This is a genomic window from Streptomyces hokutonensis (assembly GCF_042751305.1).
Lineage (GTDB): Bacteria > Actinomycetota > Actinomycetes > Streptomycetales > Streptomycetaceae > Streptomyces > Streptomyces hokutonensis_A.
In genome coordinates, this window is the sequence record NZ_JBHYWD010000006.1 from 145,240 (window position 1) to 256,282 (window position 111,043).

The following is a 111,043-nucleotide window of genomic DNA, read 5'->3' on the forward strand; positions in this document are numbered from 1 at the left end:
TCCCACGTGGCCGCGCGGGCGCTGCCGCCCGGCGCGGCCCCCCCCCCCCCCCCCCGCCCGCGGGGGGGGCGCGCCGCCGCGCGCGCGCCCCCCCCCCACTGCGTGCGACGGGTTCCCGTTCCCGTGGTTCCTCGGCGGCCGGAATATCAGCTGTCGGAATAGCTGAAGTCGCCCACGGTCCAGGCGCTGACGTCGCTGATCGCGACCCGGTACATCCCGCCCGTCTCCGGGATCCCCACCGTGCCCTGAAGAATTCGGGCGACGTGGAAGTGCAGATGAGTTGGTGGGCCGTCGTCCTTCGCGGGGGCGTCGAACACGGCGGAGAATTCTCCCAGGCGGGCGGAATCCGTCAGAACCTCCGACACCCTCCGCCTCCACACGGCTTCGGGAGCCAGCCGCCCGGTGATGACGGTGCCGCCGGTGACCACGGTCAGGGACATCTGGTTGCTCTGCCCGGACTCCACCACGGTGGCGACGTCCACGAGCAGCTCGTCATGCTTCGACATGGGTCAGATTGTATTTGGCCGCCGTCCGGCTGCTTCAGCGGTGGCGTTACCGGGCGAGGAGGGCGCGTCTTGCCGTCGCCCGCTTGGCGGGTGACCGCGGTGGCGTGGGCGATGCGGTTGACCATGGGCCGGCCGAAGCCTCCGGTGCCGTCGTCGAGGTCGGGCGACGGATGTCGCGGAGCGGGCGGTTGCGATGTTGACGGTCATGGTGTTCATCAGGCCCTCCTCCCGTGGCCGCCGGTTGAGCGGGTGCTGGCGGCCCTTGCTCCTGTGTCGGTCACTGTTCGAGGCTGATTGCCTGTCTGTCGAACACGCGGAAATCTGTGTTTGTTGGAGTAGACATTGGGGTGTGGGTGTGATTATGGTTCTCTCGTAGCCCAGAGAGACAGCAGGGCCTGGCAGACACGAACTGCCGGGCGGAGCAGTACATGTGAGTGCAGTTGGCAGGACGGTGCGGTGGTGGAGTCGCGAAGCCAGAGCGGTTGCAGGACGGCGACGCGGCTGGCGGCCGTACCGGGTGGCCCGTAGTGATCAGGGGCCGCCGTGAGCAGGACCGCAGTGGCAGTACTCGAAAGTGCAGTTCGCGGTACCCAGCAGTGAAGTCAGTGAGCAGTACCTCGGTGAAGGCGTCGGCTGCGGGCGCGCGCACCGGGAGGTTCGGCAGTGGGGTTCCAAGCCAGGGCAGACGCAGGACGGGCGACGGGGCCGGCTGCCGAAGAGCGGTGCTGTCACAGGCCGCTGAGCAGTTGGTATCACCAGCACAGTGCAGTACCCCCGTTGTAGGCAGTTGATCCCAGAGGGAAGAACGGAGGAGCCGAGCGCCATCAGGATCGCCCGGGCCGGATTTTGAACCCGGGTACCGCAGGACATCGACAGTGAGGTGGTCTCCGGTCAAGCAACCGCGATCCCAGCAGGCCCGGCAGAATGCCGGTCGGGTCTGCGGAAGCAGAAGGCCGACGCCCTGTCAGGGTCGGCAGATGGTGTAGTAGTTCCTTCGGGGCCCTGGTGCGATGAGCGCCAGGGCCCCTCCACGCGTTCCATGGAGAGGTGCAGATGACAGCAGACGACTCGTTCAGCCGTATCGATGACGACGACTATCCCGCCTACACGATGGGCCGGGCGGCCGAGCTGCTCGGCACCACGCAGGGTTTCCTGCGTGCCATCGGCGAAGCCCGCCTGATCACGCCGCTCCGCTCCGAGGGCGGTCACCGCCGCTACTCCCGCTACCAGTTGCGTATCGCGGCCCGTGCCCGGGAACTCGTCGACCACGGCACCTCTGTCGAGGCCGCCTGCCGCATCATCGTCCTCGAAGACCAGCTCGAAGAAGCCCAGCGCATCAACGCCGAATACCGCCGCACCGCAGAATCGGCGAACCCGGCGAACCCGACGAACACGGACTGAGACAGGGGCCTGCCGGCACCGGCGGGCACCCCCTGCAACCGGTCCTGGTGTTCGGCGTGATCGCTTTCCCTGGTGACGCGGTGTGTGGGCGTGTAGCGTCTGCGTCAGCTGTCGTGGTTCGGAGTTCCCCCAAGCCCACGCTCCCGGTGTGGGCTTTTTGCTGTGCTGTGCCGCAGGGACCAGGGCGATCACCTCCGTCTTCCCCATGGAGGGGGAGACGTTCACCGACTGGGAGGCACGAGACATGGCTACAGGAACCGTGAAGTGGTTCAACGCGGAGAAGGGCTTCGGCTTCATCGCCCAGGACGGCGGAGGACCGGACGTCTTCGCGCATTACTCGGCGATCAACTCCTCGGGCTTCCGTGAGCTCCAGGAGGGTCAGGTCGTGACGTTCGACGTCACCCAGGGCCAGAAGGGCCCCCAGGCCGAGAACATCAACCCGGCCTGACCTCGCAGCCCTGCCCGGCGGATCGCGCACGCCGCGTCCGTGACTGCCGCCGACCGGCGCGCGTGACGCGGCCAGCCGGGCAGGTGCCCCGGGCCGCCCCCGCCCGGGGACCGGACGCGGCGGGACGCCGGAGCAGGCGTCGCGTCATCGCGCGGAATTCGCCTGCCTTGTCCGTGACGGTGCGGAGGCATCGGTGAGGTCGGCGCCGGTGTTGGCGTCCCGCTCCGACTGGTCGACGCCGTGCCAGTCCAGGCACATGACGGTCGCGTCGTCCTGCAGGTGGCCGTGGTTGGCGTCGACGATCGCCCCGATGAGAGTCCGGGCGGCCTCACGGGGGTGCAGTGCGCTGGTGCGCACGATCAGGTCCGACAGATCGAGGCTGTTGGCGTTGCGCTCCAGCATGCCGTCGGTCAGCATCACCAGCCGGTCGCCCGGCTCCAGGTCCAGCGACTGGACCCGGTAGGTGTGAGGGACGTGGAAGCCGAACGGCATGTCGATCTTCGGAGTGATCTCCTGAACTTCGCCGTTCCGCATGCGCAGCGGCCAGGGGTGGCCGGCGTTGACGAACTCGGTTGTGCCGTCGATCAGGCTGATGCGGAGAAGCTGACCGGTGACGTAGCTCTGACGGCCGTGGTCCCGCATGGCCTGGTCGGCCTGGCGGGCCTGTTCGGCGAGGTCGGCACCGGCCCGCCGGGCCCGGCGCAGGGCGCCCACCAGGAGAGTGGCCAGCAGCGCGGCGTCGACATCGTGGCCCATGGCGTCAGTGACGGAGAGCTGGACGGTGTCCCGGTCGATGACGTAGTCGAAGGTGTCACCCCCCACGTGGTCGGCCGGCTCCAGCGCCCCGGCCACGGCGAACTGCGCGGCCTCACAGGCCAGCGAAGCCGGGAGCAGCCGATGCTGGATCTCCGCGGCCAGGCTCAGCGGAGTGGTACGGCGGCCCCACTGGTACACGTCGGTGAAGGACCGGTTCGCGATGACGATGTACGCCAGGGCGTGTGCGGTCTCGCCGATCTCCCGCATGGTCTGCGCGTCGGGTGCCGCGGGCAGGAACAGTTCGAGGAGCCCGATGGCGTCCCCGCGGTTGGTCACCGGGGCCACGATCCGCACCAGCGCGCCCTCGCCCTTGTCCTCCACGCTCGGCCGCTGGGTGCGGATCACGTCGTCGTAGAGGGTGCCCCGCAGGGTGATGCGCCGGGCGGGTTCATCGGTGTCGACGCTGCCCGCCGCACCCAGCCGTACCACCGAGCCGCCGGTGAAGTCGGTGATGAGGAACGACACCGACGCGGCCCCGAGGTGCTCCCTGAGCATCCGCGCGACCACGTCGAGCGACTCCACGGGTGCCGCTGTCTCCGCCGCGGCCAGTGTCCCCGCCAAGGTCATCACCCTCCCCTGGCCACCCCGGTTCACGGAAGTGGGAATGGTCGGCCCGCCGGGCCCTTCATGCTCGCGTACGGTCATGGTGAATCCTCGCTGCTCGCTGGTACTCAGGGCTCGCGCCCGGGTACGCGAGTGGCCGGCGCCGAGCCCGTTGCCAGACAGGTGCCGGTGCCAGTCCACCACAGAGTGCCTGAACTGATGCGCCCTATCGGCCAACCACCCCTTGAGCGGTCAAGCCACCGGTCACGTCCGCGGGACCGAGATGCACCGGGCTGGACTGCGCGCGGCCTTCCCGGCCCGGCCCGCGCCGGGTGCGTGCGCGTACGTGCCGGTCTCCCACCCAAAGCACCGCCACGGCCCTGCAACTGGTGATCTACTGAAGAGGCCGGCAGCAAGGGAAGGCCCACAGGACAACAGATGGATGAGCTGTTCGGCCGCGACGAAGAACGCGGCCGTCTCCAGTCACTGCTCAGGCGCGGCCGAACCGGCATGAGCGGCGCCCTCGTTCTCCGCGGTGCACCGGGCGTCGGCAAGAGCGCCCTGCTGGACCATGTTCAGGTCCTGGCGGAGGGCAGTCATCAGGTCCTGCGATTCGATGCCGTCGATTCGGAGGCCGAGCTCGGGTACGCGGCCCTCCACCACCTGCTCGCCCCTCACCTGTTTCGCCTGCCCCGATTACCCCTTCCGCAACGCAACGCGCTCGGGCGCATTTTCGGCCTGCAGGACCACTCCGCTCCTCCGGACCGGCTCCTGGTCGGGGTGGCGGCCCTGGGCCTGCTCACCGCGGCCGCCGCCGAACAGCCGCTCCTGTGCCTGGTGGACGATGCGCAGTGGCTGGACGAGGAGTCGGCCGTCGCCCTGGGCTTCGTGGCGCGACGCATGTACGCGGAGTCCCTCACCTTGGTCTTCGCCGTCCGTGAGGGCAGCGAATCAGCGCCCGCTCTCCGAGGGCTGCCCTCGCTGCCGGTCGACACTCTTCCCGCGCGCTACGCCACGCAGTTGCTCGAGGCGGTGGTGGACGGAGCACTCGACACCGAGGTGCGCGACCGGATCGTATCCGCCACAACGGGCAACCCCCTGGCCCTGATCGAAGCCGTCAGAGAGCTGAGCCCCGCCCAGTTGAGCGGCGTCTCGCCGCTGCCCGACCCCGTTCCGCTGGGCCAGGCCATCGAGGACCTGTACGTACGGGAGACCCTGACCCTGCCGGCCGGCGCCCGGGCCCTGCTTCTCGCGGCCGCCGCCGACCCCACCGGTGACCCCAATGTCCTCTGGCGCGCCGGAGTCCTCCTGGACTACGACGCCGATGCCGCGGCCCCGGCGGAGGAGCAGAACCTCCTGACCATCCGGGATCGCGTCACGTTCCGTCATCCCCTCATCCGCGCGGCCGTGTATCACGCCGCGCCCACCGCCCTTCGCGTCCGCACCCACGCGGTCCTCGCCGAGGTCGCCGGCGACCTCGGCGACGTAGACCTCCGAGCGTGGCATCTCGCATCGGCGGCCACGCATCCGGACGACGCCGTGGCCCTGGAACTGGAGGCCGCGGCGCACCGTACGCTCGGCCGCGGCGGGTGGGCGGCGGCCTCCACCATCCTCGCCCGCTCCGCCGCGCTGACCACCGACCTGCCCTCCCGGGCACGCCGCCTGCTCACCGCAGCCGAGGCGAGTGTGGTCGCCGGGTCGCCCGGGCGGGGACAGACACTTCTCGACGCGGCAGCGGCCTACCAGGCGGATCAGCACCACAACGGGCAGGTCCAACGCGTCCAGGCGCGCATCCATCGTCTTGCCGGCGACACGGGCGCGGCGGCGGACGCACTGCTCTCCGCCGCTCGCCAACTCGCCCCCGTCGATGTCCGCTTGGCCCGCGACATCCTGGTCGAGGCCGTGGTGCAGGCGCAGATCGGCGGGTCCCTGGCCCCGGCCGCCAGTAGCCGGCGCGGGGTGGCCCAGCTGATCCGGGACCTGCCCCTGCCCCCGGCGACGGACCGCACGCCGGGTGACACTCTCCTGGAGGCCGACGCCACGCTGCACATCGAGGGACTTGCCGCCGCGGCCGTTCAACTCCACCGCGCCGTCGACGAGGTACGTCAGGCTCCGGCGACGGCACCCGAATTGTTCCAGTGGCTTGCCGCGGCATGTGCCCACGCGACCCTGTTGGGTGACGATACGGCTCTCAACACCCTGGCGTGGCGAATGGAAAAGGAGGCGCGCACGCAGGGAGCGGCAATTCCCCTGGCCCTCGCCCTCAGCCACACGGCACTTTCCGAACTGGTTGCCGGACGTATCCGAGAAGCGGAGATCCTCTTCGACAAGCGGTCCGCGTGGGAAGAGGCGCGCGGCAATGAAGATCACCTCGGTGCACTCCTCATTGCGGCCTGGCGTGGCCAGTACACAACCGCTCAGGAACTGGATGAAATCGTCACACAGCAAGCCGCTCGTCATGGGCAGGGCTACCTGCTGGTATTCCGTGACTATGCGCGGAGCGTCGTCTCACTGAGCCAGGGCCGCTATGCCGATGCTCTCGGCAGCCTGGAGGGGTGTCTCGCGGAGAGCTCGCAGCTCAAGTTCGCGATCTGCGACATGGTGGAAGCCGCCGTCCGCTGCGGCAGACAGACGCAGGCTCTTTCCATACGGGACTACTTGCAGGATCTGGCGAAATTGACTCCCGTACCCGCTCTCCTGGGTGATCTGGCGCGCGCCAACGCACTTGTTCTCGAAGACGACGCGTCGGCCGAACCGCTCTATCTCGAGGCGATCCAGCATCACGAGAACACACGGGGCCCCGGGCGGCGCGCCCGCAGCCACCACCTCTACGGAGAGTGGCTGCGCCGGGGCCGCCGTACCAAGGAGGCCCGCCGTCACCTCCGGTCCGCCCGCGACCTGTTCACGCAGATGGGAGCGGCGGGCTATGCGCTGCGTGCGGCCATGGAACTGTCCGCGGCCGGCTCCTCGTCGGAAACCCGAGCGCGCACACCCGCGACCGACAGCGAAAATCACCTGACGACGCAGGAGTCCAGAGTCGCGCGGCTCGCCGCCGACGGCGCGACGAACGCCGAGATCGCCGCACAACTCTTCCTGAGCGTGCATACGGTCGATTATCACTTGCGTAAAGTGTTCAAGAAACTCGGAGTGCATTCCCGTCGGGAACTGCAGGAAAATCGGAAACACCTCGGTTCCTGAACCCCGGCACACCGGCGCGGAACCGGATTTCTTCGGCCCGCGGACCCCGGGTTCGTAGTCGCCGGACCACGCGGACTACGAACCGTACGGGATGGCCACGCCGTCCATTCTGCTGCACGATGGGAAGCGGCAGGCGACACCCGGTACGACAGAGCACTGCGACGGGGAGATACCTCGCGAATAACCTGTTGGCCGCGGTCAGTTCGTTGCACATGCACACCAGGGTCCGTTGAACTATTTTCAAGCGGCCTGCTTCGCCGGTGAGTTCTGTCGGAACAGCACCTGGCGTGAGGCCGCCGGCGGAAGGTGAATCGATCATGGCAGTCTTTACCACTTCTGACGGCACCGAGATCTTTTACAAGGACTGGGGAAGCGGTCGCCCCGTGGTGTTCAGCCACGGCTGGCCGCTCAACGCCGACGCCTGGGACGACCAGGCCCTTCTGGTGGCGGGCAACGGCTACCGGGCCATCGTGCACGACCGCCGCGGTCACGGCCGGTCGGGCCAGCCGTGGGACGGCAACGATCTCACCACCTACGCCGAGGACCTCACGCAGTTGCTGGAGCACCTCGACCTGCACGACGTGGTGCTCGTCGGCCACTCCACCGGCGGCGGCGAGGTGACGCGCTGCGCGGCCGGGCGGGCCGCGTCACGGGTGTCGAAGCTCCTGCTCCTCGGCGCGATCCCACCGCTGATGCTCAAGACGGAGAGCAATCCCGAGGGCCTGCCCGTCGAAGTCTTCGACGGGATCCGCCAGGGTGTCCTCGATGACCGATCCCAGTACTACTGGGAACTCAGCGCCCCGTTCTACGGTGCCAACCGAGAAGGCTCCCAGGTGTCCCTGGGGCTGCGTGAAGCCTTCCGGTTGTGGAGCCTCCAGGTCGGCATGAAGGGTGCGTACGACTGCGTCAAGGCCTTCTCGGAGACGGATCTGACCGAGGACCTCAAGCGCATCGAGGTACCGACGCTCATCATCCACGGGGACGACGACCAGATCGTGCCCATCGTGGCGTCGGCGGAGAAGTCGGTGAAGCTCATCAAGGACGCCGAGCTGAAGGTCTATCCGGGCGCCCCGCACGGGCTCATGTCGGTCGCCCCCTTCAAGGAGCGGTTCAACGCGGACCTGCTCGGCTTCCTCGCCGACTGACCCGCGAGCGGTACCCGGATCAGAGCCGGCACCCGCTGACCGCGGTGATGCGCGGGTACCGCTCGCGCATCACCTGCCGACTCCCTCTCCACCACAGGCACTTCTCCACAGACGGAGGGGCGTCGCCCTGCGACGCAATCCTCTGGTGACCGGAGCGACCGGCAGGACGGGCGGCCGTACCGCCGAGTTGCTGCTTGACCGCGGTCAGCGGGTTCGCGCACTCGTCCGTCGGATCGACGAGCGCGCCGAGCGGCCCGCCGCGCTCGCTATTCACGTCACCATCGTGGAACCGGGCTTCTTCCGCACCGACTTCCTCGACCCGGCGAGTCTGAACTCGGACATCGACGTGATCGACGACTGCGCGCCCACCGCCGGCGCGATGCGTGCCGCCGTCCCCTCCCTGAACCACGCCCAGCCCGGCGACCCGGTCAAGGCCGCCCACACCATCGTCGAGATCGCCGCCACCCCCGAACAGCCCCTTCGCCTCCCGCTCGGAGACACCCTGCAAGCCTTCGACACCGAACTCGGCGCCCTCCGCAAGGAGATGGACACCTGGCGCCACGTCGCCCTCTCCACCGACCACGACCAGGGCTGTGCCCTGTACGGCGAGAAGGGCGAGTCGTCGGGAACAGCGGATTGCCGGAAAGACCCCGAAGCGCAAGGCAGTTGGGGACAGCGCACGCAGCCAGAGAGGACGACATGTCCACCCCTGATCACAGGTACCAGAGCAGACTGGTCGAGACACCTTACGGGCGCCTTCACGTTCGCGATGTCGGAGGCGATGGCTTACCCATCGTCGCCATGCACGGGTTTCCGGACGACTCCCGGATCTACGACCGCCTCATACCCCTCGTAGCCCCAAGGCGCGTGGTGACCCTGGACTTCTCCGGCTTCGGACGGTCCGACCGCGGCCCGTACGCCGCCCTTCAGCCCGGGCAGCGCGAGGCCGAACTCACGGCGGTGCTCACGGCGTTGGGAATCGATCGCTGCGTTCTGGTCGGCCACGACGCGTCCGGGGCCGTCGCGGTCAACTTCACGCTGGACCACGCCGAGTCGGTGGACAGACTCGTACTCCTCAACTGCTACTACGGGGACGCCCCTTCCTTGCAGTTCCCGGAGCTGATCCGCCTGCTGGGAGATCCCGACTTCACACCGCTCGCCGACGCCCTCATGGACGACCCGAAGATGCGGGAGTGGATCCTGGCGCACACCCAGACGCGGTTCGGGTACACGGTCGGAGATCCGGACGGTGTGGTGGCGGCCTCCGTGGCCCCGCAGTGGTTCGGGGAGGACACGCGGCCGGACGCACTCGTAGCGATCCGCGCCTGGACCGCCGCCCTGTCTCCCGACCTGGAGATCCAGAACCGCCGCATCGCGGACGGCGAGTTGAACAGGCTGACCGTGCCGGTCACCGTGGCGTTCGGCGAGGACGACCCCTACCTCAACCCCGAAGTCGCCCGGCACATCGCTCACCACTTCCCCGACGCCACACTGCACCTGATCAAGAACGCTTCCCACTGGCCCCAGTGGGAGCAGCCCGAGCAGACAGCCCGGATCGTTCTCGGAAACGAGAGCTGAGTCTTCCATGCGCGTTATGGATTTCGCTGAAATCAGCCGGATCGAGCGAGGGGCAAGGTGTGAACGACACACTCAGTCTGCCGACGGGGACTTGGCACAACGAGATCCTCGTGGCGATGCAGCAGACCGTGAATCCGTCCGTCGTGAACCACTGTATTCGCAGCTTCCTGTGGGCGCGCCTGTACGCGGAACACATCGGCGCGCTGAATGACGCGGCCTACGACGAGGACCTCCTCTTCGCCGCCTGCATCGGACACGATCTTTCCACCGGGACTCTGGGGAAGGGCACTTCTCGCTTCGAGGTGGAAGGAGCCGACCTGGTTGCCGAAATCCTGACCAGGCACCATCTCGCCGCCACGGACGTGGACCGGGTGTGGGAGGCGATCGCCCTGCACACCTCCGACCAGATCGCCGAGCGGCGCGGCTTGATCACGCGGCTGACCTACGAAGGCATCTACATCGACTTCGGAAAGAACGCCGACCTCGTAACCGATCGGGCCGCGCGAGTGCACGACGCTTTCCCCCGGCTCACAATGGTCCGCTCGCTCACCGACGTGATCGTGGCACATGCGGCACTGAGTGAGAATGCCGTTCCTCGCTACGGGCTCGCTTTCAATCTTGTCCGTGAGCGAGAGGCCGATGGCGAGACCTTCATGGAGCGCACCATAAACGAAGGTCCCTGGGGAGAGTGAGGTACGTCATCGCACTCCACTCCTCATCGGATCGGAGTGCGACGCGGCGCCGGGCACCTCGTCCGTCCCGCTCGGCCAGTGCCGGCCCGTTCAGCTCTTTGCGGCGAACGATTCGATGTAGGCCAGGGCTCCGTAAAGCGCGTCACGCAGGGGCGTGGACTCGCCGGCCGCCTGGTCCAGCAGTGCTCCGCCCTGGAACGCGGCGGTGAGCAGGTGGGCGAGCGCGACCGGGTCGGCCTCCGGCCGCAGTTCGCCGCGCTCGCGCATCTTGCCCAGGCCGCGCTTGAACAGCTCCTGCCACCGCCCGAAACCGTCGGCCACCGCGTCCCGGTGGGCGGGCTCGGTCTTGACGACCTCGGCGGCCAGCGAGCCGAACGTGCACCCGCCCCGCACCATGTCCTGGGAGGCGATGTAGGAGTCGGCCCACCGGTGCAGGGCGGCGAAGCTGTCCAACTCGCCCAGTTCGGGCGCCTGGTGGCGGGCGACGATGGTGTCGGCCTGCCAGGCGAGCACCGCGCGCACCAGGGACTCCTTGGTGGGGAAGTGACGCGTCAGCTGGGAGCCGCTGACCCCGGCGGCCTCGCGGATCTGCTCGTTGTTGGTGTTCTGCGCGCCGTGTTCGTAGATCAGCTCGGCGGCGGCCCGGACGATGCGTTCGCGTGTGGCCAGGCCCTTGGCGGTCAGCTTCTGACCCGGCGCTTCGCTGGTGGTGGTCATGGTCACCATCGTACCCCGAAAAAGGGCTTGACAACCCTTTCCGTGAGGTGTTCCCTGGGGGCAGGTCGAAAAAGGGCTACCAAGCCCATTCTGCTGAGGAGGCGGACGGGATGACCACACAGGTGGCGCCGCAAGCGGTCGCGACGACAGTGCACGATGCCCTGACCCCGACCCCGCCCGTCAGTGAGGCCGGTCACCCGCGCCGCTGGAGCATCATGGCGGTGCTGGGTGCCGTCGCCTTCATGGCGCAGCTCGACTTCTTCGTCGTCAACGTCGCCCTCGACGGAATCGGACGGTCGTTCCCGGGCACGGGCGTCGCGACCGTGTCGTGGGTGCTGTCGGCCTACGCGATCGTCTTCGCCGCCGTGCTCGTGCCGGCGGGTCGCATCGCGGACCACTGGGGACGCAAGAGGATGCTGCTCTCCGGAGTGGCGCTCTTCACCCTCACCTCCGCCGTCGCGGCCGCCGCACCCAGCCTCGGCGTACTGGTCGCGGCCCGCGCTCTCCAGGCCGTGGGCGCGGCCATGATCGTGCCGACCTCGCTCGGCCTGCTCTACCCGAGCTTCCCCAAACGCCAGCACACCCTGGTGGTCGGCCTGTGGGCGGGCGTGGGCGCGATCGCGGCCTCCGCGGGCCCGCCCGTCGGCGGACTGCTCGTGACCCTCGACTGGCGGTGGATCTTCCTGATCAACGTCCCGGTCGGCATCGCCACCCTCGTCGCCGGTGCGCTGCTGCTGCCCGAGGTCCGCCGGCCCAAGGGCGCCGCTCTGCCGGACCCGGTCTCCGTCCTCGCGCTGCTGCTGGCCGTGAGCCTGCTGGTACTCGCCACCGTTCAGGGGCCGGGGTGGGGCTGGACGGACGTCCGTACCGTGACCCTCTTCGCAGCGGCCGCGCTGGCCGCCGCCGCGACCGTCGAGCGCACCCTGCGCGCCAAGGCGCCGGTGATCGAGAGGCAGTTGTTCGCAGGCCGGCAGTTCACCGCCGCCACCGTGGCCCTGTTCCTGTTCTCCGCCGGCTTCGCCATCGTCCTGCTCAGCACCGCCCTGTTCATGCAGGAGGTCTGGCACTTCAGCCCGCTGCGCGCCGGCGTCTCCATCGCCCCGGCCCCGCTGGCGTCGATCGCCTTCGCGATGAACGCCGGGCCCATCCAGAGCCGCTTCGGACGCACCGCCCCCGCCGTGACCGGCACGCTGGCCATGGCATTCGCCGCCGCCTACTGGCTCACCGCCGTCCACACCGCCCCCGACTACTGGGGCGCCATGTTCCCGGGCCTGATCCTGGTCGGCCTGGCAGGCGGTCTGGCCCAGGCGCCGCTGTTCGCCGCCGCCGGCTCCCTCGCACCCGACCGCGCCACCACCGGAAGCGCCGTACTCAACATGAGCCGGCAGATCGGCAGCGCCGTAGGTGTGGCCCTGCTCGTCGCCCTCACCCCGCAGGCCACGACCGCCGGGTTCGACCACGCCTGGTGGGTCCAGACCGGCGCCGGACTCGCCGCGGCCGCCGCGCTCATCGCCCTACGGCCCGGCCGCACCCGCTGATCGCAGCGCCGCATCCCCGGACCGCAGCGCCCCGGCCACTGTGCGGCACCCGTCAACTCCCTTTCAGGAAACGGAGATCACCATCATGGAACGCAACCTCCTCGTCATCGGCGCCACCGGCAAGACCGGCCGCCACACCACCGAACTCCTCCTCCAGCGCGGTCACCACGTCCGCGCACTCGTCCGCGGCCTCGACGGACGCGCCGAGCGGCTCGCCGCCCTCGGAGCCGACGTCGTGGAAGGCGACGTACTCGACCTGGACTCCCTGGCCCGCGCGACCAAGGGGATCGACGCCCTGTACTTCACCTATCCGATCCGCCCCGGCCTGATGGACGCCACCGCGAACGTGGCCCAGGCGGCGGAGGAGAACGGCGTCCAGGCGATCGTGAACATGTCGCAGGTCTCCGCCCGCCGCGACACCGCCAGCAACGCCGCACGCCAGCACTGGGTCGCCGAACGCGTCCTGGACCACGCCCCGGTCCCGGTCACCCACATCCGCCCGACCTTCTTCGCCCAGTGGCTGATCGACACCTGGGCCGACGGGACGGGCGAACTGCGCCTGCCGTTCGCCGACGGCCGCCACGCCCCCATCGCGGAAACCGACCAGGCGAAGGTGATCGCGGCCATCCTCGAAGACCCCGCCCCGCACGCCGGTCAGATCTACCCGCTGTACGGCGCCGAGGAGCTCAACCACTACGAGATCGCCGAGAAGATGTCGAAGGCGCTGGGCCGCGAGGTCACCTACGTGCCCATCGAACTCGACGAATTCGCCGCCATCCTGCGCGGGCGCGGCGCGCCGGACCACCTGATCCAGCACCTGCTCGCCGTGGCCGTCGACTACCGCAACGGCGTCTTCGCCGGCACCAACGACCTGGTGAAGACGATCGGCGGCAGCGAACCCCTCGACGTCGAGGGCTTCATCGCCCAGAACCGCGCCGCCTTCAACCTGCCCACTGCCTGAAGAGGAGAAGACAATGAGTGTCTGGTTCATCACTGGATCGTCCCGGGGCTTCGGCCTGGAGATCACGCGTGCCGCCCTCGCCGCCGGTCACCAGGTGGTCGCGACCGCGCGGAGGGCGGAAGCCGTCCGCGAGCAGTTCCCCGATGCCGGTGACGCGCTGCTGGCCGTGCCGTTGGACGTGACCGACCCGCAGAGCATCCAGGCGGCCGTCGACGCGGCGGTCGAGGGGTTCGGCCGGATCGACGTCCTGGTCAACAACGCCGGCACCGGCCTGCTCGCCGCCGTCGAGGAGTCCGACGACGCCGCGGTCCGCGCGTTGTACGAGACCAACGTGTTCGGCCCACTCGCCGTGCAGCGGGCTGTGTTGCCGGTGCTGCGGCGTCAGCGTTCCGGCCATGTGATCAACATCAGCTCCATCGTGGGTTTCGCCACTGCACCCGGCTGGGGCATCTACGCCTCCACCAAGTTCGCCGTCGAGGGCTTCACCGAGACCCTCCACACCGAACTGGCCCCCCTCGGCATCCACGTCACCCTCGTCGAACCGGGCTTCTTCCGCACCGACTTCCTCGACCCGGCGAGTCTGAACTCGGACATCGACGTGATCGACGACTACGCGCCCACGGCCGGCGCGATGCGTGCCGCCGTCCCCTCCCTTAACCACGCCCAGCCCGGCGACCCGGTCAAGGCCGCCCACGCCATCGTCGAGATCGCCGCCAACCCGGAACCGCCCCTGCGCCTCCCGCTCGGAGCCGACACCCTGCAAGCCTTCGACACCAAGCTGGACGCCTTCCGCAAGGAGATGGACACCTGGCGGCACGTCGCCCTCTCCACCGACCACGACTAGGACAAGCAACACCGCGCTGGATCGGGGATCTTCGGCACCACGGTCCGAGGCCCGTCAGGAGCTTCGGTCGGGAGCTTCGGTTGCGCTTCGGTTGACGGCGTCGCCCGACGCTTCGACGTAGGCATCGAGTTTGTCCGTGTACGCATGTGTCCCGTTCGGGCGCCTGCCCAGGTGCTGGTCAGTTCGCCTCCTCCTTCTCCTCCGCCTCCGCGACCAGCGCATCGAGTGCCGTACGCAGCGCGGCCAGTTCGGCCGGGGTGGGATCGGCCGGCTCGTGGGGTATCAGCGCAGCGGGGTTCACCACGGGGGTGGTGCCCTCTGGACCGGACGCGGCCGTGGCGCGGGCAAGGAGCGGGCCGTTGTCGGGCGGCGGGGTGCCGAGGCCCTTGCCGAGTCTCTTCAGCGCTGCTGCGAGCGGGGGCTGAGGGAAGGGGAAGCCGGCGGGGAGCAGTCCGGCCTGCTGTGTGTGGTCGTCGCCGCGGAAGTCCAGGGCCCAGTCCTCCCAGCGCGGCAACGGCCAGTCGTGGATGCCGGCCACGGTGCACACCGCCCAGAGCGAGACGGTGCGGGCCTGCGGGTCGAAATGGACGCCGCCGTCGGGCATGTCGGTGAGCGCGGGGGTGGCCGGCGAGGCGACGAGCAGGTCGATGAGGCCGGGGCCGCCCCCGAGGTGCTCGACGGGCTCCCAGTCGCCGCCCCACGCGCGCACGCTTCCGTCGGGCAGGCGGAGGGAGACAACAGTGCGGGGGTCGGTGCTCTCGGAGTCCGCGAACCCGATGGGCTCGAAGGTCTCGAACCAGCCCGGCGAACGGGTCAAGTCCCGGCCGAGGCCCAGGTGGTGGGTCAGATCGCCCAAGCCGTCGTGCGCGAAGCGGACGTCCCAGTCGGGCCAGGTCCGGGCCAGTACGGCGCGGGCGGCGAGGTGGTCGGCCCAGCTGCCCGCGTCGGCGAACCAGAGCAGGACCCGGCGGTCGTGGTCGACGAGTGCGGCGCCCTCGCACCACACGTCGTCGAGCCATTCGTCGATCTCCCGGTTCGCGCGGAAGCAGCGTGTCGCCGCGGCCGGACCGGGCAGCAGATCGTCAACCACCCGGTTGGCGGCCCAGTGCGAGTAGTACCGCTGCCAGGCGCCGCCCTCGACCACCACGTACTGCGCTCGTGCTCCCATGACCGCCGAGGCTAGCGCCGCCGAACGAAGGGTGACGAACGCTTTTCAGGCATCCGGCTCGGGCTGTTCGCCGGCGACCAGGTGGGCCCATGGGCCGATGGTGAGCCATGGTCAAGAGCTGCAGGCGAGGGGTCGTCATCGACCGGCCCGCCCGTACGACGATCCCGGGTACCGCCCTGTCCGACGCGGACGGCTGGTACGAGCCGGGGTGCCAGTCCTTGGTCATGTTCAGGGCGAGGGCGTGCAGTTCGCGGCTGGTGATGGAGCGTAGGTCGTCGTGGGGGGAAGACGTTGAACATGACGTCGCGGAAGAGGCCGCGGGTGTGGTCGTCGAGGGGCACCTTGCCGTAGATCTGGCGGATGCCGCTGTCCATGATCCGGGTGTGGGGGAGGTATTGCCGGCGGACGGCGGAGTTGACGCCGGCCGTGGCGATCAGGACGTCGGCGGTGGCCGTCGTGCCGTCGGCGAAGTGGGCGGTGACCGGGCCGACTTCGGGGTCGGGGGTGTCGTAGCGGATGAGTTTCTTGCCGGAGGTGACGTGGTCGGTCAGGCCCTCGAAGAGGATCTGGCGGAGGGTGAGGCGGTCGACGGAGATCGGGGTCTCGTCGGAGGCGTCTTCCAGGACGCGGGTTTCGTTGAGCTGGTCGTCTGGCTTGACGATGCGCAGGGGCGGGTAGCCGGCGGTGGCGCGGAAGAGGGCGTACAGGTCGGCGGGCGGGGAGTCGCGCAGGACTCGGTCGCCGGTGGGGTCGATGTGGAGGCGGTAGCCCTGGTTGCGGGTGAGCAGGGCGTCGTCGTGTTCGTGGACGGTGACGTCTACGGCGTGGCGGCGGAGGCCCTGAGCCAGGCAGAGGCCGCCCAGGCCGGCGCCGATGAGCATGACACGTAGGCGGGTTTCGGACATGACGGACCCTTCCTCGATGGTGATGAGAGAAGGGATGCACCGGGCACTGCCGGCAGGAAGCCGGTGTGCTGAGAGTGCGAGCTCCGCCCGGACCTACCACTGACCGGGAACGGTTTTTTCGCGCGTCCGCTGAAGAAGTCCTTAACAGGGCGTTTTGTGCCGTCCGCATCCTGGGATCGGATGGCTTCGAACCGTCCATGGGGGCGACGTGAGGACTAGTGTGCTGTACAGACGTCCCAGACCCCGGCGGCATGCAGTTGCTGAACTCAGATGGCTGCGGGGGGCGGACGCTTCGTCTGTCACCCGGCGCATCCCTGGAGGGAACCGGGTTGATCCTCTGTCCTGCCGCGCAGGCTGTTGGACCGGCCGTCGCTCTGCCTCCGCCGAAAGTACGCCCCAGCCGGGAGCGCGCCCAGGGAGCCGGAACTCCGGCACCACCGCACCCGCTGCCGGATGGTCTTCCGAACCGAGGCGCCATGCCCCTGCTACAGCTCACCGTCCACCACCATGACCGAACGACCCGGGCGCTGATCACCCTGGCCGGTGAGATCGACCTCGAATCCGCGCCGTTGCTGCGTGTGTCGCTGGAGCGGTGCATGCGCGACGGTATCCGCGCCGTCGATGTCGACCTCGCCCGCGTCACCTTCTGCGACTGCAGCGGGCTCAACGTGTTCCTCCGCGCGGCAGAGCAGACCGCAGCGCTCGGCGGAACCCTGCGACTGCAGCATCCGCCGGCCATCCTGCTGCGGATTCTCGACGTCGTCGGCGACGGGTTCCTGCTCCTCGGCCCTTCGTCCGGCCGTCCGCCACCTCCTCGCGCGGACACCCAGGCCACACCTGTTCCGGGCCCGGCGCACCGTTCCGTGCGGCTGGCGTCCGTCTTTTCGGGAGACACGCGATGACGGCCGACCGCCGGCGCCGGCGTGGCCTCGGCCGTCGTGTACGGGAGGGGCTGCCGGCCGGCCGCCTGGCATCGTCCGGCGCCGCGTCGGCGGACCCGGTCACGATGCCTGCGGGCGGTGGCCCGGGTGGGGTCTGACAGCCGGTCGGAGCGTATCCAGGTGCTGGTGGCCGAGCAGGCGGCCCGGCGCGGTGTCCGGGTCGGTGTGGTGGACGTGTGCACCGCGGCCGTGGCCGCGCTGCCGGTCGGCGGGGCCGGACTGTCGGCGATGTCCCCGGCCGCGCCGAGCCATCCGCTGTGCAGCACCGACGACATCAGCGAGCAACTGGAGGAACTCCAGCTCACGTTGGGCGAGGGGCCGTGTGTGGATGCCTTCCGGCACGGCTCGGCCGTCCTGACACCCGATCTGCTGACCCGTGAACTCCAGGACCGCTGGGTGGTGTTCGCGGACGCGGCCCTGGAAGCCGGGGCACGCGCGGTGTTCGCGCTCCCGCTCCAGATGGGGGCGATCAACCTGGGAGTTCTGGATCTGTACGCCCAGGTTCCGGTCCGGTTGGACGCGGAGGAACTGGCGGACGCGCTGGCGTTCGCCGATCTCGCGACCCTGGTGCTGCTCGACGCGCGCATCGACGAGGCGGGCGGTCCGCGCGACGGCCCCGTCGAGGACCTGGGCGCGTACCGGGCGGAGATCGACCAGGCGAGTGGCGTCCTGACCGTCCAGCTCGGCGTCGGCATCGAGGAGGCCTTCGTCCGGCTTCGCGGTCATGCCTTCGCGCAGGGACGCCGGCTGGCCGAGGTCGCCGCGGACGTGGTGGCCCGGCGGCTCCGTTTCTCACCGGACGCGGAGCCGCACGCGGAGCCGGATCCGGACGCGGACCCGGACGCGGAGCCGGACCCGGACACGGACCCGGACGCGGAGCCGCACGCGGAGCCGGACGCGGAGCCGGATCCGGACGCGGACCCGGACACGGACACGGACCCGGACGCGGACCCGGACACGGACACGGACCCGGACGCGGAGCCGCACGCGGAGCCGGACCCGGACACGGACCCGGACACGGACGCGGACCCGGACCCGGACGCGGACCCGGACCGGACCGACGAGGAAAACTGACGCAACCTGAGGAAACCTGACGCACGGGTGCCGTCCGAGAAACGCGCCGTACTTCCCGCCCCTCCGGGCCGGGACCAGTCCCAATCGAGGGTGCCCACGATGGACCAACAGCTCCTGGCCAAGACCTTCGTCGAACTGGCCGACAATCTGGTCGCCGACTTCGACCTCATCGATTTTCTGCGCCTGCTGACCGATCGCTGTGTGAGCATGCTCGACGCGAGCGCCGCAGGCGTGCTGCTCGCCGACCGGGACGGCAAACTCCGCGTCATGGCCGCCTCCGACGAACAGGTGCGGCTGCTGGAGCTCTTCCAGCTCCAGAACGACGAGGGCCCCTGCCTCGACTGCTTCCACACCGGCGCACCGGTGATCATCCACGACCTGACCCGGGAGATCGACCGCTGGCCGCGGTTCGTCACGGCGGCCCACCGCAGCGGATTCGGGGCCGTACAGGCCCTGCCCATGCGACTGCGGGAGGAGACCGTGGGCGCCCTGAACCTCTTCCGCGCCGCACCCGGCCCCTTCGACCCGGTCGCCACGCCCGTCGCCCAGGCCCTGGCCGACGTGGCCACCATCAGCCTGCTCCAGCAGCGCTCCAGCCTGCGCAGCACGGTCCTCAACGAGCAGTTGCAGGCCGCGCTGAACAGCCGGGTGCTGATCGAACAGGCCAAGGGGAAGCTCGCCGAACGCCAGGGCATCGACATGGAGCAGGCGTTCAGCGCCCTGCGTGCCTACGCCCGCGCCCACAACCGGCGGCTGTCCGACGTGGCCCGCGCCTTCGTCGACGGCTCCGAACTCCTTGCCGGTCTGGGGGTCTGACCCACGCCCCGTCAGGGGAGCGGGCACCCGCACAGGTCACCCCGGCGTTCGCGGTCCCGGCGCTTCTGGTAGTCCCGGTAGTCCCCCCGAGATCGGAACCGCTCTCACGCCACCCACCGGAGGGGGTGGAGGAACCCGAAGGCGAACAGGACCAGGACGAGGACGATGAGCAGGACGAACACGACGGGTCTCCCGGGAGCTGGACTCAGCATCGATACCGGGGACTTGGGCCTGACTTCAGAACGTAGTCCTGTCCCAAGGCCGTGGATACGGTACGACGTCAGACGTTTGCACCTTCGCCCTCGAATCCGTCAGGAACCGACCAGGGACGACACCTTCGGCCACTTCCACGCGTACCTGGAGTGAGGGCTGCGGGCCGCCCCCTGTACGGCAGTACCCTCGTCGTACGGTCAGCCCGTGCCCCCGGCCCTCTCCGTAGCGTCCGTTTCCGCGCAACAGAGGCCCTGCGCAAGGCGAAAGCCCCCCGGTGGCAGAGGAGTCGGGTCATATGGACCCCCATTCCGACCTGTTCGACGAATTGCGTGTGGTCACAGCCGGCGGCGAGCTGGACCTGATGACCGTGCCGGCCTTCGCGCGTGATCTGGTGGACGCCCGGCACGGCGGCGGGCGGCTGCTCCTCATCGTGGATCTGCGCGGTGTCACCTTCATGGACGGCAGCGTCCTGGAACCGCTGTGCGCGGCGCGGAAGGACTGCCATGAACGGCTCGGACAGCTGCGCGTCGTGTACCACCTGCCGGGCGCGGGTCTCGTGTTCCGGGCCGCCGGTCTGCGGGACTGGTTCCCGCGGTACGCGAGCACCCACGACGCCCGGCACGACGTACGCGCGGACCGTGCGACGGCGGACCGGGCCCCGTAGTGTTCGGGGCAGGCCGGGTGACGCCCCACCCCGAAGTGACGCGGCCCGCGCGGGACGGAGACGGGTGATCAGTGACGGCATGGCCGAGGTCCTGCGGTCGCTGCGCCTCGGTGAGGACGGTGACCCCGCCCGGGCCTGTGCGCGGGCGCTGGGTGCCGCGGGCGTCGCGCTGTCGCTGCTGGTCGGTGCCGAGCGGACGGCCGAGCCGCTGTGGCACCACCCGGACCTGAGCGCCCGGTTCGAGGAACTCCAGTTCACGCTGGGGGAGGGCCCGGGGCCGGAGGCGGTCCGTACCGGTTCGCCGGTGCTGGAGCCGGACCTGGCGCGGGTGCGGGCCGAGCGCTGGCCCGCGCTGCTGCCGGCCGCGCGCGACCTGGGCGTGCACGGCGTGTGCTGCTTCCCGCTGGGCGTCGGGGCGATCCGGGTCGGCGTACTGACCCTCCTGTGCGACCGCGAACGGCGGCTGAGCGGGCAGCAGTACACGGACGCCGCCGCGCTGACCGCCGTACTGACCGGCGGTCTCCTGAACCGTGACCGACGCGGCGAGGGCGGGGACGGGGGCGGGGACGGCCCGGGGCTCGGCGCGGTCCTGGAGCCTCCCTCAGTGCTGAGCCGTGCGGTCGTGCACCAGGCCACGGGGATGATCAGCGCCCAGCTGGACGTGTCCATACAGGAGGCACTGCTGCGCCTGCGGGCCCACGCGTACGGCAGTGAGCGGCCGCTCGGCGATATCGCGGCGGATGTGGTCGCCCGCAGGCTGCGCTTCAACGACGACTTGGACGACGATGTAAGCGGGCCGAACTCGCCCGACGGTGGAAAGGGATGATTGCCATGGCCCGCGAACGACGTCTGGCCGAGATCTTCGTGGAGGTCGCGGACTCACTGGTCGAGGACTTCGATGTCATCGACCTGCTGCACCGCCTCTCCGCGCGCTGCGTGGAACTGCTGGACGTGTCGGCGGCCGGGATCCTGCTCGTGGACGCGCACGGCGAGCTGCAGATCATCGCCGCCTCGGACGAGCACACCCGCCTGCTGGAACTCTTCGCGCTCCAGCACGACCAGGGTCCGTGCGTCGAGTGCTACCGCACCGGTGCCGCCCGCACCAACATAGACCTGAACCGGGCGGAGACGACCGCCGCCTGGCCGCGCTTCGCCCGGCAGGCCCGCGCGACCGGGTACGTGACCACGCACGCCATTCCGCTGCGGCTGCGCAACCGCGTCGTCGGCGCGCTCAACCTCTTCCAGACCACCGCGCACCGGCTCGGCGACGACGACATCGCGCTCGCCCAGGCCCTCGCCGACGTGGCCACCATCGCGATCCTGCAGCAGCGCACCCTGGAGCAGTCCCATGTCGAGAACAGCCAGCTGGAGAACGCGCTGACCAGCCGCATCCTGATCGAACAGGTCAAGGGCTTCCTGGCGGAACGCTGGAACACCTCCGTCGACGACGCCTTCGCCGCCTTCCGCGGCTACGCCCGCTCCCGTCACCTGCGGCTCTCGGACCTCGCCGCGGAGATCGTCTCCAGTGACTTCGACACCAGGGCCATCCCGGCGCCGGCGGTGGCTCAGTCCGGCGACCAGGTCGGCTGACCGGTGACGGCGGTGGCCATGAGGGCTTCGGCCGCTTGCTCGGTCGTGTCCGGCGGCACGACCAGGAGATCTCAGCGGCCCTGGCCGGGTGAGAGCAGGACGATGGTGTGCGGGGCGGATTCGACCTGGGTCCCGCGCAGCCGTACGACCTGCTGGGAGACGAGCAGCCGGCCGGGCACGGCGGACCATGCCGACCCGTTGACCGTGGCACTGGTGATGCGGCCCCACCGACGGGGCAACCCGGCCAGCAGTCCCGGGAGTTCGGCCGGCAGGTCGTACGAACGGGGCCACCACGCGCCGTCGATGGCCCGCGGCAGGTTCCCGTGGGGTGCCAGCCGCAGACGCAGGACGGGATGCGAGGGAGGCGGGGGCTGCAGCACGGTGGTCATGAGGCTCCTGCCAACTGCCGTACGTGGAAGAGCGGTTGGGTGTCAGGCGCGGCGGGCGGTGATGCGGTCCGGGGTCGGCCAGTGGACGTCGTGGACCCAACCGGCGCGTTCGAAGAGGCGGATGACGGCGGCCGACGGGTCGATCTGGCCGCGGTCGACGCCGTGCCGGGCGCTGGTGGGGTCGGCGTGGTGGAGGTTGTGCCAGCTCTCGCCGAAGGAGAGCAGGGCCAGCGGCCACAGGTTGGTGGCGCGGTCGTGGCGGCGGGTGCGGAAGGGGCGCTCACCGATCATGTGGCACAGCGAGTTGACGCTCCAGGTGACGTGGTGGAGCAGTGCGATACGCACAAGTCCCGCCCACAGCAGGCCCGTTACGCCGTACAGCCAGCTGCCGCCGATCGCCCAGCCGAGCCCGAACGGCAGCGCGAGGGTGAACAGGCACAGCCACGGGAAGGCGCGGGAGACGGCCCGGATGTCGGGGTCGGCGAGGAGGTCGGGGGCGTAACGCTCCGGCAGTGTCTGCTCGTTGCGGAACAGCCAGCCGACGTGGGCGTCCAGCAGCCCGTGCAACTGGCCCCACAGATGGGTGCCGTAGCGGTACGGCGAGTGCGGGTCGCCGGGCCGGTCGGTGAAGGCGTGATGGCGGCGGTGGGTGGCGACCCACCCGATGACGTCGCCCTGGAAGCTCATCGACCCGGCCACCGCGAGCGCGATGCGCAGGGGACGGTCGGCCCGGTACGAGCCGTGGGTGAGCCCGCGGTGGAAGCCGACCGTGACGCCGAGGCCGGTGATCGTGTAGAGGACGACCGCGAGCACGATGTCGACGGGGTGGATGAGTCGCCCCCACAGCAGCCACCCGGCCAGGCCGAGCCCCACGAACGGCAGCACCACGATCGCCGCCGTGATGCTCACGTATATCCGCGCGGCGCCGTCGCGCACGGGCGGCGGACCGTCCTCCGGGAACGGCGAGGTGCCGTCGTAGGCCGGGGGCGGCGGGTCGGTGCCCGCCGGGACGCCCGTCGTGGACGGGGTGGAAAGGATCGACATGGCGGGACTCCTCGGCCGTCGGTGCGGATGGCGCGGCCGGGGTCACGGGCTGCCCCTGGGAAGGGAACGCGAGGACAGGACGCCGGACCGGACACCGGCACGTCAAGAGCCCTCGGTTACTCCACCGTACTCCCGTACGGTCCGGAACGGACCCGGCCGGAACGCGGAGTACCGTGGACAGTACCGAGGGCACTTCGCACACCGGCCTCCGCACCGGGTCGTCCTCGGCGAGTGACGAAACCCGTGCTGCCGCAGAGGCGGCCCGGAGACGGGTCCGCATCATGTCGGCGACCGTGCAACCCACCCTCCCGCGCCCCCGGCCCGCCGCGGCCCCGGCCGCCCGGCTCGCCCTGAAGAGCGACGGCGCCGCCACCGGCCTCCTGGACGGCGCCTGGTGGCCCCGCTCCCGGGACCTGCTGAGCGAACTGCCCTCCCTGACCGCCGTGTTGGACCCCCTGTGGGGCCGCATCACCCGCGTCGCCGTCAACCCGACCTACTGGCCGGACATCCCCCGCAAGGTTCCCGTGGCCGGTCATGTCGTCAAGGCCGGCTGGTTCACGGAGTTCGACCCGCACAAGCTCCTGCTGCTCTCCTACGGCAACGGTCGCCGGGACCTGCTGATCATCCCGCCGGAGACCGGTGCGGAGTCGGCGGCCCGGCTGATGGCCGCCGCGTCCGCCCACGACGGCCCGCAGCTGACCGCGAGCGCGTTCATCGCCGCGGACGAGGGCCGGGACGAGAGTCGGGACGAGAGCCGGAACGGCGCCGCCGGGACCGTCGTGAGCGCCTTCCCCGTCCACGGCTGAGTCGAGCCGGGGCCGGGGCCGGCTGCGGCCGGCGGATGCGGGGATCCCGGACTTCGGGGAGCACAGGCGGGTGCCCGGGCTGGGCCGGGACGAGTTGGCGCGGCTCGCCGGGGTGATGCGTTCGGCTTTCTGCCAGTGCGTTCAGGTCCCGGCCAGTGTGGTCAGCGCGTCGTCCGTCAGCCGGTACACCGTGCACTCGTCCTGGGGACGGGCGCCCAGTGACTCGTAGAAGGCGATCGACGGGGTGTTCCAGTTGAGGACCGACCACTCCAGGCGTTCGTAGCCGCGGGCCGCGCAGATGCGGGCGAGCTCGGTGAGGAGGGCCTTGCCGTGGCCGGTGCCGCGGGCGGTGGGGCGGACGTAGAGGTCCTCCAGGTAGATGCCGTGGACTCCGCGCCAGGTCGAGAAGTTGAGGAACCACAGGGCGAAGCCGACCGGTTCGCCGGTGGTGTCGTCGGTCGCGATGTGGGCGTAGGCGCCGGGGTGTTCGCCGAAGAGGGCCTCGTGGAGCTGTTCCGGGGTGGCCCTCGCCTCCTGGGGTTCCCTTGCGTGGGCGGCGAGTTCGCGGATCAGGGCGTGGATGACGGGGATGTCCGTGGGGTTCGCGGTGCGGATCATGCGGAGAGAGTAGAAGACGGGCTCGGGTCCGTGTCCCGCTCCGCGGGCTCGCGGCGGGGGAGGAGGAGGGGGCTGGCCAGGAGGAGGACTCCGGCCAGTGCGATCGCGGTGCGGGGGGTCGTGGCCGCGGCCACCCATCCCCACGCGGCCGTCGTCAGCGCGATCGCCGCGCTGGTGCTGACCGACCACGCGGTGAGGGTGCGGGCCACGCGGTCGGGGGCGGTCTGAGTGAGGCGGGCGGTGGCGAGGAGGGGGTTGAAGACGCCGATGCAGGTGACCATGGCGAGTTGGAGGGCGGCGACGAGGAGCATGCCGGGGATCCCGGGGCCGACGAACGCCAGTCCGAGCGGCCAGCACGCGCGCAGCGCCCCGGAGGTCAGCAGCACCCTTCGCTCGCCGAACCGGGCCGCGAGCGGGCGCGCGAGGCGTGAGCCGATGAAGCCGCCCGCGCCGGAGGAGGCCGCGAGCGCGAGCGCGAACTGCCAGGGCGCGAATCCGAGACGGCCCAGCAGGAGTACGGCGAGCAGCGGCTCGGACGCCATGATCAGGCCGTTGACCGTCATCGCGTTGAGGAGCAGGGGGCGCAGGGTGGGGTGGGCGAGGATGTAGCGCCAGCCGTCCAGCAGGTCGCCCGCGCGCAGTCGGGGTGCGCCGGTTCGCTCCGGGCGCGGTTCCGTTCCGCCGATGGCTCGGATGCCGAGGGCCGAGAGCAAGTAGCTGGCCGCGTCGGCCACTACGGTCGTCACCGGGCCGAACAGGCCGATCGCCGCCCCGCCGAGCGGGGGGCCGAGCATGGTCGAGGTCCAGGTCGTGGACTCGAAGCGGGCGTTCGCCACGAGTAGGTCCTCGGGCGGGATGAGGGACTTGAGATACGACCCGCTCGCCGCGTTGAACGCGATGTTCGCGGCGGCCACGGTGATGGAGACGAGGAGGAGTTGGGCGAAGGTCAGCGCGCCGAGCGCGTACGCGACGGGGATGCTCAGCAGGCCCGCGAAACGGGTCAGGTCCATCGCGATCATCACCGGCCGTTTGCGGCGGAACTCCACCCAGGGGCCGAGCGGCACCGCGATCAGTGAGCCCACCGCCCGGCCCGAGGCGGCCAGTACCGCCACCTGGGTCGGGCCGGAGTGCAGTACGCGGATCGCCAGCACGGAGAAGGCGCCGAAGCCCAGGCCGGTGCCGTACGAGCTGACCGCGAACGCCGCCCACAGCCAGCCGAACTGCCGGCCCAGCGCTCGCCTCGCCACCTGCACTCCCTCTGCCGAAGTCCGCCGGACAACCCCTCGTTGACCTCAGCGATCCAAGCGAGTGCCTCCACCACTGGTCAAACAACCGACCCGCCGCACAGCCACAACCAGGGGTTGTACCGAGTGGTGGCCGGTCAGCCGCGTAGGCGGCGGGCGATCTCCAGGTGGTCCGGTGCCGGTTGTCCGCCGGACTCGATCGACCACAGCGTGTTCTGCAGTACTCGGCCCAGCGTCCAGGCCCGCGCGCGTGCCCTGTCGATACCGATCACGTCGGTCATCGCGTCGAAGCGCCAACGGATTTCGTCGGGGTCGAAACGGTTGTCCAGGGCCGGGAAGAGTTCGAAGCCCGGGTCGCCCGCGAGTGGTTTGGGGTCGATCGCCAGCCAGGGACCGCGGTCGTCATGGGTCGCGTCGGCTACGGCCAGGACGTTGTCGTAGTGCAGGTCCCAGTGCAGCAGCCTGTCGCCCGGCTCGGTCGCCACCTCGCGTACCGCCGCCGCGCAGTCCTCGATCAGGTGTCGGTCGGAGGGGGCCGGGATACGGGGGAGGGCGGCGGGGGTTCGTTCCAGCATGGCCGTCGTCAGTGTGCCGAGGCGTCGGTGCAGTTCCGGTGGTGCGGATACCGTCGTCAGGCGGGCCAGGAGGCGCGCGATGACGAGGGTCGCGGCGCGGGTGTCCGGTTCGTGGGTGAGGGCGCGGGTCGCGTCGAGGCGTTCCAGGAGCAGGGTGCCGGTCGTGGTGTCGTACTTCAGGAGTCTTACGGCGCCTTCGCCGGCCCAGGTGCGCAGTGCGATCGGTTCGCCTGCCGTCTCGTCGTCCAGGTACTGGAGTTTCAGCGCGGCCCGGCTTCCGTCGGCGCGCAGTACGGGCAGGACCAGGGCGCACATGCCGTAGTGGGAGGGGCCGTCGAGCCGTAGTGACCAGCGGGAGAGGAAGTCGGCCGCCCGGTGGGGGAGCTCGGCGATGAAGGCTCGGCCCGCCTCGCCGTTGAAGCTCTCCTGGGAGAGGGCCAGCCCGGCCGGAATGTCGATCACGCCTCGGACGATACTTGCGTGCGTGAATCGGCTCATGCGAATTATCCGGGGCCTCCACAGGGTGTGGACTTACGTCCGCAGCGCTCCCGGCACGTATGTCTGGCTGGGGATTCTCTTTGTCACCACGGTCGCCATGCACCATATGTCGCCGGATTTCGAGCAGGACTTCCTGCGGCAGCGGTCCACCAACATCCACGAGCTGTCCAACAACCCGGTGCGGGTGCTGTTCGCCAGCGCGATGTGGATCGACGGGGGGCGCTGGCTGCCGTACGCCGTGCTCTACACGGTGTTCCACGCGCAGGCGGAGCGGTGGCTGGGGACCGCGCGGTGGCTGATGGTGTGTGTGGCCGCGCATGTGCTTGCCTCGCTGATCAGCGAGGGGGCGCTGTTGTGGGCCGTGAAGAACGGGATGGCGCCGCAGTCGTCTGTCGACACCCTTGACATCGGGGTGAGTTACGCGCTGGCGGGGGTGGTGGGGGTGCTGGTGTATCGGATCGCTGCCCCTTGGCGGTATCTGTATCTGGTGGTTGTGGTGGCCGTTTACGGGGTGCCCTTGGCCACCCATCGGACGTTCACCGATCTCGGGCATTTCACCTCCGTGGCGATCGGTCTGGCGTGTTATCCGCTGGTCAGGGGGTGCGGAAAAGCATGGAATCCGAAGGAGACAGTGGCCGCCTTCAGGGGTTAGCGTCCGGATATGAGCAGCTCGGCAAGCGGTTCGGTCAGCGGTGTCGTGAACGGTGGCGTTTCCTTCTGGTACGCGGACGACGGGCTTCCCTCGCGGCGGGAGCCTCTCGGTGGTGACGCCTCCGCCGACGTCGTCATCGTGGGTGGCGGGTACACGGGGCTGTGGACCGCTTATTACCTGAAGCAGGCCGATCCCTCTCTTCGAGTCACCGTCCTGGAGCAGAAGTTCTGCGGTTACGGCGCCTCGGGGCGGAACGGTGGGTGGCTGTACAACGGGATCGCCGGGCGGGACCGGTACGCCAGACTCCATGGGCTCGAAGCCGCCGTACGGTTGCAGAAGGCCATGAACGACACCGTTGCCGAGGTCGTGAAGGTCGCGGAGGCGGAGCGGATCCAGGCCGACATCCATCGGGGTGGCGTCCTCGAAGTCGCTTGTACGCCTGCGCAGTTGGCTCGGCTGAAGGCCTTTCACGAGCACGAGCTGTCGTACGGCGAGAAGGATCGCGAGTTGTACGGCGCCCGTGAGACCGCAGAGCGGATTCGCGTTGCGGACGCGGTCGGGTCCACGTGGACTCCGCACGGGGCTCGGTTGCATCCGGTGAAACTGGTGAAGGGGCTGGCGGCGGCCGCCGAGGCGTTGGGCGTAGTCATTTACGAGTCGACGCCGGTGACCGAGATCCGGCCCCGGTGCGCTGTCACGCCTTACGGCAGTGTGCGTGCGCCCTATGTTCTGCGGTGTACGGAGGGCTTCACCGCGAGTCTCAAGGGGCAGCGGCGGACCTGGCTGCCCATGAACTCCTCGATGATCGCCACCGAGCCGCTCAGTGAGGAGCAGTGGGCTTCGGTGGGGTGGGGTGGGCTGGAGACGCTGGGCGATATGGCCCACGCGTACATGTACGCGCAGCGGACCGCCGATGGGCGGATCGCGTTGGGCGGGCGTGGGGTGCCTTATCGGTTCGGCTCCAAGACCGACAACGACGGGCGGACGCAGGCTGCGACCGTCGACGCGTTGCGGGAGATTCTTGTGCGGTTCTTTCCGTCGCTCGCCGGGCTGCGGATCGAGCATGCCTGGTCGGGGGTGCTCGGGGTGCCGCGTGACTGGTGTGCGACGGTGACCTTGGATCGGGCTACGGGGCTGGGGTGGGCCGGCGGGTATGTCGGCTCTGGGGTTGCGACCACCAACCTCGCTGCGCGGACGTTGCGGGATCTGGTTCGGCTGGATTCCGGGGAGGGCGGCGCTACTGAACTCACCCGCCTTCCGTGGGTCGGTCACAAGGTGCGGAAGTGGGAGCCGGAGCCGTTTCGTTGGCTGGGGGTGCAGGGGATGTACGCGACCTATCGTGCGGCGGACCGGCGTGAACTCGGTGGGCATGGTGCGGAGTCGTCTCGGTTGGCGCGGATCGCGGATCGGGTGGCCGGGCGCCATTGAGACCTGCGGGCGTGTGGGTGAGTCGCCTTGCGTTTGGTGTGGGTCGGTGCCGCGCCGGGGGGTGTCCGTCCTCGGAACGGCGCGGAATCGGTCTCGCAAGATTTTGGGGGTGTTGACGCGCCAACCGCTGCGGGCGGACACCCCCCGACACGGCACCTTCGCGCCGTACGCGGCTGATCAGTTCACCGACTCCGCCTCGTTCACCGGTGCCTGTCAGGGCTCGGGCGCCGAAGAGTATGCCGGAGGTGGTGGCCGCGCCGCCCAGTGCGGAGGCGCCGGCGAAGCCGATGTAGGTGGTGATGACCCTCCCCCACTGCCTTAAGGGCGTGGGAGGTGCCCCCAGCGGTTGCCGTCGGACATGCCCAGGTCGTGCTGTGCTGAGGGGAGCGCGATGTTCACCAGGCCCCACCAGCGCCGGGGGTCGGGCTCCGCGGCCGTCGTGCTGGATTCACCTGTTCGGGTGACGCTCATCTGCTCAGAAGACCATGAATCGGGATGTATCGCATCCGCGGGCCTGCTGGGGGTGGTCATGGCTCCAGTACCACCTTTCCGGTCGTCCGCCGGGTCTCTAGTGCGCGGTGCGCGTCTGCCGCGGCGGACAGTGGGAACCGTTGTACGGCCGGGACCAGTCGGCCCTCGGCGGCCTCGGTGAGGGCCCGGAGTTCGAGGGTGCGGATGGGGCTCGGGCCGCCGGCCTTCTGCATCATCGCGGGGCCCAGGACTCGTGTGGATGCTCGTTCGGTTTCGTACGGTTCTCCGCTCGACCAGCCGAAGATGATGTGTTGGCCGGTGGGGCCGAGTAGGGCGGTTGCCTTGCGGGCTACTGTTCCGCCCACTCCGTCGAAGACCGTGGTTGCGTGTCGGCCTCCCAGCCAGGCCTTTACCTTTTCCGGCCACTCCTGGGTTGTGTAGTCGACGGCCAGGTCGGCGCCGTTCGCCCTTGCGAGGGCTGTTTTCTCGGGGCCGCCCGCCAGGCCGATCACTGTGGCGCCGGCGTGTTTGGCGTACTGGACCAGGAGGGTGCCCAGACCTCCTGCGGCGGCCGGGATGATGACCACGGAGTCGCTGCTCAGGTCGGTGAACTGCACGATTCCCATCGCCGTGCGGCCCGTTCCGATCATGGCCACCGCCTGAGCGAAGTCCAGGTTCTTGGGGATCTCGTGCACTCGGTCGACGTCGACCACGGCCGACTCCGCGTAGCCGCCGGGTGCGAATCCGAGGTGGGCCACCACCCGCTTTCCGAGCCACAGGTCGGCGACCCCCTCCCCGAGTGACTCGACGACTCCGGCGACTTCGCGGCCGGGGATCGTGGGGAGGGTGGGGAGTTCGGGGAGCGGGCCCTGTTCGCCTTTCCGCAGGACGGTGTCCAGGAGGTGGACTCCGGCTGCCGCTACGGCGATGCGGACCTGGCCGGGGGCGGGGGAGGGGGCGTCGACGGATTCGTAGGTGAGGTTGTCGGCCGGGCCGAAGGTGTGGAGTCGTATGGCATGCATGGGGGCCACTCTTCGACCTCAAGCGTGCTTGAGGTCAAGGGTCCGCCGGCCTCGTTGTCAGTGGTGGGGTGCAGGATGGGGGCATGGCGAGGAGAGCGGCTGGCGGGACGGGTGGAGTGAAGGGGGCGCGGCGGCCGGAGGTGCGGTTGCCGGCGCTGGAGGCTTACGGCGGTGGGGAGTTGGAGCCGGACGGGGACTACGACGGGCTGGAGATCAGGGACGAGGACTTCGCGGGGCAGGACGGCGGGGGCGCCCGGTTCATGGACTGCGCGCTGACCGGCTGCGCGCTGGACGAGACGCGGCTGCACCACGCGCGGGTACTGGACTCGGTCCTCACCGGCATACGGGGTGTCGGCACGGACCTCGCGGAGTCGACCCTGCGTGATGTCGAGATCGTCGACGCCAGGATGGGGGGTGTGCAGTTGCACGGTGCCGTGCTGGAGCGAGTCGTGATTCGGGGCGGGAAGATCGACTACCTGAATCTGCGCAAGGCGCGGCTCCGGGATGTGGTGTTCGAGGGGTGTGTGCTCGTTGAGCCGGACTTTCTCGATGCCCGGCTGGAGCGGGTCGAGTTCGTGGACTGCGCGCTCAAGGGTGTGGACTTCACGGGGGTGACGTTCACGGACGTGGATCTGCGCGGGGCGGCCGAGCTGGAGATCACGCGGGGCATCGACCGGCTGTCGGGGGCCGTGATCAGCATGGGGCAACTGCTGGATCTGGCGCCGGTGTTGGCGGTGCAGATGGGGATTCGGGTGGAGGGGTGAGGGGCTGGGGGTGCAGCCCCCAGGGGGCACCTACAGCTCACCGCACCCGGGGGAACTTCGCCTGTAGCGTCCAGATCGCCGGGTTCTCGCCGAGCGCGTCGTGCATGTCGACCAGGTCGGCGATCAGGTCGTGCAGGAAGTCCCGTGCCTCGCGGCGGAGTTCGGTGTGCGAGAAGGTCAGCGGTTCCTCGTCGCGCCGCATCCAGTCGGCCTCCACGTCCACCCAGCCGAAGCGGCGCTCGAAGAGCATCCGGTCCGTGGACTCGGTGAAGTCCAGCTCAGCCCGCTGGGGGCGGGACGCCCGCGAACCCGCCGGGTCCTGGTCGATCCGCTCCACGATGTCGCACAGCGCCCACGCGAAGTCGAGCACCGGCACCCAGCCCCAGGCCGTGGCCACCTCCCGGTCCGCCTTGGTGTCGGCGAGATACACGTCACCGCAGAACAGGTCGTGCCGCAGCGCGTGGACGTCGGCGCGCCGGTAGTCGGTCTGCGGGGGGTCCGGGAAGCGGTTGGAGAGGGCGTAGCCGATGTCGAGCACGTGGATGATGGTGTCACGGTTCGGGACGGCGGACGGCGGCTGGGGCGATCACTCACCCGGCCCGGTGGGACTGTCCCCGTTCTTGTCCTGTGCGGCGGCCGCCGCCTCCAGGAGGGACCAGCCGTCGACCTCCACGGCCTGCGGTTCTTCCGGTCGCGGCAGCCGGCCTTGGGCCGACGCCGCGTCGAGCAGGGCGCGGACGGCGCCGGGTTCGTGCAGGTTGAGCGAGGCTCCCCGGACGTACCCCACGTCCCCGGAGCCCAGGGGGGCGCCGCCCGGGACGTACCGCCCCGGTCCCGCGACGAAGACGATGCGCAGTGGTCCACCGGTGCCGGCCGGCTGGGGACGCAGGGTGAGGGTGTGGACGCAGCCCATGGGCTGACCGTCGGTGTGGCTGTGGCGCAGGTTCCAGAGGTAGACGCGTCCGTCGGCGACGAGTCGGCGGGGCTTCTTGGCGGAGCGGGGCATGCAGCCGAGCGTACGAGCACCGGGCTCATAGGATCGCGGACGTGCCCCGATCCGTACCCCTTGTTCCGGCGGTCGTCGCCTGTGCGCTGGCCCTTGCCCTGACCGCGTGCACGGGGTCGGGTGCCCGGGGCACGAGCGGCGGTTCCGGGCTGGGCGACCCGTACTTCCCGAAGGCCGGCAACAGCGGCTACGACGTCACCCACTACGGCCTGACCCTCGCCTACACCCCCGACGCGCCTCGACTGACCGGCACGGCGACGATCACGGCCCGGGCCACCGCCGAACTCTCGTCCTTTCACCTGGACTTCAAGGGCATGACGGTCGAGTCGCTGACAGTGGGGGGACGGGACGCCCGCTGGAGCCGGAGGGGGCAGGAGCTGACGGTCCGGCCGTCGTCCGCCCTCTCCAAGGGCGGGACGTTCGAGACGGTCGTCCGCTACTCCGGCGCCCCGGAGACGCTCACCGATCCGGACGGTTCGGAGGAGGGCTGGCTGCGTACGGCGGACGGTGCGCTGGCGCTGGGTGAACCGGTCGGCTCGATGGCGTGGTTCCCCGGTAATGACCATCCCTCCGACAAGGCGACCTACGACATCGCGATCACCGTCCCCAAGGGTCTGCAGGCCGTCTCCAACGGGGAGTTGAGGACGGAGACGACCAGCGGCAGCCGTACGACGTACAGCTGGCACACCGCCCAGCCCATGGCGACATACCTGGCCACGGTCGCGATCGGCCACTACGACATCACCCGCACCACGATGAGCGACGGCCTCCCCGTCTATGTGGCGGTCGACCCGCAGGAGGCGGCCGCGAGCCGCAAGGTGCTGGCGAAGATCCCCGAGATCATGGAGTGGGAGGAGTACAACTTCGGCCCGTACCCGTTCTCGTCGACCGGTGCGATCGTCGACCGGCGTGGCGACGCGGGGTACGCGCTGGAGACCCAGAACCGTCCCTTCTTTCCCGGTGCCCCGGACACCGCCACCCTCGTCCACGAGCTCGCCCATCAGTGGTACGGCGACTCCGTCACCCCGAAGACGTGGCGGGACATGTGGCTCAACGAAGGGTTCGCGACGTACGCGGAGTGGCTCTGGGACGAGGACCACGGCGGCGACACCGCCCAGGAGGCCTTCGACGCGCTCTACGACGGGACCTACTTCGACGACCCGGCCGAGAGCGAGGCCGTCTGGGCCTTTCCGCCCGCCCGGCCCAGCTCCGCCGCGCACATCTCCGACAGTCCCGTGTACGAGCGTGGCGCGATGGTGCTCCACAAGATCCGGCAGACGGTGGGCGACGCCCGGTTCTACGACATCGTTCAGGGCTGGGCCGCCGCCCACCGCCACGGCAACGCGGACACCGCGGAGTTCACGGCGTACGTGGAGCGGATGGCGCCGGGGAAGGACTTCGGGAGGATCTGGAAGGACTGGCTGTACGGGGACGGGAAGCCGGCGCACGCCTGAACCGGCCTTCGCCGAGGTCGCTCAGCGGGTGTCCCCCAGGGAGATCAGCAGGGTGCGCAGCATCCGGGTCAGCTCGTCGCGGTCGGTGCCCTCCAGGGCCGAGAGGATCTGGATCTGGTTCTGTACGTGGCCTTCCACCACGCGGTCGACGAGGTCGCGCCCGGCGTCCGTGAGCGCGATGTGCAGGCTGCGTCGGTCGCCGGGGACGGAGTCGCGGGTGACGAGGCCGTGGGCGACGAGCCGGTCGACGCGGTTGGTGAGGGCTGCCGAGCCGATCATGACGCTGGAGGCCAGTGCCTTCGCGGTCAGGGGCCGGTCGCTGCGGCGCAGGGTGGCGAGGACGTCGAACTCCCAGGTCTCCATGTCGTACTGGGCGAAGTACTCCTTCAGTCGGGTGTTGACCAGCCGTGAAAGCCGCAGGACGCGGCCGATGGTGCCCATGGCGTCGAGGTCCAGGTCAGTGCGCTGGGCGGCCCACTGGCCCATGAAGTCGTCGACCGCGTCACGGGTGACGGCATCGCTCATGGGGTCACCTCCTGTTCACTATTGCTTCAGCCACATTAATTCGACAACAAACTGTTTGACCGCACCCTAGTCCACGACATAACCTCTCGATGTCAGATAGTTCGACGTCGAAGGACTTGGTCTCATGTCTGTGGAGTCGCTCGCGACGGATCACGCCACGGTGTCCCGGGTCATCCGGTCCCGCCGCAGCATCCGCCACTACCGGCCCGATCCGGTGCCGGCCCCGCTGCTGCGCGAGCTGGTCGAGCTGGCTCTGGAGGCTCCGTCCAGCTTCAATCTCCAGGCCCGGTCCGTCGTCGTGGTGACGAGTGAGGAGGGTCGCCAGGCGTTGACCGAGGCCACCGGGGGGCAGCCGCATCCCCAGGAGGCGCCGGTGACGCTGGTGTTCGTCGCCGAGTCCGGCGCCTGGCGCGAGGACCGCGGTGACGTCTGGGAGACGGCGCGGCGCGGCGGTGCGTGGTCCGAGCGGTTCGCCGCCGCCTCGCCCGAGGACGCGCGTCTCTTCCACGAGGACCTGCGCGAGCGCGGTCTGGAGCGGGAGTACGCGGTGAAGGACGCCATGATCGCCGCTTCGTTCTTGATGGTCGCCGCCGAGGCCGCGGGGCTTGCCACCAGCCCGATGAACGGCTGGGACGAGGACGCGGTCAAGAAGGCCGTCGGCATCGACGGCCGGGACGACCTGCACATCGCCCTGCTCGTCCCGCTCGGCCACCCGGCCGAGTCCCGCCGCCATCCCGGGCGCCGGGACCGTTCGCTGACCTGCTTCAGCGAGACGTACGGCCGCTGACATCGGCGGGGGCCGGGAACGTGGGGCGTTTCCGGCTGTCCGCGGCACACAGATCCACGGCCGACCGAACGGCCGTGACAACAAGGGGGGTTGGTCTTCATGACCACTGTCAACAAGCTCGTCCAGGTCGCCGGCATCATCGACGCCGCCGAAGCCGACATGATCATCGGCGAGGGGGCGGACTGGATCGGGTTCGCGCTGCGCCTGCCGTCCGGGAAGGACGACATCCCGGAGCAGGACGCCGCCGCCATCATCAAGGGGCTTCAGGAACCGCACGCCGGTGTCCTCATCAGCTACCTCACCGACGCGGAGGAGATCAGCGCCTTCTGCCACGAGCTCGGTGTCGTCGCCGTACAGCTGCACGGTGACGTGGAGACCGGGGAGCTGCGCCGGCTGAAGGAGCTGCGGCCGGAGCTGTTCGTCCTCAAGTCGCTGGTCGTCAAGGCGGACAACGCGGAGGAGCTGCTGCGGCTCGTCGACGAGACGCACCCCTTCGTGGACATGTACATCACCGACACCTTCGACCCGCGGACCGGCGCGAAGGGGGCCACCGGGCTCACGCACGACTGGAACGTCTCCGCCGAGCTGGTCCGCCGTTCGCCCAAGCCGCTGATGATGGCCGGCGGGCTGAACCCGGAGAACGTCGGCGACGCGATCCGCGCCGTCCGGCCCGCCGCCGTCGACGCGCACACCGGCCTGGAGGGCCCCGACGGGCGCAAGGACCGGGCGAAGGTCGCGAAGTTCCTGGCGGAGGCCCGGCGCGCGTTCGACGAGATCGGCTGACCGGTTCGAAGACGTCGGGGCGACCGCAGGGCGAGGGGACACCCCTCCGGTCGTCCCGTTCTCCCCGGTCATCTCCGTGTTCCCGTCGATCTCACCGGACCCAGAGGAGTCACCCGTGACCACGGGCCACAATGTGCACCTGCTTCCGCAGACCGACCAGCTCCGCGCCATCCACACGATCATCCGCGACCGGGACTGCCCCCGCGAGGACTTCGTCTTCTACTCGCGGCGCGTGATCCGCCTGCTGCTCGAAGCCGGCCTGGATCTGCTGCCGTTCACCAAGAAGGACGTCACCACACCGGTCGGCACCACCTTCCACGGCCTCGAATTCGCCACGAAGATCTGCGCGGTGCCCGTCATCCGGGCCGGCGAGGCCATGGAGGGCGAGCTGCGCCACGTCCATCCCGGCATCCGGATCGGCAAGATCCTCATCCAGCGCGACAAGCGGACCAAGCTGCCGCACCTGTACTACCAGCACCTTCCGGCGGACATCGCCGAGCGGCACGTACTGCTGCTGGAGCCGATGCTGGCCACCGCCGGCTCCGCGATCGCCGCCATCGACGTCCTGCGGGACGCCGGTGTGCCCGAGAACCACATCATCATGGTCAACTTCCTGTCCTCCCCCGAGGGACTGCGCCGGGTCGCCACCGAGCGGCCGCACGTCAGGATCGTCACCAGCGCGATCGAGGACCGGCTCAACGAGCACGCGTTCATGATCCCCGGCATCGGCGACTTCGGCGACCGGTTCTTCGGCACCACCGACTCCGGAGCCGTCAAGTGAACAGCCAGCGCATCGCGGCGACTTCGGCGGTCACCGCGCTCGCCCCCGCCGTCTGGGGATCCACCTACCTGGTCACCACCGAGTTCCTGCCGCCGGACCGGCCGCTGCTCGCCTCCACCCTGCGCGCGCTGCCCGCCGGACTGATCCTGCTGCTGATGACGCGGAAGCTGCCCAGCGGTGTGTGGTGGTGGCGGGCCGTCGTCCTCGGTGTGCTGAACATCGGCGCGTTCTTCTACTTCCTGTTCCTGGCCGCCTACCACCTGCCCGGCGGAGTGGCCGCCCTGGTGATGTCCATCCAGCCGATGATCGTGCTGCTGCTCGGCTCGCTGCTGCTGAAGGACCGGATCCGGCCGCTGCACGTCGGCTCCTGTCTGCTGGCCGCCGCAGGGGTCGCCCTGCTGGTGCTGCAGCCGCACGCCGGCCTGGACGGTATCGGTGTGATGGCCGGGCTCCTGGGCGCCCTGTCCATGGCCTCCGGCATCGTGCTCACCAAGAAGTGGGGCCGCCCCGACGACGTCAGCCTGCTCACCTTCACCGGCTGGCAGCTCACCGTCGGCGGTCTGGTCCTGCTGCCGGTCATGCTCGCGAGCGAGGACCTGCCGGACCACCTCACCTGGGGCAACATCGGCGGGTACCTCTACCTCGGCGTCATCGGCGCGCTGATCGCCTATGTGCTGTGGTTCCGCGGCCTGTCCCGGCTGCCCGCGCTGGCCGCCTCGTTCCTTTCGTTCGCCTCGCCGCTGTGCGCGACGGTCCTGGGCTACCTCTTCCTCGACGAGACCCTGCGCCCGCTCCAACTGGTCGGCGCCGTCGCCGTCGTGGCCGCCGTCGTCCTCGCCCAGCCACGCAACCGCAGCAAGCCGCCGGCACCCGTGCCGCCCGCGCGCGCTGCCAGCAGAGTCTGAGCGACACACCAATCAATCCGGGGGGATCCGACACCGCATGAACACCCAGCCACCGATAACCGGCGTGTTCTCCAAGCCCGCGTCGCTGCGCGGCCTGCTCACCCACCAGGCCCGACTGCGTCCCGACGACATCGCCCTCACCACCTCCGAAGGCGATGTCACCTTCCGCCAACTCACGGACGGCGCCGACCGGTTCGGCGCCCATCTGGCCGCGCTCGGCGTCACACCGGACACCTGCGTCGGCCTCTACGCCGAGCCGTCCGCCGACCTGATGACCGGCGTGTGGGGCATCCTCGCCGCCGGCGCCGCCTATCTGCCGCTCTCGCCCGACTACCCCGAAGCCCGGCTCCGGTACATGGTCGAGAACTCCGGGGCCCAAGTCGTCGTCACCCAGCCCCACTTGCGCGAACGCGCCCTCGCCCTCGTCCCCGGGGGCACCACCGTCGTCACCCTCGCCGACGCCACCGGGCAGCCGACGGCACCGCTGCCGGAGTCGCGGGGCGACCAACTCGCCTACGTCATCTACACCTCGGGCAGCACCGGCAGGCCCAAGGGCGTGATGATCGAGCAGCGCAGCATCGTCTCCCAGCTGCGCTGGCTGGCCGACTGCGGGCACCTCGGCCCCGGGGCGTCGATCCTGCAGAAGACGCCGATGAGCTTCGACGCCGCGCAGTGGGAGATCCTGGCCAGCGCCGTCGGCGCCCGGGTCGTGATGGGCGGCCCGGGGCTCTTCCGGGACCCCGAGGCCATCATCACGATGATCTGCGAGCACCGGGTGACCGCGCTCCAGGGCGTGCCCACCCTGCTCCAGGCGCTCGTCGACACCGAGGAGCTGACCGCCTGCACCTCGCTGACCCGGCTCTTCTCCGGCGGCGAGGCCCTGACCGCCACGCTCGCCAAGGACCTGTTCACGGCGCTGCCCGCGGTGTCCCTGGTCAACCTCTACGGGCCGACCGAGACCACGATCAACGCCACCTCGCACTGGGTCGACCCGGACGTCCTCGACGAGGCGTCCGCCGGGATCCTGCCGGTCGGGGTCCCGGCCGACCACGTGACCTGCTACATCCTCGACGAGAACCGACAGCCGGTCGACATCGGCGAGAGCGGCGAACTGTTCATCGGCGGGGTCCAGTTGGCCCGCGGCTACATCGGCCTGCCCGAGATCACCGCCCAGCGGTTCGTCACCTCGCCGTTCAACCCGACCGAGCGCCTGTACCGCACCGGCGACCTGTGCATGTGGAACGCGGACGGCACCATCCAGTTCACCGGCCGCACCGACAACCAGGTCAAACTGCGCGGCTACCGCGTGGAGTTGGAGGAGGTTGCCTCCCGCATCGAGGAGCACACCTGGGTACGGCGCGCCGCCGCGGTCGTCACCGACGATCCGCGCACCGGGAGCAAGTCCCTCGTGGCGGCGGTGGAGTTGAACGAGCGGACCGCCGCGGTGATGGACCAGGGCCGCAGCGACGCCGCCCATCACCAGTCGAAGGCGTCGAAGCTCCAGGTGAAGGCACAGCTCTCGGACCCGGGGGTGCGGAGCCGGGACGAGCTGACCGGTCGTCAAGTCGTCGCGCTGCCCGGCGAGTCGGCCACCGCGGAGCAGCGCCGGGAGACGTTCGCCCGCAAGACCTACCGGTTCTACGACGGCGGTCCCGTCACCGCCGACGATGTCCTGGCCCTCCTCGCCCCCCGCCCCCGTACACCGGTCGAACCCCGCGCACTCACCCGGCTCACCCTGGAGGAGTTCGGCCAACTCCTGCGCTGGTTCGGCCCGTTCCGCAGCGCGGAGCGGTTGCTGCCGAAGTACGCCTACGCCTCACCGGGCGCCCTGTACGCCACCCAGACGTACCTGGAGATCGACGGCCTGTTCGGGCTGTCCGGCGTCTACTACCACCACCCCGCCGACCACACCCTCGTCCGCGTCGGCGACCTCGGCGAGCAACTCACCGGTCCTGTACTGCGGGTGCACTTCCTGGGCCGTACGCGGGCGATCGAACCCGTCTACAAGAACAACATCGTGGAGGTGCTGGAGTTCGAGGCCGGCCACATGGTCGGTGTCTTCGAGGAGATCCTGCCCGGGTACGGCCTGACCATCGGCCCCGTCGGCTACGACCCCGGCGTCACGGCACGGCTCGACGCCGCCGAGGGCGACCGCTACCTCGGCACCTTCGAGATCACCGCCGACCACGGCAGGCCGCGCCCGGACCAGGTGGAGCTGTTCGTGCAGGCGCACGGCGACCGGGTGGCGGGGCTGGGGGAGGGCCTGTACCGGTACCGGGACGGGCAGTTGGACCGGATCGGCACGGAGACGGTCGAGCGGCGCCATGTCATCGCCATCAACCAGGGCGTGTACGACCGGGCCGCGTTCGGCATCAGCGCCGTCTCCCGGGCTGGCCAGGACTGGCAGCGCTACCTCGTGCTGGGCACGCTGCTGCACCGCCTCCAGCGCGTCCCGGGGATGGGCCTGATGTCCTCCGGCTACTCCTCGAAGACGGGCAACCCGCTGCCGGCCGCCCGCCGCCTGGACGAACTGCTCGCCGCCGCCGGGGTCCCGGCCGCCGAGGCCTCGTACTTCTTCGTCGGCGGCCGGATCAGCGCCGGGCAGGCCGCGCACGAGGGGATGAGCGAGGACGCCGTACACACCAAGGGCCCGGCGGAGATGATCCGTGACGACCTCGCGCGGTTCCTGCCGGACTACATGATCCCGGCCCGCGTGGTGGTGGTGAACGAACTGCCGCTCACCGCGAACGGGAAGATCGACGCCAAGGCCGCGGCCCGGCTGCCGGAGGTGACCGCGCAGCGCACCGCGACGGCGTACGTGGCACCCGCGACGGCGACCGAACGGTGGCTGGCCGCCGAGTGGGGCCGGATGCTGAAGTACGACGACGTCTCCACCCAGGACGAGTTCTTCGCCTCGGGCGGGAACTCCCTGCACGCCGTGGCGCTCGTCAACCGGATCAACCGCGAGTTCGACACCTCTCTCCCGCTCCAGGTCGTCTTCGAGTCGCCGAGGCTGGCCGAGCTCGCCGCCCGTGTCGACGACGGCACCCCCGGGCGCGCCTCCCGCCTGGTGCCGCTGCACACCGCGGGCGCCGAGTCCCCGGTGTACTGCTGGCCCGGTCTCGGCGGCTACCCCATGAACCTGCGGCTGCTCGCCCAGGGCGTGGACCTGGACCGTCCGGTGACCGGTGTCCAGGCCCACGGGATCAACCCGGGCGAGGTGCCCCACGGCTCCATCCGGGAGATGGCCATGGCGGACGTGGCGGAGATCCGCCGGGTCCAGCCGTCCGGGCCGTACACGCTGTGGGGGTACTCCTTCGGCGCCCGGGTGGCCTTCGAGGCGGCCTGGCAGCTGGAGCAGTTCGGCGAGAAGGTCGAGAACCTGCTGCTGATCTGCCCTGGCAACCCCGAGGTGCGTACGGAGGACGGCCGGCGGTGGGGCCGCGAGGCCTCGTTCGCCAACCCGGCCTACGTCGCCATCCTGTTCTCCGTCTTCGCGGGCACCGCGCACGGACCGGTCGTGCAGGCGTGCCTGCGGGAGGTCACGGATGAGGACTCCTTCGTGTCCTTCGTCCACGACAGGCTCCCCGCACTCGATGAAGGAACGATTCTTCGCATCACCCGGATCGTCGCCGCGACCTACGAGTTCGAGTACAGCTTCCGCGAGCTCCGGGAGCGCCGGATCGAGGCGCCGGTCACGGTCTTCAAGGCCCGCGGCGACGACTACTCCTTCCTCGAGAACAGCTCCGGATACTCCGCGAAGCCGCCCACCGTCGTCGATCTCGACGGCGACCACTACGGGGTGCTGAAGAAGCACGGGGTGGGCGAACTCATCGGCCGGATACGGCAAGTGACGGTCCGTCAGTAATTGTCGGAGTCGTCAGCAGCTGTCGTAGGAAAGGAACGCGGTCGTGCCGCACATCAGCATCAAGCACTTCCCCCGCACGTTCACCGAGGCCGAGAAGGCCGACCTGGTCGCCGCGCTGACCGAGACCGTCACCCGGGTCTTCGGCACGGACGCGGGAGCGGTGTCCCTCGCCGTGGAGCCCGTCGAGCCCGCGCTGTGGACGGAGCGTGTCCACCGGCCCGAGATCGAGGCCAGGTCCCACCTGCTGTGGAAGCAGCCGAACTACTCCAAGCCCCTCCCGACCGAAGGAATTTGATGACCGCCCGTATCCCGATCGTCCACTCCGAAGAGGTCCGCGAGGCCCTGCACGAGGGCCGGCCGGTCGTCGCGCTGGAGTCCAACGTCATCACCCACGGCCTGAAGTACCCGCAGAACGCGGAGACCGCGTACGAGGTCGAGGCCGCCGTCCGCAAGGGCGGCTCCGTGCCGGCGACCATCTGCGTCGAGGACGGCGCGATCAGGGTCGGCATGACCGAGCAGGACATCGAACGGTTCGCGTCCCAGTCCGGAATCCCCAAGGTCTCCAGCCGCGATCTGCCAGTGGTGCTCGCCCGCCGCGGCCCGGGCGCGACCACCGTCGCGTCCTCGCTGGTCGCCGCCGAACTCGCCGGGATCCCGTTCTTCGCCTCCGCCGGCCTCGGAGGTGTCCACCGGGGCGCCGGGACCACGATGGACATCTCCTCGGACCTGATCCAGCTCACCCGCTCCAAGGTCGCGGTCGTCTGCGCCGGCGCGAAGATGATCCTCGACCTGAAGCTGACCATGGAGTACCTGGAGACGCAGTGCGTCCCGGTGATCTCCCACGGCTCCGACGACTTCCCCGCGTTCTACTGCGCCTCCAGCGGCGTCCGCTCCCCGCACCGGATCGACGACGAGGACCTCATCGCCGAGGTCGTCGCCACCCACTGGGCCACCGGCCACCCCGGCGGGATCGTCCTCACCACACCGCCCCGGGCCGAGGACGCGGTCGACCCCGCCGAGGCCGAGGCCGCCATCCAGGACGCCCTGGCCCGCGCCGAGTCGGACGGCGTCACCGGCCAGGGCCTCACCAAGTACCTGATGCACGCGGTCGACCGGGCCACCGGCGGCCGCACCGCGCAGGCCAACATGGCCGTCCTCATCTCCACGGCAGAGGTGGGCGGACGGCTGGCGGCGGCTTACGCGCGCCGCTTGGCGGCCAGGTCCTGAGGCCGTGTCACCGGTCGGCGCGGCCTGGCCGTGGCTACTCGCTGGGGGTGCCGGCCGGTCACGGTCACCCGCCTGGGTTGCCGGTCGGCTGTGGCTGCTCGCTTGTGGTCGCCCGTGCCTGCGGCTTACGCGCGCCGCTTGGCGGCCAGGTCCTGAGGCTGTGTCACCGGTCGGTGCGGCCTGGCCGTGGCTACTCGCTGGGGGTGCCGGCCGGTCACGGTCACCGGCCTGGGTTGCCGGTCGGCTGTGGCTGCTCGCTTGTGGTCGCCCGTGCCTGCGGCTTACGCGCGCCGCTTGGCGGCCAGGTCCTGAGGCCGTGTCACCGGTTGGCGCGGCCTGGCCGTGGCCAACCGCCCGGGTTGCCGACCGGCCGTGGCTATCTGCTCGCGGTCGCCCGCCGGCTGCGGCCACCTGCACGGACTGCCTGTCCGCAGCCACTCACCCGTGCCGCCCGTCCACGACTACCCGCCCGCGTCACCGCAGGCATTCACCCGCTCCACCCACTTCACCCGCAAAGGACGACCATGACCTCGCTGTTCGACGCCGTGACCTTCGGCAAGATCGCTCTCGGCAACCGGCTCGTGATGGCCCCCATGACCCGCAACCGTGCCAAGTCCTGTGGCGGGGCGACCGAGTTGATGGCCGAGTACTACGCCCAGCGCGCCTCGGCCGGGCTCATCGTCACGGAGGGCACCCAGCCCTCCCAGGTCGGCCAGGGCTTCCTCAACACCCCCGGACTGCACCACCCCGAACAGGTCAGGACCTGGCGCACCGTCACCGACGCCGTGCACGCGGCGGGCGGCCGGATCGTCGTACAGCTGATGCACTCGGGGCGGATCGGCCACCCGTCGCTGTACGACAGCGCCCACCGGTCCGTCGCCCCCTCGGCGGTGGCCGCCGGCGGGCAGTGCTTCACGCCGTCCGGAATGCAGGAGTACCCGGTTCCGCACGAGCTCACGGCCGACGAAATCGCCGCCACCGTACGGGACTTCGCGGACGCCGCGCGCAACGCGGTCGAGGCCGGCTTCGACGGCGTCCAGGTCCACGCGGGCAACGGCTTCCTGCTGCACCAGTTCCTCGCCGCCAACACCAACCACCGCACCGACGGCTACGGCGGCTCCGTCGCGAACCGTATCCGCCTCACGGTGGAGGTCACCGAGGCGGTCGCCGCGGCGATCGGCAACGAGCGCACCAGCGTGCGCCTCTCGCCCGCCAACACCTACAACGACATCGCGGAGGGCGACACCGAGGCCCTGTACGCGGCCCTCGTCCCGGCCCTCCCGGAGCTGGCCTTCCTGGAGGTCTGCGAGATCGTCGCCCGCCCCGTCACCCGGCTCGTGCGCGAACTGTGGGCGGGCAACCTGGTGGTGAACCCGCACGCCACCGGCGACTCCTTCCCCGCCTCGGTGGACGCGGCCCAGCAGGTCCTCGACGAGGGACTGGCCGACGCGGTCTCGCTCGGCGCCCTGTTCCTGGCCAACCCCGACCTGCCCGCCCGCATCAAGGCCGGCGGCCCCTTCACCGCGCCCGACGAGTCGACGTACTACGGCGGCGACCACCGGGGCTACACCGACTACCCGGCGCTCGGCCAGTGAGTTCCCCGAGTTCCCTGGTCCGTGGCGCCCGGCGGGAACTGCTCCTCTTCTCCGGCCGGGCCCACCCCGAACTCGCCGACCGGATCGCCCGGGAACTGGGCACCGGCCTGGTCCCGGCCCAGGCGCGGGACTTCGCCAACGGCGAGATCTACGTCCGCTTCGAGCAGTCGGTGCGCGGCGCGGACTGCTTCGTCGTCCAGTCCCACACGGCACCGATCAACACGTGGATCATGGAACAGCTCATCATGATCGACGCGCTGAAACGGGCCTCTGCCCGCAGCGTCACGGTCGTGGCCCCGTTCTACGGCTACTCGCGGCAGGACAAGAAACACAAGGGCCGTGAGCCGATCTCGGCGCGGCTGGTGGCCGATCTCCTCACCGCCGCAGGCGCCGACCGGGTCATCACGATCGATCTGCACACCGACCAGATCGTGGGCTTCTTCGACGGCCCGGTCGACCACCTCTTCGCGCTGCCCACGCTCGCGGACCACATCGCCGCGGGCACCGACCGCGACCGCCTCACGGTGGTGTCACCGGACGCCGGCCGGGTACGGGTCGCCGACCGCTGGTGCGACCGGCTCGGGGCGCCCCTGGCGATCGTCCACAAGAAGCGCGACAAGGACATCGCCCACCAGGTCAGCGTCCACGAGGTGGTCGGCGAGGTGGCCGGGCGGGTCTGCGTGCTGGTGGACGACATGGTCGACACGGCGGGCACGATCTGCGCGGCGGCCGACGCGCTGTACGCGAGCGGTGCCGAGGACGTCATCGTCGCGGCCACCCACGGCATCCTCTCCGGCCCCGCCGTGGACCGCCTGAAGAACTCCCGCGTCACCCGCTTCGTCTTCACCGACACCCTCCCGACCGCCGCGTCGACCGGCCTCGACAAGGTCGAGGTCCTCTCCGTCGCCCCGCTGATCGCCCACGCGATCCGCGAGATCTTCGAGAACGGCTCGGTGACGAGCCTGATGGACGAGCTGTAGGGGAAGCGAAGCGTCGCCGTTGACCGGGCCGCCCTCCCCGAACGAGGAGAGCGGCCCGTGTCATGCCTGCGGACCCTGTCCCTCCAACTCGTCGAGCAGCCGCGCAAGTTCAGGCGGCCACATGGTCTCCGTCGCCCCGCGCAGCTCCTCCCGTGTCCACCATCGCCAGGTGAGGATGCCGTCTTCGGCGTGGGCGGCGGCGAGGTGGGGGCCGGTGGGTTCTCGGTGGGGGCCGTGGGTGACGTAGATGGTGTCGTGCTGGCGGACGGGGATGTCGCCGTGGGTGAAGTCGTGTTCCCAGCTGTGCAGCAGAGGGCCGGGCTCCAGGTCGGTCCAGCCGGTCTCCTCCGTCAGCTCCCGCAGGGCTGCCTCGCGCGGGGTCTCGTTCCCCTCGATCCCTCCGCCGGGCAGGGACCAGTGGATGCCGATCTCGACGTTGTCGTAGCGGAAGAGGAAGACGGATCCGTCCGGGTCGAGCACGGCGACGCGGGCGGCGCGCCGGGGTGTCCGCAGCTCCTTGCGCAACACGGCGCAGGGGCGGCCGAGTTGGCGGTCCCGGCGTTGGTCGATGACGTCGTAGCCGAGGGCGGTCCAGAAGGCGAGGCCGTCGGGATTGTTGTCGAGGACGGCGAGGCGTACGGCGGTTCGGCCGGCCGCGCGGAAGCGGTCCTCGACCAGGGACGCCAACTCCCGCCCGTGTCCCTGCTGTTGCTGTGCGGCGTCGATCATCAGCAGGCCGATCCAGGGATCGTCGTCGCCCGGATCCGGATGCCGCCCGAGGGTGATCGCGATCCCGACGAGCCGCCCCGCACTACGGGCGAGCAGGACTTCCGTGTTCGGATCGGCCAACTCGTCCGCCAGCGCGGTCGCCACCTGCTCGGGCCGGATGTCCTCCGGGTCCGGGAAGTCGCCGCTGAGGGCGTGGAACGCGTGGTTGGAGGCGTAGAGGGCGGCGAGTTCGGTCAGCAGCTCACCGGGCAGCGCACCGGCCTCGGTCGACGTGAGCGGTTCGAGGAACATGGGGGCACGCTAGCCGCCGGGGGCTCCGCCGAGCTCGAACCAGATCTGTTTGGCCGGGGTGCCGTGCGCGGCGGCGCTCCGCCGTACGCCCCAGTCCCGGGCGAGGTCGGTGAGCAGGAGCAGGCCCCGACCGTTCTCGTCGTACGCGTCGCCGGGTTTCTGGTGGGGGTCGGCGTCGAATGCGTCGTCGTAGACCGAGACGCGTAAGAGGTCGTGGCGCAGGACGACTTCGAGGCGTACGGCCAGGGAGTCGGTGTGCAGATTGACGTTCGTGACGATCTCGGAGACGAGGAGGCGGGCGGTGTCGGCGTGGTGGGGGTATCGGAAGAACATGTCGGGGGCGAAGAGTTCTTCATCCTCGACGTCACCGACAGGCCCAACCCGCTGGTGAACGTGCCGGATTTCTGGCTCTTCGACTCCGAGTCGGTGGCCACGATGGACTACGACACAACCGGAAAGTTCCTCGGCGCGGAGGGCCTGCCACCGGAACGCGCGGCAGAACTCGCCCGGCTGCTGGGGCGTTGCTCGTCATATTGATCCACACCGCCCCAGGGGCCAGGGCCGCGAACACGGCATCCGGAAGAGCTGCCGCCGCCTCGTCGGGTCCGGGAACCACGGTGACCAGGACGTCCGCCTCGGCCGCGGCCGCCGTGACGGACGGCGCCCAGTCCGCGCCCAACGAGCGCACCGCTTCTTCCCGTTCGGGACGCAGATCGGAAACGGTCACCGCGTGACCCGCCGAATCGAAGCGTCCGCACAGAGGTGTCCCCATTCGGCCGGCACCGACGAGGGCTACGCGCGAGGGCAAGGGCACAGGAACACCGCCACGCAGTAGTTGTGTCTGTCGTTTCCCTCCGGCGGGCTTCAGCTGCCCACAGGGCCGGTGTACGTGCCCGGATGCGTGGCGCCGTCCTGGAGCAGGACGCTGCCGCCCGGCCAGGTCAGGGTGGCCGAGGTGGTCTCGTTCGGCGGGGTGACGACGACGGACGTGGCCTTGAACTCGGTGCCGCTGCCCTGGGTCCACGGCAGGAAGGTGATGGTGAACGTCGCGCTGCTGCCGGCGGCCAGGGTGACCTTCTGGGGCGTTGCACTGCTGCGGGTCAGTGACCAGCTTCCCCCGGAGGACTTCAGGTCGACCCCGGGGAAGCCCTGGATGGTGCACGCGGCGGACGTCTTGTTCTTCAGTACCACGGCCAGGTGCTGCTGGTCGTCCGAGCTGCTGACCTTGCCGTCGCCGGAGCCGAACGAGAAGCCCAGCCCGGCGGTGTGGCAACGGCTTGCGCCGGTGCCGTCACCGCTGCCGCTGCCGCTGCCGGTGCTGGTGCCCGTACCGCCGCCGGTGCTGCCCCCCGCTTCCTTGGTGGCACCCGCGTTCTCGGCCGTGGCCGTGGCGCCGTCGGCCGCGGTGGCCGAGGACGAGGAAGCCGGTGCGGACGACTTGTCGCCCGAGGCGTCGTCGCCGCTGCCGTTCCCGCAGGCGGTGAGCGTCAGGGCGAGCGCGGACGTGGCGGCGAGTGCCGTGGCGGCGTGGAGCAGACGCATCGTGGTGCTTCTCCGTTGGATAAGGGGCGCCGACGAGCGCCGTGTTGATCACCACAGTAGGTGTGCATTTTCAACAGACCTGTAACCGAGGTGTTCTGACGTCGCATCAGGCTCCGGGGCGCGCCCGAACTGCCGTGCCCCGTCCGGGAATGGCCCCGCTTACCGGAACGGAATGTTCAGCCAAGGACTCCCCGGATCCGACGTCAGGATCCGGTGTGCGGCGACCATGTCCTGGTACCACGGGCCGAACTCCTCCTCGTCGAAGTGGAGGCAGCGGCCGAGGATGTAGCCGGCCGAGAAGTCGGTCCAGGAGCGGTGGGCGAGGGTGGCGGCGCGGCCCGCGCGGATCAGGGCCGACTCGGTTTCCGCCAGGGTGCAGAAGCGGGCGCCGAGGCCCCAGCGGGCCATCTTCGAGGCGCGGCCCAGGTCCCAGGCCTCGACGGAGGTGACATGGCGGTTCTCGTCGAGGATGCCGTCGGCCCGCATCCGGGCCTCGTAGCGGGTGATGCGGCCGATGAGGCGTTGGACGCCCTCGATGCGGGCCTCGGTCTCCGAGGCGGGGCGGGGGTCCGTTTTCGTGACGCCGTCCTCGGTGATGACCGTGGAGCCCTCGGAGTCGGCGCGGATGACGGTGGCTACGGCCTGCCGCCAGTAGCCGGTGTCGACGTGGCCGCCGAAGTCACGGGCGATGGTGCGGCGCAGGCTCAGCGCGAACTCCCATACGGAGCTGGAGGCTTCGCGGGCCAGCAGGTTGCGCAGATGGTGCTGCCACTCGGCGCGGGTGGTGATGCCCCACCACTCGCGCAGCCGCCGGCGTTCCCCGTCGTAGCCGCTGCCGTGCCAGGCCGGCGCGTTCCACAGGGAGCCGTTGCTGACGCAGAGGAGGGCTCCGCAGGCCAGGCCGTGGGCGACGGGGCCGTGCAGCGCGCCGCCCACGTGCAGGGCGCGCAGCCGCATGCCACTTACGGGCGTGCCTGTGTGTTCGGCCGCGCGTGACCAGTCCGTCGTGCCCGGGGGGCCGTAGGGGAGGGCGAGTTCGCAGGGGGTGCCGGGGTTGATGACGAGGGTGGGCGGGCACTGCGGGTTCCAGGCGTCGGCTATCCAGCGGAGCGAGGCGCGCGAGTAGACCATGTCGGGGCGCGGTGCGGGGAGCATGCCGTCGGTGAAGAGTTCCCAGTGCCTGGTGCCGCGCCGGACGTCGCGGATGAACACGCGGTGGACGCGGTCGGGTTGGGCGTCGTAGGCCTCGCGGGACATCTCGTAGTAGAGGTGGGTCCGGGCGAGTACGTCGTAATACGCGGACCGGTCGCCGCGCGCCCTGGCCTCGGTGAGGGCCCGCTCGGTCTCGGTCGGCGGGGTCCAGGCGGGCGGACCGGCGGGCGGGGGCGGCCCGAAACCGGCGGAGGGCGGTCCGAACGACATGGGTGCTCTGTCCTTCCAGGTCCAGCCGCTGCTGACCCCGGCACACTCCCACATGGGACTGAGACGCCCCTGTGGACCCCCGAAAACGCCGTTCTCCGTGCCCGAGGCCCCCGGCCGCGGTCACGCGGTCAGGGGCCTCGCACAGCGCACTGCGGGCGGGTCGTCCGTCAGACGTTGACGCCGAAGTCCTGGGCGATGCCGACCAGGCCCGAGGCGTAACCCTGGCCCACCGCGCGGAACTTCCACTCCGCGCCGTTGCGGTACAGCTCGCCGAAGACCATGGCCGTCTCCGTCGCCGCGTCCTCGGAGAGGTCGTAGCGGGCGATCTCGGCGCCGCCGGCCTGGTTCACGATGCGGATGTACGCGTTGCGGACCTGGCCGAAGTTCTGCGAGCGGGTCTCCGCGTCGTAGATCGAGACCGGGAAGACGATCTTGTCGATGTCGGCCGGGAGGCCGGCCAGGTTGACGTTGATCGCCTCGTCGTCGCCCGCGCCCTCGCCGGTGCGGTTGTCGCCGGTGTGGACGATGGTCTGGTCCGGCGTCGACTTGTTGTTGAAGAAGATGAAGTGGCCCTCCGAGTACACCTTGCCCTCGGGGTTGACCGCGATCGCGGAGGCGTCGAGGTCGAAGTCCGTGCCGGTGGTGGTGCGGACGTCCCAGCCGAGGCCTACGGTGACGGCGGTCAGGCCCGGGGCCTCCTTGGTGAGCGAGACGTTGCCACCCTTGGACAGGCTTACAGCCATTGTTGGGAGTCCTTCCCTCGTTGCGGTGCGGGCTTCGTACTGAGGACGAAGCTACCGGTACCTCTATGAACGCCAAGAGGGGTATCGAAGGTTCCACGTGGCTTTACTTTCTTTACCCGGGGCGTCAGCTCGACGTCCGCTCGATGTCCGGCCGTATTTCGCGTGACGTGGACGGGACAGCTGAGCGACCATGGGGGACATGTCCGGTCCCTATGCCATCCGCGGCTCCGTCTCCCTGCCCGAGGCCGAGCTCATGTGGCGTTTCTCGCGGTCGTCAGGGCCGGGCGGGCAGCACGTCAACACCAGCGACTCCCAGGTGGAGCTGCGCTTCGACCTGGCGAAGACCGAGTCCTTGCCCGAGGTGTGGAAGGCCCGCGCGCTGGAGCGCCTCGCGTCGCGGCTCGTCGACGGCGTCGTCACCGTACGGTCCTCCGAGCACCGCTCCCAGTGGCGCAACCGCGAGACCGCCGCCGTACGCCTCGCGGCGCTGCTCGCCGAGGCCACCGCGCCGCCGCCGAAGCCGCGCAGGCCCACCCGGATTCCCCGGGGTATCAACGAGCGCCGGCTGCGCGAGAAGAAGGCGCGCTCCGACACCAAGCGGGGGCGGACCGGGCGCGACTGGGGGTAGTCCCCGGTTCCCGCCGCCGCTTGTCACATCCCCGGCCCGTGCTCCGTCGTAGCAGTGACGACGGACCGCGACGAGGAGTGTTCACCCGTGGGCGACTTCGAATTCCCCCGACAATTCCCACAATTCCCACAGTTCCCACGACGACAGGACGGTGAATTCCTCGCCGCCCGATTCGAATCCCACCGCCCCCGCCTGCACGCCGTCGCCCACCGCATGCTCGGCTCGGCCGCCGAGGCCGACGACGCCGTGCAGGAGGCCTGGTTCCGGCTGAGCCGTGCGGACGCGGACAAGGTGGAGAACCTCGGGGGCTGGCTCACCACCGTCGTCGGCCGGGTCTGCCTCGACATGCTGCGCTCCCGCAAGTCCCGCGCCGAGGAACCCCTCGACGCCGGTACGCCCGTCCCGGCCACCGCGCCCGGCCCCGAACAGGACGCCCTCCTCGCCGATTCCGTGGGCGTCGCGCTGCTCGTCGTCCTGGAGACCCTCACGCCCGCCGAACGGCTCGCGTTCGTGCTGCACGACCTGTTCGCGGTGCCGTTCGAGGAGATCGCGTCCGTCGTCGGCCGTACGCCCACGGCGGCACGGCAGTTGGCGAGCCGGGCCCGGCGCCGGGTGCAGGGCGCTCCCACCCCGGACGCGGATCTCGTACGGCAACGGGCGGTCGCCGACGCCTTCCTGGCCGCCGTGCGCGAGGGCGACTTCGACGCGCTGGTGAAGGTGCTCGACCCGGACGTCGTCGCCCGCTCCGAGGGCGCCGTGACCGCGGGTGCCGCCGCCGTGGCGACCGGTGCGACAAGCTTCGCGCGCTTCGCCGCCCTCGCACGGCCCGCCCTGGTGGACGGCGCCACCGGCATCGCCCTGATCGTCGACGGGCGCCCTGAGCGCACCCTGACCTTCACCTTCGTCGGCGACCGCATCGCCGTGATCGACATCGTGACGGAGCCGGAGAAGGTCGCGCTGCTGGACGTACGGCTGGTCTGAGGCGCGGCTACGACAGCTCCAGCACGCCCACCGTCTCGCCCTCGCTCAACTCGCCGTTGGGCCGGAAACCCAGCCCCAGATAGAAGTTCGCCGGCCCGGCCGTGCCCTCGTGCCAGGTGACGTAGAGCTCCTTGCCGCCCCGGCGGCGGATCTCGGCGGCGACGGACTCCACGGCGAACCGGCCGTAGCCGCGCCCCTGTTGGTCCGCCGCGATGTTCAGACGCCACAGGCCGGAACGGATGACGGTGCCGTCCAGCTTCCAGTCGATGTCGAAGAAGGCCATGAGGAAGCCGACGGGGCGGTCCTGGTCGACGATCAGGCGGGGCCAGGCGGTGCCGGGGTGGACGTAGGCCTCGGCGAGGGATTTCACGACGGGGGAGACCGCGAATTCCTGGTCGGGGCGGACCCGGATGCCCAGGGCGGCGTCGATGTTGCCGCGGGTGATCTCTTCGAGGCGGGGCCCGGGTCCGGGTCCGGGTCCGGTGGTGATCGTCGTCATAGGTGCACGGTAGGCGGACCGCTCACCGGTGGGCGAGCGAATTCACGGTCACCCCAACTGCCGGTACCTGCCCCGGAAATAGGTCAGCGGGCCGCCGTCCGTGCTGGTCGCCTCCGCCGTGAGCACGCGGCCGATGACCAGCGTGTGGTCCCCGGCCAGCACCCGTTGCTCCGTACGGCATTCGAGGGTCGCGAGGGCGCCGCGCACCATGGGAGCGCCGGACGCCTCCCCGTGGACGTAGGGGATGTCGTCGAAGAGCAGCCGGTCGCTGATGCGGCCCTTCATGGCGAAGCGGCCGGCGATGTGGCGCTGGCTCTCGGAGAGGACGGACACGGCCCACAGGGGCTGTTCGTCGAGCAGGTCGTCCATGCGGGAGCCGTTGCGGAGGCTGACCAGGACCAGCGGCGGGTCCAGGGAGACCGACATGAAGGCGGTCGCGGTCATGCCGACGTCCTCGCCGACCGGCGCCTGCGGGTCGTCCGGGTCGTACGGCTCCTCGTGCGCGGTCACCAGGACCACGCCCGCGGCCAGCCGGGCGAGGGCGGCGCGGAACTCGTCGTTGCTCACCCCCACAGCATGCCCGGAGGGGACGGACTCGGTGATCGACGCGGTGTTCAGCACGCCGGGAACGCTAATCTCCGAGTGCCGCGCACCGCATCGGACTTCGGTCGCAACAGGGTCCTAGGACCAATGACCCACGCGGCGGAACATCGTCGTGCATCATGTCCACACACCCACAAAGTTTGCGTTCAGTAAACGCACAGGTAAAACGCAGAAACTCCACTCAATTGTTCATCTTCCGCTGTGACTTGAGTCACAAGGGGTAGTAATTGTTGACCCTGTGTACCGAGTGGGCAGCGCGCTGTGATTCAGTGGCGGGGAAGAAGACCCTTGATTCGCTGCGAGGTCTCGGGGGGAGGGCGAGTATGGAGACCGAGTCGGAACCCTACGTCCGTCTTGAGAACCTGCGGCAACTGCATACGGTCATGGCGGACATGAACACCGCCCGCAGCCTGGCGGACACCCTGCAGACCGTCGCCGACGGCGTGGTCAAAGGCCTTGGGTACGAGCTGGCATGCGTCAACCTCGTACGCCCCGACGGCGACCTGGTCGTCGCCGCCTTCTCCGGCAACTCCGCCGCCGAGGCACTTATCACCGGCCGGGTCGGCTCCCGCGCCTCCTGGGAGCGCCGCCTCGGCATGGGCGAGGACTGGGGCGACCTGCGGTTCATACCGCACACCGAGGGCTGGGTCCTCGACGAGGACGACGTGCCGCAGTGGTACACGGACGGCCCCGCGCCCCGCTTCGAGGACGAGTGGCACCCCTCCGACCGCCTCTTCGCGCCCATGTACACGCCCGGTGTCTCCGGCGGCTCGTGCGGCGAACTGATCGGCGTCCTGTCCGTGGACCGCCCGCGCAACGGCCGCCGGCCCGGCGCGTGGGGTCGCGAAGCGCTCCAGATGTACGCCTTCCAGGCCGCCATCGCGATCAGCAACGCGCGTCTACGTGCGAATATGCAACGCGCACTTGTCAGACTCGAACGCGAGCAACAGGCCCTGCGCGCAAGCGAGGAGAGCTTCCGCCAGGCCTTCGAGTACGCCCCCTCCGGCATGGCGATAGCCGAGATGGGCGGCGACCAGCACGGCCGAATACTCCGCAGCAACGACGCCCTGTGCCGCCTCCTGGGCCGCCCCGCCTCCGCGATGCGCCGCTACTCCTTCTCGGACCTCGTCCACCCCGAGGACATAGGCACCCTGCTGAGAACCTCGGCGGAGGGCGGACGCGCGGAACTCCGGCTGGGCCGCCGGGACGGCACCTACGTCTGGGTCTCGCTCCGCAACTCCGTCGTCGCCGACGCCGCCGACGGGCCGCGCTTCCTCCTCTCCCACGTCGAGGACATAGAGGACCGCAAGCGTCGCGAGCTCCAGCTCGCCCACCGCGCCGCGCACGACGCGCTCACCGGCCTGCCGAACTCGGCCGAGCTGCGCACCCGCCTCTCCGCCCGGCTCTGCCAGCGCCCGACCTCCGCGTTCCCCGGCGAGGTCGAGTCCCTCGACGCCGCCTACGGACACCCGGCCTACGACGCGAACGGCCACGGCTTCGACTACCCCCCGGGCGCCGACCTCCTCGACGCCTACGACCACCACGTCCACACCATCGCCCCCGAGGGCGAGCGCGACGACGGCACCAAGGGGCTCGCGGTCCTCTTCTGCGACCTTGACGGCTTCAAGTCGATCAACGACCGGTTCGGGCACAACGCGGGCGACGCGGTCCTCATCGAGGTCGCCCGCCGGCTCGGCCGGGCCGTGCGCGACGGCGACACGGTGGCCCGGCTCGGCGGCGACGAGTTCGTCGTCCTCGCCGACGGCCTCGGCAAGGCCGACGCCGCCGACCTCGCCGTACGCCTGCGGAACGAGATCATCCAGCCCATCCGGGTCGACGGCCGGGCCATGCGGGTCGGGGCCAGCTTCGGCATCGGGTGGGCCCACTGCGGCATGACGGCGGACGAGGTGTTGAAGTCCGCCGACGAACGGATGTACATCGAGAAACGATCTCGTCCCAAACAGCACAGACGCGCGGGATGATCTCCAGGTCAGCGTTGTGATGCGGTCCGAGTCACCCGTTTGGAGCACGCAGAGCGGGTAGGCTCGCACTTCACCAGACGTATGAAGCTGACGTATCTGATCCGCCCCGCACCTGTTGAGGAGTACCTAGGGATGACGCCCGGCAACAACGGCGCGAGCACGCCCGAGGACGACGACCCGTTCGGCTACCTGTACGCCGACGGCCAGGCCAACGGCGCCCAGCCGCCGTCCGGAGGTGGTGGCTACGGCTACCCGGGCTCCGTCAACCGGGTGCGCGCGGTCGGCGAGCGCCAGTACGGCGGCCAGCCCGCCGCCGCCCCCACCGCCCAGTACCAGCAGCCGTACGGCCAGACCGTCCCACAGCAGCAGACCTACGGCGCCCAGCCGAACGCCGCCTACCAGGCCCCGGAGGCCTTCGGCGCCCCGCCCACCCAGCAGCCCCCGTCCTACGACGGCGGCCGAGGCGGCGGCCGTGGCCGCGGCCCCAACACCAAGGGCCTGCTGATCGGCGCGATCGCGGTCGTCGCCGCGGTGGTCATCGGCATCAGCGTGGCGATGATGAACGGCAACGGCGACAGCAAGACGGGCAACCAGGCGGGCAACACGCCTTCGGCTTCGCAGAGCGCTTCGTCGAGTCCGTCGGCGAGCAGCAGCGCGTCGGACGCGGCGGAGACGCAGAAGGTCGACGTCAAGGCGCTGAAGCTGGACGGCGGGACCACCACGGCCTCGGACGTCGACGGCGCGAAGGCCGCGGGCGGCGTCTACGTGTCGGGCTTCAACCAGGTCGGCGCGTCCATCACCTGGACGGTGAACGGCATCACCAAGCCCGGCAAGTACACGCTGAACGTCAACTACGGCGTGCCCGGCAAGGACGCCAACGCCACGCTCACGGTCAACGGCACGGCCCAGAACCGTCCGCTCAACTTGAGCAACTTCGCCAGGGCCGCGGAGGGTGACTACGAAAAGGGCTGGACCAACACCTGGGGGAACATCACCCTCAACAAGGGCACCAACACCATCAAGGTCTCCTGCGAGCAGGGCAACCAGTGCGACGTCAACTTCGACCAGTTCTACCTGGAACCGGGCTGGAAGAAGTAGCCCCGAGCAGTCGGCCCTAGGCCGCGCTGGCATCCCCCGTCACCGCGACCCGCCCCAGCAGCTCCTCGTACGCCGCCCGGTCGAACTCGCCCGCCACCGGCGCCAGTACGGTCGCCGCGGACAGGGCGACCGCGCGGGCCAGCCGGTCCGGCCAGGGCAGGCGGTCGACCAGGCCCGACAGGAGGCCCGCGACCGCTGAGTCGCCCGCGCCGGTCGGGTTGCCGTGTATCCGCGCCGGAGGCGTCGCGTGCCAGGTGCCCTCCGGGGTTGCCGCGAGGAGGCCCCGCACGCCCAGGGAGGCGACCACCGTGCGGGCGCCCCGGCGTCGTGCGTCCTGGGTGGCGCGCAACGGGTCGTGGGAGCCGGTGAGTTCGGCCAGTTCGTCGGTGTTGGGCTTGAGGATGTCGGGGCGGGCGGCGACTCCGCGGCGGAGGGGTTCGCCGCTGGTGTCCAGCAATACCGGGACGCCGGCCGCCCGGGCCGTGCGGATCAGGCCCGCGTACGCGCCCACCGGAACCCCCGGCGGCAGACTCCCGCACAGGGCCACCGCCGACATCCCGCCCAGCAACCCCTCGTACGCCTCTTGGAACGCCGTCCACTCCGCCGGAGTGACCGTCGGACCGGGCTCGTTGAGTTGAGTCGTGTCACCGGTCAGTTCGTCGACGATCGCCGTCGTGCGGCGAGTGGCTCCGGAGACCGGGACCAGCGCGTCCAACACCCCCGGCGTAGCGGCGAGTTGTTCCTGTACGACCCTCCCGGTGGCGCCGCCCGTGAACCCGGTCACCGTCACCTCGTGGCCGAGGGCGGCCAGCACCCGGGCCACGTTCAGCCCCTTGCCGCCCGGCCGCTCGGTCACCTCGGAGACGCGGTGGGTGCCGTGCGGCCGCAACTCCCGTACCCGATAGGTGATGTCGAGCGCGGTGTTCAGTGTGACCGTGAGAATCACCGGGCCGACCTCCCCCGAAGATCGCATGACTGCGCTTGCTCTGTGTTCCGGAGGCTCGATGATGTCAAACGGGAGGCGGTCCTCCCAGTCCCCCGGGACAACCGCCGCCGTCAACCGCGTCACATATCAGCCCAGTTGGGGCTCGACCACCCAAGTACCGCGCCGCATCACGCCCTTGAGATCGAAGTCGGAGTCCAGCAGCACCAGGTCGGCGTACTTGCCGGGCTCCAGCGAGCCGATCTCGTCGTAACTCCCCAGCAGCTTCGCCGGGTTGGCCGAGATCGCGGCGACCACGTCCTCGACCGGCAGCCGGTCGACCGTCACCGCACGCTTGAAGGCCCGGTCCAGGGTCAGCGTCGACCCCGCGATCGAACCGCCCTCCACCAGCCGCGCCACACCCTCGCTCACCTCGACCTCCAACGGGCCGAGCATGTACCGGCCGTCGCCGAAGCCCGCCGCGTCCATCGCGTCCGTGATGAACGCCACCCGGCCCGCGCCCGCGTGATGGAACGCCAACTCCAGGGACGCCGGGTGCAGATGCGTACCGTCGTTGATCAACTCGACGGTGACGCGCTCGTCTTCGAGCAGCGCCGCGATCGGCCCGGGCTCGCGGTGACCGAGCTGCGGCATCGCGTTGAACAGATGCGTGGCCACCGTCGCGCCCGCGTCGATCGCCTCCACCGTCTGCTCGTACGACGCGTCCGTGTGCCCGATCGCCGCGATGACGCCGTGTTCCACGAGCAGCCGTACGGAGTCGAGCCCGCCCGGGAGTTCGGTCGCGAGCGTGACCATCCTGGCGCTGCCGCGCGCCGCGTCGACCAGCTTGCGCACGTCCGCCGGGTCCGGCTCGCGCAGCAGCGCCTCGGAGTGCGCGCCCTTGCGGCACGGGGAGATGAACGGGCCCTCGAAGTGGATGCCGGCGAGGTCGCCCTGTTCGGCGAGTTCGGAGAGGAGGCCGGCGCGGTGGGTCAGGAAGTCCATCTCGCCGGTGACGGTGGAGGCGACGAGGGTCGTCGTGCCGTGCAGGCGGTGGGTGTGGATGCCCTTGAGGACGTCGTCCACGGTGCCGGAGGTGAAGGAGGCTCCGCCGCCGCCGTGGTTGTGGATGTCTACGAAGCCGGGCACCAGCCAGTGGCCGGTGACGTCGATGACCTGGGCGTTGTCGGGCGCCGCGCCGGTGATCTTCGTGCCGTCCACGATGACTCGGCCGCCGCGCACGATGCCCGTGGGGAGGACCACGTTGGCGCCGGACAGGATCAGGGGCGCATTGGCCGTCGCGGAGTGCGGGCTCGTCGTGGCTGGTCGCGCAGTTCCCCGCGCCCCTGGGTGGGTTGGCATTAGGGGGTTACCTCCATGCGGTCGGTTGTGGTCAGGAGGTCCCAGGCCAGGAGGCCGGCACCGAGGCATCCCGCGGTGTCCCCGAGGGCGGCGGGGACGATCGTCGGCGGCTTCTGGAAGGTGATCCGGGCCCGGACCGCCTCCCGCAGTGGTGTGAACAACGTTTCCCCCGCCTCCGCCAGGCCGCCACCGATGATGATCGTGCGGGGGTCCAGGAGGGTGAGGGCGGTGAGCAGGCCGTCGGCGAGGGCGTCGACGGCTTCCTGCCAGACCTTTTCCGCGCGAGGGTCCCCGGACGCGACCGCCTTCGCGCAGTCCGCCGCGTCCGCGTCAGGGTCGGCGGAAACGGCCGCCCACGCCTCCGTCACCGCCGCCGCCGACGCGTACCGCTCCAGGCAGCCGGTCTGGCCGCAGGGGCAGGGTGCGCCGCCGGGTCGTACGACGATGTGGCCGATCTCGCCCGCGAAGCCGTGGGCGCCCGCCTCCACCCGGCCGTCGATGCCGATGGCGCCCGCTATGCCGGTGCCCAGCGGCACGAACAGGAAGCGGTCGGCCCCCTTGCCCGCGCCGATCCGGCCCTCGGCGAGGCCGCCGGTGCGGACGTCGTGGCCGAGGGCGACCGGGACACCGCCGAGCCGGGCAGCGAGCAGATCGCGCAGGGGTACGTCGCGCCAGCCGAGGTTGGCCGAGTAGGCGGCGATGCCCCGCTCGGCGTCGACGATGCCGGGGACGGCGACTCCGGCGGCGGACGCGGGCTCGCCGTAGTGCTGCTCGCCGTACGCGCGCAGTTCGGCGGCGAAGCCGAGGATGTGCTCGACGACCGCGTCCGGTCCGCGCTCGCGGCCGGTCGCCCGGCGGGCCCGGTGCAGCAGCTCGCCGTCGGCCCCCACGAGGGCGGCCTTCATCCCGGTGCCGCCCACGTCGAGGGCGATGACATGTCTCACGGGGGACAGTGTGGCCCGTCTACCCGCGAGAGGTCTAGTCCACTTACGTGGTGTAGACCTTATGGGTTCGCGGAGCGAACGTCACGACAGCAAAGCTTTGGGGAGTCAGCAGTGCAGCGGCGCAGGACAGGAATGATCGCGGCGATGTCCGTACTGGGCATGACGACGGTCCTCGGCGGCTGCGGCCTCGGCGGGGACTCGGGTGACGTCACCCTGAGACTCGTCGCCGCCGACTACGGCGACTCGGCGTCCAACAGTTCGCGGAAGTACTGGGACGCGCTCGTCAAGGCGTACGAGGCCAAGCACCCCGGTGTGAAGGTCGACGTCGGCGTGTACTCGTGGAACGAGGTCGACGCCAAGGTGAGGGCCATGGTCGACGCGGGGAAGGCTCCGGACATGGCGCAGATCGGTGCGTACGCCGACTACGCGGACGAGGGCAGGCTGTACTCCACCGCCGACCTGCTCTCCATCCCCGTGGAGGCGGACTTCCTGGAGCCGCTCGCGGACGCGGGGAATGTCGATCACATCCAGTACGGCATGCCCTTCGCCGCGTCTACGCGCGTCCTCTTCTACAACAAGACCCTCTTCACCGAGGCCGGCCTGACCCCGCCCAAGAACTGGAGTGAGCTGGCGGCGGACGCGGAGGCCCTGAAGGAGCGGGGTGTGAAGTACCCGTTCGCGCTCCCGCTCGGGTCCGAGGAGGCGCAGGCCGAGACCATGCAGTGGCTGCTCGGCGGGGGCGGCGGCTACACCGACGAACTCGGCAGCAGCTACACCCTCGACTCCGCGGAGAACATCTCCACCTTCACCTGGCTGCGCGACAACCTCGTCGGCAAGGGGCTGACCGGACCCGTCGCACCCGCCGAACTCAACCGCGCGGACGCGTTCGCCGCCTTCGCCGACGGAGACGTAGGCATGCTGAACGGACACCCCACGCTCATCCAGCAGGCGGCCAAGAAGGGCGTCAGGTTCGGTACGGTCGCGATGCCGGGGCGCACCGGCAAGGCCAAGACCACGATGGGTGTCGCCGACTGGATGACCGCGTTCAAGCAGAACGGTCACCGCGACCAGATCGGCGACTTCCTCGACTACGTCTACAGCGAGAAGAACGTCCTCGCCTTCTCCCGCGAGTACGACCTGCTGCCGGTGACGACCTCCGCGTCGAAGGTGATGGAGGCGTCGAAGGAGGACCAGGACCTCCGCCCGTTCCTGGAGGAGCTCCCGCTCTCCACGCTCTACCCGGTCGGCAACACCTCCTGGGCCACGGTCAGCGCCGACATCAAGAAGCGCATAGGGCGGGCGGTCGCCGCGAACGGCAGCCCCGGCGCGGTGCTGGGGCAGCTGCAGGCGGCGGCGACGCTGGCGGAGAGCGGCAAGTAGGCGACTGGGGCCGTTGTCAGTGGCGGGCGTTACGGTGCAGGGCATGGACAAGGACCGGCCCTCGCGGCTTCCTCCCCTCCACCGGAGGGAACAGGACATCCTCGCGCTGGAGCGCCGCGGCTTCCCGGGCCCCGGCGCGAAGGAGCGTGCGATACGCGAGGAGCTGGGCCTGGCCCCCGTGCGCTACTACCAGCTGCTCAACGCCCTGCTGGACGACGAGCGGGCGCTCGCCCACGACCCGGTGACGGTGAACAGACTGCGACGGGTCCGTGAGACGCGGCGTTCGGAGAGGTGAGGGTCCGGCCGAGCGGTGATGGGCGAGGGGTGCGGTCGGCCCCGCCCGGATAGGGTCGCAGTATGGGCAGCCCTAAGGACTCCACCGATCCCGTCCATCTCCCGGATGTACTGCCGACCCCTCGCACCGTCGCCGGGCGCGAGGGCCTGGAAGCGATCCTCGCACGCCCCTCCGCCGCGGTGATCGGGCTCGACTTCGACGGCACGCTCGCACCGATCGTCGCGGACCCCGAGCAGGCCCGCGCGCACCCGGGCGCGGTGCCCGCGCTGGCCGCCCTCGCCCCGAAGGTCGCCGCCGTCGCCGTGATCACCGGCCGCCCGGCGGGCGTGGCGGTCCGCAACGGCGGCTTCGCGGGCGTACCGGGCCTGGAACACCTCGTCGTCCTCGGCCACTACGGCACGGAGCGCTGGGACGCGGTGAGCAGCACGGTCAGCGCCCCCGCCCCGCACCCGGGCGTTGCCGCCGTCCGCGCCGAACTCCCGGGCTTCCTCGACCGGATCGGCGCCTGGCAGGGCACCTGGATCGAGGAGAAGGGCCGTGCCGTCGCCGTCCACACCCGCCGCGCCACGGACCCCCAGGCGGCCTACGACGCCCTCCGCGCCCCCCTCACCGACCTCGCCACCCGCCACGGCCTGATCGTCGAACCCGGCCGCCTGGTCCTGGAGCTGCGCCCACCCGGCATGGACAAGGGCGTCGCCCTCGCCGACTACCTCCGCGAGACGAACGCCGAGTCCGTCCTCTACGCCGGCGACGACCTCGGCGACCTCCCCGCCTTCGCCGCCGTAGAAAAACTCCGCTCCGACGGCCTCCCCGGCCTCCTCGTGTGCAGCGGCAACGACGAGGTCACCGAACTACGGGAACGGGCCGACCTGGTGGTGGACGGGGCGGCGGGGGTTGTCGGGCTGTTGTCGGCGCTGGCCGCTCAACTGGGCTGATTGGGCCGGGGTGTTGCCGGGGCGACGGCGCGAGTTGGCGGTCGTCGACCGGCGGAGCCGAAGGTCCGCTGTCGGCGCCTGCCGCTCAACTCGCCTCATCCCGGGCGGGTGTTGGCGGAGGAAGTCGGGCAGGGTGTCCGGTCCTGCGCCCGGCGCGGACAGCGGTGGGCCGGGCCCGCCGCAACGGCGTTACGGACGCCGCCCGGCCGGACCGTAGCCCTGCTGTCGGCATCGGCCGCTCAACTCGGCTGATCGCGTGGGGGCGTTGACGCGGGCCGGGTCAGGGTGTCGCGGTGACAGGGGCGCCCCTGGATCGGCCGCCCGGACGCTCCGCCGCCCGCCGCCTCGTGATCAACTCACCTGATCCCGCAGCGCGTTCAGCTGGTCCAGGAACCACTGGGCCGGGGGGAGTGCCGTGGCCGCGGCGGCCAGGCTCTTCGTCCGCTCGGCGCGTTCCTCGGCGGGCATCGTGAGCGCCTCGTGGAGGGCCTTGGCCGTGCCGATCACGTCGTACGGGTTGACGGTGATCGCGTCCTTGCCGAGTTCCTGGAAGGCGCCCGCCTCGCGGGAGAGGACCAGCGCGCAGCCCTCGTCGGAGACGACCGGGACCTCCTTGGCGACGAGGTTCATGCCGTCGCGGATGGGGTTGACGAGGGCCACGTCGGCGAGGCGGTACGCGGCCAGTGAGCGGGCGAAGTCGTCCTTGACGTGGAGGACGACCGGGGTCCAACCGGGCGTGCCGTAAAGGGAGTTGATCTCGTCGGCGACCCGTTGCACCTCGGCCGTGTAGTCCCGGTACACGGCGAGGTCCTGCCGCGACGGGTAGGCGAAGGCGACGTGCACGACCCGTTCCCGCCACTCGGGGTGGTCGTCGAGCAGCTGCCGGTACGCCAGCAGGCCACGCACGATGTTCTTCGAGAGTTCGGTGCGGTCCACCCGGACGATGGTCTTGCGGCCCTCGCCGATCTCCTCGCGCAGCGCGGCCATCCGTTCCTCGACGTCCGCCTGGTGCGAGCGCGCGTGCAGGAACTCGGCGTCGGCGCCGAGGCTGTGGACACCGATGAGCGTCCGGCGGGCGATCCGCACCCGGTGGGTGGTCCCGTCCTTCTCAAAGTGCTCGATGGCCCGCGGGGCGCCCGACGGCCAGGTGGAGACCCAGCGGTCAGGGTCGACCCCGCCCGCGCAGTTCTGGAAAGCCGTCGCCCACCGCCAGGTCAAAAACGCCACCCGGTCCGCCCCGAGCATGCCCTCCATCAGCCGTGCCTGGATGTCGTCGGGCAGCATCGCGAAGTACTCCGGCGGCGCCCACGGCGTGTGCGAGAAGTGCCCGATCCGCAGGTCGGGACGGAGCTCGCGGAGCATCCCGGGGACCAGGCACAGGTGGTAGTCCTGCACCAGCACTGCCGCGCCCTCGGCCGCCTCCTCCGCCAGCGCCTCGGCGAACGCCCGGTTGTATGTCTCGTACGACGCCCACTGGCGCCGGAACTCCGCGTCGAAGACCGGCTCCAGCGGGGTCTGGTACAGCATGTGGTGGACGAACCACAGCACGGAGTTGGCGATGCCGTTGTACGCGTCGGCGTGCACGTCGGCCGGAATGGCGAGCATGCGCACGCCGTCCTCGCCGACGCCCTGCCGTACCGCCTCCCGGTCGCCGTCGGACAGCGCCGAGCACACCCACAGCGCCCCGGCGTCCGGCCCGATCGCCGACAGCCCGGACACCAGTCCGCCGCCGCCGCGCCGGGCGTGCAGCGAACCGTCGTCGCCCACCTCGTACGAGACCGGACCGCGGTTGGACGCGACGAGCACCTGAGCAGCACCGGGAGAGGGCGTGGAAGCCGTAGAAGCCGTAGAAGCCATACGGCACAACCTAGCCCGGCCCGGAAACACTCAAACGTACAGACGACCCACGGCGGACTGTCGGAGTCCGTATACGGCCCCCGGCCCCCGGCAACAGCGCCTGCCGGCTACGCCACCTTGCGCGACTGGTACTCGGTGATGTCCGCCATCGGCGGCCGTTCCTCCGTGTCCACGGAGTACGTGCGCGGCTCGAAACCCTCAGGCCCCCGCTCGAACTGCGTGAGGGACGGCCGGATGAGATGCCCGCGGGCCAGCCTCAGCTGGGCCGTGCGGTAGATCTGCGCGGCCATGCGGCCCAGCGCCTGCCCGTCCTGGTGCCGGTGCTTGCGCACGCCCACGTCGACCTGCGCGAGGGCGTCCAGACCCACCAGGTGCAGCGCGTCGACGAGCATGCCCAGCTCGACGCCGTAGCCGACGGGGAACGGGAGCTGCTCGAGCAGCGAGCGGCGGGCCGCGTACTCGCCGCCGAGCGGCTGCACGAATCCGGCCAGTTGGGGCCAGTGCATGTTCAGCAGCGGGCGGGCCATCAGCTCGGTGACACGTCCGCCCTGGCCGGCCGCGCCGGCGAGCGGGCGGTCGTACATCGCCTTGACGAGGTCGACGCCGGGGTCGGTGAGCAGCGGGCCCACGATCCCGGTGACGAAGTCGGAGGAGAACTCCTTCAGGTCCGCGTCGATGAAGCAGACGATGTCGCCGCTGGTCACCAGCAGCGAGCGCCACAGCACCTCGCCCTTGCCGGGCACGGCGGGGATGCGGGGCAGGATGTCGTCGCGGTGCACGACCCGGGCGCCCGCCGCGGCGGCCACCTCGGAGGTGCGGTCGGTGGACCCGGAGTCGACGACGACGATCTCGTCGACGAGCGGGACCTGCTGCATGAGGTCGTGACGGATGATCGCGACGATGTCACCGACCGTCGCTTCCTCGTTGAGCGCGGGCAGCACGACGGAGACCGACTGGCCCGTACGGTGCTTCGCGGCCAGGATCTTGTGGAGCGGCCGATCGGTCAGGGACCAGGAGCGGGTGCTCAGCCAGTGCTCGACTTCCTTCAGCACGTTGCGCGGCTCCTCTGCGTTCTCTCGGCGAGGGCTGGTCACAGACAGTGAGTAAGTGATCCATCTCGCGGTTCGGACGGCTCACTCAACTGTCCTGGCCTTCGGTTACAGTCTTGAACAACGCTGATGACCATCGCATGTCGGGGGCCGTCGGCGGGACAATCGCATACACAACTGAACACCGCTCATCCAGAGGGGCAGAGGGATACGGCCCGTTGAAGCCCCGGCAACCCTCCAGCCGGTCTTGTCGCATGTCGTCCATGTGCCGAGGCTCCCGGCTCGGGAAGGTGCCAAATCCGTCTCGCGGCGAAACGCGTCGTGAGGAAGATGAGGAAAGGGCCTCGCCTCCATGGCTGCGCAGACTGTTGCAAGCACCACGAACCCCGCGAAGACGGACACCACCGCCGCGGACCCGAACCCCACGAACACCGTCGATCTCGGCCCCGCCGCCGCGCTGTCCTGCCGCGAGTGCGGCCACCGCGTCCCGCTCGGCCCGGTCTTCGCCTGCGAGGAGTGTTTCGGCCCGCTGGAGATCGCCTACGACTTCTCGGCCTACGACACCGAAGAGCTCCGCAAGCAGATCGAAGCGGGTCCCGCGAACATCTGGCGCTACGCGCCCCTGCTGCCCGTCCCCGCCGACGTGGCGACCAAGCCGAACATCAACCCCGGCTGGACCAAGCTCGTCCAGGCCGACAACCTCGCCCGCGAACTGGGCGTCGACGCGGGCAAGTTGTTCGTCAAGGACGACTCCGGCAACCCGACGCACTCCTTCAAGGACCGCGTCGTGGCGCAGGCCATCGAGGCCGCCCGCGCCTTCGACTTCACCACCCTCTCCTGCTCCTCCACCGGCAACCTCGCCGGCGCGGTCGGTGCCGCCGCCGCGCGGGCCGGCTTCCGCTCCTGCGTGTTCATCCCGCACGACCTGGAGGAGGGCAAGGTCGTCATGGCCGCGATCTACGGCGGCGAGCTCGTCGGCATCGAGGGCAACTACGACGACGTGAACCGCTTCTGCTCCGAGCTGATCGGCGACCCGGCCGGCGAGGGCTGGGGCTTCGTCAACGTCAACCTCCGGCCGTACTACGCCGAGGGCTCCAAGACCCTGGCGTACGAGATCTGCGAGCAGCTCGGCTGGAAGCTTCCGGACCAGCTGGTCGTCCCGATCGCCTCCGGCTCCCAGCTCACGAAGATCGACAAGGGCTTGCAGGAGCTGATCAAGCTCGGGCTCGTCGAGGACAAGCCGTACAAGATCTTCGGCGCCCAGGCGGAGGGCTGCTCGCCGGTCTCCGTGGCCTACAAGGCCGGGCACGACGTCGTACGGCCGCAGAAGCCGAACACCATCGCCAAGTCCCTCGCCATCGGCAACCCGGCCGACGGGCCGTACGTGCTGGACATCGCCCGGCGTACGGGCGGTGCGGTGGAGGACGTCAACGACGAGCAGGTCGTCGACGCGATCAAGCTGCTGGCGCGCACGGAGGGGATCTTCGCGGAGACGGCGGGCGGGGTGACCGTGGGTGTGGCGAAGAAGCTGATCGACAACGGTCTGCTGGACCCGACGCTGACCACTGTCGTGCTGAACACCGGTGACGGTCTGAAGACGCTGGACGCGGTTGCCGGTACCGGACTCACCGCGACCATCCGCCCGAGCCTCGAGTCGTTCAGGGAAGCTGGGCTCGCGTCCTAGCGTCGTAGTTCGTCTGCGGGTCCGCGGGGGCTGGTCGCGCCCGCGCGGCGGTAGCCGCACATCGACACAGCCCCGCGCCCCCAAAAAGACAAAAGCCGTACCTGACCGGAGGTCCTGAGCATGAGCGTTTCTGTCCGCATCCCCACCATCCTGCGCACCTACACCGGCGGGCAGGCCGAAGTGACCGCCGAAGGCGCCACCCTCGCCGAGGTCATCGGCGACCTGGAGAAGAACCACACCGGCATCTCCGCCCGCGTTCTCGACGACCAGGGCAAGCTGCGCCGGTTCGTCAACGTCTACGTCAACGACGACGACGTGCGGTTCGAGCAGGGGCTGGAGACGGCCACTCCGGACGGGGCCGGCGTCTCGATCATTCCGGCCGTTGCCGGAGGCTAGTCGTTACCCTCGGTAATGCCGATTACCGAGTGTTCATCGAATTGCCCCCTCCGCGAGAGAAGCGGAGGGGGCAATTCTGTAGGGTTGAGCGGGGTACAGTTGGGGAACCCGCTCCACTCCGCATGCCGAACGCATATGAGTACCGGCTCCGCGTGCGATGAGAAGTAGCCAAAGTGTGCAGGTCTTTTGCGCCTTATGTGCCCTTTATCCGGCCCGACTTGCCCTGAAGTCGGGCGAATTCTCCGTAAATTCCCGACCGGTCCTGCCCGGAATTCTCGTCGGATTGACCTGTTGCAGACGGCAGTTGGACGGATACATTCGGCCGCGGTCGACGCGTTCCGGCGCACGCCCCCAATCCTGTGGGGGGTGAGGTCTGACCCGGATCCGCGAAGTGCGGGTCCGTGCAAGGGCCAGTAATAGGGGAGTTAGGCATGGCTCAGGGCACCGTCAAATGGTTCAACGCGGAGAAGGGGTACGGCTTCATCGCGGTCGACGGTGGTGCGGATGTTTTCGTCCACTACAGCGCGATTCAGATGGACGGCTACCGCACCCTGGAAGAGGGTCAGCGGGTCGATTTCGAGATCTCGCAGGGTCAGAAGGGGCCGCAGGCGGACATGGTCCGGCTCGCGACCGGCTGAAGCACGCGCCGACGAACAGCAGCGACGTTCTTCGTTCTTCATCGAAGGGCTCGTACTCCTGGGGGGTCACCTCCTGGGGTACGGGCCCTTCGGCATGTTCCGGAGGCCCGGGGGGCCGGTCAGTACCTGGTAGCCGCTTGCACTCGACCATGCCGAGTGCTAATCATTGGCGTTAGCACTCTGAAGGTGAGAGTGATAACGAAGGACCGGGTCGGTGAGGCCCGCAGGCCAGGTGGTGCAAGGAACCACGGGGCAGGCAGGCCGTCCGTCGCGGGCGCCAGCGCGGTCCGGAGCAATCCACCCCAGTCCGGGAGGACCACTTCACATGGCCAAGATCATCGCGTTCGACGAGGAGGCACGGCGCGGTCTCGAGCGCGGGATGAACCAGCTCGCCGACGCCGTCAAGGTCACCCTTGGCCCCAAGGGCCGCAACGTCGTCCTCGAGAAGAAGTGGGGCGCCCCCACGATCACCAACGATGGTGTTTCCATCGCCAAGGAGATCGAGCTCGAGGACCCGTACGAGAAGATCGGCGCTGAGCTGGTCAAGGAAGTCGCCAAGAAGACGGACGACGTCGCCGGTGACGGTACGACCACCGCGACCGTCCTCGCCCAGGCCCTCGTCAAGGAGGGTCTGCGCAACGTAGCCGCGGGCGCCAACCCGATGGCCCTCAAGCGCGGTATCGAGAAGGCCGTCGAGGCCGTCTCCGGTGCCCTCCTCGAGCAGGCCAAGGACGTGGAGACCAAGGAGCAGATCGCTTCGACGGCCTCCATCTCCGCCGCCGACACCCAGATCGGCGAGCTCATCGCCGAGGCGATGGACAAGGTCGGCAAGGAAGGCGTCATCACCGTCGAGGAGTCGCAGACCTTCGGGCTCGAGCTCGAGCTCACCGAGGGCATGCGCTTCGACAAGGGCTACATCTCGGCGTACTTCGCCACCGACATGGAGCGTATGGAGGCCGTCCTCGACGACCCGTACATCCTGATCGCCAACTCGAAGATCGCCAACGTCAAGGACCTGCTCCCGCTCCTGGAGAAGGTCATGCAGTCGGGCAAACCGCTGCTGATCATCGCCGAGGACGTCGAGGGCGAGGCCCTGTCCACGCTGGTCGTCAACAAGATCCGCGGCACCTTCAAGTCCGTCGCCGTCAAGGCTCCGGGCTTCGGCGACCGCCGCAAGGCCATGCTCGGCGACATCGCCATCCTCACGGGCGGCGAGGTCATCTCCGAGGAGGTCGGCCTCAAGCTGGAGAACGCGACCGTGGACCTCCTCGGCCGCGCCCGCAAGGTCGTCATCACCAAGGACGAGACCACCATCGTCGACGGCTCCGGCTCCGCCGACCAGGTCGCCGGCCGGGTCAACCAGATCCGCGCCGAGATCGAGAACAGCGACTCGGACTACGACCGCGAGAAGCTCCAGGAGCGCCTGGCGAAGCTCGCCGGTGGCGTCGCCGTCATCAAGGCGGGCGCGGCCACCGAGGTCGAGCTCAAGGAGCGCAAGCACCGCATCGAGGACGCCGTTCGCAACGCGAAGGCGGCCGTCGAGGAGGGCATCGTCGCCGGTGGCGGCGTCGCGCTCATCCAGGCGGGCCACGTCTTCGAGAAGCTCGAGCTCGAAGGTGACGAGGCCACCGGTGCGGCGATCGTGAAGCTGGCCCTCGAGGCCCCGCTGAAGCAGATCGCCGTCAACGCCGGCCTCGAAGGCGGCGTCGTGGTGGAGAAGGTCCGCAACCTCACCCCGGGTCACGGCCTCAACGCCGCGACCGGTGAGTACGTCGACCTGGTCAAGGAAGGCATCATCGACCCGGCGAAGGTCACGCGCTCTGCCCTGCAGAACGCCGCCTCCATCGCCGCGCTCTTCCTCACCACCGAGGCCGTCATCGCCGACAAGCCGGAGAAGGCCGCGGCCCCGGCCGGCGGCGGCATGCCGGGCGGTGACATGGACTTCTGATCGACCCCTTCCGGTTGATCAACGGTCTTACCGAGGGCGGTACTTCCTGCTTCTGGCGGGGGGTACCGCCCTCGGGCGTGTCCGGGATCACAGACCGAGGAGTGGGACGGTCGGAATGACGGGCTTGGCCCGGAGGTTGTTGTTGACGCATGATCGATGCACACGCACATACCGTCCGGTACCCAGTGCCTTGTAGTCCGAGGAGCCCCCACACGTGTCTACGACCGCCCCCGCCTCCCGAGCGGCCGAAGTCCTCGCCCGTCCGATCACCCTCAACGGCCTGACCGTCCCCAACCGGATCGTCATGGCGCCGATGACCCGGCAGTTCTCGCCGGGCGGCATCCCCGGTGAGGACGTGGTGTCGTACTACGCGCGCCGGGCCGCCGCGGGCGTCGGTCTCATCGTCACCGAGGGCACGTACGTCGGGCACGAGTCGGCCGGGCAGAGCGACCGCGTGCCGCGCTTCCACGGCGCGGAGCAGCTCGCGGGCTGGGCGAAGGTCGCCGAGGGCGTGCACGCGGCGGGCGGCACGATCGTGCCGCAGCTGTGGCACATCGGCATGGTCCGCGAGCAGGGCCAGCCGCCCTACGCCGACGCCCCCGCGGTCGGCCCGTCCGGGCTGCGCATCGGCAGCGACGAGGTCACCGGTACGGCCATGACCCAGCGGGACCTGGACGACGTCATCGGTGCCTTCGCCGAGGCCGCTGCCGCCGCCGAGCGCATCGGCTTCGACGGCGTCGAACTCCACGGCGCCCACGGCTACCTCCTCGACCAGTTCCTGTACGCGGGCACCAACCGCCGTACGGACGCCTACGGCGGTGACGCGGTCGCCCGCACCAAGTTCGCGGCGGAGATCGTGGCGGCGGTTCGGGAGACGGTCTCGTCGGAGTTCCCGATCATCTTCCGCTACTCGCAGTGGAAGCAGGACGTCTACGGTGCGCGGCTCGCGGAGAGCCCGGAGGAGCTGGAGGCGATCCTGACCCCGATCGCCGCGGCCGGTGTCGACGTGTTCCACGCCTCCACGCGCCGTTACTGGCTCCCCGAGTTCGAGGAGACGGGCTCCGACCTCAACCTCGCGGGCTGGACCAAGAAGCTCACCGGCAAGCAGACCATCACCGTCGGCTCGGTCGGCCTCGACGGGGACTTCCTCAAGGGCTTCCGTGGCGAGGGGGCTCCGGTCAAGGGGATCGACGATCTTCTCGACAGCCTGGAGCGGGACGAGTTCGACATGGTGGCGGTGGGGCGGGCGCTGCTTCAGGATCCGGAGTGGGCGGCGAAGGTGCTGGCCGGCCGGGTGGAGGAGCTGGCGCCTTATGACGCGGCGGCGCTGAAGTCGCTGAGCTGAGCTGGGCTTTTGTTGTGAGGTCGGTGGGGGTGCGCCGGAGGGGTTTTCGCCCCCGCCGCCCCTACCCGTCCCGTCCCTGGGGGCTGCCGCCCCCAGACCCCCGCTTCGGCCCTGAAGGGGCCTCGTTGAAGGGGCGTCGTCCTCAAACGCCGGACGGGCTGGATGGTGTCGGCCTGAGTTGGAAGGTGCCGGACGGGCTGGATGGTGTCGGCCTGGGGTGGAAGGTGCCGGACGGGGTGGGTGATGTCCGCCTGAGCCCTTGGTGATCCCGGTCGCTCAGCCTGCGATGCGGGCGAAGAATCCGAGGGCGAGTGCGTACGGCGCGAGCAGGAGGAGCATGGGGCGGAGGGCGCGGCCCTTCTGGTCGCCGCCGGCGGCGTAGGCGAGGGCGCTGGAGAAGCTGCCGCTCATGGCCGCACTCGGGGTGAATCCGAATACGTCGCCCCAGCCCCCGATCGCGACCGAGGCGCTCGCGTGGCCGACGACGGCGAGGAGGGCACAGACCAGGTTGAGCCGGTCGTCCAACGGGCGCCAGACCGCGCCGCCTTTGCGCCCGTGTCCGGTGAACCGGGCGATGCCCGCGTACAGCAGCGCGGGCAGGCCCGCCGCCACCAGCAGTACGGCCCACATCGCGCCGGTGTCCGGGTCGTTCAGGAATCCCATAGTGCTGCTTCGCCCCCCACTGCCCAGGCTGTCGTCCCCTCGTGCGCGAAGCTCCGCGGGTGTGCGTACGGTGATCGTATGACTTCCGTCAACCGGGTGGCCACGGTCGCCGATCTTGATGCCGTCGTCGCCACCTTCACCAGTGCCTTCCTCCAAGACCCGGTGTGGGGGCCCGCGTTCCCGGACGAGCGACGGCGGGCCGAGCAGGCGGCCGTGATGTGGCGGGTCTACGCCGGCTCCGCGCTGCGCTATCCCTGGACGCTGGTCACGCCGGAGGTGGAAGCCGCGGCGATCTTCATCCCGCCCGGCGGCGTCGAGTTGACCGAGGAAGAGGCCGCCGGGCTCGAGGGGCGGTTGGCTGCGGTCACCGATGCGGGGACCGCTCGCGCGATCACCGTCGTTGGGGAGCAGTTCGAGGCGGCTCATCCTGCCCAGCCGTTCTTCTACCTCACCATCCTGGGCACGCACGCCGACCACCGGGGCAAGGGGCTGGGCATGGGGCTGCTGGCCGACGGGCTCGCGCGCGTCGACGCGCTCGGGGCTCCCGTGTATCTGGAGTCGACCAACCCGGCCAACAACAGGCGGTACGAGAGCGTCGGCTTCGAGGTGCGGGACGAGATCGTCGTCGCCGGTGGCCAGGTCGTTACGACCATGTGGCGTCCGGCCACTCGTTGAGCCGTGGCTCTTGGTGAGCGTCCCGACTCGGGCTAGCGTGCCGGAACATGAGGATTCTCCACCTGTCCGACACCCACCTGGAGCGCACCGACGCCCCGAACCGGCACGGTGTCGACGCGACCGACTCGCTGCGGCTGATGCTCGCCGAGTTGCGGCACCAGCGCGGTGTCGACGCGATCGTCGTCACCGGGGACCTCGCCAACGACGGGGCGGTGGAGGCGTATTCGGCCGTACGGGAGCTGGTGGGCGGGTTCGCGCGGCGGATGGGCGGGGTGCCGGTCTTCTACACGACCGGGAACCACGACGAGCGCGAGGCGTTCGGGAAGGTGTTGGGCAGCGGGCATCTGGCCGCCGACGGGACTGATCGGGTCGTATCCGCCGTGTTTCCCGTGGAGTTCGCGTGCGCGGCCGTGAGTGACGTGGGCGGGTACCGGTTCATCACGCTCGACTCGCTGGTGCCGGGGAAGGTGTACGGGCGGCTGAGTGGGGCCCAACTGGACTGGCTGAAAGAGGAGTTGAGCACGCCGTTCGGGAACGGCACCGTCCTCGCCTTCCATCACCCGCCGATCGCCCTCGACGTGCCGACCCAACAGGCCTTCGGGCTGCGGAATCCGGGGGAGCTGGCGGACGCGATCCGGGGGAGTGACGTACGGGTCGTCCTCACCGGGCACTTCCACCTCCAGCTCTTCGGCTTCCTGGAGGCGACACCGGTGTGGGTCACGCCGGGTGTCGTCAACCGCATCGACCTGACGACCGCCTACGGCACCGAGCGGGCGGTGCGCGGCGCCTCGGCCTCGCGGGTCGAACTGGGCGGTGAGAGCGGGCCGATGTTCCACACCTTCCACGCGCGGGACCCGCGGGCGCACGAGACGGTGTACCAACTGGACGCGGAACGGACCCGGTTGGTCGTCGAAAGGGAGCGGGAGCGTGAACAGGAGGGCGGCTAGCGGGACTTGAACCAGGCGGCCGAGACGATCAGCGCCGCGCCGATCCGGCACCGGCGAACTCGTGGGCCGCGTGGTAGGCCAGGTCGGAGCGGTCGGTCACGGCCAAGTCCCGGCCGGCGTAGAGCGGGATGACGATCGTCCGGTCGCCGTCGACGAACCGGTGGACGTTCCGCGCGGCGAACCACAGCGGCAGCGCGAGCGTGCACAGGCAGGCGACCGGCACGACCCGCTGCCACCAGCTGAGCCCGGTCAGAGGTTCCCCAGGGGCTCGATGTCCACGTGCACCGGTGTGCCCCAGACGCGTAGCACCTCGTAGTCCGTGAACTCGTGCACCAGCCGGTACGCCATCGCCGCGCGCGAACCGCGGCGCTGGGCCGCGAGATACAGCTCGGCCTCGTGGCGGTCGCGGCGCGGGGTGCCGCACAGCTGCCAGGCCTGGCCGTTCCACAGTTCGGGCAGCCAGCGTTGCTGCGCCTGCGGGCGGTCCTCGCGCACGCCGTAGCGGGAGGGTGTGGTGTCGGCCGGCCTGCGCACGTCGGGGCCGTTGATCTCGGAGCGGCGGGCCGCGCGGCGCCGGGTCTCGCAGAGCAGGCACAGGTCCGGGGCGTCGGCGTCGACCGGGCCGTTGGGGTGCTCGGGGCAGCGGGTGGTCGGCGCGCCGCCGCTGACGGTGTCGTCCAGCAGGTCCAGGGCGCGCTTGAGATCCGCCTTGACCTCGTGCAGCCGGGCGTCGGGGGTGTCGGACGTCAGCGCCTCACCGTGCTCGCCGAGGAGGCGGAGGGCGCGACCTAGGGCGGTCTGCTGGGCGTGGTTCATGGTTCTGCCGACGATAGTCGGCTTTGCCGCGGCCCGGTGGCGGGGCAGCCCCCGCCGTTCCTCCGCTCAGACGGCCGGGTGCGCTTCGCGTGTCCGGAGGAGGCGGGCGAGGCGGCCGAGCAGTACGGCGTTGACCAGCCCGCTCAGGGCGCAGCCGGCGGCGAAGAGCGGCGGGCTCAGCCAGGAGAGATCGGGGAGTTCGGCCGGTATCGACACGGCGAGGGGGACGAAGCTGAGCGGCGCGGTCGTGATGAGCGGCCAGATCCCGGCGAAACCCGGGTCCGGCAGGACGTACACGGCGCCGAGGAAGAACACCACCGAGGCGGCGACCGCGGTGAGGTAGACCCGCGCGGGCCAGTTGTCGACGGCGGGCGCGAGCAGGGTACGGAGGCGGCCGGCACGTGTCGCAGGGCGTGCTGCGGAGGGTGCTGCGGATTTCCTCGCCGCCAGGGCGCCGATCACGGCCGCGTTCACCAGCGCGCTCAGCGCGACCCACACCGTCCAGGAGCCCACGGCCAGCCCCTGTGCCGTGCCGCCGCCTTCGGTGCCCGGACCGAAGGGGAGGACGATGCCCACCAGCGAGAGGGGTGCGGTGAGTACCAACGGGGCCGTGGCGACGGGACTCTCCGGGGAGAGGAACATCACCACGACGGAGGCGCCCACGACGCCCAGGTAGGCCCGGGCCGGCCAGTTGTCCGTGGCGAGTGCGAGGAGCCGACGCGGGCGGGAGGGAAGCGGCATCGAGGCGTCCTTCGGGTCGGTCCGGGTTGGTGTCACAACGGTGGACCGAGGGGCGCGCCCAGGCATGAGTACGGGTACCCATGGGGGAGGGGCGGAAGGACTCAGTTCGTCAGGCTGCCGACGAAGGCCGACCATGCGTCGGCCCGGAACACGAGTTTCGGGCCGAGGGGGTTCTTGGAGTCACGGACGGGGACGAGGGCGGGGTGGCCGTCGGCCACTTCGAGGCAGTCGCCGCCGCTGCCGCCGCTGTGCGTCGACTTGCGCCAGCGGGCGACTTCCAAGCAGTTGTCGCCCCCGCCGCCGCTGTAGCTCGACTTGTGCCAGGTGGCCGTGCTCAGGTCGTAGTCAGGAAAGTTCCTCATGGACGTAATCCTGCGCCAACGCCTCGATCATGGCCAGGGACTTCTCCGGCGAGAGCGCGACGGCTGCGAGGAGTTCGAAGGTCAGCCTCAGCTGGGTGACGGTGGCCGGGTCGTCCTCCAGCCGTCCGGTGCGAACTCCCTCCAAGTAGACGAGAGGAGGCGCATCCTGGAAGTCCATCAGTTTCATGGCGCCCTTCATCGCCGTGTGCGCGCCCTCTTTGAAGGGCAGCACTTGCGTGATGACCCGGCCCCGGCGGCCCAGGTCCACGACGTGGCGCAGGGCCTCTGCCATGACCGCCCGGCCACCGGTCTCCCGGCGTAGTGCCGCCTCGTCAAGCACGGCCCACAACAGAGGTGTTGTTGGGTGATCGAGCAGGCGGGTCCGTGCCATCCGGCCATCCACCCACTCGTCGATCGTTCCCTCGAGTGCCGTCGGGTAGTACGCCCGATTCACGGCCCGTGCGTACGCGGGGGTTTGGAGCAGTCCGGGGATCAGCATGGGCGCGTATTCACGGATGGCCGTAGCCCTCGTCTCCGCCTCCGCCGCCTCCTCAAAATGCTCGGGGTACTTGGACTTCGCCGCCGCTCCACAGTTCCGCGTGAAGAAGTCCCCCGTCCCCAGCTCAACGTCCAGCATCCGCGCGTACTCCGGCAGCATCCGCCGCGTGCCCGCCTCCAACTGCCCGATGAACGAACCGCTCACGAACAGCCGTTGCCCCAACTCCTCCTGGCTGAAGCCCGCCTTCTCGCGGGCGTGGCGGAGTTCGGCGCCCAGCAGTGCGCGCGGCGACGACGACGGGTCGAGGTCCTTCTGTCCTGCCACGGCAACTCCCTGCCCTAACACCCGAGTTTGTTGGGACTTCGCGTATGGCCAGGTTAGACATGTGACCGCCACGCTGTGTTGCGAACAGCGAACTCTGCGTGGAGGTGAAGGAATGCTGCGGTCGACGGAAGAGGTCGTCGCCCTGCTGAGGGAGGCACTGACCGGTGTGGGTGTCGCGTTGCCGTCCCTGGGTGTGGACCCGGTGACCGGTGCGGGCGAGGAACCGTTCGCGTTGGTGACGCTGGGGCGTTGCAACGTCCGTACCGCCGAGAAGCTCGCGTCCGTGCTGCGCGGTGAACGGCCGCCGGTCGGGGCGCACGCCGTGGACGTACGGGACGGGCGGATCGGTGAAGTGATGGGGCACGTGGGCGGGAACGTGCAGTTGCGGCCCGTCTGCGGCGGCCGGGAGTGGGACTGCCCGCCGGAGTCGACGGGGCCCGCGGCACAGGAGGAGGTGCTGCGGGCCCGGGTAAGGGAGCGGAACCGGGAGGCTCGCCTCCCGTGAAGCGGCCGACCGCACGGGGCTCAGCCCGGGATCACCCCGCTGATCTCCGTGTACGGCACCGGCCGGGCGGTAAGGGCGTCCAGGACGACGCGGTCGGCGAGCGGCTGCCGCAACTCCACCTTCACGTTCTGGTAGATCATCTGGGCGCTGCAGGCGCCGCTCCGCTCCCCCGCGACGGAGGCGTACAGCACGATGCTCTCGTCCGTCTCCAGCACGTTGACGACGGGGCCGTCGTCACAGGCTCCGTGGCCGGCCCGCACCGTGAGGACGCGGCTGTCCACCGCCCTCCCGGACAGCCCGGTGACACTCCAGAGGCCGCCGGTGGATCCTTGCTCCACTCGTCCGATCGGCGACCTGGGCAGCTTCGACGGGGTGACGGCCACCTGCTTGAGCGGGGTGTCGTAGCCGTCGAGAGTGAACAGCCAGGCGGGAACGGTCGCCGTTCCCCGGCTCGTGGCGATCGTGGTCTCGCCGAGCTTCACTCCCGTCACGCTGAGCCGGGGCCCAGCATTGTTGTAGTGGGCGAACGACTGATACGCCGTGTTCGGTGCCACCAGCGGACGGCTCAGGGTGCTTCCGCTCCGCCACTCCACCTTCCCCTGCGTGATCGCGGTGGTCGGCAGCTTGCCGCGCCGGACGATGTTCCTGTTCTCGTAGGCCTGCTTGTCCGCCTCGCTGTGCCAGCCCGATTCCGGGGGCTGTGTCGTGTCGGCCAACGGGTAGTAGCCCCGGCTCCAGGCAGCGGCGGCCGCGGATCCGTGCCAGGCGTCGGCCACTTCACGGGCGCGCTTCTCCTGCGTCTTGAGCGACTCACTGTTCGTAGGCCCCTCGTCGCCCGCGCTCCGATCATCGCCGCAACCGGCGAGGAAGCATGCACCCAGGAGCGGTGTGAGCAGCAGTCCGACGAGGCGGTTCGCTTGTGTGTTCATGGGCCTACGACGCCGAAGGGGGACTCCGCGTTCACTCACGGCGCTCACCCCGTCTGCTACGGCAGTTGCCCGGGACCGGCTCCCGTCGCTCGGGAGCCGGTCGTCGGGGCAGGCTCCGGTGGACTACTGCTGGTGCCAGCGGTCGTACTGGTCGGAGGGGTCGCAGGGCGTCGTCTGGATGAGGGTGCCGTTTCCGACGCTGGGCGTGGAGAGGCAGTAGCCGCTCGACGCGTTCTGCCAGACGTCGTACCAGCCCGAGGGCGGACCGAGCGGGTTGTCCGCGAAATAGACGCGCCACTGCTGGTTGGCCGCCGCCGCGTTGCAGAACGCCATGCTGACCGTGCCCGTCCCCGAGGCGGGCGCGGTGATGCACCGTCCTGTGTTCTGGTTGGTGAAGGTGAACAGGCCGGTCTGGGTGTTGAACCCTTCGAGCCACCTCTGTTCGGGGCCGCCGGTGCAGGACCACATCTGGAGCTTCGCGGCGTTCTCGGTGGCGTTGTCGAGACAGTGGCTGGAGTTCCAGACGTTGATCGGGGTGAAGCCCGCGGCCTGTGCGGGTGAGCCGCCGGCCCAGGCCAGGGCCAGTATCGCCAGCACCGCGGTGACGAGCGCGAACAGTCTGCGTCGTTCGGGCATGCCTCTTCCTCCGTTCCCCCGTGCGGGGCAGCTTCGGTTTCCGTGCGTGTGCTGGGCAGCCTGGTGGGCCGGGGAGCGGGTGTCGTGTGCTGTTCCGTTCAGCGGACCGGGGCGAGGATGTTGCCGTTCACCCGGTTTCGCGCCGTACGCCGCCCAGCCCCACGAAGTACGTCGCCACGAACCCCACCGCGTACCCCGTCAGCAGCCCGCCCCCGTAGATCGCCACCGTCGTCCCCAGCCCCCTGTTCCCCGCCAGCAGCGGAAACAGGGCCCAGCCCGACGGGCCGATCGCCGTCGCGCCCACCTTGTCGCCGAGGGTCGCGAAGAAGCCGACGAACGCGCCGCCCGCCGCGCCGCCGGCACACGCGGTCAGGAACGGGCGGCCGAGGGGGAGTGAGACGCCGTAGACGAGCGGCTCGCCGATGCCCAACAACCCGGCCGGGAGGGCCGACTTGATGGTCGTACGGAGTGAAGTGTCGTGGCGGAGACGGAAGTAGACCGCGATCGCCGCGCCCACCTGGCCCGCGCCCGCCATCGCCAGGATGGGCAACAGGACGGTGTAGCCCTGCTGTTGGATGAGGGTGGTGTGGATGGGGATGAGGGCCTGGTGGAGGCCCAGCATCACCAGGGGGAGGAAGAGGCCGCCCAGGATCAGGCCCGCGAAGGGGCCTGTGGTGGAGAGGAGCCAGTTCGCCGCCGTGCCGATCGCCGTGGAGATCCCGCCGGCCGCGTACATGAGGCCGTAGAGCGTCGCCAGGCCCGCGACCAGGACCGTCAGGGTGGGCGTGACCAGGACGTCGAGGGTCGCGGGGACCCAGGTGCGGCACCACTTCTCGACGTACGTGCCGAGCAGCGCGGCGGCCAGCGCGCCCAGCACTCCGCCCTGGCCGGGGGAGAGGGCGACCCCGAACGCCGTCACCTTCGCCACCCCGGGGTACACCACGACCGCCGCCACCGCCCCGCCCAGCACCGGCGTTCCGCCGAACTCCTTCGCCGTGTTGTAACCGACGAAGACCGAGATGAGGGCGAGGAACGCGGAGGCGACGGCGGAGAGGGCGGGGGTCAGGCCCGGTAGCCAACTCATGTTGATCAGGAGGCCGTTGAGGCCCGCCAGCACCCCGCAGCCGATCAGGGCGGGGATGAGGGGGACGAAGATGTTCGCGATCCGGCGGAGGAGGAGTTTGGCGGGGGTCGCGTTGCGGGCCCGCTGCTCAGCCTTCAACTCCGCGCCCCGGGTGGTCAGTTCGCCGCCGCCTCCCGCCAACTTCTCGAACTCCGGGGTCACTCGGGCCACCACCCCCGGTCCCAGCACGATCTGGTACGTGTCGTCGTCCACGATCCCGAGCACGGCGGGCAGCACCCGCAGCGCCTCCTCGTCCACCAGTGACCGGTCGGCCAGGCCGAGCCGTAGGCGGGTCATGCAGTGGGCCACGGAGGTGACGTTCGCGGGGCCGCCGACCAGGGGGAGGAGCGCGGCGGCGATGTCGTACGGAGTGTCGGTATCCACCCCCTGAGCGTGCTGGTCAGCCGCCCGCAGCGGTCAGTGCCGCGCGCAACCGGCCCCCGGACTCCTCCAGAAGGCGGGCGGCCGTCGGGCCGTCGACCCCCGCGAGGACCACGAGGATCGCGTTCTTCACCTCGCCGTCGGTCGCCGCGAGGGCCCGCTCGATCTCCGCGTCGTCGGCACCGGTGGCGAGCGCGACGATCCGGCGGGAACGGGCGCGCAGCTTCTCGTTCGAGGCGCGGACGTCGACCATGAGGTTCCCGTACGTCTTGCCGAGCCGGATCATCGTGATCGTGGACAGCATGTTGAGGACCAGCTTCTGGGCCGTGCCCGCCTTCAACCTCGTTGATCCGGTGAGGAGTTCGGGGCCCACGACGACCTCGATGCCGTGCTCGGCCGCTGCCGCGAGCGCGCTGTGCTCGTTGCAGGACAGGCCGATGGTCAGCGCGCCTGCGCTCCGCGCGTGTTCTACGGCCGCGATCGCGTACGGGGTGCGTCCCGAGGCGGAGATGCCGACCACGGTGTCGTCGGCGGTGAGCGCGAGCGCGTCGAGGTCGGCCTCCGCCAACTCCCGCGAGTCCTCCGCCCCTTCGACGGACGTGACCATGGCGGGCGGGCCGCCCGCGATCAGTCCGACCACCTGGGAGGGGTCGGTGTTGAAGGTCGGCGGACACTCGGACGCGTCCAGCACGCCCAGCCGTCCGGCGGTCCCGGCGCCCATGTAGATCAGGCGGCCTCCTCTTCCCATGCGTTCCGCCACGGCGTCGATCGCGGCGGAGATCTCGGGTAGGCGGTGGGCTACGGAGGCTGCGACTGTGGCGTCCTCCGCGTTCATGAGGCGGGCGATGTCGAGGGTGGGGAGTTGATCGATCCCGGCCAGTTCGGGGCGGAAGGCTTCCGTGGTGAGTGACTCCAACTCGGCGCGGAGGTCACGGGGGTTGGACGTAGAGGTCATGGAGAAGCGGCTCTTTCTGTTGTTCTTTGTCTGCGGGGCGGCTGTGGCTGGTAGTTCCCCGCGCCCCTTCGTAACTCGGGCCCAGTTTCAGGGGCGCGGGGAACTGCGCGACCAGCCCCCACCGGGCCCGCAGACAACCACGAACCGTCAGCGCCTATGTCGATGCGCCAGCGCCTCATAAGACGCCGACAACGCCGGTGCCGCCTGTTCATACGTCCGTTGCGCCACCCCGATGAACAGGCAGTCCACCACCAGCAACTGACTCGTCCGGGACGACATCGCGGCCGGCCGCAGCTCGCTCTCCCGAGCGGTGGACGTCGTGAGTATGTGATCGGCGTACTGCGTCACCGGCCCGTCCGGCCGCCCGGTGATCGCGACGGTCGTGGCCCCGTGCTCGAAGGCGACTCTCAACGGTTCGATGACGTCGCCGGTGGACCCGGAGTGGGTGATCGCGATGGCCACGTCCCCGGCCTTGAGCTGCACGGCGTTGGTGACGGCGAGGTGCGGGTCGCTGTGGGCGTGGGCTATGAGCCCTATGCGCAGGAGTTTCTGGGTGAGGTCCTGGGCGACGAGCCCGGACGCGCCGACGCCGTAGATGTCGGTACGGCGGGCCGCCGCGAGCGCGGTGACGGCCGCGCCGAGCTGCGCGGTGTCGAGGCCGGCGGCCGTGTCGGCGAGGGTCTGCTGCTCGTCGTAGGCGAGTTTCGCGACGACGTCGGCGATCGGGTCGTCGACCGCGATGTCGGTGGTGAGGGCGGGCGCCCGCCCGGACTGCTGCTGTGCGGCGAGCCCGGCGAGGGCCAGGCGCAGGTCGCGGTAGCCGGGGTAGCCGAGGATGCGGGCCGTGCGGACGACGGTGGCCTCGCTGGTGCCGGTGAGTTCGGCGAGGCCGGTGACGGTGAGGGCCGCGCAGCCGGCCGGGTCGGCGGCGACGGTCTCGGCGACGCGCTGCATGGAGCGGGTCATGGAGGGGGCGAGGGTGCGCACCTTGGCGGCCAGGGCCGCGGGTGGCGTACTCCCGGTACTCCCGGAGGCGCTTCCGAAAATTTCTTTCACGTCCTGGGTCACCTTTGAAAGATATTTTCGGGACGGTGGTTCGGTCAAGAGTGCGCACAATGGGTGCATGGAACCCACCCGCGACCCCATCAGTCCCCTGGAACAGGCGCTGCACGCCGCCCGCGCGCTCGTGCTCGCCGACCTGGCCGCGCGCGAGGTCGTCGCGGCGGACGTGGTGTCGATGGTGGAGGAGTCCGTCGTACAGCGGCGTTGGTGGGTGGAGCAGTGGCCGGAGGGCGTCGACTACGTGGCCGGCCTGGTCGCGCAGGACGTGCAGGACGCGCTGCTGGAGGCGTACGGCCGCTGGCCGATCTGCCCGGTCTGCTCGGCCGGTGACCCGCACGCCCTGGAGGTCGAACCGGAGCTGGGACCCGACCCGCACTGGGTCTGCCACCAGGCGGGCGTGAAGGTCGCCGCGGTGGGAAACCTGGGTTCCCTGTGACCGTCTACATCGACCCACCGACCTGGCCGGGCCACGGCCGTCTGTGGTCCCACCTCGTCAGCGATGTCTCCTACGACGAACTCCACCTGTTCGCCGAGGAGTTGGGCGTGCCGCGACGGGCCTTCGAGCGGGATCACTACGACATTCCGTCGCATCGCTACGCGGACGCGGTGGCCGCCGGGGCGGTGGAGGTCAGGAGCCGGGAGGTGGTGCGGCTGCTGACGGCGGCGGGGCTGCGCAGGCCCAAGGGGCGGGAGCTGTAGCCCGGTTGGGCGGTCAGCCTTCCAGCTCGTAGGTCAGCTCGTCGAGGTCCTCGCCCACCTGCTTGAAGCCCACGCGGGAAACCACCGCCTGGGAGGCGAGGTTGTCGCGTTCGACGGTCGCGAGGACGGTGTGTACGTCGTCCCGCGCCAGCGCCCAGCCGGTCAGCGCGCGCAGCGCCTCCGTCGCGTAGCCCTGGCCGCGCGCGCCCTCCACCAGGTCGTAGCCGACCTCGACGCGGCCCTCCTCGTCGGGTGTGCCGTGGAATCCGATGCCGCCGATCGCGCGGCCGTCCTCGTGGCGGACGAGGGCGAATACTCCGAACTCCGGGCGGTGCAGGCCTGCTTGGTACGCCTTCGTCATGAAGGTCGCGGCCTCGCGGGTGCCCTGGAAGGGGCCGCCGGCGATCCACTCGAAGCCGCCCTCGCCTCCGGCGGCCAGGTCGGCGGCTGCCGCCGGGTGGACGCCGTCCAGGGTGAGGCGTTCGGTGGGCAGGACGAGGTTGTTGTGCCAGCGCCACTCGGTGACGGGGGCGCGGCCGGGGAGGTCGCCGCGGCCGGTCGCCCACAGCAGGGTGCGCCAGGGGTCGGCGCCGGGGCGGACCTGCGGGAAGATCCGGGTGAGGACGAACTCGGCGAGTTTCCGGGCCGGTTGGTAGTCCAGTCCCAGGGCCTGGGCGATGTCCTGGGTGTGCAGCAGCACCTCGGCGGTGCCCATCGCGGCGAAGCCCTCGCGGTTGGCGCTGCGGAACGGGTACGGGTGGAAGGCGCGCACCTCGCGCGGGGTGGTGCGGACGGCGGCGGCGAGCAGGGCGCCGGTCGCCCCGATCACCTCCAGGACACCGGAGTTGTCGGTGCCCTCGTCGAGGGTGATCTCGAAGGGGAGGTACGTCTGCTGCGCGCGCCCCGCCAACTGACCCGCGTACGCGATGAGATCACCGGCGATGTGCTCGGCCGTGTAGCGGCAGCTCCACTCCAGGCGGTCGGCCTTCACGCCGTCCCAGTCCCGGTCCGTCGCCGTGCCCAGCAGCGCGAGACAGCTCGCTACGGCTTCTTCCACCTGTGGTGCGCCCGTGGTCCCCATGGCGGGGAGCATACGGGCCGCGCCCTGCGACCCGCCGTGAATAAATCGCTCACCACTCGCCGTCCTCACCCCGCACTCGGGTCCGCCGAGCCCAGCAGGGCCAGTTCCCCCGTCAGGTTGTAGCGTGCCGTCGCCTCCCACTCCGCCAGCCCGTGCGGGGTCCTGAACAGCTGTGGCAGGGAGAGGAGTTGGCGCAGGATCGCCGAACGGCCGTCCCTGAAGGCGTCGTTGGGGACGAAGTGGTACTCCTCGCGGACGGCGGCCGTGTACGCGGCGTACGCCGACGGGGGTGCGGCCAGGATCGCGAGGTCCGCGTCGCACAGGACCATGCCGTCGCGGTCGTCGGCGGCGGGGGCGTGGGTGACGGTGAGCCGGACCAGGCGGGCGACCTCGGCCGTCTTCGCGTCCGGCACCCCGGCCTCGGGCAGCGCCCGTTCGGCCAGCCGCGCCGACCGCTCCTCGTTCTCGGACCGGTCGGGGAGATAGACCGCGTCGTGGAACCAGGCCGCGAGCCGTACGACGTCCGGGTCGTCGGCGTACTCGGCCAGCACGTCGATGTGGTCCAGGACCGCCGTGAGGTGGGTGAGCGTGTGGTAGTGGCGTTGCGGCTCCTGCCAGCGGGCGAGGAGGTTCTCCGCGTACGGCAGGGGGTCGGGTCCGCCGCCTGGCGCCCGGGCTCCTTCGAGAGCACGGGTCCAGCGGGCGCGAAGGGCGTCGAGATCGGCCATGGTGCTTATTTTCCTCCCGTGGCCCCGCCCCTAGCGTGGGACCCATGACTTACGCCGATACGACGCACGACGTACGTGATCCCGAACTGCCCGGGCGGCTCCTCGCCGGTGAGCGCGACGCGCTGATCCCGCTGCTGCGGTCCCGCTCCGAGGAGGACTTCGCGCTGGCGACCGACGCGTGTCCCGGCTGGACCGTGCGGGACGTGCTCGCACACTGCTCGTCCGCGCTCATGCGGGTGGTGGAGCGCCGGTTCGAGGAAGGGGTGTTCTCGCCGGAGGCCAATGACCGGGACATCGCCGAGCGGGCGGACTGGAGCAACGCGCGGGTCGTCGACGAACTGGAGCGCGGGATGACCGAGGCCGGTGCGGTGATCGCCCGCGCGGGCGGGGCGCTGGACGCGGTCGCGCTCGGCGAGTGGGTGCACGCAGGCGACGTACGGGACACGCTCGGCGAGCCCGGAGCCTATGGGGGCGAAAGGCTGGCGTCCGCCCTAACCCTTCTCGCCCTTGTGACCCGTCAGAGAAACCACCGGCCTCTCCACGCCGACCTCGACGACCTGGACGATCCGCTCCGGCTGGGCGATGTGTCGGGCGACCGCACCCCCGCCCGGTACATCGGCGACGCGGCCACCCTCGTACGGCTGTACACGGGGCGCCCGGTGCCGGAGGGGACGGTGTACGAGCTGGCGGGGGCGGAGCCGGCGGAGCTGAACATCTTCGGCTCATGGCCGTAAGCCGCCGTTCGCCGTTCGCCGTTCGCGGGGGTGATCTCGCGGCCCCCTGCCCGCCCGCGTACCCTGAGATTGGACTAGACCTGTAGCCGCTCCAGGGAACACGACGGAAGGGGTCCTATGAGCACGCGTGCAGTCCTGGAGGTGATCGCCCTCGGCGCCGAGGACGCGATCGCCGCCCAGGCCGGAGGCGCGGACCGCCTCGAAGTGGTCACCGACATCGCGGCCGACGGACTGACCCCGCCGGTCGAGACCTTCGCCGCGATCCGCGCCGCCGTGGACATCGACCTGCGCGTGATGATCCGCCTCGCGGACGGCTTCGCCGCGGGCGACACGCACCGGCTGGTACGGGTCGCCGGGGAGCTGCGGGCGGCCGGCGCCGACCAGTTCGTGCTCGGGTTCCTCGACCCGGACGGCGGGGTCGACCTGGACGCGGTGGAACGCGTCGTCGCCGAACTGGACGGCTGCGCCTGGACGTTCCACCGCGCGATCGACCGCGCCGCCGACCGCGACGCCCTCCGCAAGCAGCTCGCCGACCTGCCCGGCCTCGACACCTACCTCACCGCCGGCTCGGCCGACGGCGTCGACGACGGCCTCCCCGCCCTGCTCCGCGAGGCGGCCCTGCGCGGCGAACCCGGCTACGAACAGCGCATCCTGGTCGGCGGCGGCCTCCGCCTGGACCACGTCCCCACCCTGCGCGCCGCCGGAGTCGACGCCTTCCACATCGGCGGCGCCGCCCGGCCCGAGGGCTGGGAGCGGCCGGTGTCGGCGGCGGCGGTCGGGGAGTGGCGGGTCGCGCTCGACGGGTGAGGCGCGGTCGGTCGTGCCGGGCGCGTGCACGCCCTCAAGTCCGCGCCGGTTCCGGGGTGTCGGTGGACACGCGCGGCTGCGGTGCCGGCCGTGTCGTCAGGGCGGCGACGACCGTCGCCAGCAGGGCGAGTCCCGCTCCCGCCAGCAGGAACCAGCGCTCGCCGAAGAGGCTCAGGGCCAGGCTGCCGGTGCCGCCGGCCGCGGCCATGCCGAGGTAGAGGGCGCTGCTGTTGAGGGAGATCAGCACGGGTGCGTTGGCGGGGTCGAGCGAGGTGACGCGGGTGATCTGGCCGACCATGATGGACCAGCCGAACACCGGGGTGAGCGCGGAGGAGACGAGCGCGGTCGGCATGGTGCGCAGCGTCCAGGGAGCGGCGGCCGCCAGCGCCACGTAGGCCGTGCTCGCGGACAGGATCACCACCCGGGGTCCCCACCGGTCGATCAGCCGCCCGCCCAGCGACGAGCCCGCGACCGCCGAGCAGCCGGACACCAGGAGCAGCAGGGTCAGCCGGTCCTGGGAGCCGTGGGTCGCGTGCCGGGTGGCCACCGTGTAGTAGATGTACGTCGTCTGGAAGGCGAGGAAGACCAGGAAGGTGGTGCCGGCCGCGCCCAGCACCCGCCGGTCGGCGAGCGGGGCGAACCGCGCGCGCAGGCTCAACGCGGCCGCCGGCTGCGGCAGTTCGGGCAGCAGCAGGGCCAGCCCGGCGAAGGCGGCCACTCCGAGCCCGGTCACCAGCCACATCGTGAGCCGCCAGTCCGTACGGCCGATCCAGGTGCCCAGCGGCACCCCGAGCGCGGTCGCGACGGTCAGCCCGCCCATCACGACCGCGATCGCCCGCCCGCGCCGCTCGGCGGGCACCAGGGTCGTCGCCACGGCGTTCGCGGTAGGGGTGTAGAGAGCGGCTCCTACGGCGGCCAGCACGCGGGTGGCGAGCAGTGCGTCGTACGAAGGGGCAAGCGCCGTAAGGGCGTTGGCGGCGCTGAAGACGGCGAGCGCCGTGAGGAGGGTGCGGCGGCGGGGCCAGCGGGCGGTGACGGTGGCCAGGACGGGGGCGAGGACGCCGTAGGAGAGGGCGAAGACGGTGACCATCTGGCCGGCGACCGAGATGGAGACGTCCAGATCGCGGGCGACGAGCGGCAGGATGCCGGCCGTCACCATGCCGTCGGTTCCGACGGCGAAGGTTCCGAGGGCGAGCAGGAGCAGGCGTAGGCGCACGGGTCCCCCAGGTGCGTCCGGCGCAGGGCTGCGCAACGGTTTGACGTTGGTCAAACAATAGGGACTGTTGGATGATTGTCAAACGGTACGGAGAGGGGTGCGCCCGTGAGCGAGGCGGAGAACGAGTGGCTGCCACAGCCGGACGTCGAGGACATCGAGCTGGTCAAGGTGTTGCAGGCGCTCGGTGACCCGGTGCGGCTGTCGCTGCTGAAGGTGTACGCGACGGGGGAGCGGTTCAGCTGCGCGCCCGACGCGCTCGGCGTCGCCCATCTGCACAAGTCGACCGTCTCGCACCACATGAAGATCATGCGTGAGGCCGGGCTCACCTCGACGCGGGCCGTCGGCCGCAACCGCTATGTGCAGCTGCGGCGGGACGACCTGGACGCGAGGTTCCCCGGACTGCTGGACTCCCTGCTGAAGTCCCTGCCTGATTAGGCGAGTTGGGACGGAAGCGGTGCCGTGTGCGTGACGATCAGGCCCGAGACCGCTCGGGTCAGGGCGACGTACAGGCGGCGCAGGCCGGTGCGTTCGTCCGGTTCGCCGTCGACCACTGCCCGCGGCTCGTCGAGGACCACGTAGTCGTACTCCAGGCCCTTCGCGAGCGAGGCCGGGACCAGGGTCAGACGCGTGTCCACGGTCGTCTCCTCGCCCGGGTCGATGTAGCCGATGCCCGCCGCCGTCAGGGCCTCGGCCAGCTCGGGGACGCGGGCGTCCGCCGCGATCAGGCCCGTCGAACCCTCGTTGCGCAGCAACTCCGCGCAGGCGGCGACCACTTCGGCCGTCCCGGCGGTCTCGCGGAGGTCGAAGAAGCCCGGGTTCTCACGGACCGAGGCGACCGGGGTCAGGCCCGGCGCGATGTGGGGGAGCAGCCGGGATGCGTAGGTGATGACGTCCGTCGGTACGCGGAAACCGGCCGTCAACTCCTCGATCACACCGTCCGACTTGCCGAGATGGGCCAGCGCCTCGTCCCAACTCCGCGTCGCCCAGGGCGTGGTGCCCTGCGCCAGGTCGCCGAGGACGGTCGCGGAACCGGTGGTGCAGCGGCGGCCGACCGCGCGGTACTGCATCGGGGAGAGGTCCTGCGCCTCGTCCAGCACCACATGCCCGAGCGAGTGCGTCCGCTGGACGATGTCGGTCGCCTCGTCGATCAACACGGCGTCCGCGGCGGCCCACTTGGCGGCCTTCACGCTTCGGACGGGCTTCTGCCAGAGGATCGTCTTCTGTTCGTCCTCGTCGAGGATCCCGTCCGCGTGGGCGGCGAGGAACTCCGCGTCCGTGAGCAGCCGCAGCACCAGCTTCTCCGGCTCGACCGGCGGCCACACCGCCTTCACGGCCGCCTTCACCGCCGTGTTGCGCGCCACCGCGTCCTGCACCCGGTCGTCCGGCGCCTCCCCCGACCGCTCCATCTGCACCAGCACGGCATGCGCGATGCGCTGCGGGAGGGCCTCGCGGGCGGCGCCGTAGCGGATGTCGCGGTCGAGCAACTCCCGCACGATGGCTTCGAGTTCGTACGCCGGGACCCGCCAGCGGCGCGAGCCGCGCACCACCATCACCGGCTCGGTCGGGATGCTCACGTGCGAGTAGACGGCCCTGCGGAGCACCTCGGCCATCCGTGCGTCGCCCTTGATGACGGCGGCCGGGGCCTCGTCCGTGCCGCGCACCTCGACATGGGCGACCAGGTCGTCGACCGTGCCCTGACGGACCGTCAACTCACCCAGTGCGGGCAGGACTTGCTCGATGTAGTGGAGGAAGGACTTGTTCGGCCCGATGACGAGGGTGCCGGTGCGGGCCAGCCGCTCGCGGTGGGCGTAGAGGAGATAGGCGACCCGGTGCAGGCCGACGGCGGTCTTCCCGGTCCCGGGCCCGCCCTGCACGCACACCGTCCCGCCGAGTCCGGACCGCACGATCTCGTCCTGCTCGGGCTGGATGGTGGCGACGATGTCGCGCATCGGGCCGACGCGGGGCCGTTCGATCTCCTGCTGGAGCAGTTTGCTGGTGGCGGCGGCCTCGGCGGGGTCCATGAGGTGCTCGTCCTCGTAGGCCGTGAGCTCGCCGCCCGTGTAACCGAAGCGGCGGCGCAGCGAGATGTCCTGCGGGTCCTTCTTCGACGCCCGGTAGAACGGCTGCGAGACCGGCGCCCGCCAGTCGATCACCATCGGGTCGCCGTCGCCGTCGTGCACATGCCGGCGCCCGATGTAGAACTGCTCGCCCTCCGCGCCCTCCGCGTGCTCGGCGCCGGGAGCGTGCAGGTAGTTGAGGCGGCCGAAGAACAGCGGGGTGTCGCTGAGGTCGGCCAGCGCCTTGATGCGCTCGTCGATCTGGCGGGCCAGCACCTCGGCGTTGACCCAGTTCGCCGTGACGTCCTTGATGTCGAGGGACTCGACGTCCTCGCGCATGGCGCGCAGCGCGGAACGGGAGGAGGCGAGGTGGGTGCGTTCGCGGGCGAGGGGGTCGTCGAGGGGATGGCCGACGGGGTCGGCGGCGGGCGTGGACAAGGGGGTGCCTCCGGAAGACTCAAGTGGGATACCGACCGGTTTCCGTCCGGGCGGTGGCACTCCCTGCGGGGAGGCGGGCAAGAGCGGAGAGTTTAGTGACGCGGGCCCGGTGGGGGCCAATCGTTTTCCGTCCCCTAGGGGACGACCCCTCCACCCGACGGGGGAACGGGTCAGCCCGGAGGCGTACGCGGGCGGCTTCGAGGTTGGCTCTCAGGACCGATGCCGACCTTATGTCCCAAGACGCACCATGGATTCATGAGCGCAGCAACCATCCACCCGGTCCCCGTCCGCCCGTCCGGTGCCACACCGGCGACCGGCGGCAGCCACCCCCATCGCCTGGGCAATGCCCTGCGCGCCATAAAAGTGTTCGCGGGCGCCGCGTTCAGCGTGGTCGTCCTCGGAGAGTACGGCGAGGAAGCGGGCATACGCCGTAAGTGACCGCAGGGGTCACTTACGGCAGCCTTCCCGGGCTCAGCTCTCCGCGAGGATCTCGTCCGCGTCCATGATCCGGTACGCGTAGCCCTGTTCGGCCAGGAAGCGCTGGCGGTGGGCGGCGAAGTCCTGGTCGATCGTGTCGCGGGCGACGACCGAGTAGAAGTGGGCCTGATGGCCGTCGGCCTTGGGGCGCAGGACCCGGCCGAGGCGCTGGGCCTCCTCCTGGCGGGAGCCGAAGGTGCCGGAGACCTGGATCGCGACGGTCGCCTCCGGCAGGTCGATGGAGAAGTTGGCGACCTTGGAGACGACGAGGACGCTGATCTCGCCCTCGCGGAAGGCACCGAAGAGCTTCTCCCGCTGGGCGTTGGACGTCTCGCCCTTGATGACCGGCGCGTTCAAGTGCTCGCCCAGCTCGTCGAGTTGGTCGATGTACTGGCCGATGACGAGGATCTGCTGGCCCGCGAAGCGCCGCACGATCGCCTCCGTGACCTTCCGCTTCGTCGCGGTGGTCGCACAGAAGCGGTACTTCTCCTCGGCCTCGGCGGTGGCATAGGCGAGCCGCTCGGAGTCCGTGAGGTTGACGCGCACCTCCACACAGTCGGCGGGCGCGATGTAACCCTGCGCCTCGATCTCCTTCCAGGGCGCGTCGAAGCGCTTCGGCCCGATGAGGGAGAACACGTCCGACTCCCGGCCGTCCTCGCGGACGAGGGTCGCGGTCAGACCGAGACGGCGCCGGGCCTGGAGGTCGGCGGTGAACTTGAAGACGGGCGCGGGCAGGAGATGCACCTCGTCGTAGAGGATCAGGCCCCAGTCGCGGGAGTCGAAGAGTTCCAGGTGGGGGTAGATCCCCTTCCGCCGGGTCGTCAGTACCTGGTAGGTGGCGATGGTGACGGGCCGGATCTCCTTCCGGGTCCCGCTGTACTCGCCGATCTCCTCCTCGGTCAGGGAGGTCCGCTTGATCAGCTCGTGCTTCCACTGCCGGGCGGAGACGGTGTTGGTGACGAGGATGAGCGTGGTCGACTTGGCCTGCGCCATCGCCCCGGCCCCGACCAGGGTCTTGCCGGCCCCGCACGGCAGCACGACGACACCACTCCCGCCGTGCCAGAAGTTCTCCACAGCCTGCTTCTGGTACGGGCGCAGCGCCCAGCCGTTCTCGTCCAGTTCGATCGCGTGCGCCTCGCCGTCGACGTACCCGGCGAGGTCCTCGGCCGGCCAGCCCAGCTTCAGCAGCACCTGCTTGATCTGCCCGCGCTCGGAGGGGTGCACGGCCACGGTGTCCGGGTCGAGCCGGGCGCCGACCAGCGGGGCGACCCGCTTCGAGCGCAGGATCTCCTCCAGCACCGGCCGGTCGGTGGTGGTGAGGACGAGCCCGTGCGCGGGGTGCTTGGACAGGGTGAGCCGGCCGTAGCGGTCCATGGTCTCGGCGATGTCGACCAGCAGCGCGTGCGGCACGGGGTACCGGCTGTACTCGACGAGCGCGTCCACGACCTGCTCGGCGTCGTGCCCGGCGGCCCGCGCGTTCCACAGCCCGAGCGGTGTCACCCGGTAGGTGTGGATGTGCTCGGGCGCCCGCTCCAGCTCGGCGAACGGCGCGATGGCGCGCCGGCAGTCGTCGGCTCGCTCGTGATCGACCTCGAGGAGCAGGGTCTTGTCGGACTGGACGATGAGGGGGCCATTCACGTACGTACACATCCCTTCCGCACGGCCAAACGTCCAGTGTGCACTACCGGCCGATGATCACGGCCGGCCCTGCGAGGGTGGAGGCCATGGGAGAACTGGTGGAACGGGTGGACGAACAGGATCGGGTGGTCGGGACCGTGGACCGGGGCGAGGCCATCGCGCACCACTGGCTGCACCGCGTCGCGACGACCGTCTGCCGGGACGGGGAGGGCCGGGTCCTGGTGCACCGGCGGGCGGCGGACATGTCCCGGTTCCCGGGGCAGTACAACTTCCTGGTCGGCGGCGCCGCGGAGGCCGGGGAGTCCTACGAGGAGGCGGCGGCCCGTGAACTCACCGAGGAACTCGGAGTACGGGCGCCGGTCCGGTTCGCCTTCAAGTACCTGTGCCGGGGCGCGATCAGCCCGTACTGGATGGGCGTCCACGAAGCGGTCGTCGGTACGGACATCACCCCCGACCCGGCCGAGATCTCCTGGCACGCGTGGGTCACGGAGGACGAGCTGCGGGAGATGGCCCGGCGCCCGACGTTCGTGGCGGACTCCGTCGAGGCGCTGGACCGCTATCTGGGCCGAGGCGAGGCGGCCGGGGCGGGGGACCCCTCCGAAAAAGTGTGACACTTCCGCAGGAAAGTGACACACTTTTTCAGAGTCACCCCCTACCCCTCCGCCAGCTCCGCCACCCCCGTCACCCGGTGCAGCGGATACGTCCGTACCTCGTCCGCCGTGTGGTCGTACGCCGTGACGAAGCCGCCCTCCACGCGGATGGGGGCGATGACGCGCTGGCTGGCGGCGCCCTCGGCGTTGACGTAGCCGATCCAGAGGGTGGTGCCGGTGAGGACGGCGGCCTGCATCGTGGCGAGGGTCTCGGCGGAGCCGGTGCGCGGGAGTTCACCGGCCGGCGCCGGGGTCGTCGACGGCTTCAGGGGCGTCGTGGAGGCGCGGTCGCCCGCCCTGATCGCGCGGATCGCCGCCGACAGGAGGGTCGTGTCCGGGGTCGGCGGACCGTCCGGTACGGGTTCCGGGGCCGTGCGGGGTGGGGTGCGGTGGGCGTGGGCGCGGGTGATGACGACATCGCCGTCCGCGGACTCGGCGGCCGGCGCGAAACCCATCGCGCGCAGCCCGTCCAGGAGCGCCGCCGGATCCGCCTGCGCCGCCAGCACGGTCGGCGCCAGGCGGCGCAGACGCAGGCCCGCCGAGCGTTTGTCCGCGAGGATCTCGCTGAGCACCGCGTCGTCGTCGCACCGCACATACGCCGAGGCCGCGCCGATCCGCAGATGGCCGTGTCTGCGGGCCACGTCGTCGATCAGATAGGCGAGGGGCTGCGGGACGGGCGTACGGGAGTGCGCGGTGAGGAAGTCGTGCAGATCGGAGGCCGAGCGGCCGGCGTCCAGGGCGCGGCGCACCGAGCCCGGCGTGAAGCGGTAGACCGTGGCACCGCCCTTCGACTCCACGTCCGCGAGCACGTCCAGCACATCGGCCAGCGGCCGTTGCAGCGGGCCCGGGGCCACCGCCGTCAGATCCGCCTGCAACAGGACGTGGTCCAACGGCTCGGGCAGCAGCGGAGCGAGCAGCCGAGCGGCGGCGGCACTCGCCACGGCCTGCTCCGCGGGGGAGAGGGGCTCGGGGGGAGTGGGCGCGCGGTGGTGGACGGGCAGCTTGTCGCCGGGACCGGAAGGCGCGCCCTTCGCCGTGGTGCCACCCGCCGCCCCCAGCAGCGCCCGCCCCTGCCCCGACAGAGCGCCCCGCCCCGTCACCCCCAGCAACTCCGCCTCGTTCAGGGCCCAGCGGGCCAGGCGGCTGCGCAGGTCCTCCTCGGACTGCGGCGCCGTACCGCCCGTTCCGCGCGGCGGGCGTTCCCAGCGCAGCCGGGCCAGCAGCGACTCCGTGGACGGCGAGGTGCCCTCGGGAAGCGCGGCGAGCAGCGTGAGCACCCGGTGCCGTACCTCCGGGGCGGCCGAGCGGTCGAGGCCGGGGCCCAGTGCCGACAGCGTGCGCTCCTTGGCGTCCCGACCGCCGACCAGCCCGGACGTCCGGGTCCCCGTCAGCCAGGTCTCCGCGAGGTGCGTCCAGCGCTGCGCGGCGGGCTGTTGCAGCCACTCGTCGTAGGCCGGGGTCGCCGCATACCGTTCGTCCGCCTCGCCGTCGGACGCCAACAGGCCCGCCGCATAGGCGAGTTCGACCCAGAACGCGGCGACCGGCTCCGCCAGGTCCAGCGCGACGGCGGTCCGCTTCAGGTCGCGGATGCTGAGGCCACCGGCCCGCAGCACCGTCGGCCCGCCCTCGTCCCAGTCCTTCAGCAGCTCCTCGACCGTCGCCAGCGCCGTGTACGCCTGCCCGGCCGCCGCCGCGTCCACAACCTGTGGACGGTGCGTCGCCTTCGCCTCCACCGCCGGAGCCACCGGCTCCGTCTCCCGGTGCGCCCGCCCGGCCCGCAGATGCAGGGCCACCTCACGCGGCAGTACGACCGTGCCGGGCGCCGTCGGCAGCAGCAGCCCCCGGTCGATGAGCCAGCGCAGCCGGGCCGCCGGATCGGCCGTCACCTGCCCGTACGGCGGCCCCCAGACCAGTCGGTTCAGTACCTCCAGGGACTCCTCGGGGGCACCGGCCAGCAGCGCCTTCATCCGCCGCCGGGACGTGAACAGCTTGGTGAGCGCGGCCACCGCCGACACCGGGTCGTGCGTGGAGGGCAGGCCCGCCCCCGTCACGAGCTCCTGGATCCGGCCCGGCGACATGCCCGCCGTGGCCTCCGCGACCGTAGGACCGAGCCCGGTCGGCGACGGATGCTGCGGCGCCGGCGCCAGCAGCTCACGCGCCGTCCGCACCAGCCGCAGCCGGTCGTCCGCACCCCACACGAGCGCCTGCTCGCGCAGCGCCGCGACGGCGCGCGGCAGCGCGTTCACCACCGCCGGATCGCGCGCGTCGCCCGCCATCAGCCCGAGCAGCTCGTCGTACGGCGCCGGGTCCGCCGCCACGGCCAGGGCCTGCGCCGTCTGCAGCGTGAAACGGTCCAGCCGCTCCAGCGCCCGCACCACCGAAGCGCGCGTTCCGGCCCTGGTCGCGAGCTGGGTGAGATCGGTCGGCACGGGCGTGATGAGGTCGGGGCGGCTGCGCAGCAGCGCGGCCAGGGAGACGTCGTCCCTGGTTCGGAGTGCCTCCGCGAGCGAACGGGGCGGCGTGGCCGGAGTGCTCATCCGACCCACGGTAGCGGGTGGGTGTGACCGCGGGGGAGCGCGCACGACGTGAGGTTCCCGGCACCGGGCCCGCTGGCGGTAACGTCTGTCACCACGGGGTATCCAACGCACCCGCCCCGGAGGGGACTTCGTGGGTATCGAGAGCGACCAGGTCGTCTACGAGTATCTGAGCCGCGTCGGTGACGTCGCGCAGCAACGCCAGCTGCCCTCGGTCACCCGGATGCGGCTGGTGTCGGAGCTGCGCAACGAGATCGACCGGCAGCGCGCCGGAGCCACCGCCGACACCCCCGCCGCCGTCCAGCGCATCCTGAAGGGCCTCGGCTCCCCGGACGAGGTCGTCGCCGCGGCCGGCACCGGCGCCGGTGTCCCCCGGGCCCCGTCCACCTCCGTCCCCGTACAGCGCGACCACGAGGACGATCTGCGGCCCAAGGGCCTGCGCCGGGTCGTACCGCGCCCGCGCCCCGCCAAGGCCGCGCCCGCACCGGAACCCGACAACGCCGCCGCCCCGCCGCACCTCGCGAGCGCGGCCGAGCTCGGCGACAGCGTGCTGCAGCCCGACTGGTGGCGGACGGAGGGCAACGGCTTCGCGCTCGGCGACAGCGTGCCCGGATTCACCGGCGGCGTGGAGATCCCGGAACTGCTCAAGCCCCCGCCGCCGAAAGAGCCCCCGAAGTCGCTCCAGAAGGAACAGAAGGAACCGGAGCCGGTGGCCGCCCCGGTCGTCGAACAGGCACCGGAGGCCCCCGCCCGCAGGCGCCGCGTCGTCCCCCGCCTCCCCACCGGAGGCTGGTCCAACCCCCTCCTCCTGATCGCCGCCGCGCTGCTCGTCGTGGGCGCCGTACTCGGCAACTGGTTCGCGCTGCTGCTCGGTTGGCTCATCGCCTACGCGTCCCGGCGGCTGACCGACGCGGAGACGAAGTGGGCGGTGATCGGCATGCCGACGGCGGCCGTCGCGGCCGGCGTCGTCTGGCTGTGGGGCAGGAACACCGGCCGCTGGGGCACCCCCATCGCGCAGGGCCACATGAACGACGCCATCTCCGAGACCTGGCCGTGGGTGGTGCGGGGCGCGGCGGTGGCGTCGGCGCTGTATCTCGTGTGGCGCTCGCAGCGGCAGAGGTAGGACGGGGCACGACTGCCTGGCCTCCACGGGTACTGGGCACAATGGCCCATATGACCTCGCGCGCTCAGCACCCGGCCCCGCCCGCCCCGACCGTCGGCTTCGACCTCGACATGACCCTCATCGACTCCCGGCCCGGTATCCACGCCTGCTATCTGGCGCTGGCGGAGCGGACGGGGACGTACATCGACGCCGATCTGGCGATCACCCGGCTCGGGCCGCCATTGGCCGACGAGTTGGTCAACTGGTTCCCGGCGGACCAGGTGCCCGCGATGTCCGACCTGTACCGCGAGATGTACCCGGCGATCGCCATCGCCGCGACCCCCGCGATGCCCGGCGCCCGCGAGGCGATAGCGGCCGTGCGGGGGGCCGGCGGGCGGGCGGTCGTCGTCACCGCGAAGTACGAGCCCAACGCGAAACTGCACCTCGCGCACCTCGGTATCGACGCCGACGCCGTGATCGGCGACCTGTGGGCCGAGCAGAAGGCGGAGGCGCTGCGCGAGGAGGGCGCGAGCGTCTACGTCGGCGACCACGTCGGTGACGTACGCGGTGCCCGCGGCGCCCAGGCGCTGTCCGTCGCCGTCCCCACCGGGCCGTGCGATGCGGAGGAGTTGCGGACGGCCGGTGCGGATGTCGTGCTCGGCGATCTCACCGAGTTCCCGCGATGGCTTTCGGACTACCTCGTGGCGCGCGCCTGACGGCGGCCGGCGGCGACGGACTGGAGTACGCCGGCGGCCGCGAGCAGAAATCCGACGCCCATGAGCATGCTCAAGAGGTACATGTACGTCGGAAAAGGCGTCGTGTGGAGCAGCAGCGGTACCACGGTGACGAGTGTGGCCACCGCACCGACGAAGAAGACGACGGCACCGGCACGGATCAGCCGGTCACCGGCCACGGCGGAATTCGTTTGGGTTTTGTCACGCACTCGACCAGGGTAGTTCCCTGCGCACAGGAACAGTCCGGCGACGTCTTGTCACCGGCCTGAAGACCATTAGCCTTGGTACCGGCAGTTCCCCAGCGTTTTCCGAGCAGTTTTCCGACGAGTACGAGGACGAGGACAGACGTGCCCACCGGCAAGGTCAAGTGGTTCAACAGCGAGAAGGGCTTCGGCTTTCTCTCCCGCGACGACGGCGGCGACGTCTTCGTCCATTCCTCGGTACTGCCCGCCGGAGTTGACGCCCTGAAGCCCGGACAGCGCGTGGAGTTCGGGGTCGTCGCCGGTCAGCGCGGCGACCAGGCGCTCTCGGTGACGCTGCTCGACCCGACCCCCTCGGTCGCGGCGGCCCAGCGAAAGAAGCCGGACGAACTGGCCTCCATCGTCCAGGATTTGACGACCCTTCTCGAAAACATCACCCCGATGCTGGAGAAGGGCCGCTACCCCGACAAGGCCTCCGGCGGCAAGATCGCGGGCCTGCTCCGCGCGGTCGCCGACCAGTTGGACGTATAGCCGCCACACCGTCTGTTCTACGGGAATTCGAGCGCGTTCGGCCCGAGGGGCGGCACCAGCCCCTCGGCCGCCGCACGCGTCAACAGTCCCCGGACCGCCGCGTATCCGTCCTCGCCGAGGTCGGTGGTGAACTCGTTGACGTACAGGCCGATGTGCTGGTCGGCGACGGACGGGTCCATCTCCTGGGCGTGTGCCATGACGTACGGGCGGGAGGCCTCGGGGTCGTCCCAGGCGGCGCGCACGGACGTCCGGATCGAGTCGGCGAGCAGGTTCAACTGCTGGGCGCCCAGGGACCGTTTGGCGATGATCGCGCCCAGCGGGATCGGCAGCCCGGTGGTCGCCTCCCAGTGCTCGCCCATGTCCGCGAGCTTGTGCAGCCCGTAGTTCTGGTAGGTGAAGCGCGCCTCGTGGATGACGAGCCCCGCGTCGACCTTTCCGTCCCGCACGGCCGGCATGATCTCGTGGAACGGCATGACGACGATCTCGCCCACCCCGCCCGGGATCGTGTCCGCCGCCCAGAGCCGGAAGAGCAGATACGCGGTCGACCGCTCGCTCGGCACGGCGACCGTACGACCCGTCAGGTCCCCCGGCCCCCGGGTGAGCACCAGCGGCCCGCACCCCCGCCCCAGCGCGCCCCCGCAGGGCAGCAGCGCGTACTCGTCGAGAACGTACGGCAGCACGGCGTACGACACCTTCAGGACGTCCAGCTCACCGCGCTCGGCCATGCCGTTGGTGATGTCGATGTCCGCGAAGGTCACGTCGAGCTCGGGCGCGCCCGGCACCCGGCCGTGCGCGAGGGCGTCGAAGACGAAGGTGTCGTTCGGGCAGGGGGAGTAGGCGATCTGCAAAGGCTCGGTCGAAGCGGTCATACCTGTTCCCAACTCTCCAGTACGGGCGCGCACTTCCCGAATCCCTCGGTCAGGGCCGCGAGCGCGTCGCCGATGCGCCAGGCGGCGCGGTCGCGCGGGCCGACGGGGTTGGAGACCGCGCGCAGTTCCAGGACGGGGACGCCGTGGAGGGCGGCCGCCTCGGCCACGCCGAAGCCTTCCATCGCCTCCGCGAGGGCCCGGGGGTGGCGGCCACGGAGTTCGGTGGCGCGGGCGGCCGTACCGGTCACCGTGGACACGGTCAGTACGGTCCCGGGGCGCGCCCCGCTCGCGTTCGCCAGCGCTCGTACGAGTGCGATCGGCGGACGGTGGGTGACGGTGCCGAAGCCGAGTTCGGTGACCGGGAGGAACCCGCCGGGGGTCTCCCCACCCAGGTCGGCGACGGTGATCTCGTCGGCGACCACCAGGGAGCCGACGGGCGCCCCGGGCTGGAAACCGCCGCCGATCCCGGCGGAGACGACGAGGTCGTAGGAGGCGCGGGCGAGGGCGGTCGCGGTGCCGGCGGCAGCGGCGGCCGGGCCCACCCCGACGGCGAGGACAGTGAACCCGTCACCGGTCAACGCCCGTGCCACCGCGTCCCGTTCGGCCGGGACGGCGGTGGCGACGAGGACGCGTGGGGACGACGTGGTCAGGAGTCCTTCTTGAACTTGAAGGACCAGATGCCCTTGACCGTCTTGTCGCCCTCCTTGATGGAGACGACGGTGGAGTTGCCGGTCGCGCCGTACTGGGTGTTGAAGAACACGCTGCCCGGGATCGTCCGGTAGGTCTTCTTGCTGGAGTCGGTCAGCGGCTGACCGTTCATCAGGATCGTCCAGCCGTTGTCGGCGATCTTCGGGTCGACACCGAAGCGCACGGTCTCGTCCGGGTCGACCGAGATCGACGTGGAGGCCTTCAGGCACTTCGTCAGCTCGGCGGTCTTCACCGCGTCGCCGTCGTTGTAGCAGGTGGCCTCCGTGTGGACCGAGTTCCTCCCGACGGTGATCGTCGAGATCGGCGTCGGCTTGTCGCACGCCGACAGGACGAGCAGTCCGGCGGAAACGGCGCCGGCGGCGGCGACGGCGCGGCGGCGTCGCACAGCGGATTGCATGGTCATGGGGCGAAGGCTATCGGGCCCGTCCAGTCCTCCCGCCACGTGGGGTGCGGCGTGCCGGGCCGGGCACCGAGGGTTAGGCCACTCGCGGGCGCCCGGTACCCCCGTGCCGGGCCGAGGCGAGCAGCCCGCGCAGGGTGGTCAGCCAGCCCAGGGCGATGACCGCGGCGGCCAGCGTGAAGCCGAGGGCGCCGTTCAGCGGCATCACGATGCCGATCGCGCCGCCCAGCACCCAGGCCATCTGGAGCATCGTCTCCGAGCGCGCGAACGCCGACGTACGCACCAGCTCGGGCACGTCCCGCTGGATCAGCGCGTCCAGGGACAGCTTGGCCAGCGCCTGGCAGAACCCGGCGGTGGCCGCGAGACAGGCCACCAGGGCCGCGCCGAAGAAGATCGCCGCCGTGATCGCCGCGCCCAGTACGACCGCCATCACCGTCACGATGATGAGCTCCGGCGCCCGCTGCCGCAGCCAGGACCCGACCGCCGTCCCGAGCGCGTTGCCGACGCCCGCCGAGACGGCGACTATGCCCAGCGACACGGCCGCGCTCTGCCCGGTCATCGGGTGCTCGCGCAGCAGGAACGCGAGGAAGAAGGTCAGGAAGCCGGACAGCCAGCGCAGCGCCGCGTTGGCGCCGAGCGCGTGGGTGACGGCGATGCCGACCGTGCGCAGCCCCGGCCGCTTGACCTCCTTGGGATGCGGGCCGTGCAGATGGTTCTCGTCGGCGGCGAGCAGCGCCGTGTCCTCGCCCTTGGCGGAGTCGACCTTGGGGTCCAGGAAGAAACACAGGACCGTACCCGCGACGAAGATCACGAAGGCGCCGTAGAGCGGCCAGGGATCGCCGATGGCGTGCAGGCCGCCCGCGATCGGGGCGGCGACGCCGGTGGCGAGGAGCCCGGCGAGGGTGACGCGCGAGTTCGCCTTCACCAGGGAGATGCGGGGTGGCAGCAGGCGGGGCACCACGGCGCTTCTGACGACGCCGTACGCCTTCGAGGCCACCAGTGCGCCCAGTGCGGCCGGATACAGCTCCAGGCTGCCGCTGGCGACCGCGCCGGAGATGATCAGCGCGAGGAGTGCGCGGGCCAGCATCGCGGCCGCCATCGCGGCGCGGCGCCCGTGCGGGAGCTTGTCGAGAAGGGGCCCGATGACCGGCGCGAGGACGGTGAACGGCGCCATGGTGATCGCGAGATACAGGGCCACCCGCCCTCGCGCCTCATCGGTCGGGACGGAGAAGAACACGGTGGACGCGAGGGCGACGGTGATCATGACATCGCCGGCGCCGTTCACCGCGTGCAGTTCGATCAGCCGGCCGAGGCCCGACTCGCCCGCGCCGTGCGCGTGGGTCGCCTTGCGGATGCCCCGGGCGGTACCGGTGACGGGGAAGTGCAGGGCACGACCCATCGCGCGGACGGAACCGCCGACCCGGCCCGAACCGCCACCTCGGATGTTCCCCTTCGCGCCACCGACACCGGTGGCACCTTGGGGCGACCTCGCGGCTGCCACCCCGTCATAGTGCCCCGAGAACGGGGCGAGTAGTGCCGTTACCGCACGTATGGCGGCCGACGGGGCCGGATTCAGTGCCGTTGCACAGGCATCCGCAGGTCTCTGTTTGATCGCCGCGCACCGCCCAAGGGGCCGTCGGTGTGGGCGCACGGCCCGGGAGAAGGTAGCGTGCGTAGCGCGCCGTGGCGATTGTTCTCGGCCGCGCGCCTCTCGGCCATCCCGCAGAATGGATGGCGTAGGCGCGCCCGAGCGCGATCGGGCGCGGACGTCGACGCGGCCTCTCACCAGTGCCCCCAAGGGCCTGGTACATGTCTTTCAGCCGCTCCGTCCGCTCCCTTCGCCACACCAGGCGCACCCGTGAGACGGCGTAGGAGAGAAGCGATACCTGTGAGCGCAGCGACCACGCGAAGCCGCACCCCCGACCGTCTGTGCGCCGAGGCCGTCGACCTCGCCCGTGCCGCAGCCGAGGAGGCCGCCGCGCCCGGCGTGGTCGGCGAACACGCGGGCTTCGAATCCGAGGGCGACCGGGTGGTCACGCACTTCTTCGAGTGCAAGGAGTTCGGCTACCGGGGCTGGCGCTGGGCGGTGACGGTCGCGAGGGCGTCCCGCGCGAAGCTGGTCACGCTGGACGAGGTCGTCCTGCTCCCCGGCCCCGACTCCCTCCTGGCCCCCGAATGGGTCCCGTGGAGCGAACGCCTCCGCCCCGGCGACATGGGCCCCGGCGACCTGCTCCCCACCGACGCCGAGGACCTGCGCCTGGAGCCCGGCTACACCGGCGAGGACGAGCCCCCGCCGAACTCGGCCGTCTCCGAGGAGATGGCGGAACTGGTCGAGGCGGAGGACGCGGAGGTGACGGCCGGGGCGCCGGCGACCCTCCCCGTGGCCCCCACCCGAGGCTCGATCGCGGCAGTGGCGGAAGAACTCGGCATCCGCCGAGCCCGAGTCCTCTCCCGCTACGGCCTGCACGTCGCCGCCGACCGCTGGGAGGACGGCTTCGGCTCCAAGACCCCCATGGCTCAGGCGGCCCCCGCGGCCTGCGTCAGCTGCGGCTTCCTGGTAGCCATCGGCGGCTCCCTCGGCCAGGCGTTCGGAGTCTGCGCGAACGAATTCTCCCCGGCCGACGGCCACGTCGTCTCTCTCTCCTACGGCTGCGGCGGCCACTCGGAAGCAGCGATCATGCCCAAGCCGCCCCAGCCCCCCGCCCCGGTCATCGACGAGACGATGGTCGACCCGTTCCCGCTGCGCCCTGCGGCGGATTCGGGCTCGGTGCCGGTGGGCGTGGACGAGGATTCGGCGGAACTGGGGCACTCGTAGGGGTCGGACTCGCGCCCGCTCGCCTCCCGTGCTTGGCTCGCCCGATGAATCTTCTGCTGACGGCGAGCGGGCTGCGCAACGACACCTTGCGGCAAGCGCTCCGGGACATGCTGGGCAAGCCGTTCGGGTCGGCGAACGTCGTCTATGTGCCCACAGCGTCGGTCGCCGAGCCAGGGGACCACACATGGTTCGTCGAGGACATGAACCGGCTGCACGGCCTCGGCTGGCGGGAGTTCGACGTCCTGGAGCTGAACGGCCTGCCCCCGCGACTGGTGCTCGACCGCCTGCTCCACGCCGACGTCATCTACGTCGAGGGCGGCAACCACTACCACCTCGCCCGCAGCATCACCGGCAACGGCCTGGCCGACGGCTTCCTGGAGGCGCTGGAGAGCCGGGTCTACGTAGGCGTGAGTGCCGGCTCGATGATCTTCAGCCGCAACCTCACCGAGCACTCCGCCGACGTCATCGGCGACACAGCCGACCTCCACCTCCTCGGCGCGACGACCATCGAGCCACCATTCGCCCTCTTCGACTGGTACCTCAAGCCCCACCTCCACTCACCCCACTTCCCCGAACGCGACGACCCCTGGGCCGACCGCATCACCGAACGCGCGGACTTCCCGATCTACTTCATCGACGACGACACGGCCCTCCGCGTCAGGGACGGCGAGGTGGACGTAGTCACCGAAGGCCGCTGGCGATTCCACCCGTAACCCGACAACTGCTGCGGAGCCACGCCCCCGTACCCGCCGACGAAACGGGAGCGGGTCGTGGCGGTACGGCGCAGCCCGCCGCTCAGCTGGTCCCGACGCCGCCCACTTGGCAACCCACAGAGGGGCGCAACCCGCGGCGGGCTCGCCGTACCGCCACGACCCCGACCCCACCACCGCCCAAGGGCGAAAACCCAGCACCCCCCACCGCGCGGTACCTTCATCGCGACGCCGATGAGGAGAGTGAACGTACGTGAGCAAGTTCGTGCGGCCCGCTGCCGAGGGTGCCGACCCGTTCGGGACCGCCCGTCTGCGACGTGGGGTGCTCGACGCCTGGGCGACCAGTCCGGCCCGCTTCCGGGAGGACGCCAACGCCGAGGAGGACCTCGTCCTCGGCGGCTACCGCGACCGGCTCGTCGTAGAGCTCGCGCAGAACGCCGCCGACGCCGCCGCCCGCGCAGGCGTGGCCGGCCGCCTCCGGCTCACCCTCCGCGACGGCGTCCTGTGCGCCGCCAACACCGGCGCCCCCCTCGACGCGGCCGGCGTCGAGTCGCTCTCCACCCTCCGCGCCTCCGCGAAACGCGACGCGGGCGACAGCGCCGTAGGCCGGTTCGGCGTCGGCTTCGCCGCGGTCGTCGCCGTGACCGACGAACCCGCCCTCGTGGGACGGCACGGAGGCGTCCGCTGGTCCCTCGCCGAGGCCCGCGAACTCGCCGACGAGACCGCCCGCCACAGCCCGGGACTCGGCACCGAGATCCGCCGCCGCGACGGACACATCCCCCTCCTCCGCCTCCCGTTCGCCGCCGTCGGCAGCGCCCCCGACTCCTACGACACGGTCGTCATCCTCCCGTTGCGCGACACCGCCGCCGAGGACCTCGCCGAGCGCCTCCTGAACGCCGTGGACGACGCGCTCCTGCTCGCCCTGCCGGGCCTGGTGGAAGTCGTGATCGAGATCGGCGACCGGACCCCGCGCAGCCTCACTCGCCGCACTGTCGGCGCCGACACCGTCGTGGACGACAGCCGTGACGGAACCACCCGCTGGCGTACGGTCGACGCGCACGGCGACCTCGCCAAGGAACTCCTCGCCGACCGCCCCGTAGAGGAGCGGCTGCGCCCCCACTGGTCCGTCACCTGGGCCGTCCCCGTCGACGCGGACGGCACCCCGGCCCACCCCCGCACCAGCCCCGTCGTCCACGCGCCCACGCCCAGCGACGAACCCCTCGGCGTCCCCGCGCTCCTCATCGCCTCCCTCCCGCTCGACACCACCCGCCGCCACGCGGCCCCCGGCCCGCTGACCGACTTCGTCGTGGAGCGCGCGGCCGACGCCTACGTCGAACTCCTCGCCGCCTGGCGCCCGGTGACCCCCGGCATCATCGACCTCGTGCCCGGCCCGCTCGGCAAGGGCGAACTGGACGGCACCCTCCGCCAGGCCATCCTGGACCGGCTCCCGCGCACCTCCTTCCTCCCGCCCGCCGTCGAACCCACCGGCGACGACTCGGAGTTGCCCGAGTCGCTACGCCCCCGCGACGCCGAGGTCGTCGAGGGCGCGGGCGCCGACACCGTGCGCGTCCTCGCCGAGGTGCTCCCCACCCTCCTCCCCGCCGGCCTCGAACGCCGCGTGGAACTACGGACGTTGGGTGTCGCCCGCGTCCCCCTCACCGACGCGATCGACCGCCTGGCCGGCCTGGAGAGGGATCCCGCCTGGTGGCGCCGGCTCTACGACAGCCTCGCGGGCGTCGACCCCGACCGACTCTCCGGGCTGCCCGTACCGCTCGCCGACGGGCGCACGACCATCGGCCCCCGCCAGGTCCTCCTCCCCACCCCCGACTCCGCACACGTAGAACCCGAAGTCCTCGCCCGCCTAGGCCTCAAGGTCGCCCACCCGGACGCGGCACACCCCCTCCTGGAAAAGCTCGGCGCGCTGCCCGCGACGCCGCGCGCGGTCCTCACCACACCCCAGGTAAGGGCCGCGGTCGCCGCCTCCCTGGACGACGAGGGCGGCGCCGTATGGGACGAACCCACCCCGGACGCCGAGGAGTTGGCCGACACGGTGCTCGCCCTCGTCCGGGACGCCGGCCTGGAACCCGGCGACGAGCCCTGGCTCGGCGCGCTCGCCCTCCCCGACGAGGAGGGCGAACTCGCGCCCGCAGGCGAACTCGTCCTCCCCGGCAGCCCGTTCGCCCAGGTGATGCGCGAGGACGAACTGGCCTTCGTGGACGCCGAGTTGGCCGACCGTTGGGGCGAACAACCCCTCGCCGCCTGCGGAGTCCTCGCCACCTTCGCCCTCGTCCGAGCCACCGACGTGGTCCTCGACCCGGACGAACTGGAGCCCCGCGACAGCGACTTCGCGGAACCGGACGACCCCGGCCTGCTGGACTCGGTGGACGTCTGGTCGGAGGACGTACTCGACCGCTTCCCCGACACCCCCGTCCCGCCCGTGGCCACGGAACTGGTAGCGGTCCGCGACCTCGACCTGGTGGACGACGACCGCTGGCCCCAGGCCCTCGCCCTCCTCGCCCAGCCGCCCCTCCGCGACGCGATCACCCAACAGGTCCGCATCCTGCTGCCCGACGGCTCCTACGAGGTCGTACGGCCGTACACGGCCTGGTGGCTGCGCGGCCACCCGGTACTCGACGGCCGCCGCCCGGCGGGCCTGCTGGCGTCCGGCGGCGACCCGCTCCTGCGCGGCCTCTACGACGAGGCCGACGCGACCGGCTTCGACGACGAACAGGTCCTGCGCGCCCTGGGCGTCCGCACCTCCGTCGCCGCCCTCCTCGACGAGCCCGGCGGCGCCGCCGAACTCCTCGACCGCCTCGCCGACCCGGACCGCGAGGTCACCGGCGCCCAACTGCACGCCCTGTACGGCGCCTTGGCCGACCTCGACCCCGAACAGGTCACCCTCCCGGACGACTTGAGGGCCGTGCTCGACGGCGAGGTCACGGTCGTGGACGCGGCGGACGCGGTGGTCGTCGACTCACCCGACCTACTGCCCTTCACCAGCGGCGTCCCGCTGCTTCCCGTACGCCCGTCCCGGGCAGCCGAGCTGGCCGAACTCTTCCAGGTCCGCCGCCTCAGCGAGTCCATCACCGGCGAGGTCACCTCCGAGGGCACCGAACACGACGTACCGGACTCCGTCCGCGTCCTCCTCGGCCCCCTCACCCCCACGACCTACGTCGAACACGAGGAACTGGTCGTGGACGGCGTGGAGATCGACTGGCGCCGCACGCGGGACGGTGTGCTCCACGCCTCGACCCTGGAGGGCGTCGCCGCCGGCCTCGCCTGGGCGGCGGGCCAGTGGCCACGCCGCTTCGAGGTGGCCGCACTCCTGGAGGACCCGTCCCGGACGGAGGAACTGGCGCGGGACCGCTGGTTCGACTGACCGGACGGGGAACGGGGTACGGGGGATGGGCCGACCGCCGACGCCGCCGGTGACTTCATCGACGTGAAGCGGTCCAGGCAGCGATGGCGGAGTTTCCGCACTTCACCACGGGTTTGCAATGCCCGTACAAAGTCTTGATCCGTCGTACAACCTGTCCCACCCGTCACGGATCAGATCTTGTGAGCCAACAGGCTCCGCCATCACTTGGGCCCCGGCGCCGACGACGAGCCGTACGGAACGACCACCGCGCCGGGCCCCCTTTCTCCACTTGGGGAACGCATGCGCATACGCGCCACCGTGGCCGCCGTCTCCGGCGCCCTGGTCCTCTCCGCCTTTGCCGTACCGGCCGCGCAGGCCGCCGACGCCACGTCCGGCAAGGCCACACTCAGCTCCGCGTCCGCCGCCGCCTCGCTCAACGTCACCTTCTCGAAGGTCAAGGTGAACAACGGCAAGGCCATCGTCGTCGGTGCGAGCGCGAAGGTGGCCGTCCCGGTCACGTACACCGTGACCCACGCCGCGAGCCTCGACGTCAGCGAGGACAACTTCGCGAGCGGCCCGCTCATCTACCGCGGCACCTCGGTGGCCAGCCCGGCCAACGAGATCATCAGCGACGACCCGGGCACCTGCACCAAGGCCTCGACGACCGTCCTGAACTGCAAGGCCACCATCTACATCCGCCCGGCCGACGACGACCTCGCGAACGCCGAGGCCGTCACCTGGAAGGCGGGCGGCCTCGCCATCACCGCCAACGGCGCCAAGAAGACCCAGGGCGACCTCGGCAACGTCCCGGTCCGCCGCGCCGCCCAGCTCACCGCCGACGCCACCCCGGAGCCGGTCAAGAAGGGCAAGACCATCACGGTCACGGGCAAGCTGTCCCGTGCCAACTGGGAGACCCACAAGAACGCGGGCTACGCCGGCCAGTCGGTGAAGCTCCAGTTCCGCAAGAACGGCTCGACCACGTACACCACGGTCAAGACCATCAAGACCAGCTCGACCGGCGCCCTGAAGACCACGGTCACGGCGACCGTCGACGGCTACTTCCGCTACAGCTTCGCGGGCACGGCCAGCACCTCGGCGGTCAACGCCACGGGTGACTTCGTCGACGTGAAGTAGCAGTACCAAAGGCAGCTGCCGCGCCCTTGAAAACAGGGGCGCGGCAGCTGCTTTTCAGGGGCGCGGGGCTGTGTCGATGTGCGGCTCCGCCGCGTGGGCGCGACCAGCCCCGACGGACCCGCAGCCGAAATACGACCCTCAAGCCGCCCCCCGCCGATCGACCACCCGCCACACCACCTCCAGCAAAACCCCCGCCACCCCCGCAATCCCCACCGCGACCCACGGCATGGTCACCCCCACCAGCTTCAACGCGAAGAAGTGCTGCAACCACGGCACGATCAGCACGAGCACGAACGCCGCCCCCATCGCCGCGACCAGTGTGACCCGCCACCACGTGTACGGCCGGGCGATGATCGCCAGCACCCACATCGAGATCAGGAAGAGCGTCAGGGTCGCCGCACTGGTCTCCGCCCCCAACGATCCCTTTCCCGTGTAGTAGTGACGGGCGATCAGATACGTCACGAAGGTCGCCGCCCCGGCGATCACCCCACCGGGGATCGAGTACCGCATCACCCGCCGCACGAAGTGGGGTTGCGCACGCTCCGTGTTGGGCGCGAGGGCCAGGAAGAACGCGGGGACGCCGATCGTCAGCGTCGACAGCAGCGTCAAGTGCCGTGGCAGGAACGGGTATTCGACCCGCCAGCACACCACCAGTACCGCCAGCAGCACCGAGTACACCGTCTTCACCAGGAACAGCGTCGCCACCCGGGTGATGTTCCCGATGACCCGCCGCCCCTCGGCGACGACCGAAGGCAGCGTCGCGAAGCTGTTGTTGAGCAGCACGATCTGCGCGACCGCCCGGGTCGCCTCGGACCCCGAGCCCATCGACACCCCGATGTCGGCGTCCTTGAGGGCGAGTACGTCGTTCACGCCGTCCCCGGTCATCGCGACCGTGTGCCCGCGCGACTGCAACGCCCCCACCATGTCCCGCTTCTGCTGCGGAGTGACCCGACCGAACACCGTGCCCTCGTCGAGGGACTTCGCCATCTCCGCCTGATCCGAGGGCAGTTGACGGGCGTCCACGACCTGCCCGGTGAGCCCCAGCTTCCCGGCCACCGCCCCGACGGACACCGCGTTGTCCCCGGAGATGACCTTGGCGTGCACGTCCTGCTCGGCGAAGTAGCGCAGTGTCTCCGCCGCGTCGGGCCGCAGCCGCTGCTCCAGGACGACGAGCGCGGTCGGCCGGGCACCCCGCGCCACCTCGGGATCGTCCAGCTCGCCGGCGGCCCGGGCCAGCAGCAGCACCCGTAGGCCCTGCTCGTTGAGCCGCCCGGTCTCGGCCAGCGCGGGATCGTCGGCGTTCAGCAGCACGTCGGGCGCCCCGAGCAGCCAGGTGCTGGATTCCCCGTTGCCCTCGCTGAAGGACGCGCCGCTGTACTTGCGCGCGGACGAGAACGGCAGTGACTCGACGCACCGCCACTCCTCGCTGTCCGGGTAGGCGGTGATGATCGCCTGAAGGGACGCGTTGGGCCGCGGGTCCGACTCGCCGAGCGCGCCGAGGACTTTGCGTACGTACGTTTCGTCGGCCCCGCCGAGCGGGCGCAGCTCGGTGACGTCCATGCCGCCCTCGGTGAGCGTGCCCGTCTTGTCGAGGCAGACCGTGTCGACGCGGGCGAGGCCCTCGATGGCCGGAAGCTCCTGGACGAGGCACTGTTTCCGGCCAAGCCGGATGACCCCTATCGCGAAGGCCACCGAGGTGAGGAGCACCAGCCCCTCCGGGACCATGGGCACGATCCCGCCGACCGTCCGCGCGATGGAGTCCTTGAACCCGTGCTGTTTGACGACGAGTTGGCTGATGACCAGGCCGATCGCGGTCGGGATCATCATCCACGTCACGTACTTGAGGATCGTGGAGATACCGGTCCGCAGCTCGGAGTGGACGAGCGTGAACCGCGAGGCCTCCTCGGCGAGTTGGGCGGCGTAGGCCTCGCGCCCCACCTTCGTCGCCTCGAACGCCCCACCGCCGGCGACGACGAAGCTGCCCGACATCACCAGGTCCCCGGGGCGCTTGACGACCGGATCCGCCTCACCGGTGAGCAGCGACTCGTCGATTTCGAGCCCGTCGGCCTCGACGCACTCCCCGTCGACCACGACCTTGTCCCCGGGTCCGATCTCGATGAGGTCGCCCAGCACGATCTCGGAGGTGCTCACCTCCGCGGCGGCCCCGTCCCGCCGTACCGTCGGTTTCGCCTCGCCGATCACCGCGAGGGAGTCGAGGGTCTTCTTCGCCCGCCACTCCTGGAAGACCCCGATTCCGGTGTTGGCGAGGATCACGTACCCGAACAGGCTGTCCTGGAGCGGCGCGACGAACAGCATGATCAGCCAGAGCACACCGATGATCGCGTTGAACCGGGTGAGGACGTTGGCGCGCACGATCTCGCCGAGGGACCGGCTGCTGCGCACCGGGACGTCGTTGACCTCCCCGCGCGCCACCCGCTCGGCGACCTCGGCGGTGCTGAGTCCATGGGCTCGCCGTGCCGGGACGGGCACGGGGTGCACCGGGTCGAGTTCGGCGCCCGCGTCGGTGTGCGTCATGCATTCGACGGTACGTGCGGATTTACGGCTTCACCCGCCGAGTGCCCGGAAGATCCGACCAGGGGAGGACGGCGGGCGGGACGGGGTGATGCCTGGGGTGTAGGCGGAGCTCCTCACTCCGCAGCAGGAGAGGGGCCGCCAGGAGAGGAGCCCTCGGCCGCCGCCTCGGCCGCCAGCCGCTTGAGGGCCGCGTCCCGCCCCCGGACGTACCAGATCCCGATCAGGCCCAGCCCGGCCCCGGCCAGGCAGGTCCACAGCCACCACAGATGACCGTGGTCGTCGAACCAGCCGTAGAACGGGAGCTGCACCAGGAAGAGGACGAACCAGAGGATCGTGCCGCCGATGATGGTCGGGACGATCGGGCCCTCCAGGGGCTCCGGTGCCTCGTGTGTCGGTGTCCACTTCGCCATGCCCACAGCTTACGAGGCGGCACAAGGCGCCCGGATCCACCCGTGATCCATGCCGGTCTACGCGCGGAGATAGCGCCTGACGTCTTCATATGTTCATACTGAAACGGTTTCCGTCTGTCCACTTCTGCTCGTAGGAACATCCAATGCAGACCGCCCTCGACCGCTACTTCAAGATCTCCGAACGGGGCAGCAGCCTCCCCCGCGAGATCCGGGGCGGGTTCGCCACCTTCTTCGCGATGGCGTACATCATCGTGCTGAACCCGATCATCCTCGGCAGCGCCAAGGACATGTACGGGCACCACCTCGACAACGGCCAGCTGGTCACCGCCACCGCTGTCACGGCGGCGTTCACCACCCTCCTCATGGGTGTCATCGGCAACGTGCCGATCGCGCTCGCCGCCGGACTCGGTGTGAACTCCGTCGTCGCCCTCCAGCTCGCGCCCCGCATGACGTGGCCGGACGCGATGGGCATGGTCGTGCTGGCCGGCCTGGTCGTGATGCTGCTGGTGGCCACCGGGCTGCGCGAGCGCGTCATGAACGCGGTGCCCTACGGCCTGCGCAAGGCGATCTCCATCGGTATCGGCCTGTTCATCATGCTGATCGGGCTCGTGGACTCCGGGTTCATCACCCGCATCCCGGACGCCGCCCAGACCACCGTTCCGCTCCAGCTCGGCGCCGACGGTCACCTCAACGGCTGGCCGGTGCTGATCTTCATCCTCGGCGTGCTGCTCACGCTCGGGCTGATCGTCCGCAAGGTGTCCGGTGCGATCCTGATCTCGATCGTCACGATGACCGTCCTCGCGGTGATCGTGAACGCGGTCGCGACGATCCCCTCCTGGGGCCTGACCACCCCGAAGTGGCCCGGAAACCCGGTCGCCACCCCGGACTTCGGCCTGATCGGCAAGTTCAGCCTGTTCGGCGGCTTCTCCAAGGTCGGCGTGCTGACCGGTGTGCTCTTCGTCTTCACGGTCCTGCTGTCGTGCTTCTTCGACGCGATGGGCACGATCATGGGCATCAGCGACGAGGCGAAGCTGACCGACGGCGAGGGCAACATGCCCGGTATCAACAAGGTGCTCTTCGTCGACGGCATTGCGGTCGCGGCCGGCGGTGCCAGCTCCTCGTCGGCCACCACCTGCTTCGTGGAGTCCACGGCCGGTGTCGGCGAGGGCGCCCGCACCGGCTTCGCGAACGTCGTCACGGGCGCCCTGTTCGCCGTAGCGCTGTTCCTCACGCCGATCGCCACGATGGTCCCGTCCCAGGCGGCCACCCCCGCGCTGCTCGCGGTGGGCTTCCTGATCCTGGCGGGCTCCGTCAAGGAGATCGACTGGGCCGACTACACGATCGCGATCCCGGCCTTCATCACGATGGTGATGATGCCGTTCACCTACTCGATCACCAACGGCATCG

110 protein-coding genes, 2 pseudogenes and 1 riboswitch (1 of these 113 cut by a window edge) are annotated in these 111,043 nt (G+C 70.7%); of the genes and pseudogenes, 61 read left to right on the forward strand and 51 right to left on the reverse strand.

Annotated features, from left to right (window positions below; all coding sequences use genetic code 11):
• Positions 1–146 precede the first annotated feature (146 nt).
• Entirely contained in the window at positions 147–506 is a 360-nt protein-coding gene (locus tag ACFXC1_RS18150; RefSeq protein WP_381243815.1) for a hypothetical protein, read from the reverse strand.
• Between the two features lie 1,053 nt (positions 507–1,559).
• Between ACFXC1_RS18150 and ACFXC1_RS18155 the strand changes: the two genes are divergently transcribed.
• Positions 1,560–1,907, forward strand: a complete 348-nt coding sequence (locus ACFXC1_RS18155; RefSeq protein WP_381243817.1) for a MerR family transcriptional regulator — start codon at positions 1,560–1,562, stop codon at positions 1,905–1,907.
• Positions 1,908–2,151: 244 nt separating this feature from the next.
• On the forward strand, positions 2,152–2,355 hold the full coding sequence (locus ACFXC1_RS18160; RefSeq protein ID WP_008735947.1) for a cold-shock protein: 204 nt from the start codon (positions 2,152–2,154) through the stop codon (positions 2,353–2,355).
• A gap of 144 nt (positions 2,356–2,499) precedes the next feature.
• On the opposite strand, the gene ACFXC1_RS18165 is transcribed toward ACFXC1_RS18160, so the two are convergent.
• Complete coding sequence (locus tag ACFXC1_RS18165; RefSeq protein WP_381243819.1) at positions 2,500–3,738, reverse strand: PP2C family protein-serine/threonine phosphatase; 1,239 nt, start codon at positions 3,736–3,738, stop codon at positions 2,500–2,502.
• A gap of 414 nt (positions 3,739–4,152) precedes the next feature.
• Between ACFXC1_RS18165 and ACFXC1_RS18170 the strand changes: the two genes are divergently transcribed.
• The 5 genes from ACFXC1_RS18170 (at position 4,153) to ACFXC1_RS18190 (ending at position 10,327) form a co-directional block, all read left to right on the forward strand.
• Positions 4,153–6,912, forward strand: a complete 2,760-nt coding sequence (locus tag ACFXC1_RS18170) for a helix-turn-helix transcriptional regulator (RefSeq protein ID WP_381243821.1) — start codon at positions 4,153–4,155, stop codon at positions 6,910–6,912.
• Between the two features lie 317 nt (positions 6,913–7,229).
• Positions 7,230–8,057: an alpha/beta fold hydrolase gene (locus tag ACFXC1_RS18175; protein WP_381243823.1), complete on the forward strand. Its 828-nt coding sequence runs from the start codon at positions 7,230–7,232 to the stop codon at positions 8,055–8,057.
• Between the two features lie 145 nt (positions 8,058–8,202).
• Complete coding sequence (locus tag ACFXC1_RS18180) at positions 8,203–8,913, forward strand: Rossmann-fold NAD(P)-binding domain-containing protein (protein WP_381243825.1); 711 nt, start codon at positions 8,203–8,205, stop codon at positions 8,911–8,913.
• Positions 8,859–9,635 carry an alpha/beta fold hydrolase gene (locus ACFXC1_RS18185; protein ID WP_381243827.1) on the forward strand — a complete coding sequence of 259 codons (777 nt, stop codon included), beginning with the start codon at positions 8,859–8,861 and terminating at the stop codon, positions 9,633–9,635. The genes ACFXC1_RS18180 and ACFXC1_RS18185 overlap by 55 nt, the downstream gene beginning before the upstream one ends.
• Before the next feature lie 59 nt (positions 9,636–9,694).
• On the forward strand, positions 9,695–10,327 hold the full coding sequence (locus ACFXC1_RS18190) for an HD domain-containing protein (RefSeq protein ID WP_381243829.1): 633 nt from the start codon (positions 9,695–9,697) through the stop codon (positions 10,325–10,327).
• 90 nt (positions 10,328–10,417) lie between these two features.
• Here ACFXC1_RS18190 and ACFXC1_RS18195 read toward each other — a convergent pair whose 3' ends face one another.
• Positions 10,418–11,044 carry a TetR/AcrR family transcriptional regulator gene (locus ACFXC1_RS18195; RefSeq protein ID WP_381243831.1) on the reverse strand — a complete coding sequence of 209 codons (627 nt, stop codon included), beginning with the start codon at positions 11,042–11,044 and terminating at the stop codon, positions 10,418–10,420.
• Positions 11,045–11,154: 110 nt separating this feature from the next.
• On the opposite strand from ACFXC1_RS18195, the gene ACFXC1_RS18200 reads away from it, so the two are divergent.
• The 3 genes from ACFXC1_RS18200 (at position 11,155) to ACFXC1_RS18210 (ending at position 14,387) form a co-directional block, all read left to right on the forward strand.
• Positions 11,155–12,582 carry an MFS transporter gene (locus ACFXC1_RS18200; protein ID WP_381243833.1) on the forward strand — a complete coding sequence of 476 codons (1,428 nt, stop codon included), beginning with the start codon at positions 11,155–11,157 and terminating at the stop codon, positions 12,580–12,582.
• Positions 12,583–12,667: 85 nt separating this feature from the next.
• Positions 12,668–13,543 carry an NmrA family NAD(P)-binding protein gene (locus ACFXC1_RS18205; protein WP_381243834.1) on the forward strand — a complete coding sequence of 292 codons (876 nt, stop codon included), beginning with the start codon at positions 12,668–12,670 and terminating at the stop codon, positions 13,541–13,543.
• Positions 13,544–13,556: 13 nt separating this feature from the next.
• Positions 13,557–14,387, forward strand: coding sequence for an oxidoreductase (locus tag ACFXC1_RS18210; protein WP_381243836.1), 831 nt, complete (start codon positions 13,557–13,559; stop codon positions 14,385–14,387).
• A 178-nt stretch (positions 14,388–14,565) separates the two neighbouring features.
• On the opposite strand, the gene ACFXC1_RS18215 is transcribed toward ACFXC1_RS18210, so the two are convergent.
• Both ACFXC1_RS18215 and ACFXC1_RS18220 read right to left on the reverse strand, forming a co-directional pair.
• Entirely contained in the window at positions 14,566–15,555 is a 990-nt protein-coding gene (locus tag ACFXC1_RS18215) for a hypothetical protein (protein WP_381243837.1), read from the reverse strand.
• Between the two features lie 11 nt (positions 15,556–15,566).
• Positions 15,567–16,460 carry an FAD-dependent oxidoreductase gene (locus tag ACFXC1_RS18220; RefSeq protein WP_381243838.1) on the reverse strand — a complete coding sequence of 298 codons (894 nt, stop codon included), beginning with the start codon at positions 16,458–16,460 and terminating at the stop codon, positions 15,567–15,569.
• Between the two features lie 476 nt (positions 16,461–16,936).
• Here ACFXC1_RS18220 and ACFXC1_RS18225 point away from each other — a divergent pair, with 476 nt between their 5' ends.
• From ACFXC1_RS18225 to ACFXC1_RS18250, 6 genes are all read left to right on the forward strand, one after another.
• Positions 16,937–17,362, forward strand: a complete 426-nt coding sequence (locus ACFXC1_RS18225) for an STAS domain-containing protein (protein ID WP_381243840.1) — start codon at positions 16,937–16,939, stop codon at positions 17,360–17,362.
• 126 nt (positions 17,363–17,488) lie between these two features.
• Positions 17,489–18,475, forward strand: a complete 987-nt coding sequence (locus ACFXC1_RS18230) for a GAF and ANTAR domain-containing protein (protein WP_381243842.1) — start codon at positions 17,489–17,491, stop codon at positions 18,473–18,475.
• A gap of 99 nt (positions 18,476–18,574) precedes the next feature.
• Positions 18,575–19,291: an ANTAR domain-containing protein gene (locus ACFXC1_RS18235; protein ID WP_381243843.1), complete on the forward strand. Its 717-nt coding sequence runs from the start codon at positions 18,575–18,577 to the stop codon at positions 19,289–19,291.
• Positions 19,292–19,799: 508 nt separating this feature from the next.
• Positions 19,800–20,168: an STAS domain-containing protein gene (locus tag ACFXC1_RS18240; RefSeq protein ID WP_381243844.1), complete on the forward strand. Its 369-nt coding sequence runs from the start codon at positions 19,800–19,802 to the stop codon at positions 20,166–20,168.
• Positions 20,169–20,232: 64 nt separating this feature from the next.
• The gene (locus ACFXC1_RS18245) at positions 20,233–20,994 is read left to right on the forward strand and encodes an ANTAR domain-containing protein (protein ID WP_381243845.1); all 762 of its coding nucleotides are present in this window, start codon (positions 20,233–20,235) and stop codon (positions 20,992–20,994) included.
• Complete coding sequence (locus ACFXC1_RS18250; RefSeq protein ID WP_381243847.1) at positions 20,991–21,758, forward strand: GAF domain-containing protein; 768 nt, start codon at positions 20,991–20,993, stop codon at positions 21,756–21,758. The genes ACFXC1_RS18245 and ACFXC1_RS18250 overlap by 4 nt, the downstream gene beginning before the upstream one ends.
• 71 nt (positions 21,759–21,829) lie before the next feature.
• Here the strand turns inward: ACFXC1_RS18250 and ACFXC1_RS18255 are convergent, their stop codons facing one another.
• On the reverse strand, positions 21,830–22,147 hold the full coding sequence (locus tag ACFXC1_RS18255; RefSeq protein WP_381243849.1) for a DUF5994 family protein: 318 nt from the start codon (positions 22,145–22,147) through the stop codon (positions 21,830–21,832).
• A 42-nt stretch (positions 22,148–22,189) separates the two neighbouring features.
• Positions 22,190–23,191 (reverse strand): acyl-CoA desaturase, encoded by a 1,002-nt coding sequence (locus ACFXC1_RS18260; protein ID WP_381243850.1) that lies wholly within the window; start codon positions 23,189–23,191, stop codon positions 22,190–22,192.
• A gap of 173 nt (positions 23,192–23,364) precedes the next feature.
• On the opposite strand from ACFXC1_RS18260, the gene ACFXC1_RS18265 reads away from it, so the two are divergent.
• The gene (locus ACFXC1_RS18265) at positions 23,365–23,997 is read left to right on the forward strand and encodes a DUF5994 family protein (RefSeq protein ID WP_381243852.1); all 633 of its coding nucleotides are present in this window, start codon (positions 23,365–23,367) and stop codon (positions 23,995–23,997) included.
• A gap of 141 nt (positions 23,998–24,138) precedes the next feature.
• On the opposite strand, the gene ACFXC1_RS18270 is transcribed toward ACFXC1_RS18265, so the two are convergent.
• The 3 genes from ACFXC1_RS18270 to ACFXC1_RS18280 form a co-directional block, all read right to left on the reverse strand.
• Positions 24,139–24,615 carry a GNAT family N-acetyltransferase gene (locus tag ACFXC1_RS18270; protein ID WP_381243854.1) on the reverse strand — a complete coding sequence of 159 codons (477 nt, stop codon included), beginning with the start codon at positions 24,613–24,615 and terminating at the stop codon, positions 24,139–24,141.
• A complete protein-coding gene (locus tag ACFXC1_RS18275) occupies positions 24,612–25,862 on the reverse strand; it encodes an MFS transporter (protein ID WP_381243856.1) in 1,251 nt (416 codons plus the stop codon). Before ACFXC1_RS18275 ends, ACFXC1_RS18270 begins: the two co-directional genes overlap by 4 nt.
• Positions 25,863–25,996: 134 nt before the next feature.
• The gene (locus ACFXC1_RS18280) at positions 25,997–26,932 is read right to left on the reverse strand and encodes an aminoglycoside phosphotransferase family protein (protein WP_381243858.1); all 936 of its coding nucleotides are present in this window, start codon (positions 26,930–26,932) and stop codon (positions 25,997–25,999) included.
• Here ACFXC1_RS18280 and ACFXC1_RS18285 point away from each other — a divergent pair.
• Both ACFXC1_RS18285 and ACFXC1_RS18290 read left to right on the forward strand, forming a co-directional pair.
• Positions 26,931–27,584 (forward strand): rhomboid-like protein, encoded by a 654-nt coding sequence (locus ACFXC1_RS18285; RefSeq protein WP_381244308.1) that lies wholly within the window; start codon positions 26,931–26,933, stop codon positions 27,582–27,584. The genes ACFXC1_RS18280 and ACFXC1_RS18285 overlap by 2 nt on opposite strands.
• Before the next feature lie 9 nt (positions 27,585–27,593).
• Positions 27,594–29,012, forward strand: a complete 1,419-nt coding sequence (locus tag ACFXC1_RS18290; protein ID WP_381243860.1) for an NAD(P)/FAD-dependent oxidoreductase — start codon at positions 27,594–27,596, stop codon at positions 29,010–29,012.
• 527 nt (positions 29,013–29,539) lie between these two features.
• Here ACFXC1_RS18290 and ACFXC1_RS18295 read toward each other — a convergent pair.
• Entirely contained in the window at positions 29,540–30,505 is a 966-nt protein-coding gene (locus tag ACFXC1_RS18295) for a zinc-binding dehydrogenase (protein WP_381243861.1), read from the reverse strand.
• A gap of 83 nt (positions 30,506–30,588) precedes the next feature.
• Between ACFXC1_RS18295 and ACFXC1_RS18300 the strand changes: the two genes are divergently transcribed.
• The gene (locus tag ACFXC1_RS18300; RefSeq protein WP_381243863.1) at positions 30,589–31,269 is read left to right on the forward strand and encodes a pentapeptide repeat-containing protein; all 681 of its coding nucleotides are present in this window, start codon (positions 30,589–30,591) and stop codon (positions 31,267–31,269) included.
• A gap of 37 nt (positions 31,270–31,306) precedes the next feature.
• Here ACFXC1_RS18300 and ACFXC1_RS18305 read toward each other — a convergent pair whose 3' ends face one another.
• The gene (locus ACFXC1_RS18305) at positions 31,307–31,807 is read right to left on the reverse strand and encodes a hypothetical protein (RefSeq protein ID WP_201055965.1); all 501 of its coding nucleotides are present in this window, start codon (positions 31,805–31,807) and stop codon (positions 31,307–31,309) included.
• A gap of 48 nt (positions 31,808–31,855) precedes the next feature.
• Entirely contained in the window at positions 31,856–32,275 is a 420-nt protein-coding gene (locus ACFXC1_RS18310; RefSeq protein ID WP_381243866.1) for a hypothetical protein, read from the reverse strand.
• A gap of 41 nt (positions 32,276–32,316) precedes the next feature.
• On the opposite strand from ACFXC1_RS18310, the gene ACFXC1_RS18315 reads away from it, so the two are divergent.
• A complete protein-coding gene (locus tag ACFXC1_RS18315) occupies positions 32,317–33,729 on the forward strand; it encodes a M1 family metallopeptidase (RefSeq protein WP_381243868.1) in 1,413 nt (470 codons plus the stop codon).
• A 21-nt stretch (positions 33,730–33,750) separates the two neighbouring features.
• Here ACFXC1_RS18315 and ACFXC1_RS18320 read toward each other — a convergent pair whose 3' ends face one another.
• Positions 33,751–34,254, reverse strand: coding sequence for a MarR family winged helix-turn-helix transcriptional regulator (locus tag ACFXC1_RS18320; protein WP_317881579.1), 504 nt, complete (start codon positions 34,252–34,254; stop codon positions 33,751–33,753).
• Positions 34,255–34,378: 124 nt separating this feature from the next.
• Here ACFXC1_RS18320 and ACFXC1_RS18325 point away from each other — a divergent pair, with 124 nt between their 5' ends.
• The 9 genes from ACFXC1_RS18325 to ACFXC1_RS18365 all read left to right on the forward strand — a co-directional run bounded on the left by ACFXC1_RS18325 (position 34,379) and on the right by ACFXC1_RS18365 (position 45,180).
• Positions 34,379–35,041 (forward strand): nitroreductase family protein, encoded by a 663-nt coding sequence (locus ACFXC1_RS18325; RefSeq protein ID WP_381243870.1) that lies wholly within the window; start codon positions 34,379–34,381, stop codon positions 35,039–35,041.
• Positions 35,042–35,140: 99 nt separating this feature from the next.
• Positions 35,141–35,824 carry a phosphoribosylanthranilate isomerase gene (locus ACFXC1_RS18330; RefSeq protein WP_381243872.1) on the forward strand — a complete coding sequence of 228 codons (684 nt, stop codon included), beginning with the start codon at positions 35,141–35,143 and terminating at the stop codon, positions 35,822–35,824.
• A gap of 115 nt (positions 35,825–35,939) precedes the next feature.
• Positions 35,940–36,605 carry a uracil phosphoribosyltransferase gene (gene upp, locus ACFXC1_RS18335; RefSeq protein ID WP_381243873.1) on the forward strand — a complete coding sequence of 222 codons (666 nt, stop codon included), beginning with the start codon at positions 35,940–35,942 and terminating at the stop codon, positions 36,603–36,605.
• Positions 36,602–37,510, forward strand: coding sequence for an EamA family transporter (locus tag ACFXC1_RS18340; RefSeq protein ID WP_381243875.1), 909 nt, complete (start codon positions 36,602–36,604; stop codon positions 37,508–37,510). Before upp ends, ACFXC1_RS18340 begins: the two co-directional genes overlap by 4 nt.
• 37 nt (positions 37,511–37,547) lie before the next feature.
• The gene (locus ACFXC1_RS18345) at positions 37,548–41,378 is read left to right on the forward strand and encodes a non-ribosomal peptide synthetase family protein (RefSeq protein WP_381243877.1); all 3,831 of its coding nucleotides are present in this window, start codon (positions 37,548–37,550) and stop codon (positions 41,376–41,378) included.
• Positions 41,379–41,421: 43 nt separating this feature from the next.
• Positions 41,422–41,673, forward strand: a complete 252-nt coding sequence (locus ACFXC1_RS18350) for a tautomerase family protein (RefSeq protein ID WP_381243878.1) — start codon at positions 41,422–41,424, stop codon at positions 41,671–41,673.
• Entirely contained in the window at positions 41,673–42,605 is a 933-nt protein-coding gene (locus tag ACFXC1_RS18355) for a pseudouridine-5'-phosphate glycosidase (protein WP_381243880.1), read from the forward strand. The genes ACFXC1_RS18350 and ACFXC1_RS18355 overlap by 1 nt, the downstream gene beginning before the upstream one ends.
• A gap of 524 nt (positions 42,606–43,129) precedes the next feature.
• Entirely contained in the window at positions 43,130–44,200 is a 1,071-nt protein-coding gene (locus ACFXC1_RS18360) for an alkene reductase (protein WP_381243882.1), read from the forward strand.
• A gap of 14 nt (positions 44,201–44,214) precedes the next feature.
• On the forward strand, positions 44,215–45,180 hold the full coding sequence (locus tag ACFXC1_RS18365; protein WP_381244310.1) for a ribose-phosphate diphosphokinase: 966 nt from the start codon (positions 44,215–44,217) through the stop codon (positions 45,178–45,180).
• 60 nt (positions 45,181–45,240) lie between these two features.
• Here ACFXC1_RS18365 and ACFXC1_RS18370 read toward each other — a convergent pair whose 3' ends face one another.
• The gene (locus ACFXC1_RS18370; RefSeq protein WP_381243884.1) at positions 45,241–46,200 is read right to left on the reverse strand and encodes a bifunctional GNAT family N-acetyltransferase/NUDIX hydrolase; all 960 of its coding nucleotides are present in this window, start codon (positions 46,198–46,200) and stop codon (positions 45,241–45,243) included.
• Between the two features lie 9 nt (positions 46,201–46,209).
• Positions 46,210–46,533: an ATP-binding protein gene (locus tag ACFXC1_RS18375; RefSeq protein ID WP_381243885.1), complete on the reverse strand. Its 324-nt coding sequence runs from the start codon at positions 46,531–46,533 to the stop codon at positions 46,210–46,212.
• On the opposite strand from ACFXC1_RS18375, the pseudogene ACFXC1_RS18380 reads away from it, so the two are divergent.
• A pseudogene (locus ACFXC1_RS18380) lies at positions 46,514–46,737 on the forward strand (DUF6879 family protein); the annotation flags it as partial. The gene ACFXC1_RS18375 and the pseudogene ACFXC1_RS18380 overlap by 20 nt on opposite strands.
• 31 nt (positions 46,738–46,768) lie before the next feature.
• On the opposite strand, the pseudogene ACFXC1_RS18385 reads toward ACFXC1_RS18380, so the two are convergent.
• From ACFXC1_RS18385 to ACFXC1_RS18400, 4 genes and pseudogenes are all read right to left on the reverse strand, one after another.
• Positions 46,769–47,014: pseudogene (locus tag ACFXC1_RS18385) on the reverse strand (NAD(P)-binding domain-containing protein); the annotation flags it as partial.
• 50 nt (positions 47,015–47,064) lie between these two features.
• Complete coding sequence (locus ACFXC1_RS18390) at positions 47,065–47,742, reverse strand: DUF4232 domain-containing protein (protein WP_381243887.1); 678 nt, start codon at positions 47,740–47,742, stop codon at positions 47,065–47,067.
• Positions 47,743–47,901: 159 nt separating this feature from the next.
• Positions 47,902–49,164: a DUF1266 domain-containing protein gene (locus ACFXC1_RS18395; protein WP_381243888.1), complete on the reverse strand. Its 1,263-nt coding sequence runs from the start codon at positions 49,162–49,164 to the stop codon at positions 47,902–47,904.
• A gap of 167 nt (positions 49,165–49,331) precedes the next feature.
• Positions 49,332–49,907, reverse strand: coding sequence for a TerD family protein (locus ACFXC1_RS18400; protein ID WP_019072463.1), 576 nt, complete (start codon positions 49,905–49,907; stop codon positions 49,332–49,334).
• Between the two features lie 190 nt (positions 49,908–50,097).
• Here ACFXC1_RS18400 and arfB point away from each other — a divergent pair, with 190 nt between their 5' ends.
• A complete protein-coding gene (gene arfB, locus ACFXC1_RS18405; RefSeq protein ID WP_381243890.1) occupies positions 50,098–50,535 on the forward strand; it encodes an alternative ribosome rescue aminoacyl-tRNA hydrolase ArfB in 438 nt (145 codons plus the stop codon).
• Between the two features lie 87 nt (positions 50,536–50,622).
• The gene (locus ACFXC1_RS18410; RefSeq protein WP_381243892.1) at positions 50,623–51,516 is read left to right on the forward strand and encodes a sigma-70 family RNA polymerase sigma factor; all 894 of its coding nucleotides are present in this window, start codon (positions 50,623–50,625) and stop codon (positions 51,514–51,516) included.
• A 7-nt stretch (positions 51,517–51,523) separates the two neighbouring features.
• Here the strand turns inward: ACFXC1_RS18410 and ACFXC1_RS18415 are convergent, their stop codons facing one another.
• A complete protein-coding gene (locus tag ACFXC1_RS18415) occupies positions 51,524–52,015 on the reverse strand; it encodes a GNAT family N-acetyltransferase (RefSeq protein WP_381243893.1) in 492 nt (163 codons plus the stop codon).
• 48 nt (positions 52,016–52,063) lie between these two features.
• Entirely contained in the window at positions 52,064–52,636 is a 573-nt protein-coding gene (locus tag ACFXC1_RS18420; RefSeq protein WP_381243894.1) for a flavin reductase family protein, read from the reverse strand.
• A 305-nt stretch (positions 52,637–52,941) separates the two neighbouring features.
• On the opposite strand from ACFXC1_RS18420, the gene cdgB reads away from it, so the two are divergent.
• Entirely contained in the window at positions 52,942–54,600 is a 1,659-nt protein-coding gene (cdgB, locus tag ACFXC1_RS18425; protein ID WP_381243896.1) for a diguanylate cyclase CdgB, read from the forward strand.
• 132 nt (positions 54,601–54,732) lie between these two features.
• Positions 54,733–55,698, forward strand: a complete 966-nt coding sequence (locus ACFXC1_RS18430) for a carbohydrate-binding protein (RefSeq protein ID WP_381244311.1) — start codon at positions 54,733–54,735, stop codon at positions 55,696–55,698.
• 16 nt (positions 55,699–55,714) lie between these two features.
• On the opposite strand, the gene ACFXC1_RS18435 is transcribed toward ACFXC1_RS18430, so the two are convergent.
• From ACFXC1_RS18435 to ACFXC1_RS18445, 3 genes are all read right to left on the reverse strand, one after another.
• Positions 55,715–56,644: a 1-phosphofructokinase family hexose kinase gene (locus tag ACFXC1_RS18435; protein ID WP_381243898.1), complete on the reverse strand. Its 930-nt coding sequence runs from the start codon at positions 56,642–56,644 to the stop codon at positions 55,715–55,717.
• A gap of 126 nt (positions 56,645–56,770) precedes the next feature.
• A complete protein-coding gene (gene nagA, locus ACFXC1_RS18440; protein ID WP_381243900.1) occupies positions 56,771–57,982 on the reverse strand; it encodes an N-acetylglucosamine-6-phosphate deacetylase in 1,212 nt (403 codons plus the stop codon).
• A complete protein-coding gene (locus ACFXC1_RS18445) occupies positions 57,982–58,926 on the reverse strand; it encodes an ROK family protein (protein ID WP_381243902.1) in 945 nt (314 codons plus the stop codon). The genes nagA and ACFXC1_RS18445 overlap by 1 nt, the downstream gene beginning before the upstream one ends.
• Positions 58,927–59,037: 111 nt before the next feature.
• Between ACFXC1_RS18445 and ACFXC1_RS18450 the strand changes: the two genes are divergently transcribed.
• From ACFXC1_RS18450 to otsB, 3 genes are all read left to right on the forward strand, one after another.
• Complete coding sequence (locus ACFXC1_RS18450) at positions 59,038–60,306, forward strand: extracellular solute-binding protein (protein WP_463293626.1); 1,269 nt, start codon at positions 59,038–59,040, stop codon at positions 60,304–60,306.
• A 43-nt stretch (positions 60,307–60,349) separates the two neighbouring features.
• Complete coding sequence (locus ACFXC1_RS18455) at positions 60,350–60,601, forward strand: DUF3263 domain-containing protein (protein WP_381243906.1); 252 nt, start codon at positions 60,350–60,352, stop codon at positions 60,599–60,601.
• A 62-nt stretch (positions 60,602–60,663) separates the two neighbouring features.
• Complete coding sequence (otsB, locus tag ACFXC1_RS18460) at positions 60,664–61,536, forward strand: trehalose-phosphatase (RefSeq protein ID WP_381243908.1); 873 nt, start codon at positions 60,664–60,666, stop codon at positions 61,534–61,536.
• 351 nt (positions 61,537–61,887) lie between these two features.
• On the opposite strand, the gene ACFXC1_RS18465 is transcribed toward otsB, so the two are convergent.
• Both ACFXC1_RS18465 and ACFXC1_RS18470 read right to left on the reverse strand, forming a co-directional pair.
• Positions 61,888–63,393, reverse strand: a complete 1,506-nt coding sequence (locus tag ACFXC1_RS18465) for an alpha,alpha-trehalose-phosphate synthase (UDP-forming) (RefSeq protein ID WP_381243910.1) — start codon at positions 63,391–63,393, stop codon at positions 61,888–61,890.
• A gap of 107 nt (positions 63,394–63,500) precedes the next feature.
• Entirely contained in the window at positions 63,501–64,445 is a 945-nt protein-coding gene (locus ACFXC1_RS18470) for a glucosyl-3-phosphoglycerate synthase (protein WP_381243912.1), read from the reverse strand.
• A gap of 182 nt (positions 64,446–64,627) precedes the next feature.
• Positions 64,628–64,779: riboswitch (SAM riboswitch) on the forward strand.
• 15 nt (positions 64,780–64,794) lie between these two features.
• Here ACFXC1_RS18470 and thrC point away from each other — a divergent pair.
• The 5 genes from thrC (at position 64,795) to ACFXC1_RS18495 (ending at position 70,453) form a co-directional block, all read left to right on the forward strand.
• Positions 64,795–66,126 (forward strand): threonine synthase, encoded by a 1,332-nt coding sequence (gene thrC, locus ACFXC1_RS18475; protein ID WP_381243914.1) that lies wholly within the window; start codon positions 64,795–64,797, stop codon positions 66,124–66,126.
• A gap of 120 nt (positions 66,127–66,246) precedes the next feature.
• Complete coding sequence (locus tag ACFXC1_RS18480; protein ID WP_200714932.1) at positions 66,247–66,522, forward strand: MoaD/ThiS family protein; 276 nt, start codon at positions 66,247–66,249, stop codon at positions 66,520–66,522.
• Between the two features lie 431 nt (positions 66,523–66,953).
• Positions 66,954–67,160: a cold-shock protein gene (locus ACFXC1_RS18485; protein WP_007493268.1), complete on the forward strand. Its 207-nt coding sequence runs from the start codon at positions 66,954–66,956 to the stop codon at positions 67,158–67,160.
• A 325-nt stretch (positions 67,161–67,485) separates the two neighbouring features.
• Positions 67,486–69,108, forward strand: coding sequence for a chaperonin GroEL (gene groL, locus ACFXC1_RS18490; RefSeq protein ID WP_381243916.1), 1,623 nt, complete (start codon positions 67,486–67,488; stop codon positions 69,106–69,108).
• A gap of 214 nt (positions 69,109–69,322) precedes the next feature.
• Positions 69,323–70,453, forward strand: coding sequence for an NADH:flavin oxidoreductase (locus ACFXC1_RS18495; RefSeq protein WP_381243918.1), 1,131 nt, complete (start codon positions 69,323–69,325; stop codon positions 70,451–70,453).
• A 276-nt stretch (positions 70,454–70,729) separates the two neighbouring features.
• Here the strand turns inward: ACFXC1_RS18495 and ACFXC1_RS18500 are convergent, their stop codons facing one another.
• Positions 70,730–71,116: a hypothetical protein gene (locus tag ACFXC1_RS18500; protein ID WP_381243920.1), complete on the reverse strand. Its 387-nt coding sequence runs from the start codon at positions 71,114–71,116 to the stop codon at positions 70,730–70,732.
• Positions 71,117–71,194: 78 nt separating this feature from the next.
• On the opposite strand from ACFXC1_RS18500, the gene ACFXC1_RS18505 reads away from it, so the two are divergent.
• Together ACFXC1_RS18505 and ACFXC1_RS18510 are read left to right on the forward strand one after the other, a co-directional pair.
• The gene (locus ACFXC1_RS18505) at positions 71,195–71,791 is read left to right on the forward strand and encodes a GNAT family N-acetyltransferase (protein ID WP_381243922.1); all 597 of its coding nucleotides are present in this window, start codon (positions 71,195–71,197) and stop codon (positions 71,789–71,791) included.
• 47 nt (positions 71,792–71,838) lie between these two features.
• Complete coding sequence (locus ACFXC1_RS18510) at positions 71,839–72,738, forward strand: metallophosphoesterase (RefSeq protein ID WP_381243924.1); 900 nt, start codon at positions 71,839–71,841, stop codon at positions 72,736–72,738.
• Positions 72,739–72,766: 28 nt separating this feature from the next.
• Here the strand turns inward: ACFXC1_RS18510 and ACFXC1_RS18515 are convergent, their stop codons facing one another.
• From ACFXC1_RS18515 to ACFXC1_RS18535, 5 genes are all read right to left on the reverse strand, one after another.
• Positions 72,767–72,961 carry a hypothetical protein gene (locus ACFXC1_RS18515; RefSeq protein WP_381243926.1) on the reverse strand — a complete coding sequence of 65 codons (195 nt, stop codon included), beginning with the start codon at positions 72,959–72,961 and terminating at the stop codon, positions 72,767–72,769.
• A gap of 26 nt (positions 72,962–72,987) precedes the next feature.
• The gene (locus ACFXC1_RS18520) at positions 72,988–73,554 is read right to left on the reverse strand and encodes a hypothetical protein (RefSeq protein ID WP_362971263.1); all 567 of its coding nucleotides are present in this window, start codon (positions 73,552–73,554) and stop codon (positions 72,988–72,990) included.
• Positions 73,555–73,620: 66 nt separating this feature from the next.
• Complete coding sequence (locus ACFXC1_RS18525; protein ID WP_381243928.1) at positions 73,621–74,295, reverse strand: SCO4225 family membrane protein; 675 nt, start codon at positions 74,293–74,295, stop codon at positions 73,621–73,623.
• Positions 74,296–74,396: 101 nt separating this feature from the next.
• Positions 74,397–74,657, reverse strand: coding sequence for a DUF397 domain-containing protein (locus tag ACFXC1_RS18530; protein ID WP_381243930.1), 261 nt, complete (start codon positions 74,655–74,657; stop codon positions 74,397–74,399).
• Complete coding sequence (locus ACFXC1_RS18535) at positions 74,641–75,480, reverse strand: helix-turn-helix domain-containing protein (RefSeq protein WP_381243932.1); 840 nt, start codon at positions 75,478–75,480, stop codon at positions 74,641–74,643. The genes ACFXC1_RS18530 and ACFXC1_RS18535 overlap by 17 nt, the downstream gene beginning before the upstream one ends.
• Positions 75,481–75,592: 112 nt before the next feature.
• On the opposite strand from ACFXC1_RS18535, the gene ACFXC1_RS18540 reads away from it, so the two are divergent.
• Positions 75,593–75,985, forward strand: a complete 393-nt coding sequence (locus tag ACFXC1_RS18540) for a hypothetical protein (RefSeq protein WP_381243934.1) — start codon at positions 75,593–75,595, stop codon at positions 75,983–75,985.
• A 20-nt stretch (positions 75,986–76,005) separates the two neighbouring features.
• On the opposite strand, the gene ACFXC1_RS18545 is transcribed toward ACFXC1_RS18540, so the two are convergent.
• From ACFXC1_RS18545 to ACFXC1_RS18565, 5 genes are all read right to left on the reverse strand, one after another.
• Entirely contained in the window at positions 76,006–76,914 is a 909-nt protein-coding gene (locus ACFXC1_RS18545) for a hypothetical protein (protein WP_381243936.1), read from the reverse strand.
• A 123-nt stretch (positions 76,915–77,037) separates the two neighbouring features.
• Positions 77,038–77,550: an RICIN domain-containing protein gene (locus tag ACFXC1_RS18550; protein ID WP_381243938.1), complete on the reverse strand. Its 513-nt coding sequence runs from the start codon at positions 77,548–77,550 to the stop codon at positions 77,038–77,040.
• A 127-nt stretch (positions 77,551–77,677) separates the two neighbouring features.
• Positions 77,678–79,057 carry a PTS transporter subunit EIIC gene (locus ACFXC1_RS18555; protein ID WP_381243940.1) on the reverse strand — a complete coding sequence of 460 codons (1,380 nt, stop codon included), beginning with the start codon at positions 79,055–79,057 and terminating at the stop codon, positions 77,678–77,680.
• 16 nt (positions 79,058–79,073) lie between these two features.
• Positions 79,074–80,009, reverse strand: a complete 936-nt coding sequence (gene murQ / locus ACFXC1_RS18560) for an N-acetylmuramic acid 6-phosphate etherase (protein ID WP_381243942.1) — start codon at positions 80,007–80,009, stop codon at positions 79,074–79,076.
• A 147-nt stretch (positions 80,010–80,156) separates the two neighbouring features.
• The gene (locus ACFXC1_RS18565; RefSeq protein WP_381243944.1) at positions 80,157–81,077 is read right to left on the reverse strand and encodes a MurR/RpiR family transcriptional regulator; all 921 of its coding nucleotides are present in this window, start codon (positions 81,075–81,077) and stop codon (positions 80,157–80,159) included.
• 55 nt (positions 81,078–81,132) lie between these two features.
• Here ACFXC1_RS18565 and ACFXC1_RS18570 point away from each other — a divergent pair, with 55 nt between their 5' ends.
• On the forward strand, positions 81,133–81,507 hold the full coding sequence (locus tag ACFXC1_RS18570) for a hypothetical protein (RefSeq protein WP_381243946.1): 375 nt from the start codon (positions 81,133–81,135) through the stop codon (positions 81,505–81,507).
• Positions 81,504–81,770 carry a DUF4031 domain-containing protein gene (locus ACFXC1_RS18575; RefSeq protein WP_019072497.1) on the forward strand — a complete coding sequence of 89 codons (267 nt, stop codon included), beginning with the start codon at positions 81,504–81,506 and terminating at the stop codon, positions 81,768–81,770. The genes ACFXC1_RS18570 and ACFXC1_RS18575 overlap by 4 nt, the downstream gene beginning before the upstream one ends.
• Positions 81,771–81,783: 13 nt before the next feature.
• Here the strand turns inward: ACFXC1_RS18575 and ACFXC1_RS18580 are convergent, their stop codons facing one another.
• Together ACFXC1_RS18580 and ACFXC1_RS18585 are read right to left on the reverse strand one after the other, a co-directional pair.
• Positions 81,784–82,851 (reverse strand): GNAT family N-acetyltransferase, encoded by a 1,068-nt coding sequence (locus ACFXC1_RS18580; protein WP_381243948.1) that lies wholly within the window; start codon positions 82,849–82,851, stop codon positions 81,784–81,786.
• Between the two features lie 65 nt (positions 82,852–82,916).
• Positions 82,917–83,579 carry an HD domain-containing protein gene (locus tag ACFXC1_RS18585; protein ID WP_381243950.1) on the reverse strand — a complete coding sequence of 221 codons (663 nt, stop codon included), beginning with the start codon at positions 83,577–83,579 and terminating at the stop codon, positions 82,917–82,919.
• 44 nt (positions 83,580–83,623) lie between these two features.
• On the opposite strand from ACFXC1_RS18585, the gene ACFXC1_RS18590 reads away from it, so the two are divergent.
• Entirely contained in the window at positions 83,624–84,313 is a 690-nt protein-coding gene (locus tag ACFXC1_RS18590) for a maleylpyruvate isomerase family mycothiol-dependent enzyme (protein ID WP_381243952.1), read from the forward strand.
• Between the two features lie 117 nt (positions 84,314–84,430).
• A complete protein-coding gene (locus tag ACFXC1_RS18595) occupies positions 84,431–85,120 on the forward strand; it encodes a copper homeostasis protein CutC (protein WP_381243954.1) in 690 nt (229 codons plus the stop codon).
• 34 nt (positions 85,121–85,154) lie between these two features.
• Here the strand turns inward: ACFXC1_RS18595 and ACFXC1_RS18600 are convergent, their stop codons facing one another.
• Positions 85,155–86,336, reverse strand: coding sequence for an MFS transporter (locus ACFXC1_RS18600; protein WP_381243956.1), 1,182 nt, complete (start codon positions 86,334–86,336; stop codon positions 85,155–85,157).
• Between the two features lie 105 nt (positions 86,337–86,441).
• Here ACFXC1_RS18600 and ACFXC1_RS18605 point away from each other — a divergent pair, with 105 nt between their 5' ends.
• Positions 86,442–86,771 (forward strand): ArsR/SmtB family transcription factor, encoded by a 330-nt coding sequence (locus tag ACFXC1_RS18605; protein ID WP_381243958.1) that lies wholly within the window; start codon positions 86,442–86,444, stop codon positions 86,769–86,771.
• Here the strand turns inward: ACFXC1_RS18605 and ACFXC1_RS18610 are convergent.
• Positions 86,768–88,831 (reverse strand): HelD family protein, encoded by a 2,064-nt coding sequence (locus ACFXC1_RS18610; protein WP_381243960.1) that lies wholly within the window; start codon positions 88,829–88,831, stop codon positions 86,768–86,770. The two genes, ACFXC1_RS18605 and ACFXC1_RS18610, sit on opposite strands and share 4 nt — an antisense overlap.
• Before the next feature lie 255 nt (positions 88,832–89,086).
• On the opposite strand from ACFXC1_RS18610, the gene ACFXC1_RS18615 reads away from it, so the two are divergent.
• The gene (locus ACFXC1_RS18615; protein WP_086022036.1) at positions 89,087–89,269 is read left to right on the forward strand and encodes a hypothetical protein; all 183 of its coding nucleotides are present in this window, start codon (positions 89,087–89,089) and stop codon (positions 89,267–89,269) included.
• A gap of 33 nt (positions 89,270–89,302) precedes the next feature.
• On the opposite strand, the gene ACFXC1_RS18620 is transcribed toward ACFXC1_RS18615, so the two are convergent.
• Positions 89,303–90,946 carry a DNA repair helicase XPB gene (locus ACFXC1_RS18620; protein ID WP_381243961.1) on the reverse strand — a complete coding sequence of 548 codons (1,644 nt, stop codon included), beginning with the start codon at positions 90,944–90,946 and terminating at the stop codon, positions 89,303–89,305.
• 86 nt (positions 90,947–91,032) lie between these two features.
• Here ACFXC1_RS18620 and ACFXC1_RS18625 point away from each other — a divergent pair, with 86 nt between their 5' ends.
• Positions 91,033–91,557, forward strand: a complete 525-nt coding sequence (locus ACFXC1_RS18625) for an NUDIX hydrolase (RefSeq protein WP_381243963.1) — start codon at positions 91,033–91,035, stop codon at positions 91,555–91,557.
• A gap of 41 nt (positions 91,558–91,598) precedes the next feature.
• Here the strand turns inward: ACFXC1_RS18625 and ACFXC1_RS18630 are convergent, their stop codons facing one another.
• The gene (locus tag ACFXC1_RS18630) at positions 91,599–94,133 is read right to left on the reverse strand and encodes a helicase-associated domain-containing protein (RefSeq protein WP_381243965.1); all 2,535 of its coding nucleotides are present in this window, start codon (positions 94,131–94,133) and stop codon (positions 91,599–91,601) included.
• A 130-nt stretch (positions 94,134–94,263) separates the two neighbouring features.
• On the opposite strand from ACFXC1_RS18630, the gene ACFXC1_RS18635 reads away from it, so the two are divergent.
• Positions 94,264–95,253: a hypothetical protein gene (locus tag ACFXC1_RS18635; protein ID WP_381243967.1), complete on the forward strand. Its 990-nt coding sequence runs from the start codon at positions 94,264–94,266 to the stop codon at positions 95,251–95,253.
• A 41-nt stretch (positions 95,254–95,294) separates the two neighbouring features.
• The gene (locus ACFXC1_RS18640; protein ID WP_381243969.1) at positions 95,295–95,948 is read left to right on the forward strand and encodes an HAD family hydrolase; all 654 of its coding nucleotides are present in this window, start codon (positions 95,295–95,297) and stop codon (positions 95,946–95,948) included.
• Here the strand turns inward: ACFXC1_RS18640 and ACFXC1_RS18645 are convergent.
• Positions 95,927–96,175, reverse strand: coding sequence for an SUR7/PalI family protein (locus tag ACFXC1_RS18645; protein ID WP_381243971.1), 249 nt, complete (start codon positions 96,173–96,175; stop codon positions 95,927–95,929). The two genes, ACFXC1_RS18640 and ACFXC1_RS18645, sit on opposite strands and share 22 nt — an antisense overlap.
• Positions 96,176–96,313: 138 nt before the next feature.
• Here ACFXC1_RS18645 and ACFXC1_RS18650 point away from each other — a divergent pair, with 138 nt between their 5' ends.
• A complete protein-coding gene (locus ACFXC1_RS18650) occupies positions 96,314–96,697 on the forward strand; it encodes a cold-shock protein (protein WP_019072514.1) in 384 nt (127 codons plus the stop codon).
• A gap of 17 nt (positions 96,698–96,714) precedes the next feature.
• Here ACFXC1_RS18650 and ACFXC1_RS18655 read toward each other — a convergent pair whose 3' ends face one another.
• The 4 genes from ACFXC1_RS18655 to ACFXC1_RS18670 all read right to left on the reverse strand — a co-directional run bounded on the left by ACFXC1_RS18655 (position 96,715) and on the right by ACFXC1_RS18670 (position 100,175).
• The gene (locus tag ACFXC1_RS18655; RefSeq protein ID WP_381243973.1) at positions 96,715–97,566 is read right to left on the reverse strand and encodes a 1,4-dihydroxy-6-naphthoate synthase; all 852 of its coding nucleotides are present in this window, start codon (positions 97,564–97,566) and stop codon (positions 96,715–96,717) included.
• Positions 97,563–98,243: a futalosine hydrolase gene (locus ACFXC1_RS18660; protein ID WP_381244313.1), complete on the reverse strand. Its 681-nt coding sequence runs from the start codon at positions 98,241–98,243 to the stop codon at positions 97,563–97,565. The genes ACFXC1_RS18655 and ACFXC1_RS18660 overlap by 4 nt, the downstream gene beginning before the upstream one ends.
• Positions 98,213–98,677 carry a DUF2771 domain-containing protein gene (locus ACFXC1_RS18665; RefSeq protein WP_317884615.1) on the reverse strand — a complete coding sequence of 155 codons (465 nt, stop codon included), beginning with the start codon at positions 98,675–98,677 and terminating at the stop codon, positions 98,213–98,215. Before ACFXC1_RS18665 ends, ACFXC1_RS18660 begins: the two co-directional genes overlap by 31 nt.
• Before the next feature lie 73 nt (positions 98,678–98,750).
• Positions 98,751–100,175, reverse strand: coding sequence for an MFS transporter (locus ACFXC1_RS18670; RefSeq protein WP_381243975.1), 1,425 nt, complete (start codon positions 100,173–100,175; stop codon positions 98,751–98,753).
• A gap of 387 nt (positions 100,176–100,562) precedes the next feature.
• Between ACFXC1_RS18670 and ACFXC1_RS18675 the strand changes: the two genes are divergently transcribed.
• From ACFXC1_RS18675 to ACFXC1_RS18690, 4 genes are all read left to right on the forward strand, one after another.
• On the forward strand, positions 100,563–101,489 hold the full coding sequence (locus ACFXC1_RS18675) for a DUF3027 domain-containing protein (RefSeq protein WP_381243977.1): 927 nt from the start codon (positions 100,563–100,565) through the stop codon (positions 101,487–101,489).
• A 44-nt stretch (positions 101,490–101,533) separates the two neighbouring features.
• Positions 101,534–102,202: a Type 1 glutamine amidotransferase-like domain-containing protein gene (locus ACFXC1_RS18680; RefSeq protein ID WP_381243979.1), complete on the forward strand. Its 669-nt coding sequence runs from the start codon at positions 101,534–101,536 to the stop codon at positions 102,200–102,202.
• A 250-nt stretch (positions 102,203–102,452) separates the two neighbouring features.
• A complete protein-coding gene (locus ACFXC1_RS18685; protein WP_381243981.1) occupies positions 102,453–105,578 on the forward strand; it encodes a sacsin N-terminal ATP-binding-like domain-containing protein in 3,126 nt (1,041 codons plus the stop codon).
• 279 nt (positions 105,579–105,857) lie between these two features.
• Positions 105,858–106,691 carry a hypothetical protein gene (locus ACFXC1_RS18690; protein ID WP_381243983.1) on the forward strand — a complete coding sequence of 278 codons (834 nt, stop codon included), beginning with the start codon at positions 105,858–105,860 and terminating at the stop codon, positions 106,689–106,691.
• A 138-nt stretch (positions 106,692–106,829) separates the two neighbouring features.
• Here ACFXC1_RS18690 and ACFXC1_RS18695 read toward each other — a convergent pair whose 3' ends face one another.
• Both ACFXC1_RS18695 and ACFXC1_RS18700 read right to left on the reverse strand, forming a co-directional pair.
• Entirely contained in the window at positions 106,830–109,226 is a 2,397-nt protein-coding gene (locus tag ACFXC1_RS18695; protein ID WP_381243985.1) for a cation-translocating P-type ATPase, read from the reverse strand.
• 113 nt (positions 109,227–109,339) lie between these two features.
• Positions 109,340–109,636, reverse strand: a complete 297-nt coding sequence (locus tag ACFXC1_RS18700; protein WP_381243987.1) for a DUF2530 domain-containing protein — start codon at positions 109,634–109,636, stop codon at positions 109,340–109,342.
• A gap of 143 nt (positions 109,637–109,779) precedes the next feature.
• On the opposite strand from ACFXC1_RS18700, the gene ACFXC1_RS18705 reads away from it, so the two are divergent.
• Positions 109,780–111,043, forward strand: the 5' portion of a protein-coding gene (locus ACFXC1_RS18705; protein WP_381243989.1) for an NCS2 family permease. It continues 131 nt past the right edge of the window; 1,264 of the gene's 1,395 nt are visible here — the first part of the coding sequence; it begins with the start codon at positions 109,780–109,782; the stop codon falls past the right edge of the window.

Coding starts and splice junctions, on each gene's coding strand:
- ACFXC1_RS18595 (WP_381243954.1), top strand. CDS start 84,431: ATGAGCACGCGTGCAGTCCTGGAGGTGATCGCCCTCGGCGCCGAGGAC.
- ACFXC1_RS18430 (WP_381244311.1), top strand. CDS start 54,733: ATGACGCCCGGCAACAACGGCGCGAGCACGCCCGAGGACGACGACCCG.
- ACFXC1_RS18320 (WP_317881579.1), bottom strand. CDS start 34,254: ATGAGCGATGCCGTCACCCGTGACGCGGTCGACGACTTCATGGGCCAG.
- ACFXC1_RS18400 (WP_019072463.1), bottom strand. CDS start 49,907: ATGGCTGTAAGCCTGTCCAAGGGTGGCAACGTCTCGCTCACCAAGGAG.
- murQ (WP_381243942.1), bottom strand. CDS start 80,009: ATGACCTCTACGTCCAACCCCCGTGACCTCCGCGCCGAGTTGGAGTCA.
- ACFXC1_RS18545 (WP_381243936.1), bottom strand. CDS start 76,914: ATGAACACACAAGCGAACCGCCTCGTCGGACTGCTGCTCACACCGCTC.
- nagA (WP_381243900.1), bottom strand. CDS start 57,982: ATGCCAACCCACCCAGGGGCGCGGGGAACTGCGCGACCAGCCACGACG.
- ACFXC1_RS18150 (WP_381243815.1), bottom strand. CDS start 506: ATGTCGAAGCATGACGAGCTGCTCGTGGACGTCGCCACCGTGGTGGAG.
- ACFXC1_RS18590 (WP_381243952.1), top strand. CDS start 83,624: ATGACTTACGCCGATACGACGCACGACGTACGTGATCCCGAACTGCCC.
- ACFXC1_RS18345 (WP_381243877.1), top strand. CDS start 37,548: ATGAACACCCAGCCACCGATAACCGGCGTGTTCTCCAAGCCCGCGTCG.
- ACFXC1_RS18295 (WP_381243861.1), bottom strand. CDS start 30,505: ATGCATGCCATACGACTCCACACCTTCGGCCCGGCCGACAACCTCACC.
- ACFXC1_RS18700 (WP_381243987.1), bottom strand. CDS start 109,636: ATGGCGAAGTGGACACCGACACACGAGGCACCGGAGCCCCTGGAGGGC.
- ACFXC1_RS18415 (WP_381243893.1), bottom strand. CDS start 52,015: ATGACGACGATCACCACCGGACCCGGACCCGGACCCGGGCCCCGCCTC.
- ACFXC1_RS18585 (WP_381243950.1), bottom strand. CDS start 83,579: ATGGCCGATCTCGACGCCCTTCGCGCCCGCTGGACCCGTGCTCTCGAA.
- ACFXC1_RS18175 (WP_381243823.1), top strand. CDS start 7,230: ATGGCAGTCTTTACCACTTCTGACGGCACCGAGATCTTTTACAAGGAC.
- ACFXC1_RS18205 (WP_381243834.1), top strand. CDS start 12,668: ATGGAACGCAACCTCCTCGTCATCGGCGCCACCGGCAAGACCGGCCGC.
- ACFXC1_RS18640 (WP_381243969.1), top strand. CDS start 95,295: ATGGCCCATATGACCTCGCGCGCTCAGCACCCGGCCCCGCCCGCCCCG.
- ACFXC1_RS18505 (WP_381243922.1), top strand. CDS start 71,195: ATGACTTCCGTCAACCGGGTGGCCACGGTCGCCGATCTTGATGCCGTC.
- ACFXC1_RS18250 (WP_381243847.1), top strand. CDS start 20,991: ATGATTGCCATGGCCCGCGAACGACGTCTGGCCGAGATCTTCGTGGAG.
- ACFXC1_RS18220 (WP_381243838.1), bottom strand. CDS start 16,460: ATGTCCGAAACCCGCCTACGTGTCATGCTCATCGGCGCCGGCCTGGGC.
- ACFXC1_RS18665 (WP_317884615.1), bottom strand. CDS start 98,677: ATGACCATGCAATCCGCTGTGCGACGCCGCCGCGCCGTCGCCGCCGCC.
- ACFXC1_RS18330 (WP_381243872.1), top strand. CDS start 35,141: ATGACCACTGTCAACAAGCTCGTCCAGGTCGCCGGCATCATCGACGCC.
- ACFXC1_RS18260 (WP_381243850.1), bottom strand. CDS start 23,191: ATGTCGATCCTTTCCACCCCGTCCACGACGGGCGTCCCGGCGGGCACC.
- ACFXC1_RS18360 (WP_381243882.1), top strand. CDS start 43,130: ATGACCTCGCTGTTCGACGCCGTGACCTTCGGCAAGATCGCTCTCGGC.
- ACFXC1_RS18280 (WP_381243858.1), bottom strand. CDS start 26,932: ATGAGCCGATTCACGCACGCAAGTATCGTCCGAGGCGTGATCGACATT.
- ACFXC1_RS18690 (WP_381243983.1), top strand. CDS start 105,858: ATGCGCATACGCGCCACCGTGGCCGCCGTCTCCGGCGCCCTGGTCCTC.
- ACFXC1_RS18570 (WP_381243946.1), top strand. CDS start 81,133: ATGGAACCCACCCGCGACCCCATCAGTCCCCTGGAACAGGCGCTGCAC.
- cdgB (WP_381243896.1), top strand. CDS start 52,942: ATGGAGACCGAGTCGGAACCCTACGTCCGTCTTGAGAACCTGCGGCAA.
- ACFXC1_RS18240 (WP_381243844.1), top strand. CDS start 19,800: ATGGACCCCCATTCCGACCTGTTCGACGAATTGCGTGTGGTCACAGCC.
- ACFXC1_RS18510 (WP_381243924.1), top strand. CDS start 71,839: ATGAGGATTCTCCACCTGTCCGACACCCACCTGGAGCGCACCGACGCC.
- ACFXC1_RS18530 (WP_381243930.1), bottom strand. CDS start 74,657: ATGAGGAACTTTCCTGACTACGACCTGAGCACGGCCACCTGGCACAAG.
- ACFXC1_RS18290 (WP_381243860.1), top strand. CDS start 27,594: ATGAGCAGCTCGGCAAGCGGTTCGGTCAGCGGTGTCGTGAACGGTGGC.
- ACFXC1_RS18655 (WP_381243973.1), bottom strand. CDS start 97,566: ATGACCGCTTCGACCGAGCCTTTGCAGATCGCCTACTCCCCCTGCCCG.
- ACFXC1_RS18550 (WP_381243938.1), bottom strand. CDS start 77,550: ATGCCCGAACGACGCAGACTGTTCGCGCTCGTCACCGCGGTGCTGGCG.
- ACFXC1_RS18270 (WP_381243854.1), bottom strand. CDS start 24,615: ATGATCCGCACCGCGAACCCCACGGACATCCCCGTCATCCACGCCCTG.
- ACFXC1_RS18520 (WP_362971263.1), bottom strand. CDS start 73,554: ATGAACCACGCCCAGCAGACCGCCCTAGGTCGCGCCCTCCGCCTCCTC.
- ACFXC1_RS18395 (WP_381243888.1), bottom strand. CDS start 49,164: ATGTCGTTCGGACCGCCCTCCGCCGGTTTCGGGCCGCCCCCGCCCGCC.
- ACFXC1_RS18455 (WP_381243906.1), top strand. CDS start 60,350: ATGGACAAGGACCGGCCCTCGCGGCTTCCTCCCCTCCACCGGAGGGAA.
- ACFXC1_RS18210 (WP_381243836.1), top strand. CDS start 13,557: ATGAGTGTCTGGTTCATCACTGGATCGTCCCGGGGCTTCGGCCTGGAG.
- ACFXC1_RS18310 (WP_381243866.1), bottom strand. CDS start 32,275: ATGCCCCGCTCCGCCAAGAAGCCCCGCCGACTCGTCGCCGACGGACGC.
- ACFXC1_RS18375 (WP_381243885.1), bottom strand. CDS start 46,533: ATGTTCTTCCGATACCCCCACCACGCCGACACCGCCCGCCTCCTCGTC.
- arfB (WP_381243890.1), top strand. CDS start 50,098: ATGGGGGACATGTCCGGTCCCTATGCCATCCGCGGCTCCGTCTCCCTG.
- ACFXC1_RS18540 (WP_381243934.1), top strand. CDS start 75,593: ATGCTGCGGTCGACGGAAGAGGTCGTCGCCCTGCTGAGGGAGGCACTG.
- ACFXC1_RS18680 (WP_381243979.1), top strand. CDS start 101,534: ATGAATCTTCTGCTGACGGCGAGCGGGCTGCGCAACGACACCTTGCGG.
- ACFXC1_RS18525 (WP_381243928.1), bottom strand. CDS start 74,295: ATGCCGCTTCCCTCCCGCCCGCGTCGGCTCCTCGCACTCGCCACGGAC.
- groL (WP_381243916.1), top strand. CDS start 67,486: ATGGCCAAGATCATCGCGTTCGACGAGGAGGCACGGCGCGGTCTCGAG.
- ACFXC1_RS18370 (WP_381243884.1), bottom strand. CDS start 46,200: ATGTTCCTCGAACCGCTCACGTCGACCGAGGCCGGTGCGCTGCCCGGT.
- ACFXC1_RS18615 (WP_086022036.1), top strand. CDS start 89,087: ATGAGCGCAGCAACCATCCACCCGGTCCCCGTCCGCCCGTCCGGTGCC.
- otsB (WP_381243908.1), top strand. CDS start 60,664: ATGGGCAGCCCTAAGGACTCCACCGATCCCGTCCATCTCCCGGATGTA.
- ACFXC1_RS18300 (WP_381243863.1), top strand. CDS start 30,589: ATGGCGAGGAGAGCGGCTGGCGGGACGGGTGGAGTGAAGGGGGCGCGG.
- ACFXC1_RS18155 (WP_381243817.1), top strand. CDS start 1,560: ATGACAGCAGACGACTCGTTCAGCCGTATCGATGACGACGACTATCCC.
- ACFXC1_RS18465 (WP_381243910.1), bottom strand. CDS start 63,393: ATGGCTTCTACGGCTTCTACGGCTTCCACGCCCTCTCCCGGTGCTGCT.
- ACFXC1_RS18255 (WP_381243849.1), bottom strand. CDS start 22,147: ATGACCACCGTGCTGCAGCCCCCGCCTCCCTCGCATCCCGTCCTGCGT.
- ACFXC1_RS18580 (WP_381243948.1), bottom strand. CDS start 82,851: ATGGGGACCACGGGCGCACCACAGGTGGAAGAAGCCGTAGCGAGCTGT.
- thrC (WP_381243914.1), top strand. CDS start 64,795: ATGGCTGCGCAGACTGTTGCAAGCACCACGAACCCCGCGAAGACGGAC.
- ACFXC1_RS18390 (WP_381243887.1), bottom strand. CDS start 47,742: ATGCGTCTGCTCCACGCCGCCACGGCACTCGCCGCCACGTCCGCGCTC.
- ACFXC1_RS18160 (WP_008735947.1), top strand. CDS start 2,152: ATGGCTACAGGAACCGTGAAGTGGTTCAACGCGGAGAAGGGCTTCGGC.
- ACFXC1_RS18200 (WP_381243833.1), top strand. CDS start 11,155: ATGACCACACAGGTGGCGCCGCAAGCGGTCGCGACGACAGTGCACGAT.
- ACFXC1_RS18630 (WP_381243965.1), bottom strand. CDS start 94,133: ATGAGCACTCCGGCCACGCCGCCCCGTTCGCTCGCGGAGGCACTCCGA.
- ACFXC1_RS18480 (WP_200714932.1), top strand. CDS start 66,247: ATGAGCGTTTCTGTCCGCATCCCCACCATCCTGCGCACCTACACCGGC.
- ACFXC1_RS18195 (WP_381243831.1), bottom strand. CDS start 11,044: ATGACCACCACCAGCGAAGCGCCGGGTCAGAAGCTGACCGCCAAGGGC.
- ACFXC1_RS18695 (WP_381243985.1), bottom strand. CDS start 109,226: ATGACGCACACCGACGCGGGCGCCGAACTCGACCCGGTGCACCCCGTG.
- ACFXC1_RS18500 (WP_381243920.1), bottom strand. CDS start 71,116: ATGGGATTCCTGAACGACCCGGACACCGGCGCGATGTGGGCCGTACTG.
- ACFXC1_RS18165 (WP_381243819.1), bottom strand. CDS start 3,738: ATGACCTTGGCGGGGACACTGGCCGCGGCGGAGACAGCGGCACCCGTG.
- ACFXC1_RS18185 (WP_381243827.1), top strand. CDS start 8,859: ATGCACGGGTTTCCGGACGACTCCCGGATCTACGACCGCCTCATACCC.
- ACFXC1_RS18625 (WP_381243963.1), top strand. CDS start 91,033: ATGGGAGAACTGGTGGAACGGGTGGACGAACAGGATCGGGTGGTCGGG.
- ACFXC1_RS18170 (WP_381243821.1), top strand. CDS start 4,153: ATGGATGAGCTGTTCGGCCGCGACGAAGAACGCGGCCGTCTCCAGTCA.
- ACFXC1_RS18215 (WP_381243837.1), bottom strand. CDS start 15,555: ATGGGAGCACGAGCGCAGTACGTGGTGGTCGAGGGCGGCGCCTGGCAG.
- ACFXC1_RS18235 (WP_381243843.1), top strand. CDS start 18,575: ATGGACCAACAGCTCCTGGCCAAGACCTTCGTCGAACTGGCCGACAAT.
- ACFXC1_RS18225 (WP_381243840.1), top strand. CDS start 16,937: ATGCCCCTGCTACAGCTCACCGTCCACCACCATGACCGAACGACCCGG.
- ACFXC1_RS18285 (WP_381244308.1), top strand. CDS start 26,931: ATGCGAATTATCCGGGGCCTCCACAGGGTGTGGACTTACGTCCGCAGC.
- ACFXC1_RS18485 (WP_007493268.1), top strand. CDS start 66,954: ATGGCTCAGGGCACCGTCAAATGGTTCAACGCGGAGAAGGGGTACGGC.
- ACFXC1_RS18355 (WP_381243880.1), top strand. CDS start 41,673: ATGACCGCCCGTATCCCGATCGTCCACTCCGAAGAGGTCCGCGAGGCC.
- ACFXC1_RS18325 (WP_381243870.1), top strand. CDS start 34,379: ATGTCTGTGGAGTCGCTCGCGACGGATCACGCCACGGTGTCCCGGGTC.